Origin of the sequence: Pseudomonas sp. Marseille-Q5115, assembly GCF_916618905.1 — a bacterium.
GTDB classification, from domain to species: domain Bacteria; phylum Pseudomonadota; class Gammaproteobacteria; order Pseudomonadales; family Pseudomonadaceae; genus Aquipseudomonas; species Aquipseudomonas japonica_A.
Window position 1 is genome coordinate 4,509,577 of the sequence record NZ_CAKAKI010000001.1, and the last position, 112,316, is coordinate 4,621,892.

110 protein-coding genes (2 of these 110 only partly in view) are annotated in these 112,316 nt (G+C 60.0%); 66 read left to right on the forward strand and 44 right to left on the reverse strand.

Annotated elements, in window-relative coordinates; genetic code table 11:
• A protein-coding gene (locus LG385_RS20515) for an aminopeptidase (protein ID WP_225775700.1) crosses the window boundary here: on the reverse strand, positions 1 to 1,002 show its 5' portion. 93 nt of this gene lie to the left of the window's left edge; 1,002 of the gene's 1,095 nt are visible here — the first part of the coding sequence; it begins with the start codon at positions 1,000 to 1,002; its stop codon lies beyond the left edge, outside the window.
• Positions 1,003 to 1,075: 73 nt separating this feature from the next.
• On the opposite strand from LG385_RS20515, the gene LG385_RS20520 reads away from it, so the two are divergent.
• Both LG385_RS20520 and LG385_RS20525 read left to right on the forward strand, forming a co-directional pair.
• Positions 1,076 to 1,489: a hypothetical protein gene (locus LG385_RS20520; RefSeq protein ID WP_225775701.1), complete on the forward strand. Its 414-nt coding sequence runs from the start codon at positions 1,076 to 1,078 to the stop codon at positions 1,487 to 1,489.
• Positions 1,490 to 1,536: 47 nt separating this feature from the next.
• Positions 1,537 to 1,950 carry a hypothetical protein gene (locus LG385_RS20525; protein ID WP_225775702.1) on the forward strand — a complete coding sequence of 138 codons (414 nt, stop codon included), beginning with the start codon at positions 1,537 to 1,539 and terminating at the stop codon, positions 1,948 to 1,950.
• A gap of 26 nt (positions 1,951 to 1,976) precedes the next feature.
• Here LG385_RS20525 and LG385_RS20530 read toward each other — a convergent pair whose 3' ends face one another.
• Together LG385_RS20530 and LG385_RS20535 are read right to left on the reverse strand one after the other, a co-directional pair.
• Positions 1,977 to 2,249 (reverse strand): DUF1161 domain-containing protein, encoded by a 273-nt coding sequence (locus tag LG385_RS20530; RefSeq protein ID WP_225775703.1) that lies wholly within the window; start codon positions 2,247 to 2,249, stop codon positions 1,977 to 1,979.
• Positions 2,233 to 2,658, reverse strand: coding sequence for an OsmC family protein (locus LG385_RS20535; RefSeq protein ID WP_181119212.1), 426 nt, complete (start codon positions 2,656 to 2,658; stop codon positions 2,233 to 2,235). Before LG385_RS20535 ends, LG385_RS20530 begins: the two co-directional genes overlap by 17 nt.
• A 148-nt stretch (positions 2,659 to 2,806) precedes the next feature.
• Here LG385_RS20535 and LG385_RS20540 point away from each other — a divergent pair, with 148 nt between their 5' ends.
• Positions 2,807 to 3,808, forward strand: coding sequence for an LLM class flavin-dependent oxidoreductase (locus LG385_RS20540; protein WP_225775704.1), 1,002 nt, complete (start codon positions 2,807 to 2,809; stop codon positions 3,806 to 3,808).
• A 45-nt stretch (positions 3,809 to 3,853) separates the two neighbouring features.
• On the opposite strand, the gene LG385_RS20545 is transcribed toward LG385_RS20540, so the two are convergent.
• Positions 3,854 to 4,075, reverse strand: a complete 222-nt coding sequence (locus tag LG385_RS20545; protein WP_225775705.1) for a DUF1161 domain-containing protein — start codon at positions 4,073 to 4,075, stop codon at positions 3,854 to 3,856.
• An 85-nt stretch (positions 4,076 to 4,160) separates the two neighbouring features.
• Positions 4,161 to 4,376 (reverse strand): dodecin, encoded by a 216-nt coding sequence (locus LG385_RS20550; protein ID WP_181111219.1) that lies wholly within the window; start codon positions 4,374 to 4,376, stop codon positions 4,161 to 4,163.
• A gap of 159 nt (positions 4,377 to 4,535) precedes the next feature.
• On the opposite strand from LG385_RS20550, the gene LG385_RS20555 reads away from it, so the two are divergent.
• On the forward strand, positions 4,536 to 4,862 hold the full coding sequence (locus LG385_RS20555) for a DUF883 family protein (RefSeq protein ID WP_181111218.1): 327 nt from the start codon (positions 4,536 to 4,538) through the stop codon (positions 4,860 to 4,862).
• Here LG385_RS20555 and LG385_RS20560 read toward each other — a convergent pair.
• Positions 4,835 to 5,755, reverse strand: coding sequence for a LysR family transcriptional regulator (locus LG385_RS20560; protein ID WP_225775706.1), 921 nt, complete (start codon positions 5,753 to 5,755; stop codon positions 4,835 to 4,837). The two genes, LG385_RS20555 and LG385_RS20560, sit on opposite strands and share 28 nt — an antisense overlap.
• A gap of 102 nt (positions 5,756 to 5,857) precedes the next feature.
• Here LG385_RS20560 and trpB point away from each other — a divergent pair, with 102 nt between their 5' ends.
• The 3 genes from trpB (at position 5,858) to LG385_RS20575 (ending at position 8,457) form a co-directional block, all read left to right on the forward strand.
• Positions 5,858 to 7,078, forward strand: coding sequence for a tryptophan synthase subunit beta (gene trpB / locus LG385_RS20565; RefSeq protein WP_225775707.1), 1,221 nt, complete (start codon positions 5,858 to 5,860; stop codon positions 7,076 to 7,078).
• Positions 7,075 to 7,890: a tryptophan synthase subunit alpha gene (gene trpA, locus LG385_RS20570; RefSeq protein ID WP_225775708.1), complete on the forward strand. Its 816-nt coding sequence runs from the start codon at positions 7,075 to 7,077 to the stop codon at positions 7,888 to 7,890. The genes trpB and trpA overlap by 4 nt, the downstream gene beginning before the upstream one ends.
• Positions 7,891 to 7,995: 105 nt before the next feature.
• Complete coding sequence (locus LG385_RS20575) at positions 7,996 to 8,457, forward strand: anti-virulence regulator CigR family protein (protein ID WP_225775709.1); 462 nt, start codon at positions 7,996 to 7,998, stop codon at positions 8,455 to 8,457.
• On the opposite strand, the gene LG385_RS20580 is transcribed toward LG385_RS20575, so the two are convergent.
• Together LG385_RS20580 and LG385_RS20585 are read right to left on the reverse strand one after the other, a co-directional pair.
• Complete coding sequence (locus tag LG385_RS20580) at positions 8,438 to 8,938, reverse strand: hypothetical protein (protein ID WP_225775710.1); 501 nt, start codon at positions 8,936 to 8,938, stop codon at positions 8,438 to 8,440. The genes LG385_RS20575 and LG385_RS20580 overlap by 20 nt on opposite strands.
• Positions 8,935 to 9,843, reverse strand: a complete 909-nt coding sequence (locus LG385_RS20585; protein ID WP_225775711.1) for a choline sulfate utilization transcriptional regulator — start codon at positions 9,841 to 9,843, stop codon at positions 8,935 to 8,937. Before LG385_RS20585 ends, LG385_RS20580 begins: the two co-directional genes overlap by 4 nt.
• Positions 9,844 to 9,940: 97 nt before the next feature.
• Between LG385_RS20585 and betC the strand changes: the two genes are divergently transcribed.
• Both betC and choX read left to right on the forward strand, forming a co-directional pair.
• Positions 9,941 to 11,497, forward strand: a complete 1,557-nt coding sequence (gene betC, locus LG385_RS20590; protein ID WP_225775712.1) for a choline-sulfatase — start codon at positions 9,941 to 9,943, stop codon at positions 11,495 to 11,497.
• Positions 11,494 to 12,414 carry a choline ABC transporter substrate-binding protein gene (choX, locus tag LG385_RS20595; RefSeq protein ID WP_225775713.1) on the forward strand — a complete coding sequence of 307 codons (921 nt, stop codon included), beginning with the start codon at positions 11,494 to 11,496 and terminating at the stop codon, positions 12,412 to 12,414. The genes betC and choX overlap by 4 nt, the downstream gene beginning before the upstream one ends.
• A 19-nt stretch (positions 12,415 to 12,433) precedes the next feature.
• Here choX and aroE read toward each other — a convergent pair whose 3' ends face one another.
• Entirely contained in the window at positions 12,434 to 13,249 is an 816-nt protein-coding gene (gene aroE / locus LG385_RS20600; RefSeq protein ID WP_225775714.1) for a shikimate dehydrogenase, read from the reverse strand.
• A gap of 189 nt (positions 13,250 to 13,438) precedes the next feature.
• Positions 13,439 to 14,374 (reverse strand): oxygen-dependent coproporphyrinogen oxidase, encoded by a 936-nt coding sequence (gene hemF, locus LG385_RS20605; protein ID WP_225775715.1) that lies wholly within the window; start codon positions 14,372 to 14,374, stop codon positions 13,439 to 13,441.
• A 154-nt stretch (positions 14,375 to 14,528) separates the two neighbouring features.
• Here hemF and LG385_RS20610 point away from each other — a divergent pair, with 154 nt between their 5' ends.
• A complete protein-coding gene (locus tag LG385_RS20610) occupies positions 14,529 to 15,503 on the forward strand; it encodes an NADPH:quinone reductase (protein WP_225775716.1) in 975 nt (324 codons plus the stop codon).
• Between the two features lie 26 nt (positions 15,504 to 15,529).
• Here the strand turns inward: LG385_RS20610 and LG385_RS20615 are convergent, their stop codons facing one another.
• The 3 genes from LG385_RS20615 to LG385_RS20625 form a co-directional block, all read right to left on the reverse strand.
• Complete coding sequence (locus tag LG385_RS20615; RefSeq protein ID WP_225775717.1) at positions 15,530 to 16,084, reverse strand: L-threonylcarbamoyladenylate synthase; 555 nt, start codon at positions 16,082 to 16,084, stop codon at positions 15,530 to 15,532.
• A 38-nt stretch (positions 16,085 to 16,122) separates the two neighbouring features.
• Positions 16,123 to 17,247 carry a DNA-processing protein DprA gene (gene dprA, locus LG385_RS20620; RefSeq protein ID WP_225775718.1) on the reverse strand — a complete coding sequence of 375 codons (1,125 nt, stop codon included), beginning with the start codon at positions 17,245 to 17,247 and terminating at the stop codon, positions 16,123 to 16,125.
• Between the two features lie 73 nt (positions 17,248 to 17,320).
• Complete coding sequence (locus tag LG385_RS20625) at positions 17,321 to 18,346, reverse strand: LysM peptidoglycan-binding domain-containing protein (protein WP_225775719.1); 1,026 nt, start codon at positions 18,344 to 18,346, stop codon at positions 17,321 to 17,323.
• A 157-nt stretch (positions 18,347 to 18,503) separates the two neighbouring features.
• Here LG385_RS20625 and def point away from each other — a divergent pair, with 157 nt between their 5' ends.
• The 5 genes from def to LG385_RS20650 are packed head-to-tail and all read left to right on the forward strand — an operon-like array spanning position 18,504 to position 23,019.
• Entirely contained in the window at positions 18,504 to 19,010 is a 507-nt protein-coding gene (def, locus tag LG385_RS20630; RefSeq protein ID WP_181111203.1) for a peptide deformylase, read from the forward strand.
• A gap of 59 nt (positions 19,011 to 19,069) precedes the next feature.
• Complete coding sequence (gene fmt, locus LG385_RS20635; protein WP_225775720.1) at positions 19,070 to 20,002, forward strand: methionyl-tRNA formyltransferase; 933 nt, start codon at positions 19,070 to 19,072, stop codon at positions 20,000 to 20,002.
• Positions 19,999 to 21,312, forward strand: a complete 1,314-nt coding sequence (gene rsmB, locus LG385_RS20640; protein WP_225775721.1) for a 16S rRNA (cytosine(967)-C(5))-methyltransferase RsmB — start codon at positions 19,999 to 20,001, stop codon at positions 21,310 to 21,312. The genes fmt and rsmB overlap by 4 nt, the downstream gene beginning before the upstream one ends.
• 11 nt (positions 21,313 to 21,323) lie before the next feature.
• Positions 21,324 to 22,697 (forward strand): Trk system potassium transporter TrkA, encoded by a 1,374-nt coding sequence (gene trkA, locus LG385_RS20645; protein ID WP_181111200.1) that lies wholly within the window; start codon positions 21,324 to 21,326, stop codon positions 22,695 to 22,697.
• 7 nt (positions 22,698 to 22,704) lie between these two features.
• Positions 22,705 to 23,019, forward strand: coding sequence for a hypothetical protein (locus LG385_RS20650; protein ID WP_225775722.1), 315 nt, complete (start codon positions 22,705 to 22,707; stop codon positions 23,017 to 23,019).
• Positions 23,020 to 23,022: 3 nt separating this feature from the next.
• Here the strand turns inward: LG385_RS20650 and LG385_RS20655 are convergent, their stop codons facing one another.
• Together LG385_RS20655 and LG385_RS20660 are read right to left on the reverse strand one after the other, a co-directional pair.
• A complete protein-coding gene (locus tag LG385_RS20655; protein WP_181111198.1) occupies positions 23,023 to 23,910 on the reverse strand; it encodes a lysophospholipid acyltransferase in 888 nt (295 codons plus the stop codon).
• Between the two features lie 31 nt (positions 23,911 to 23,941).
• A complete protein-coding gene (locus LG385_RS20660; RefSeq protein ID WP_225775723.1) occupies positions 23,942 to 24,511 on the reverse strand; it encodes a DNA-3-methyladenine glycosylase I in 570 nt (189 codons plus the stop codon).
• Positions 24,512 to 24,590: 79 nt separating this feature from the next.
• Here LG385_RS20660 and glyQ point away from each other — a divergent pair, with 79 nt between their 5' ends.
• The 4 genes from glyQ to LG385_RS20680 are packed head-to-tail and all read left to right on the forward strand — an operon-like array spanning position 24,591 to position 28,953.
• Positions 24,591 to 25,538, forward strand: a complete 948-nt coding sequence (glyQ, locus tag LG385_RS20665; RefSeq protein WP_181111196.1) for a glycine--tRNA ligase subunit alpha — start codon at positions 24,591 to 24,593, stop codon at positions 25,536 to 25,538.
• The gene (gene glyS / locus LG385_RS20670) at positions 25,535 to 27,589 is read left to right on the forward strand and encodes a glycine--tRNA ligase subunit beta (RefSeq protein ID WP_225775724.1); all 2,055 of its coding nucleotides are present in this window, start codon (positions 25,535 to 25,537) and stop codon (positions 27,587 to 27,589) included. The genes glyQ and glyS overlap by 4 nt, the downstream gene beginning before the upstream one ends.
• 3 nt (positions 27,590 to 27,592) lie before the next feature.
• Positions 27,593 to 28,138 carry a D-glycero-beta-D-manno-heptose 1,7-bisphosphate 7-phosphatase gene (gmhB, locus tag LG385_RS20675; RefSeq protein ID WP_225775725.1) on the forward strand — a complete coding sequence of 182 codons (546 nt, stop codon included), beginning with the start codon at positions 27,593 to 27,595 and terminating at the stop codon, positions 28,136 to 28,138.
• Positions 28,139 to 28,188: 50 nt separating this feature from the next.
• Positions 28,189 to 28,953 carry a lysophospholipid acyltransferase family protein gene (locus LG385_RS20680; RefSeq protein WP_225775726.1) on the forward strand — a complete coding sequence of 255 codons (765 nt, stop codon included), beginning with the start codon at positions 28,189 to 28,191 and terminating at the stop codon, positions 28,951 to 28,953.
• 176 nt (positions 28,954 to 29,129) lie between these two features.
• Here the strand turns inward: LG385_RS20680 and LG385_RS20685 are convergent, their stop codons facing one another.
• Both LG385_RS20685 and LG385_RS20690 read right to left on the reverse strand, forming a co-directional pair.
• Complete coding sequence (locus tag LG385_RS20685; protein ID WP_225775727.1) at positions 29,130 to 30,752, reverse strand: MFS transporter; 1,623 nt, start codon at positions 30,750 to 30,752, stop codon at positions 29,130 to 29,132.
• Between the two features lie 119 nt (positions 30,753 to 30,871).
• The gene (locus LG385_RS20690) at positions 30,872 to 32,533 is read right to left on the reverse strand and encodes a GMC family oxidoreductase (protein ID WP_225775728.1); all 1,662 of its coding nucleotides are present in this window, start codon (positions 32,531 to 32,533) and stop codon (positions 30,872 to 30,874) included.
• Positions 32,534 to 32,678: 145 nt separating this feature from the next.
• Between LG385_RS20690 and LG385_RS20695 the strand changes: the two genes are divergently transcribed.
• From LG385_RS20695 to LG385_RS20705, 3 genes are all read left to right on the forward strand, one after another.
• A complete protein-coding gene (locus LG385_RS20695) occupies positions 32,679 to 33,566 on the forward strand; it encodes a LysR family transcriptional regulator (protein ID WP_225775729.1) in 888 nt (295 codons plus the stop codon).
• A gap of 173 nt (positions 33,567 to 33,739) precedes the next feature.
• A complete protein-coding gene (locus LG385_RS20700; RefSeq protein WP_181111189.1) occupies positions 33,740 to 34,228 on the forward strand; it encodes an Lrp/AsnC family transcriptional regulator in 489 nt (162 codons plus the stop codon).
• A gap of 97 nt (positions 34,229 to 34,325) precedes the next feature.
• On the forward strand, positions 34,326 to 35,420 hold the full coding sequence (locus tag LG385_RS20705; protein WP_225775730.1) for a hypothetical protein: 1,095 nt from the start codon (positions 34,326 to 34,328) through the stop codon (positions 35,418 to 35,420).
• 62 nt (positions 35,421 to 35,482) lie between these two features.
• Here LG385_RS20705 and gyrB read toward each other — a convergent pair whose 3' ends face one another.
• Genes gyrB through dnaA form a run of 4 tightly spaced genes read right to left on the reverse strand, consistent with a single transcriptional unit; the run spans position 35,483 to position 41,650 of the window.
• Positions 35,483 to 37,903, reverse strand: a complete 2,421-nt coding sequence (gene gyrB, locus LG385_RS20710) for a DNA topoisomerase (ATP-hydrolyzing) subunit B (protein ID WP_225775731.1) — start codon at positions 37,901 to 37,903, stop codon at positions 35,483 to 35,485.
• A gap of 3 nt (positions 37,904 to 37,906) precedes the next feature.
• Positions 37,907 to 39,010, reverse strand: coding sequence for a DNA replication/repair protein RecF (gene recF, locus LG385_RS20715; RefSeq protein ID WP_225775732.1), 1,104 nt, complete (start codon positions 39,008 to 39,010; stop codon positions 37,907 to 37,909).
• Positions 39,011 to 39,020: 10 nt separating this feature from the next.
• Entirely contained in the window at positions 39,021 to 40,124 is a 1,104-nt protein-coding gene (dnaN, locus tag LG385_RS20720; protein ID WP_225775733.1) for a DNA polymerase III subunit beta, read from the reverse strand.
• Positions 40,125 to 40,165: 41 nt separating this feature from the next.
• The gene (dnaA, locus tag LG385_RS20725; RefSeq protein WP_225775734.1) at positions 40,166 to 41,650 is read right to left on the reverse strand and encodes a chromosomal replication initiator protein DnaA; all 1,485 of its coding nucleotides are present in this window, start codon (positions 41,648 to 41,650) and stop codon (positions 40,166 to 40,168) included.
• Between the two features lie 557 nt (positions 41,651 to 42,207).
• On the opposite strand from dnaA, the gene rpmH reads away from it, so the two are divergent.
• The 21 genes from rpmH (at position 42,208) to glmS (ending at position 62,198) form a co-directional block, all read left to right on the forward strand.
• On the forward strand, positions 42,208 to 42,342 hold the full coding sequence (gene rpmH, locus LG385_RS20730; RefSeq protein ID WP_002551315.1) for a 50S ribosomal protein L34: 135 nt from the start codon (positions 42,208 to 42,210) through the stop codon (positions 42,340 to 42,342).
• Between the two features lie 17 nt (positions 42,343 to 42,359).
• Positions 42,360 to 42,755, forward strand: coding sequence for a ribonuclease P protein component (rnpA, locus tag LG385_RS20735; RefSeq protein ID WP_181111183.1), 396 nt, complete (start codon positions 42,360 to 42,362; stop codon positions 42,753 to 42,755).
• Complete coding sequence (yidD, locus tag LG385_RS20740) at positions 42,748 to 42,993, forward strand: membrane protein insertion efficiency factor YidD (RefSeq protein WP_181111182.1); 246 nt, start codon at positions 42,748 to 42,750, stop codon at positions 42,991 to 42,993. The genes rnpA and yidD overlap by 8 nt, the downstream gene beginning before the upstream one ends.
• Before the next feature lie 2 nt (positions 42,994 to 42,995).
• On the forward strand, positions 42,996 to 44,675 hold the full coding sequence (gene yidC / locus LG385_RS20745; RefSeq protein ID WP_225775735.1) for a membrane protein insertase YidC: 1,680 nt from the start codon (positions 42,996 to 42,998) through the stop codon (positions 44,673 to 44,675).
• Between the two features lie 64 nt (positions 44,676 to 44,739).
• Positions 44,740 to 46,110: a tRNA uridine-5-carboxymethylaminomethyl(34) synthesis GTPase MnmE gene (gene mnmE / locus LG385_RS20750; protein ID WP_225775736.1), complete on the forward strand. Its 1,371-nt coding sequence runs from the start codon at positions 44,740 to 44,742 to the stop codon at positions 46,108 to 46,110.
• Between the two features lie 441 nt (positions 46,111 to 46,551).
• Positions 46,552 to 48,444 carry a tRNA uridine-5-carboxymethylaminomethyl(34) synthesis enzyme MnmG gene (gene mnmG / locus LG385_RS20755; protein ID WP_225775737.1) on the forward strand — a complete coding sequence of 631 codons (1,893 nt, stop codon included), beginning with the start codon at positions 46,552 to 46,554 and terminating at the stop codon, positions 48,442 to 48,444.
• Positions 48,444 to 49,088 (forward strand): 16S rRNA (guanine(527)-N(7))-methyltransferase RsmG, encoded by a 645-nt coding sequence (gene rsmG, locus LG385_RS20760; RefSeq protein ID WP_413247387.1) that lies wholly within the window; start codon positions 48,444 to 48,446, stop codon positions 49,086 to 49,088. Before mnmG ends, rsmG begins: the two co-directional genes overlap by 1 nt.
• Before the next feature lie 18 nt (positions 49,089 to 49,106).
• Positions 49,107 to 49,898, forward strand: a complete 792-nt coding sequence (locus LG385_RS20765; RefSeq protein ID WP_181111177.1) for a ParA family protein — start codon at positions 49,107 to 49,109, stop codon at positions 49,896 to 49,898.
• A gap of 9 nt (positions 49,899 to 49,907) precedes the next feature.
• Positions 49,908 to 50,780 (forward strand): ParB/RepB/Spo0J family partition protein, encoded by an 873-nt coding sequence (locus tag LG385_RS20770; RefSeq protein WP_181119196.1) that lies wholly within the window; start codon positions 49,908 to 49,910, stop codon positions 50,778 to 50,780.
• A gap of 147 nt (positions 50,781 to 50,927) precedes the next feature.
• Positions 50,928 to 51,335: a F0F1 ATP synthase subunit I gene (locus tag LG385_RS20775; protein WP_181111175.1), complete on the forward strand. Its 408-nt coding sequence runs from the start codon at positions 50,928 to 50,930 to the stop codon at positions 51,333 to 51,335.
• A 16-nt stretch (positions 51,336 to 51,351) separates the two neighbouring features.
• Entirely contained in the window at positions 51,352 to 52,221 is an 870-nt protein-coding gene (gene atpB / locus LG385_RS20780; RefSeq protein WP_181111174.1) for a F0F1 ATP synthase subunit A, read from the forward strand.
• 159 nt (positions 52,222 to 52,380) lie between these two features.
• The gene (atpE, locus tag LG385_RS20785; protein WP_003097235.1) at positions 52,381 to 52,638 is read left to right on the forward strand and encodes a F0F1 ATP synthase subunit C; all 258 of its coding nucleotides are present in this window, start codon (positions 52,381 to 52,383) and stop codon (positions 52,636 to 52,638) included.
• A gap of 54 nt (positions 52,639 to 52,692) precedes the next feature.
• Positions 52,693 to 53,163 carry a F0F1 ATP synthase subunit B gene (locus LG385_RS20790; RefSeq protein WP_181111173.1) on the forward strand — a complete coding sequence of 157 codons (471 nt, stop codon included), beginning with the start codon at positions 52,693 to 52,695 and terminating at the stop codon, positions 53,161 to 53,163.
• 12 nt (positions 53,164 to 53,175) lie between these two features.
• Entirely contained in the window at positions 53,176 to 53,712 is a 537-nt protein-coding gene (locus LG385_RS20795) for a F0F1 ATP synthase subunit delta (RefSeq protein ID WP_181119195.1), read from the forward strand.
• 21 nt (positions 53,713 to 53,733) lie between these two features.
• Entirely contained in the window at positions 53,734 to 55,278 is a 1,545-nt protein-coding gene (atpA, locus tag LG385_RS20800) for a F0F1 ATP synthase subunit alpha (protein WP_225775739.1), read from the forward strand.
• Between the two features lie 48 nt (positions 55,279 to 55,326).
• Positions 55,327 to 56,187, forward strand: coding sequence for a F0F1 ATP synthase subunit gamma (gene atpG / locus LG385_RS20805; RefSeq protein ID WP_181111170.1), 861 nt, complete (start codon positions 55,327 to 55,329; stop codon positions 56,185 to 56,187).
• Positions 56,188 to 56,214: 27 nt separating this feature from the next.
• Positions 56,215 to 57,591: a F0F1 ATP synthase subunit beta gene (gene atpD, locus LG385_RS20810; protein ID WP_181111169.1), complete on the forward strand. Its 1,377-nt coding sequence runs from the start codon at positions 56,215 to 56,217 to the stop codon at positions 57,589 to 57,591.
• 43 nt (positions 57,592 to 57,634) lie between these two features.
• Positions 57,635 to 58,060 (forward strand): F0F1 ATP synthase subunit epsilon, encoded by a 426-nt coding sequence (locus LG385_RS20815; protein ID WP_181111168.1) that lies wholly within the window; start codon positions 57,635 to 57,637, stop codon positions 58,058 to 58,060.
• A gap of 77 nt (positions 58,061 to 58,137) precedes the next feature.
• Positions 58,138 to 59,502, forward strand: a complete 1,365-nt coding sequence (gene glmU, locus LG385_RS20820; RefSeq protein WP_225775740.1) for a bifunctional UDP-N-acetylglucosamine diphosphorylase/glucosamine-1-phosphate N-acetyltransferase GlmU — start codon at positions 58,138 to 58,140, stop codon at positions 59,500 to 59,502.
• 85 nt (positions 59,503 to 59,587) lie between these two features.
• Positions 59,588 to 60,361 (forward strand): DeoR/GlpR family DNA-binding transcription regulator, encoded by a 774-nt coding sequence (locus LG385_RS20825; protein WP_225775741.1) that lies wholly within the window; start codon positions 59,588 to 59,590, stop codon positions 60,359 to 60,361.
• 4 nt (positions 60,362 to 60,365) lie between these two features.
• Positions 60,366 to 62,198: a glutamine--fructose-6-phosphate transaminase (isomerizing) gene (glmS, locus tag LG385_RS20830; RefSeq protein WP_225775742.1), complete on the forward strand. Its 1,833-nt coding sequence runs from the start codon at positions 60,366 to 60,368 to the stop codon at positions 62,196 to 62,198.
• A 50-nt stretch (positions 62,199 to 62,248) separates the two neighbouring features.
• Here glmS and cls read toward each other — a convergent pair whose 3' ends face one another.
• Positions 62,249 to 63,688, reverse strand: a complete 1,440-nt coding sequence (gene cls, locus LG385_RS20835) for a cardiolipin synthase (protein ID WP_225775743.1) — start codon at positions 63,686 to 63,688, stop codon at positions 62,249 to 62,251.
• A gap of 125 nt (positions 63,689 to 63,813) precedes the next feature.
• On the opposite strand from cls, the gene LG385_RS20840 reads away from it, so the two are divergent.
• Positions 63,814 to 64,341, forward strand: coding sequence for a DUF3617 domain-containing protein (locus LG385_RS20840; protein ID WP_225775744.1), 528 nt, complete (start codon positions 63,814 to 63,816; stop codon positions 64,339 to 64,341).
• A gap of 20 nt (positions 64,342 to 64,361) precedes the next feature.
• Here the strand turns inward: LG385_RS20840 and LG385_RS20845 are convergent, their stop codons facing one another.
• On the reverse strand, positions 64,362 to 64,736 hold the full coding sequence (locus tag LG385_RS20845) for an NADH:ubiquinone oxidoreductase (protein WP_225775745.1): 375 nt from the start codon (positions 64,734 to 64,736) through the stop codon (positions 64,362 to 64,364).
• Here LG385_RS20845 and LG385_RS20850 point away from each other — a divergent pair.
• Positions 64,735 to 65,688 (forward strand): CobW family GTP-binding protein, encoded by a 954-nt coding sequence (locus LG385_RS20850; protein ID WP_225775746.1) that lies wholly within the window; start codon positions 64,735 to 64,737, stop codon positions 65,686 to 65,688. The two genes, LG385_RS20845 and LG385_RS20850, sit on opposite strands and share 2 nt — an antisense overlap.
• On the opposite strand, the gene LG385_RS20855 is transcribed toward LG385_RS20850, so the two are convergent.
• The gene (locus LG385_RS20855; RefSeq protein ID WP_181111160.1) at positions 65,647 to 66,036 is read right to left on the reverse strand and encodes a DUF3301 domain-containing protein; all 390 of its coding nucleotides are present in this window, start codon (positions 66,034 to 66,036) and stop codon (positions 65,647 to 65,649) included. The genes LG385_RS20850 and LG385_RS20855 overlap by 42 nt on opposite strands.
• Positions 66,037 to 66,153: 117 nt before the next feature.
• Here LG385_RS20855 and pdxY point away from each other — a divergent pair, with 117 nt between their 5' ends.
• Positions 66,154 to 67,020: a pyridoxal kinase PdxY gene (gene pdxY / locus LG385_RS20860; RefSeq protein WP_225775747.1), complete on the forward strand. Its 867-nt coding sequence runs from the start codon at positions 66,154 to 66,156 to the stop codon at positions 67,018 to 67,020.
• A 3-nt stretch (positions 67,021 to 67,023) separates the two neighbouring features.
• Here the strand turns inward: pdxY and LG385_RS20865 are convergent, their stop codons facing one another.
• Positions 67,024 to 67,509: an acyl-CoA thioesterase gene (locus LG385_RS20865; protein ID WP_181111158.1), complete on the reverse strand. Its 486-nt coding sequence runs from the start codon at positions 67,507 to 67,509 to the stop codon at positions 67,024 to 67,026.
• Between the two features lie 209 nt (positions 67,510 to 67,718).
• Here LG385_RS20865 and LG385_RS20870 point away from each other — a divergent pair, with 209 nt between their 5' ends.
• Positions 67,719 to 69,482, forward strand: a complete 1,764-nt coding sequence (locus tag LG385_RS20870; protein ID WP_225775748.1) for a cation:proton antiporter — start codon at positions 67,719 to 67,721, stop codon at positions 69,480 to 69,482.
• A 24-nt stretch (positions 69,483 to 69,506) separates the two neighbouring features.
• Here the strand turns inward: LG385_RS20870 and LG385_RS20875 are convergent, their stop codons facing one another.
• The 3 genes from LG385_RS20875 to uvrD all read right to left on the reverse strand — a co-directional run bounded on the left by LG385_RS20875 (position 69,507) and on the right by uvrD (position 73,247).
• Positions 69,507 to 69,914: an SMI1/KNR4 family protein gene (locus LG385_RS20875; RefSeq protein WP_181111156.1), complete on the reverse strand. Its 408-nt coding sequence runs from the start codon at positions 69,912 to 69,914 to the stop codon at positions 69,507 to 69,509.
• 120 nt (positions 69,915 to 70,034) lie between these two features.
• Complete coding sequence (locus LG385_RS20880) at positions 70,035 to 70,892, reverse strand: Tim44 domain-containing protein (RefSeq protein ID WP_225775749.1); 858 nt, start codon at positions 70,890 to 70,892, stop codon at positions 70,035 to 70,037.
• Positions 70,893 to 71,060: 168 nt separating this feature from the next.
• Positions 71,061 to 73,247 (reverse strand): DNA helicase II, encoded by a 2,187-nt coding sequence (gene uvrD / locus LG385_RS20885; protein WP_225775750.1) that lies wholly within the window; start codon positions 73,245 to 73,247, stop codon positions 71,061 to 71,063.
• Between the two features lie 185 nt (positions 73,248 to 73,432).
• Here uvrD and LG385_RS20890 point away from each other — a divergent pair, with 185 nt between their 5' ends.
• The 3 genes from LG385_RS20890 to LG385_RS20900 all read left to right on the forward strand — a co-directional run bounded on the left by LG385_RS20890 (position 73,433) and on the right by LG385_RS20900 (position 77,551).
• Entirely contained in the window at positions 73,433 to 76,318 is a 2,886-nt protein-coding gene (locus LG385_RS20890; protein ID WP_225775751.1) for an EAL domain-containing protein, read from the forward strand.
• A gap of 75 nt (positions 76,319 to 76,393) precedes the next feature.
• Positions 76,394 to 77,260, forward strand: a complete 867-nt coding sequence (gene hexR / locus LG385_RS20895) for a transcriptional regulator HexR (RefSeq protein ID WP_181111152.1) — start codon at positions 76,394 to 76,396, stop codon at positions 77,258 to 77,260.
• A 90-nt stretch (positions 77,261 to 77,350) separates the two neighbouring features.
• Positions 77,351 to 77,551: a PA3496 family putative envelope integrity protein gene (locus LG385_RS20900; protein ID WP_181111151.1), complete on the forward strand. Its 201-nt coding sequence runs from the start codon at positions 77,351 to 77,353 to the stop codon at positions 77,549 to 77,551.
• Here LG385_RS20900 and LG385_RS20905 read toward each other — a convergent pair.
• Positions 77,514 to 78,455: a LysR family transcriptional regulator gene (locus LG385_RS20905; RefSeq protein ID WP_318781412.1), complete on the reverse strand. Its 942-nt coding sequence runs from the start codon at positions 78,453 to 78,455 to the stop codon at positions 77,514 to 77,516. The two genes, LG385_RS20900 and LG385_RS20905, sit on opposite strands and share 38 nt — an antisense overlap.
• A gap of 162 nt (positions 78,456 to 78,617) precedes the next feature.
• On the opposite strand from LG385_RS20905, the gene LG385_RS20910 reads away from it, so the two are divergent.
• The gene (locus tag LG385_RS20910) at positions 78,618 to 80,033 is read left to right on the forward strand and encodes an acetyl-CoA carboxylase biotin carboxylase subunit (protein WP_181111290.1); all 1,416 of its coding nucleotides are present in this window, start codon (positions 78,618 to 78,620) and stop codon (positions 80,031 to 80,033) included.
• Positions 80,034 to 80,133: 100 nt separating this feature from the next.
• Positions 80,134 to 81,942: a sodium-extruding oxaloacetate decarboxylase subunit alpha gene (gene oadA / locus LG385_RS20915; protein ID WP_225775752.1), complete on the forward strand. Its 1,809-nt coding sequence runs from the start codon at positions 80,134 to 80,136 to the stop codon at positions 81,940 to 81,942.
• Between the two features lie 61 nt (positions 81,943 to 82,003).
• Here the strand turns inward: oadA and LG385_RS20920 are convergent, their stop codons facing one another.
• Genes LG385_RS20920 through LG385_RS20930 form a run of 3 tightly spaced genes read right to left on the reverse strand, consistent with a single transcriptional unit; the run spans position 82,004 to position 83,783 of the window.
• The gene (locus tag LG385_RS20920) at positions 82,004 to 82,675 is read right to left on the reverse strand and encodes a GNAT family N-acetyltransferase (RefSeq protein WP_181111148.1); all 672 of its coding nucleotides are present in this window, start codon (positions 82,673 to 82,675) and stop codon (positions 82,004 to 82,006) included.
• A gap of 8 nt (positions 82,676 to 82,683) precedes the next feature.
• Positions 82,684 to 83,130: a GNAT family N-acetyltransferase gene (locus LG385_RS20925; RefSeq protein WP_225775753.1), complete on the reverse strand. Its 447-nt coding sequence runs from the start codon at positions 83,128 to 83,130 to the stop codon at positions 82,684 to 82,686.
• Complete coding sequence (locus LG385_RS20930; protein ID WP_225775754.1) at positions 83,127 to 83,783, reverse strand: FMN-binding negative transcriptional regulator; 657 nt, start codon at positions 83,781 to 83,783, stop codon at positions 83,127 to 83,129. The genes LG385_RS20925 and LG385_RS20930 overlap by 4 nt, the downstream gene beginning before the upstream one ends.
• Before the next feature lie 93 nt (positions 83,784 to 83,876).
• Here LG385_RS20930 and LG385_RS20935 point away from each other — a divergent pair, with 93 nt between their 5' ends.
• Entirely contained in the window at positions 83,877 to 85,418 is a 1,542-nt protein-coding gene (locus tag LG385_RS20935; protein WP_225775755.1) for a PLP-dependent aminotransferase family protein, read from the forward strand.
• A gap of 39 nt (positions 85,419 to 85,457) precedes the next feature.
• Here LG385_RS20935 and LG385_RS20940 read toward each other — a convergent pair whose 3' ends face one another.
• The 6 genes from LG385_RS20940 to LG385_RS20965 form a co-directional block, all read right to left on the reverse strand.
• Complete coding sequence (locus LG385_RS20940) at positions 85,458 to 86,558, reverse strand: polyamine ABC transporter substrate-binding protein (RefSeq protein ID WP_225775756.1); 1,101 nt, start codon at positions 86,556 to 86,558, stop codon at positions 85,458 to 85,460.
• Positions 86,558 to 87,601 carry a histone deacetylase family protein gene (locus tag LG385_RS20945; protein WP_225775757.1) on the reverse strand — a complete coding sequence of 348 codons (1,044 nt, stop codon included), beginning with the start codon at positions 87,599 to 87,601 and terminating at the stop codon, positions 86,558 to 86,560. The genes LG385_RS20940 and LG385_RS20945 overlap by 1 nt, the downstream gene beginning before the upstream one ends.
• A gap of 145 nt (positions 87,602 to 87,746) precedes the next feature.
• The gene (locus LG385_RS20950; RefSeq protein ID WP_225775758.1) at positions 87,747 to 88,739 is read right to left on the reverse strand and encodes an AraC family transcriptional regulator; all 993 of its coding nucleotides are present in this window, start codon (positions 88,737 to 88,739) and stop codon (positions 87,747 to 87,749) included.
• Positions 88,740 to 88,800: 61 nt separating this feature from the next.
• Positions 88,801 to 89,808, reverse strand: a complete 1,008-nt coding sequence (locus LG385_RS20955; protein ID WP_225775759.1) for an asparaginase — start codon at positions 89,806 to 89,808, stop codon at positions 88,801 to 88,803.
• Positions 89,809 to 89,811: 3 nt separating this feature from the next.
• Complete coding sequence (locus tag LG385_RS20960; protein WP_181111140.1) at positions 89,812 to 91,227, reverse strand: alanine/glycine:cation symporter family protein; 1,416 nt, start codon at positions 91,225 to 91,227, stop codon at positions 89,812 to 89,814.
• 229 nt (positions 91,228 to 91,456) lie between these two features.
• On the reverse strand, positions 91,457 to 92,881 hold the full coding sequence (locus LG385_RS20965) for an aspartate ammonia-lyase (RefSeq protein WP_225775760.1): 1,425 nt from the start codon (positions 92,879 to 92,881) through the stop codon (positions 91,457 to 91,459).
• A 176-nt stretch (positions 92,882 to 93,057) separates the two neighbouring features.
• On the opposite strand from LG385_RS20965, the gene LG385_RS20970 reads away from it, so the two are divergent.
• Positions 93,058 to 93,963, forward strand: coding sequence for a LysR substrate-binding domain-containing protein (locus LG385_RS20970; RefSeq protein ID WP_181111138.1), 906 nt, complete (start codon positions 93,058 to 93,060; stop codon positions 93,961 to 93,963).
• A gap of 3 nt (positions 93,964 to 93,966) precedes the next feature.
• Here LG385_RS20970 and LG385_RS20975 read toward each other — a convergent pair whose 3' ends face one another.
• Positions 93,967 to 94,623, reverse strand: coding sequence for a hypothetical protein (locus LG385_RS20975; protein WP_225775761.1), 657 nt, complete (start codon positions 94,621 to 94,623; stop codon positions 93,967 to 93,969).
• A 306-nt stretch (positions 94,624 to 94,929) separates the two neighbouring features.
• On the opposite strand from LG385_RS20975, the gene purE reads away from it, so the two are divergent.
• The 4 genes from purE to LG385_RS20995 all read left to right on the forward strand — a co-directional run bounded on the left by purE (position 94,930) and on the right by LG385_RS20995 (position 97,474).
• A complete protein-coding gene (purE, locus tag LG385_RS20980) occupies positions 94,930 to 95,421 on the forward strand; it encodes a 5-(carboxyamino)imidazole ribonucleotide mutase (RefSeq protein ID WP_181111136.1) in 492 nt (163 codons plus the stop codon).
• Between the two features lie 2 nt (positions 95,422 to 95,423).
• Complete coding sequence (locus tag LG385_RS20985; RefSeq protein ID WP_225775762.1) at positions 95,424 to 96,506, forward strand: 5-(carboxyamino)imidazole ribonucleotide synthase; 1,083 nt, start codon at positions 95,424 to 95,426, stop codon at positions 96,504 to 96,506.
• Between the two features lie 135 nt (positions 96,507 to 96,641).
• Entirely contained in the window at positions 96,642 to 96,887 is a 246-nt protein-coding gene (locus tag LG385_RS20990) for a GlsB/YeaQ/YmgE family stress response membrane protein (RefSeq protein ID WP_181111134.1), read from the forward strand.
• 53 nt (positions 96,888 to 96,940) lie between these two features.
• Positions 96,941 to 97,474, forward strand: coding sequence for a DUF3299 domain-containing protein (locus LG385_RS20995; protein WP_225775763.1), 534 nt, complete (start codon positions 96,941 to 96,943; stop codon positions 97,472 to 97,474).
• 36 nt (positions 97,475 to 97,510) lie between these two features.
• On the opposite strand, the gene LG385_RS21000 is transcribed toward LG385_RS20995, so the two are convergent.
• Together LG385_RS21000 and LG385_RS21005 are read right to left on the reverse strand one after the other, a co-directional pair.
• A complete protein-coding gene (locus LG385_RS21000; protein WP_225775764.1) occupies positions 97,511 to 98,410 on the reverse strand; it encodes a D-hexose-6-phosphate mutarotase in 900 nt (299 codons plus the stop codon).
• Positions 98,411 to 98,465: 55 nt separating this feature from the next.
• Complete coding sequence (locus LG385_RS21005; protein ID WP_008366910.1) at positions 98,466 to 98,867, reverse strand: acyl-CoA thioesterase; 402 nt, start codon at positions 98,865 to 98,867, stop codon at positions 98,466 to 98,468.
• A 208-nt stretch (positions 98,868 to 99,075) separates the two neighbouring features.
• Here LG385_RS21005 and LG385_RS21010 point away from each other — a divergent pair, with 208 nt between their 5' ends.
• From LG385_RS21010 to LG385_RS21045, 8 genes are all read left to right on the forward strand, one after another.
• Positions 99,076 to 100,365 carry an MFS transporter gene (locus LG385_RS21010; protein WP_225775765.1) on the forward strand — a complete coding sequence of 430 codons (1,290 nt, stop codon included), beginning with the start codon at positions 99,076 to 99,078 and terminating at the stop codon, positions 100,363 to 100,365.
• 123 nt (positions 100,366 to 100,488) lie between these two features.
• Positions 100,489 to 101,490, forward strand: coding sequence for a phosphate ABC transporter substrate-binding protein PstS family protein (locus tag LG385_RS21015; protein ID WP_225775766.1), 1,002 nt, complete (start codon positions 100,489 to 100,491; stop codon positions 101,488 to 101,490).
• A 114-nt stretch (positions 101,491 to 101,604) separates the two neighbouring features.
• The gene (locus tag LG385_RS21020) at positions 101,605 to 103,875 is read left to right on the forward strand and encodes an ABC transporter permease subunit (RefSeq protein ID WP_225775767.1); all 2,271 of its coding nucleotides are present in this window, start codon (positions 101,605 to 101,607) and stop codon (positions 103,873 to 103,875) included.
• A complete protein-coding gene (pstA, locus tag LG385_RS21025) occupies positions 103,872 to 105,560 on the forward strand; it encodes a phosphate ABC transporter permease PstA (RefSeq protein ID WP_225775768.1) in 1,689 nt (562 codons plus the stop codon). Before LG385_RS21020 ends, pstA begins: the two co-directional genes overlap by 4 nt.
• Before the next feature lie 52 nt (positions 105,561 to 105,612).
• Positions 105,613 to 106,446, forward strand: a complete 834-nt coding sequence (gene pstB / locus LG385_RS21030; RefSeq protein ID WP_225775769.1) for a phosphate ABC transporter ATP-binding protein PstB — start codon at positions 105,613 to 105,615, stop codon at positions 106,444 to 106,446.
• A gap of 67 nt (positions 106,447 to 106,513) precedes the next feature.
• Positions 106,514 to 107,272: a phosphate signaling complex protein PhoU gene (gene phoU, locus LG385_RS21035; protein WP_181111127.1), complete on the forward strand. Its 759-nt coding sequence runs from the start codon at positions 106,514 to 106,516 to the stop codon at positions 107,270 to 107,272.
• A gap of 153 nt (positions 107,273 to 107,425) precedes the next feature.
• Complete coding sequence (locus tag LG385_RS21040; protein WP_225775770.1) at positions 107,426 to 108,337, forward strand: response regulator; 912 nt, start codon at positions 107,426 to 107,428, stop codon at positions 108,335 to 108,337.
• A 3-nt stretch (positions 108,338 to 108,340) separates the two neighbouring features.
• Positions 108,341 to 109,246, forward strand: coding sequence for a peptidoglycan DD-metalloendopeptidase family protein (locus LG385_RS21045; protein WP_225775771.1), 906 nt, complete (start codon positions 108,341 to 108,343; stop codon positions 109,244 to 109,246).
• Here the strand turns inward: LG385_RS21045 and LG385_RS21050 are convergent.
• From LG385_RS21050 to phoB, 3 genes are all read right to left on the reverse strand, one after another.
• The gene (locus LG385_RS21050) at positions 109,243 to 110,583 is read right to left on the reverse strand and encodes a hemolysin family protein (RefSeq protein WP_225775772.1); all 1,341 of its coding nucleotides are present in this window, start codon (positions 110,581 to 110,583) and stop codon (positions 109,243 to 109,245) included. The genes LG385_RS21045 and LG385_RS21050 overlap by 4 nt on opposite strands.
• Before the next feature lie 122 nt (positions 110,584 to 110,705).
• On the reverse strand, positions 110,706 to 112,031 hold the full coding sequence (phoR, locus tag LG385_RS21055) for a phosphate regulon sensor histidine kinase PhoR (protein ID WP_225775773.1): 1,326 nt from the start codon (positions 112,029 to 112,031) through the stop codon (positions 110,706 to 110,708).
• A gap of 32 nt (positions 112,032 to 112,063) precedes the next feature.
• Positions 112,064 to 112,316, reverse strand: partial view of a phosphate regulon transcriptional regulator PhoB gene (gene phoB / locus LG385_RS21060; protein ID WP_181111122.1) — the end only. The gene runs 437 nt beyond the window's last position; the window shows 253 of its 690 coding nt (coding positions 438–690); its start codon lies off the right edge, out of view — the gene reads right to left on this strand; it ends in the stop codon at positions 112,064 to 112,066.

Sequence of the window (112,316 nt, forward strand, 5' to 3'; positions counted from 1 at the left end):
CGGCCACTGCGCTCCGCTTTGCCGGTAGAGCGTGGCAAATGCCGGCACCCACTGGTCGTAAAGCCCGAAGGGCAGCAGTTTGGCATTGTTGATGGGGGCGTCCACCCAGGCGTCATAGGCGCCTTTGCCACCCCATTCGGTATCCCGCAGGCGGCGGTAGGCCTGCCTGAAGTTCTCTATTTCAGCTTTCTTGCCCGCACGCATGGCCTCTGCCGGTAGCGGCTGCGCGTACAGTGCCCCAAGCCGGCCGCGCAGGCCGAGCACCATTTGCACGAAAGCGTCCCTGCGCACGTTCTGGCTGCCCTCCTGTGGTGGCAACCCCCGGGCCGCTCGCCACTGCCGTGTGCCTTCCTGCTCCACGAATGTTGCGAAGGATTCGTTGAACGGCGTGTCGTCGGGGACATACACCTGCTGGTGCGCTAACTCATGGAAGATCAGCGTGGCCAGGCGCTCGTCGCCCCAATTCATCATGGAGCTGACGATAGGGTCATCGAACCATCCCAACGTGGAATACGCTTCCACTCCACCCATATACACATCGAATCCCTGTTGGCGCAGCAAGGCTGCCGCACCGCGGGCGCGGCCTTGCTCGTAGTACCCGCGGTAGGCAACGCAACCGGCAATGGGGAAACAATACTCAACGGGGTTCAGGGAAAATTCCTGGGTCGCGAACACGTTCCACACCACGAACGGGCGATGGATGTCTGCATAAAGCCGATAGCTTAGGTTATCGGGCAAGCTCAACTGCTGGCTTGCGAACGCTCGCGCCTTCTCGGCTTCCGCCAGGCGGGCTCGCAAAGCAGGGTCACGACCGGAATCCTCGATCACCCGGGCCACTGGCTCCCGGGCGCGCAACAGGCTCAGCTGCCCTCGCGCCAACTGCTGGTAGTAGTCCAATGTGCTGCAACCGCTCAGCAGGAAAAAACCCAGCGCGGGAACCAAACCTTTGAAAAAGCGGTCGAGTGAGCCGTGGCGTGAACGCCCCACAATAAATCCGAACATGCGTCAGGTCGCCTTGAAGGGGCCCTCTCGGGGCCTAATTTCAGCGCCCTATCATGCCTGCCTGGAGCCTCCAATGCGTGAAATCTTCCTGCTTGCCGCTGCCCTTACCCTTACCGGCTGCATGGGGCTGCCCAAGCCCGACCCGAACCAGGCCTGGGTCGATTTGCAGGTACCCGAAGACAATGCCCTGCATGCTCAAGAGGTGGACGCGCAGGCACTGGATGACAACCGTTACTTCGAGGTCGAGCCTGGCAGCCATGAGCTGACCGTGCGCTACCAGTTCACCGTCGCACCCAACAATATCGGGCCGCAAGCGGCGCCGCTATCCCGCGACTGCCAGCTGAATATCAAATACAACAATTTCAACGCCGGCGAGCGTTACCAACTGGAAGCAGGCAGCCTGGGCTTTACCCCGTGGGCCAAGCTCTATGACCAGCAGCGCCGCCTGGTAGGCCGCGCACAACCCGCCGGTTGTCAGCGGGCGTGACAGCTTTCCATCGGGTATGCTGAAAGCGCTTCCCTGGGAACACGCCTATGCACCGTTATGCCTTGTTACTCCTCGGTATGCCCCTGACGGCATGCACAACCTCGCCAGTACCGGCGCATGACCCGCACCAGGCCTGGGTCGAGATGTTCACCCGCACCGGGAAGATGGTAATGGCCGAACGGCTGGATAATCAGCGGCTGGAAGACGGGCGCTATTTTCAGTTTGCGCCTGGCGGCCACGAGCTGCAGGTGCGCTTCGACTACGAAGTCACCACGGGCGGCCTTCCATTGATGCAGCCGTCGGAACGTATCTGCTACATCAGCCTGCGCTATGACGGCTTCCAGGCCGGCCAGCGGTATCGCTTCGAAGCCCGCAACCTGGGGCTGCAAACCTTCGGCTTCCTCTACGATGCGCAGGGCACAAAACTGGCGACCGAGCGCCAGGTGAACTGCCTGTTCTAGGCTAAAGGCCCCTCGGGGCCTGAGCCTCAGGTGTCGTTCTTCTGATAAATAATGCGCTGGGTGCCATTGGCACAGCTGCCAACGACCATGGCGGGATCTTTCACCTCGGCCACGGGCACCACTTCGAGGGTATAAGCCACCACGCCCTGGGCCTGAATCTTCGCTTCGATCTCTGCTTTGAGCTCGGCGCAATCCCGGGGCGCCGCAGTGGCCGGCAGGGCGAAGGCCAGGGCGACTGCCCCAACCAACGAGGCGCCGGCTACAGCGCGTGGCAAGGCGTGCTTAAACCAGCGACGCATCAAGGGTGATCTCGGCGCCTGCAAGCACCTTGGATACGGGGCAACCGGCCTTGGCCTTGCCTGCCAGCTCCTGGAACTGCTCTTCGCTGGCACCTGGAATGGAAGCCTTCAGGATCAGGTGAACCTTGGTGATTGCAAAGCCGTCTGGCTGTTTGTCGAGCGTCACCTGCGCCGTGGTATCGATGCGATCAGCAGTGAGCCCGGCCTCGCCAAGGATCATCGACAGCGCCATCGAGAAGCAACCGGCATGGGCCGCGCCAATCAGCTCTTCCGGGTTGGTGCCCGGGCCGTTCTCGAAACGGGCCTTGAAGCCGTACGGGGCGCTTTTGAGCACGCCGGTTTCGGTGGAAATCTCGCCCTGGCCGTCCTTCAAGCTGCCTTTCCACACTGCGGATGCTGTTTTGATCATTGCTGTTTCCTCGTTGTTGGAACCGTCTGGTTTGAGAGAGCGGAGCGCCAATGCAAGTTCAGCACAGATTTGCGAAAGCGGGTCAAAGCGTTCAATGTGTTCACCAGACAAGAAAAAGGCGCGGGGGTGTCTCTTTTTTGGAGTGCTTATGAAATCACTGACTGACATCAAATACTCGGCACTGGACCTGGTGCCCGTGCGCAAGGAAACCGGCCCTTCCCAGGCGCTGCGCAACTCGCTGGACCTGGCTCAGCATCTGGAGCGCTTTGGCTACAACCGATTCTGGGTCGCCGAGCACCACAACATGGATGGCATTGCCAGCTCGGCAACCGCCGTGCTGCTGGGCTACATCGCAGGAGGTACGTCCTCCATTCGAGTAGGCTCTGGCGGCGTGATGCTGCCTAACCATGCGCCGCTGGTGATCGCCGAGCAATTCGGCACACTCGAGAGCCTGTACCCGGGCCGTATCGACCTGGGGCTGGGCCGCGCGCCCGGCTCGGATCAAATGACCGCACGCGCCTTGCGCCGCGAACGCAGCGGCAGCGCGGACGATTTTCCTCAGGACGTCGAAGAGCTGCTTCAGTACCTTGGCCCACGCACACCAGGCCAGCGCGTGGTTGCGGTGCCCGGCACCGGTACCCAAGTGCCTGTATGGCTATTGGGTTCCAGCCTGTTCAGTGCTCAACTGGCGGGTATGCTCGGGCTGCCTTACGCATTCGCCTCGCATTTCGCCCCTCGGTTGATGCACGAAGCCATCCGTATCTACCGGGACCACTTCACGCCTTCCCAGTACCTGGACAAGCCCTACGTAATGCTGGGTATCCCACTGGTGGCGGCCGACAGTGATGAACACGCCGATTACCTGGCTACCTCGGTGTACCAGCGCATTCTCAACCTGATTCGTGGCGAAACCTTGATGCTTCAGCCCCCGGTCGAGACCATGCAAGGGCTTTGGCTACCCCATGAAAAAGATGCGGTGGGAAGCTTCCTCGGCATGGCCATGATCGGCAGCCCATTGAAGATCCGCGCGAAGCTGGAGGTGCTGCTTGAGCAGACACAGGCCGACGAATTGATCTTTACCTCTGACCTGTATGAACACGCAGATCGGATACGCTCGTACGAGCTGCTCGGCCAGCTGATGCGGGGGTAACCTCGAACCACCGTGCCCATGACCGGGCACGGTGGCGCGCCGGTATCAGCGCTTGTAGACGATTTCCTTGGTGCCGCCTTCGCAGGTGCCTACCACCTTGCCGTCCGCCGCGCTGCCCTTGTCCACGATGTCGAGCGAATATCCGGAGGCACCCTTGGCCTGGATCTTTGCGTCGATCTCGCTTTTAAGTTCATCGCATGGCTTGCCCGCCGCCAGTGCGCTACCTGCCAGGCCGAACAGTACAGTTGCCAACAAGACTTTTTTCATCGTTCACGGTCCTTGAGTCGATTTGAACAAAGTCGGCGGAGCTGCCAGCAGCCCCCTCCTTTCGGCGGAGTACCCCCGAAGCCGATCAGCTATTGTTAATCCTGAAACCAACTTTCAGGGTGACCTGAAAGTGCTTCACTTGCCCATCTTCAATATGACCACGTGTTTCGGTCACCTCGAACCACTCCAGGTTCTGAATGGTTTTCGCCGCCTCGGCGATGGCATTCTTGATGGCATCGTCGATGCTGGTGGTGGACGACCCTACGAGGTCGATCTTTTTATAGGTGTGATGATCACTCATATGCGCAGCTCCTCGGTCAGTAGGACCGCCATCGGCAACTGGCCGGTGGCGCCGTTTACATCTGTGCCTCGAGGAGCGGCAAAAGTTCACGAGTGCCGCACTTTTACGGAGCGGCGCAGTCGGACTCTTACACCGCAACTACCACAGCAGGAGTGAACCATGGCCAATAATTCGCTGCGCAAGGCATCGCTGCAAAGCATGGAAGCAGAAATCGAAAGCCTGCTTCGTTCGCTGGAAGGCCTCAAGGGCGACGCGTCCGAAGAGTCCCGTAAAACGCTCAAAGCCCTGCGGGCAAACGCCGAGACAGCACTGAAGCATTCCCGTAGCCTGCTGGCAGACGTGTATGAAGACGTGAAGGTCAGAACCCGTGAAACCAGCCTGGCCACCAAGGAATACGCCCAGGAGCATCCACTGACCACCGCAGGGATCGCCATTGGCGCTGTTGGCCTGATCGCCGCTTACCTGCTCTGCAAGCGCTCCCACTGATCGACCTGACGGGCCAGCTCGAGCCGTAACCAGCCCGCAAGGCGTTCGGCACGACGGCCCGCCCGCCGTTGGGGCACCCACAAAGCAAGGCATGCCGGCGTTTGCGTGAACCCCCAAGGCGCAACCAGGCGCCCGGCCTGCAGGTCATCTGCAACCAGTGCCTGCGGTGCGATGGCCACGCCAAGGCCGGCAACCGCTGCTTCGAGCAGGTAATAGAGGTGCTCGAAGCTCTGGCTGAACGCAAGCTTCGATGGCTCTACCCCTTGTGATGATGCCCAGTTCGGCCACGCCTGGGGCCGCGAGACCGTCTGCAGCAACCCCTCACTCAATACAGCCCGTGGCGGTGCGCCGATCAGGCCGCTGAATCCGGCATAGTGAGGGCTGACCACTGGGCCAATACGCTCGTCGATGAGTTCATGTACGTCCACATCAGCAGGCCACGGTGGCTCGGCATACACCAGCAGGGCATCGATACCCGGGCTTTTGGGGTCCAGGTCGCCTTCTCCCGCAGACAAATGCAAACGCAGGTCTGGCAGCTCGGCATTTAAACGCCCCAGCCTGGGGATAAACCATCGGGCCAACAAACTACCCGAGCAGCCGAGCACAAAAGGCGCGTTCGCATCAGCAACTGCCAACTCCGCGCACACCTCACGCAGCCGGTCGAATGCCTGGCTACTGGCTTCACGCAGCCGCAGCCCCGCCTCGGTGAGTTTCAAGCCACGCCCATCCTTTGCGAACAGCGCAATCCCAAGCTCGGCTTCCAATGCCTTTAGCTGTCGGCTGATCGCCCCATGGGTCACGTTCAGCTGGCGCGCCGCCTGGCTCACGCTACCGAGGCGGGCAGTCGCTTCAAAGGCCCTGAGCGCATTGAGCGATGGGAGGTCACGGCTCATGATCTGTGAGGTTTCCTAACAGGTTGTTGCGATCTTATCGGTTTTCCAATGGGCGTGTCGCGGCTAGAGTAAAGGCATCTGTCATCTGCCCTGGAATTCGCCATGACTGCTCAAACCTTGCGCAACGGCCCGGACGCCAACGGCCTGTTCGGCGCCTTCGGCGGCCGTTACGTCGCTGAAACCCTGATGCCTCTGGTACTGGACCTGGCTCGCGAATACGAAGCCGCCAAGCAGGATCCGGCGTTTCTTGAACAGCTGGCGTATTTCCAGCGCGACTATATCGGCCGACCGAACCCGCTGTACTTCGCCGAGCGGCTCACCGAGTACTGTGGCGGCGCGAAGATCTACTTCAAGCGTGAAGAGCTCAACCACACCGGCGCCCATAAGGTGAACAACTGCATTGGCCAGGTACTGCTGGCCAAGCGCATGGGCAAAAAACGCCTGATTGCTGAAACCGGCGCTGGCATGCACGGCGTGGCCACTGCCACCGTCGCTGCCCGCTTCGGCTTGCCGTGCGTCATCTACATGGGCGCAACCGACATCGAGCGCCAGCAGGCCAACGTGTTCCGCATGCGCTTGCTGGGGGCTGAAATCGTACCCGTCACCGCAGGCACGGGCACCTTGAAAGACGCCATGAACGAGGCGCTGCGCGACTGGGTGACCAATGTGGAAGACACCTTCTACCTGATCGGTACCGTGGCCGGCCCGCACCCATACCCCGCCATGGTTCGGGATTTCCAGTCGATCATCGGCAAGGAAACCCGTGAGCAGCTGCAGGAAAAAGAAGGTCGCCTGCCTGATAGCCTGGTGGCCTGTGTGGGTGGCGGCTCCAATGCAATGGGCCTGTTCCATCCGTTCCTGGACGATACCAGCGTGCAAATCATTGGCGTGGAAGCTGGCGGCCATGGCGTGAACACCGACAAGCACGCTGCCAGCCTCAACGGCGGGGTGCCGGGTGTGCTGCATGGTAACCGTACCTACCTGCTGCAGGACGGCGACGGCCAGATTACCGACGCCCATTCCATTTCCGCTGGCCTGGACTACCCCGGTATCGGGCCGGAACACGCCTGGTTGCATGAAATCAAGCGCGTGGAATACGTAAGCATCACCGATGATGAAGCTCTGGCGGCGTTCCACATCACGTGCCGCACCGAAGGCATCATCCCCGCCCTGGAAACGGCCCACGCCCTGGCCGAGGCGATCCGCCGCGCGCCTACCTTGCCCAAGGACCATTTGATGGTCGTGTGCCTTTCGGGCCGTGGCGACAAAGATATGCAAACCGTGATGAACCACATGGCTGCCCAGCAGGAGAACCAGGCATGAGCCGTCTCGAAAAACGTTTCGCCGACCTCAAAGCCGAAGGGCGCGCCGCGCTGGTCACCTTCGTGACAGCAGGCGACCCTGGCTTCGAGGCTTCGCTGGAAATCCTCAAGGGCCTGCCGGCTGCGGGCGCCGACGTGATCGAGCTGGGCATGCCCTTCACCGATCCCATGGCCGATGGCGTCGCCATCCAGCTGGCCACGCTGCGCGCACTAGACGCCGGACAAACCCTGGCCAAAACCCTGGACATGGTGCAAGCCTTCCGCGAAACCGACACCACTACCCCGTTGGTGCTCATGGGTTACTACAACCCAATCCACCGCTTTGGCGTGGAAGCATTCGTGACGCAAGCCCGTGAAGTGGGCGTGGATGGCTTGATCATCGTGGACCTGCCGCCCGAGCACGACGCCGAACTGGCTACGCCAGCCCAGGCGGCGGGCATCGACTTCATTCGCCTCACCACCCCCACCACCGATGACAGCCGCTTGCCTCGTGTGCTGGAGCGCAGCTCAGGCTTCGTGTACTACGTGTCAGTCGCTGGCGTGACCGGTGCTGGCTCGGCTACCACCGAACACGTGACCGCTGCCATTGCGCGCCTTCGTCGGCATACCACGTTGCCGATCAGCGTCGGCTTCGGCATCCGCACGCCTGAGCAGGCGGCGGCGATCGCCCGGCTGGCAGACGGCGTAGTAGTGGGCTCGGCGTTGGTGGACAAGATCGCCAAGGCGAGCGGCCCGACGCAGGCGGTGAATGATGTATTGGGCCTGTGCAGCGAGCTAGCCGAAGGCGTCCGTGGGGCGCGTAAACCGGCCTAAGGTAAAGTTCCTGATACAGAGGAATTGCCGTTGGTTTTCAGAGACTAACGGGCATGACCAGAGGGAGCGATGTTCGCTCCCTTGCTGTATCTGTAGAGGAATGCCATGAACACGTCCCGCTCACTCATTGCCGTTGCCCTGGGCACCTTGATCACCTTGGGTATGCCACTTGCGCAAGCCGCCCCTGGCCCGGACAACCAGCAGCAAGGTGGCCCGCAACAGCATAAGCAGGGCAACGGGCATGGCGAAGCACAGGGCCACAGCCAGAATGGCCAGCGCGGCAACCAGGGCCACGGCGCGCGCCCACCCCAGGATTTCAGCCCGGTGCGTGACACCATCCGCGAGCACCGTACCGATTTTGGTCGGGGCACGCCGCTGCCGCCCGGTATTCAAGTTGCCAAGGGTCACTCTCTGCCCAAGGGCTATGGCCACCGCTTGGACCGCAACGCGCTATCCCGCCTGCCGCACTATGACGGTTACGAATGGCGCCGCCTGGGCACCGACGTTGTGCTGATAGCCGTGGGTACCGGCATCGTTTACGAAATTCTCAACGGCGTGCTTGAGTAATCGCTATCGGCCGCTTCAGCCCCGGTTGCCAAAGGCCAGGGAAACGCGGGGGCACCAGGCCCATGGCAATCGCGAAGGTGCTGAATACTGAATTGCTATTGCACGTGCTACCCCACAGGCGTACCCCGCCGCGCGGGTAGTCAATGTCTTGAGCATTGATGGCATCCAGGCAACGCAGTGCAGCCTGCCAGCGTCCGGCGACATCAGCCTCGTCACCCAGGTACACGTGTTGAAACGGCTGGTTAGGGCGGCACAGTGTCAGGCCGTCGGCTGCAGTGAAGTGCCAACCCTTCAGCGCATGCCAGCGGGCATACCCGATAGGCACGGGGCGGCCATTGCGGCGATCGGTGGCCAACCCGTGCAACTCACCCAGCCACTCGCCGCTTGGCCCACGCAATACCCAGAAATTATGGCTGCACCAGCGGGCCAGCCTGAAGGCCCGCGCTTCCAATGCAAGCAGGCCGCCGGAACCTGCGCTCATGGCGCCTGCTCCGCCATCAGCCAGTCAACGAAGCGGTCGATCATTCGACCGCGCCGCTTTCTTGAAGGAAGCACAAGGTGGTAGCCCAGGTTGGAACGTACACTTGCGCTGACTGGCCGACACAGCAGTTGCTGTTCAAGCATGCCATCCACCAAGTGCCGCCAGCCGATGGCAACACCCTGCCCACCGATGGCGGCTTGAATCAACAATGTGTAGTTGTCGAACCGCAGTTGGCCAGGCGCAGGCGCCGTGGCAATGCCCAGTTTTTGAAACACGCCGGCCCAATCAAACCAACGATTACCCTGGCCACTGCGCAAGTGAAGCAGCGGGAAGCCACACAGCGCCTGGGGCGGCAGCGGCAGGTCCTGCCCCTTGAGCAAGGCCAGGCTGCACACCGGAAACACCTCTTCATCGAACAGCCAACAGCTCTCGGTGTGCCCAGGGAAGCGGCCATCGCCGAAAACGATCGCAATGTCGGTGTCTGTGCGCAAAACACCGTGGGTGCGATCGCCCGTCACGATGCTCACATCAACCTGAGGATGGCTTTGATGAAACCGGTGCAGGCGAGGCATCAGCCAATAGGCAGCGAAAGCAAAGTCGGTAGCCACTTGCAGCACCTCGTGCTGGCCATCGTTCGAGGCCTCAAGCAACCCCTCTTCCAAGGTGCGCAGCCCCTCGCCAACCTGCAGGAATAACCGCTCACCTGCTTCGGTAAGGGCGATGCCGCGGTATACCCGGTCGAACAGGCGCGCCTTGAGTTGCCCTTCAAGGCGCTTGATCTGCTGGCTTACCGCAGGCTGCGAGGTGCCCAGTTCAACGGCGGCTGCCGTGAAGCTTGAATAGCGCGCCGCCGCCTCGAACGTACGCAAGGTATCCAGCGACAACTCTCCCAGTTGCTCAAACATAAGCTGCACTTATCCTAGACATTAGCCGAAGCGGGATTTACGCGCGCTGCCACGGCGCCCCATGCTGACTGGAAGTACTTTGGCATAAGGTCTGTCTATGGAACGCGTAGGTTCGGGGAAGCGCAAGAATATTCTGTTCATCATGGCCGACCAGATGGCCGCCCCATTACTGCCATTTTATGGAGCCTCGCCGATCAAGATGCCCAACCTCTCCCGGCTGGCAGAGGGCGGGGTGGTTTTCGATTCCGCCTATTGCAACAGCCCGCTATGCGCCCCCTCGCGCTTCACCCTGGTCAGCGGCCAGCTTCCCAGCCGCATTGGTGCCTATGACAATGCGGCGGATTTCCCTGCGGATGTCCCGACCTATGCCCATTACCTGCGTCGGCTGGGCTATCACACCGCGCTGTCCGGAAAGATGCACTTCTGCGGCCCGGATCAGCTGCACGGCTACGAAGAGCGTCTGACCAGCGACATCTACCCGGCAGACTACGGCTGGGCAGTGAACTGGGACGAACCGGACGTGCGCCCCAGCTGGTACCACAACATGTCTTCGGTGCTACAGGCCGGCCCTTGTGTGCGCACCAATCAGCTCGACTTCGACGATGAGGTGGTATTCAGGGCCCGCCAATACCTTTATGACCATGTGCGCAAGGGCGACGGCAAGCCGTTCTGCCTCACGGTATCCATGACACACCCCCATGACCCCTACACGATCCCGAAAGCCTGGTGGGACCGCTACAGCGACAGCGACATTCCGCTGCCTGGGAACGTGCTGCCACAAGAGGCCCTCGATCCCCACTCGCAACGGCTATTGAAGGTCTACGACCTGTGGGACAAACCATTGCCCGAGCATAAGGTACGTGACGCCCGCCGGGCCTACTTCGGCGCCTGCAGTTACATCGATGATCAGGTGGGTACTTTGCTGGCGGTGCTGGAAAGCACCGGCTTGATCGAAGACACCGTGATCGTATTCAGTGGCGATCACGGCGACATGCTCGGAGAGCGGGGCCTTTGGTACAAGATGCACTGGTTCGAGATGGCCGCCCGCGTGCCATTGCTGGTGTGGGCCCCCGGGGCGTTCGAGCCTTCTCGAGTATCCGCCAGCGTATCCACAGCCGATTTGCTGCCCACGCTGGTAGAACTGGCCGGTGGCCAAACCGTACCTGATCTACCCTTGGATGGCCGCTCGCTGATGCCTCACCTGCAAGGTCTGGCCGGGCACGATGAGGTCTTCGGCGAGTACATGGCCGAGGGCACCGTGAGCCCGTTGATGATGATCCGCCGCGGTGCCTACAAATTCATTTACAGTGAAACCGACCCATGCCTGCTATACGACCTGAGCAATGACCCGGCCGAACGGGAGAACCTTGCCGATTCGGCAGACCATGCCCAGCTTTTCAGCGCTTTCGTTGAGGAGGCACAGGCTAAATGGGATATGCCACAGATTCACCGCCAAGTGCTGGCCAGCCAACGGCGCCGCCGCCTGGTTGGCCAGGCACTGGCAATGGGCACGCTGAAGAGCTGGGACCACCAGCCGCTGGTGGACGCCAGTCAGCAGTACATGCGCAACCACATCGACCTGGACGATCTGGAGCGCAAGGCGCGTTTTCCGCAACCCTGCCAATTAAACGAGAACGAAGGGGGAAGACCATGAAGACCTTATCCACAGTGCTTTTGCTCGCCAGCCTTGGCGTGGCGACATCGGCCGCTCAGGCGGCGGACAGCTGCAGCCCGGTCCGGATGGCCGACCCCGGGTGGAGCGATATCGGTGCCACCAATGCTATGGCCGGTATCGTGCTTGAGGGCATGGGCTACAAGACCAAGGTGGACGCGCTCGCGGTGCCTATTGCCTATGGTGGCCTGCGCGACGGGCAGATAGACGTCTTCCTGGGTAACTGGATGCCGGCACAGCAAGGCTTTTATGACCAGTTCGTGGCTTCCGGCAAAGTCACCCAGCTTGCCGAAAACCTCAAAGGCACGGAATTCACGCTGGCGGTACCTGATTACGTGTACGCCGCGGGGGTACATGATTTCAAAGACCTGAGCAAATTCGCCGACAAGTTCGACAAAAAGATCTACGGCATCGGCTCCGGCGCGCCGGCTAACCAATCCATTGCCGAGATGATCAAAAAGAACGACTTCGACCTGGGGCAATGGAAGCTTGTGGAGTCGAGCGAACAGGCCATGCTTTCGGAGGTAGAACGCGCGGTGAAGCGTGAGCGTTTCGTGACGTTCCTGGGCTGGACCCCCCACCCCATGAACGTGAAACTGAAGATGCACTACCTCACCGGTGGCGAAGCGTATTTCGGCAAGACCGGTAGCGTGTACACCTTGACCCGCAACGGTTACGCCGACGCCTGCCCGGAGGTAGCCAAGCTGTTCAGCCAGATGAAGTTCACCCAGGACATGGAGAACGCAATCATGGCCGACGTGGTGGACAAGAAGGTCAGCAACGCAGAGGCCGCAAAAACCTGGCTCAAGGCGCACCCCGAAGTACTGCAGGGGTGGCTGACCGGCCTCAAGACCATGGACGGCAAGGAGGCCTTGCCCGCCGTGGCCGCGAAGCTGTAAAGGCAGCTATCGCCAGGGCTCAAATGCCCTGGCGCAGCTCAGCGAGTACCGGCGCGGTGGCCACTTCCACACCACGCCAGTACCGGAAGGCGACCGCCGCTTGTTCCACCAGCATTCCCAGCCCGTCCAGCGCTTTCGCGGCGCCCAGCTCCAGCGCCCACGCGCTGAAAGCTGTGGCAGTGCTGCCATACATCATGTCGTAGCACACCGTATGCCCCGGTTTGATCACGCCAACGGGCAATGGCGGCACTTCTCCCGCCAGGCTGGCCGCTGTGGCATTGATAATGACGTCCACCGGCCCGTCGACTGCCTCGAACGCCGCAGCACAAATCGGCCCTAGCGCACCAAACAGCTCGGCGAGGCCTTCGGCTTTGTCGAGGGTACGGTTGGCAATCACCAAAGAGGCGGGGCGCTGCTCCAGAAGGGGCTCGATCACGCCCCGGGCCGCACCGCCCGCGCCCAGCAGCAGGATGCGCGCACCCTCCAGGGTTACCCCGCAGTTATGAACCAGGTCGCGTACCAAGCCTTCGCCGTCGGTGTTGTCCCCACGCAGGCTGCCGTCTTCAAGGCGGCTGATCATATTCACGGCGCCCGCTCGCTCCGCGCGTGGGGTGAGCACGTCACACAACCGCCAGGCCTCTTCCTTGAACGGTACCGTCACATTGCCGCCGCGGCCGCTTTCAAAAAAACCCCTGGCGGTGGCACTGAAGCCATCCAGCGGTGCGAGCAGAGTGGTGTACTCCAACAACTGCCCGGTTTGCTCGGCGAAACGGCGATGAATGTAGGGCGACTTGCTGTGTGCTATCGGGTTGCCGAATACAACGTAACGGTCCATGCCTCAGCTCTCGGTAGAGCAAAATTATCCCATTGAATCTCTGGGTAAGTTCTGCGGTGATTTATGGCCTGTTCGGTGCTTTACAGTTCCCCTGTGGGAAGCGGCGGGGCCGGCCTTCCGGCGAAGCTCGCGAACAGTTCTGATCATTTTTTTCGCGAGCTTCGCCCGCTCCCACAAGGCATAACACTCCTAGGGTTCCAGGCCTACGGCAGGGGCCAGGCCCAGCCAGTCGCGGTCTTGCAGGAAGTAGTCGGTCAGCCTGGCTTCTTCGCTGCCAGGTTCTGGTTTCCAGTCATAACCCCACCGTACCGTAGGGGGCAAGGACATGAGGATGGATTCTGTGCGCCCGCCGGACTGCAAGCCGAACAGTGTGCCTCGGTCATACACCAGGTTGAACTCTACGTAGCGGCCCCGGCGGAATTCCTGGAAGGCTTTCTGCTGCTCGGTCCACGGGGTTTCGCGGCGCCGCTGAACGATCGGTAGCCAGGCCTGGATGTAGGCATCACCGATGGCTCGCATGAAGGCGAAGCTGGTGTCGAAGTCCCAGCTGTTCAGGTCATCGAAGAACAAGCCGCCAATACCCCGGGGTTCATTGCGGTGCTTGAGGTGGAAGTAGCGATCACACCAGGCCTTGTAGCGCAGGTACACATCGTCACCAAAGGGCGCGCAGGCGCGCTCCGCGATCTGGTGCCAATGAACGCAGTCCTCTTCGTAGCCGTAGTAGGGCGTGAGGTCGAAGCCCCCACCGAACCACCACACCGGTTCCTCGCCTTCTTTTTCGGCAATAAAGAAGCGCACGTTGGCATGCGACGTGGGCACATGGGGGTTGTGAGGGTGCATCACGAGCGATACGCCCAGTGCCTCGAACGAGCGCCCTGCCAGCTCGGGCCGGTGCGCGCTGGCCGATGGCGGCAGGCCCGTGCCGTGAACGTGAGAGAAGTTCACGCCGCCTTTCTCGATGACCGTGCCGTTGTCCATGACCCGGGTGCGGCCCCCGCCACCCGCCGGCCGCGTCCAGGCATCCTCGATAAAGCGCGCGCCGCCGTCTTCATCTTCCAACGCCTTGCAGATGCGGTCCTGCAGCTCGAGCAGATAGGCCTTCACGGCCTCGGTGCGAGTGTTCATCGGTTACCTCTTGCACGCCTACGCCAACGGCCGTGGGACACGGCCAATGAAATCGGCGCGTAGCATACCATCCGTACTCGCCCTGGCAGTTGACGCCGGTCTATGGAAAGGCGTCCGATAGGCGCTTCGTTCGAGAAAACAGAGGAAGCAACCGATGGCAAGGCGTATTCAGTTTTCCAGCAATGGCGGCCCCGAGGTACTTGAGCTCGTCGATTTCCAGCCGACCGAGCCCGGCCCGCTGGATGTTCGCGTGCGCAACCATGCCATTGGCCTCAACTACATCGACACCTACTACCGCAGCGGGCTGTACCCGGCGCCAGCGTTTCCGTCCGGGCTGGGTACCGAAGCGGCGGGCGTGGTCGAAGCCGTGGGCACTCAGGTTACCGCCCTGCAGGTGGGCGATCGTGTCGCCTACGCTGGCGGGCCCCTTGGTGCTTACAGCGAGGTCCATGTACTTCCCGCCGCCAGCGTGGTCAAGCTGCCAGAGTCGATCAGTTTCGAGCAGGCCGCCGCCGTGATGCTCAAGGGCCTGACGGTTCAATACCTGTTGCGCCAGACCTACAGGCTGCAAAGTGGCGAAACCATCCTCTTCCACGCTGCGGCTGGTGGGGTTGGGCTACTGGCCTGTCAATGGGCGTCGGCCCTGGGTGCCAAGGTAATCGGCACCGTGAGTTCCGCGGAAAAAGCCGAGAAAGCCAAGGCGGCCGGCGCTTGGGAAGTCATCGACTACAGCCATGAAGACGTGGCCAAACGGGTGCTCGAACTCACCGATGGTAAAAAATGCCCGGTGGTGTATGACGGGGTAGGGAAGGATACCTGGGAGGTGTCTCTGGATTGCGTGGCGCCGAGGGGCTTGCTGGTAAGCTTTGGCAATGCTTCCGGCGCGGTGAGCGGGGTTAATCTGGGCGTATTGGCCGGCAAAGGCTCGCTGTACGTAACCCGCCCTACGTTAGGCACCTATGCCGTACCGGGCGCATTGCAGGGCATGGCGGATGAACTGTTCGAAATGATTGCCAGCGGCAAACTTAACGTCGACATCAACCAGCGCTATGCATTGGCAGACGCCGCCAAGGCGCACACTGAGCTCTCCGGTCGCAAGACCACAGGCTCGAGTGTGTTGCTGCCTTGAGCCAATGAAACGCTGCGGCCCTGGGCTCAGGGCCGCACCACCTCACCGCTGCGCAGGTCACGGATCACGCTTGGGCTTTTACGCCCGCCCAAGGCACCGCCCAGGACCATGTCCACCTGGCCTCGGAAGTATTGCTCCACGCGCAGCCGGCTGCGTGCGGGCGGGCGGCCTTGGGGGTTGGCGGAGGTTGAAACCAACGGCCCGACGAGCGCGCACAGTTCGCGCACCAGCGGATGATCGCTCACCCGTACCGCTACGCTGTCGTGTTGGCCGGTAATCCACGTCGGCAGCAGGTCCCGATGGGGCACCAGCCAGGTATTGGGGCCAGGCCAGGTACTGGACATCTTGTCCAGCCAGTCCTGGGGATAATCCTCGAAAAGGAAATCGAACTGCCGGATGTTGTCGGCGATGAGTATCACGCCTTTCTCAACGGAGCGCCCCTTGATCGCGAGCAAGCGATACACGGCATCTTCGTCCCATGGATCGCACCCCAACCCCCATACGGCCTCGGTTGGGTAGGCAATCACCGCACCGGCACGGATTTCCCGCGCGGCCTGTTGCACACGCCAACTGCTTTCCATTGTCGCTTTCCTCCCAAGCTGAATGTTGCGCAGTGTAACTAGCCGGGCCGGCCAAACCAACGTCCCGCTTCACACGCCGCCCGCCCCGCCAGCTCGTGCTCGGTCAGCGCGGCCAGTACCTTCGGCAAAGGCCAGCCCAGGCCCTGGGCCAGTTGCTCGGCGGTTTGCGGGGCAGCCAGCAACCGGCGGACCAAAGGGTCACCGGGCACTTCAGCCAGCGCTTCGACAGGCGCCTGGCCGCTCGCGACAGGCAGCTGCGCTTGCCATCCGCGAAGCCCCTCAAGAATATGCTGCACCGACTCAACCAGCTGCGCGCCGTCTCGTATCAACTGGTGGCAGCCTTTCATGCCCGGGTGATGGATTGAACCTGGAATGGCAAACACTTCCCGGCCTTGCTCAGCGGCCAGGCGCGCGGTGATCAGCGAGCCGCTGGCAATGTTTGCTTCCACTACCAGCACCCCCAGCGACAGCCCACTGATGATGCGGTTGCGTTGCGGGAAGGTTTCGCGCGTGGGCGCCATTTCGAGAGGAAACTCTGAAACCAGCGCACCATCGTTCTCAAGCATCGCGTCGGCAAGCCGGCGATGGCGCTGTGGATAAAGTTGCTCGAGGCCGCTTCCCAGCACTGCGACCGTGGCGCCTCCAGCCTCCAGTGCCGCGCGATGGGCTGCGCCGTCTATACCCATGGCCAGCCCGGACGTCACCACAAACCCCGCGCTGGCCAGGCAACGCGAGAAAGCCTTCGCGGTATCCAGCCCTGGTGCAGAAGCGCGTCGGCTTCCGACGATCGCCAATTGAGGCCGCTCCAGCAGCGCGGGCTTTCCCGCAACGAAAAGCAGCGGCGGCGGATTGGAAATTTCATTCAGCAGGGCAGGGTAGTCAGGGCTATCAAAGGCCAGCAAATGATGTGCGGGGCCGTCCAGCCAGCGCAGCGCCGCAGTGGCGGCGTCCCGCACGATAGCGTCGTGACGAGCGTTCGCTGCGACCTGCGACAACCCCAGCGCGCGCCATGCCGCGGCGGGCGCGCTAAGCGCGGCATGGGCAGAGCCAAACGCGGTGATTAACTTTCGAAAATGAATTGGCCCTGTTTCCGGCAAGCGGTGCAAGCGCAGGCGCGCCTCTAGCTCTGCCGACGGCGGCAGGTGGGGGGTGAAAAGTGGCATACGATCGTCCTTGATCCTGGCCTCCACAGCCTGTGCTCATGCTGTGGATAACTATGTTTATAACTTTTATGGCCTACGGGTTACGAACCTTGTCCTGTACCGCCAGTGAGCGGCTGGCGGTAAGCACCAGACCATAGCTCAATTTCTGATAGGTGCGGAACACCATCACTAACCCGGCGCGCTCGTCCGGGACTTTTACCTGCTCACCGCTGATACGGTCACGCACGGTTTCACCGGTCTTGTAGATCGCCAGTACGTTCCCTTCTTCCAGGCCGTCCCGCTGCCCCTTGTCCAGCGTTACCACATCGTATTTGCCAATCTGGGTAACGCCTCGCGGCACATCAATGATCCGGCCTTCGATCGCGGTTGCAGGTGGGCTAGGGAAAAAGGTGGAATTCACCGCATGCTCTTCGCTGGTGAACAGCCGGTCCCCCAGTCGCACCTCCGCGGTGGAGCGCTGCAGGTTCAAAGTAGCGATATCGCCTTCGGTGGCCACCACTTCCCCGCCGCCAATATTGTCCGCGTTGATACCCAGCACTTCCTGAGTATCAGGGTCGGTGTACACCTTGCCCTGGCGGAAAATGCCATACACGGTATGGGCGGGGTCGAACTGCCCACGGGCGTAGATACGGTCACCCATGCCGCTGAGCACGCGCTCCTGATTGCCGGCGACAATGTAAGGCGCTGTGTCGAACACCGAGGCGTCGTCGACGATCCGGTTGCTGATCAGGAACGCATTGATCGCACCCAGCGGAATACTCGGCACCGCCTCGGCAACGGGCGTGGCGCGTACATGAGGTGACAGTTTTATTGTTCCGCGAGATAGCCCTCGCTCGAGGAATAACTGCGGCTGGCCATTGACCATGTCAAGCACCAGCGAATCTCCCGGGTAGATAAGGTCCGGGTTGGCGATTTGCGGGTTGGCGTGCCAGATGTGCGGCCACTGCCAGGGCTGGTTGAGAAACTTGCCGGCGATGTCCCATAAGGTATCGCCCTGCACCACGGTATAACGCTGCGGATGGCCCTCGCGCAGCAGCTCCTCACCATGGGCCAGGCTTGCGCCGGCGAGCAGCAGCAGGGCGAGTAATGATTTCCTCATGCCGTGAATCCCTTTATCATGTACGCATTCGTCAAACCCGGCCGCCGGTTCCGGCTGATCGCCTTGCCCTCGGCGGGCTTTCCATGAGCAGCAGCTGCTCAACAAGCGCTCGGCGCCATTCCCACTGACTTTACCTTACAGTGCAGCACTAAAGCATATGGCTATTTTAAACATCCTCGAATTTCCGGACCCGCGCCTGCGCACCATCGCCAAGCCGGTCACGGTTGTGGACGACGAGCTGCGCACGCTGATCGACGACATGTTTGAAACCATGTACGAGGCCCCCGGCATCGGCCTGGCTGCCACTCAGGTGAACGTGCACAAGCGCGTGGTGGTGATGGACCTCAGCGAAGACCGCAGCGAGCCCCGGGTTTTCATCAACCCCGAGTTCGAATCGCTCACCGACGAAATGGACCAGTACCAGGAAGGTTGCCTGTCCGTTCCCGGCTTCTACGAGAACGTCGATCGCCCGCAGAAGGTCAAGGTCAAGGCGCTCGATCGGGACGGCAAGCCTTACGAACTCATTGCCGAGGGCTTGCTGGCCGTTTGCATTCAGCACGAATGCGATCACCTGAACGGCAAGCTGTTCGTTGATTACCTGTCCACGCTCAAGCGGGACCGGATCAAGAAAAAGCTCGAGAAACAGCACCGCCAGCAGGCGTGATTACCCCCTCCGCCCAAGGGCTTGCTTCGGCAAGCCCTTTTCATTTCAGCGAGAAGCTCATGCGCCTAGTTTTTGCCGGTACCCCAGACTTCGCGGCCGAACACCTGCAAGCCCTGCTTGGCGGTGCTCACCAGGTGGTGGCCGTCTATACCCAGCCGGATCGCCCCGCCGGGCGAGGCCAGAAACTGATGCCCAGCCCAGTCAAGCAACTGGCCCAAGCCCACGGCATACCGGTTTACCAACCTCAGACCCTTCGTAATCCGGATGCTCAGGCAGAGCTTGCCGCACTGGCCCCGGACCTGATGGTGGTAGTGGCCTACGGGCTTATCCTGCCCCAGGCCGTGCTGGATATTCCGCGCCTGGGCTGCATCAACAGCCATGCCTCACTGTTGCCTCGCTGGCGCGGCGCCGCCCCGATCCAGCGGGCCATCGAAGCCGGTGACAGCGTTAGCGGCGTGACCGTAATGCGCATGGAGGCAGGCTTGGACACGGGGCCGATGCTGTTGAAAGTGACCACGCCCATCAGCGCCGAGGACACTGGCGGCAGCCTGCACGACCGCCTGGCCCAATTGGGGCCGGTCGCTGTACTCGAAGCCATTGAAGGGCTGGCGGCTGGAACCCTGGAAGGCGAGGTACAAAACGATGCCGACGCTACCTATGCGCATAAGCTTAACAAGGACGAGGCCCGCATCGACTGGACCCGCCCGGCAATTCACCTGGAGCGCCAGATACGCGCATTCAACCCGTGGCCGATCTCTCACAGCCTGCTCAACGGCGAGGCGCTCAAGGTGTTGAGCGCTCGCACCGCAGCAGGCGCAGGCACACCGGGGGAGATCATCGCTGCCGACAAGGGCGGCCTCACCGTGGCCTGTGGCGAGGGCGCGCTGTCCCTTTCCCGTCTGCAACTCCCTGGCGGCAAACCATTGGCCTTCAGTGACCTCTACAATAGCCGGCAAGCGCTCTTCAGCACCGGCACGGTACTGGGCCAATGAGCCCGCGGCTGGCGGCAGCCCGAGCCCTGGCGGCAGTGCTCAGCGGCAAGGCCTCGCTCAACAGCGCACTGCCCGCGCAATTGGAGCGGGTGGATGGGCGCGACCGAGGCCTGGTTCAGGAGCTGGCATTCGGCACCGCTCGCTGGGAACCTCGCCTGGCCTTGCTGGCGGAACAACTGCTGCAAAAGCCATTCAAGGCCGCCGATGCAGACGTATACGCCTTGTTGCTGCTGGGCCTTTACCAACTGTTTTACACGCGTGTGCCTGCTCATGCGGCCATCGCGGAAACGGTAGGCTGTGCCGACAAGCTGAAGAAAACCTGGGCCAAAGGCTTGCTCAATGCCGTGCTGCGGCGCGCACAGCGCGAAGGCGAAGCTGTGCTTGCGAGCCTGGAGCGAGACCCGGTGGTGCGTACCGCCCACCCTCGCTGGCTGCAGAAAGCCTTTAAGGCTGCCTGGCCCGAGCAGTGGGAAAGCCTGTGCGCCGCGAATAATGAACATCCACCGCTGACGCTGCGGGTAAATCGTCGCCTGCAAACCCGGGACGGCTATCTTGCGCAACTGGGCCAGGCTGGGATCGAAGCCACGGCGTGCCGCTTCAGCCCAGATGGCATCACGCTTGCTGCCGCTACCGATGTCACTGGCCTCCCGGGCTTTGCCCAGGGCTGGGTAAGCGTGCAAGACGAAGCCGCGCAACTGGCCGCTGGTTTGCTGGAACTCAAGCCTGGCCAGCGGGTACTGGATGCCTGCTGTGCACCGGGTGGTAAAACCTGCCACGTACTGGAAAGCATGCCCAACCTTGGCTACGTGCTGGGGATCGACCTGGAAGCGAAGCGTTTGACGCGGGTGGAGGAGAACCTGGCGCGTCTGGGCCTTGCAGCGGATCTGCGCGCCGCCGATGGCCGCGACCTCGCCGCGTGGTGGGACGGCAAGCCTTTCCAGCGGATCCTGCTGGACGCGCCCTGTTCGGCCACCGGCGTCATCCGCCGCCACCCTGACATCAAGCTTACTCGCCACGCAGACGATATTCCCGCGCTGGCAAGGCTTCAAGGTGAGTTACTGGATGCCATGTGGGGCACCCTGGAAGTCGGCGGCATCCTGCTGTACGCCACCTGCTCGGTACTGCCGATGGAAAACAGCGACACCATTGCCGCCTTCCTGGAACGCACCCCCGGCGCCCGCGAGCTGAGCCTGGACACCGAAGCCGGTATTGCCCAGCCGCACGGTCGCCAGCTGTTCCCACAAAACGGCGGGCACGACGGGTTTTATTACGCCAAACTCATGAAGATCGCCGCCTCTGGCGGCCGCTGAGCGAGCTGATCGTGAAAATCATCATTCTAGGTGCCGGCCAGGTCGGCGGCACCCTTGCCGAGCACCTGGCCGGCGAAGCCAACGACATCACCATCGTCGACACTGACGGCGAACGCCTGCGCAGCCTGGGCGACCGGCTGGACATTCGTACGGTGCAGGGCAAAGCGTCGTTTCCAACCGTGTTGCGGCAGGCCGGTGCCGACGATGCCGACATGCTCGTGGCGGTCACCAACAGCGACGAAACCAACATGGTCGCGTGCCAGGTGGCCTATACGCTGTTCCATACCCCGCGGCGCATTGCGCGGGTTCGCGAGGCGGCGTATCTCACCCGCGCCGACCTGTTCGCCAACGAGGCCATCCCAGTGGATGTGCTGATCAGCCCGGAACAGGTGGTTACTCATTACATCAAGCGGCTGATCGAACATCCCGGCGCGCTTCAGGTCATCGACTTTGCCGGGGGCAAGGCGCAGCTGGTTGCGGTACGCGCCTATTACGGTGGCCCACTGGTGGGCCAGCAGTTGCGGCAGATCCGCCACCACATGCCGAATGTGGAAACGCGTGTGGCGGCGATCTTCCGCCGCGACCGGCCGATCCTGCCACGCGGCGACACGGTGATAGAAGCCGACGACGAAGTCTTCTTCATCGCCGCCAAGGCTGATATCCGCGCCGTGATGGGCGAGCTGCGCCGGCTGGATGAAAACAACAAGCGAGTGGTGATTGCCGGGGGCGGGCATATTGGCGAGCGGCTCGCGGAAGCCATCGAAAGCCGGTACCAGGTGAAAATCATCGAGATGAGCCCGGCCCGCTGCCGTTACCTGTCCGAAAGCCTCAATAGCACCGTGGTGTTACAGGGCAGCGCCTCGGACCGGGACCTGATGGTCGAAGAAAATATCGCCGACGCGGACATCTTCGTAGCGCTGACCAACGATGACGAAGCCAACATCATGTCGTCGCTGCTGGCCAAGCGGCTGGGCGCGCGCAAGGTAATGACACTGATCAACAACGCGGCCTACGTTGACCTGGTTCAAGGCGGTGAAATCGATATAGCCATCAACCCGCAGCTGGCAACCATTGGCAGCTTGCTCACGCATGTGCGTCGCGGCGACATCGTCAGCGTGCACTCTTTGCGCCGTGGCGCTGCCGAAGCCATCGAAGCCATCGCTCACGGCGACGCGCGTTCGAGCAAGGTAGTGGGCCGCGCGCTGGAAACGATCCCCATGCCCCCGGGTACCTCCATCGGTGCGATCATCCGGGACCAGGAGGTGATCATTGCCCGTGCCGACACCGTGATCGAAACCGGGGACCACGTGATCCTGTTCGTTGTGGATAAAAAATATATTCGCGATGTGGAAAAGCTCTTCCACGTTGGGCTGAGTTTCTTCTGAAGGTGAAGTGATGATCGAATCCCTGGAAAAAATGCTCGCCAAGGGTGTGGATAACTCACTTCTGCGGTTTGGGCTCGGAAAGGGCTACCTCGATGCAGCTGACGCTCCTCGGGCAGCCGAGCACCTGCGCCGCTGCGTGGAACAGGACGCGGGCTACTCGGCCGCCTGGAAGTTACTCGGCAAGGCGCTGCAACAGCAGGACGACCTGCCGGCGGCGCGCGCCGCCTGGGAGCAGGGGATCGCGGCGGCGCAGGCCAAGGGCGACAAGCAGGCGGAGAAAGAGATGAGCGTGTTTATCCGCAAGCTTGAGCGCAACGCCTGAGGCTCAGTACCAACGGGCCTCACCCGGCGGGCGCTTCTTGAAGCGCTTCATGCTCCACATGTACTGGTCCGGGTACGCCCTTACATACGCTTCCACTACCTGGCTCATGGCTGCGGCGGAGGTTTCCACGTCGGTGCTGTACATGGCCTCCGGCGCTGCCTTGAGCATCACCTTGAAGCCTGAGCCATCCGCCAGGCGCACGGCGTGAAGGAACACCCCGACCGCTTTGCCACCCGCCAGCATATTGGGCACGAACTTGCTGGTGAGCGCTTGCGTACCCAGGAAGGGCACGAATACCCCGGCGGACTCGGCCGGCTCCGGGTCTGCCGGTATACCCACCTGGCCACCCTTGCGCACTTCCTTGATCACGCTGAGGATGCCTTCCTTGGTAGAAGCCGCCACGCGATTGCCCAACTGCACCCGCTGTTTGCGCAGCAGTTCATCCACAGCCTTGAGCTTGGGTGGGCGATAGAAAATGATCGGTTTGCACTGGCTGCAATAGAAGTGGTTGAGCACTTCCCAGTTACCCAGGTGGCTGGTGATGCCAACAACCCCTTTGCCGCTGGCGAGCGCCGCCTCGAGTACTTCCAGGCCTTCAACTTCACGAATCAACGCGAGCGAACGTTCGGCTGGCCAGATCCAGGCACAAGCACTTTCGGTGAACGAACGGCCGATACCTTTGAGGCTTGCCCCGGTCAGTTGCTCGCGTTCGGCTGGCGACAGTTCGGGGAAACACTTGGCAAGGTTGATCCGCACCACATCCCGGGAACGGTTGGGCAGCTTCCACATCAGCCAGCCGATGGCGGCGCCTACCTTCTGCACGCCGCCCCACGGCAATGAAGCAAAGGCTTTGAGCACGCCCACCATCAAGGCGCCCTTGAAGTTTTCCACAGTTCAATCCCCTGATAACAAGCCGGCCATTCTACCCCAGCATGGGCGGCGCTTCGCATAATGCCGGGTAGCGATCGCAATCGGTGGTGTGGTCCATGACCATCCCCGATGCCTGCATGAAGGCATAGCAAATGGTCGGGCCCACAAAGCTGAACCCAGCCTTCTTCAGGGCCTTGCTCATCGCCTGGGCTTCGGGTGTCTGGGTGGGGATTTCACTGCGGTCGGCAAAATGGTTGATCTTCGGTTGGCCGCCCACGAAGGACCACAAGAAGCCCACCGGATCTTCTAGCCGCAGCCAGGCCTGGGCGTTTTGCCGGGCGGCATTGAGCTTCATTCGGTTGCGGATGATGCCCGCGTCCTGCATGCGAATCTCGATCTCGGCATCGGTCATGCGTGCAAGGCGCTGGGGATCGAAGGCAAAAAGCACCTCGCGATAACGCTGGCGCTTCTTGAGGATAGTGATCCAGGACAACCCCGCCTGGAACCCTTCAAGCACCAGCAACTCGAACAGGCGCTGCGGATCACGTAGCGCAAGGCCCCATTCATGGTCGTGGTACTGCTCGTAAAGCGGGTCGGTGGTACACCAAAAGCAGCGTGGCATAAAGCTCCGGGCTAGTGGGGCAGACGATTCGGGGTATACTCCCGCTCTTTAATTCGCAGCCCAAGATACAGGTGAATTTGTGAACCAGCCTACGCCAGCCGTGCGTACCTTCCAAGACTTGATTCTGGCCTTGCAACAGTACTGGGCAGAGCAAGGTTGCGTGGTGCTTCAGCCTTACGATATGGAAGTAGGCGCGGGCACCTTCCACACCGCCACCTTCCTTCGCGCCGTAGGCCCGGAGAACTGGAACGCAGCCTACGTGCAACCCAGCCGTCGTCCGGGCGATGGCCGCTACGGCGAGAACCCCAACCGCCTTCAGCACTACTACCAGTTCCAGGTGGTACTTAAGCCGAACCCGGAAAACTTCCAGGAGCTGTACCTCGGCTCGCTGCGTCATATCGGGCTGGACCCGACCGTGCACGACGTTCGCTTCGTCGAAGACAACTGGGAATCGCCCACGCTCGGCGCATGGGGCCTGGGCTGGGAAGTGTGGCTCAACGGCATGGAAGTGACGCAGTTCACGTACTTCCAGCAGGTAGGCGGTATCGAGTGCTACCCGGTCACCGGCGAGATCACCTACGGCCTCGAACGCCTGGCCATGTACCTGCAGGGCGTGGACTCGGTCTACGACCTGGTGTGGACCGACGGCCCGTTCGGCAAGGTCACCTATGGAGACGTGTTCCACCAGAACGAAGTGGAGCAGTCGACCTACAACTTCGAGCACGCCAACGTCGAGAAGCTGTTCGAATTGTTCGATTTCTATGAAAGCGAAGCCAACCGCCTGATCGAACTGCAACTGCCGCTGCCGACCTACGAAATGGTGCTCAAGGCGTCGCATACTTTCAACCTGCTGGATGCTCGCCGGGCGATTTCCGTTACCGAGCGCCAGCGTTACATCTTGCGGGTGCGCGCACTGGCCCGTGCCGTGGCCCAAAGTTATCTGCACGCCCGGGCACGCCTGGGCTTCCCGATGGCAAACCCCGAATTGCGAGATGAAGTGTTGGCTAAGCTGGAGGCTGCACAATGAGTGCGCAAGATTTTCTGGTTGAACTTGGCACCGAAGAATTGCCACCCAAAGCGCTCGCTACCTTGGGCGAAGCCTTCCTTGCCGGTATTCAGAAGGGCCTTCTGGCCGCAGGGCTGAACTACACCGCCAGCCGTTACTATGCCGCGCCTCGTCGCCTGGCAGTGCTGGTCACCGGGCTGGACACGCAACAGGCAGACCGCAGCGTCAATCTGGACGGCCCGCCACGCCAGGCAGCGTTCGACGCGGACGGCAACCCCACCCAGGCCGCTCTCGGCTTCGCCCGCAAGTGCGGCGTGGACATCAGCGAAATCGACCAGAGCGGCCCAAAGCTGCGGTACAGCCAGACGATCACCGGCAAGCCGACGATCAGTCTGCTGCCTACCATCGTCGAGGATTCGCTCAACGACCTGCCGATTCCCAAGCGCATGCGCTGGGGCGTGCGCAAGGATGAATTCGTGCGCCCAACGCAGTGGCTGGTGATGCTGCTGGGCGACCAGGTGGTGGATTGCACATTGCTCGCACAACGTGCCGGGCGAACGTCCCGCGGCCACCGCTTCCATCATCCGGACAGCGTGTTGATCGGCTCGCCGGCCAGCTACGCCGATGACCTGCGCAAAGCCTATGTTCTGGCAGACCTGGCCGAGCGCCGCGAGATTATCCGCAAGCGTGTAGACGAACTTGCCGTGCAGCAGGAAGGCACGGCAATCATGCCGCCTGCGCTGCTCGATGAGGTTGCCTCGCTGGTGGAATGGCCGGTGCCGCTGGTGTGCTCTTTCGAGGAGCGCTTCCTGCAAGTGCCGCAGGAAGCACTGATTACCACCATGCAGGACAACCAGAAGTACTTCTGTCTGCTGGACGCCGAAGGCAAGTTGTTGCCCCGTTTCATCACTGTGGCGAACATCGAAAGCCGTGACCCCACGCAGATCGTCCAGGGCAACGAAAAGGTCGTGCGCCCGCGCCTGACCGACGCTGAGTTCTTCTTCAATCAGGACAAGAAACAGCCACTGGAAAGCTTCAATGCCCGCCTGCAGAACGTGGTGTTCCAGGCGCAGCTCGGCAGTGTCTATGACAAGGCCGTCCGCGTGTCCAAACTGGCCGCATTCATCGCGCCACGCATTGGTGGGGATGCCCAGCGCGCCGCGCGTGCCGGCCTGCTGAGCAAATGCGACCTGGCGACCGAAATGGTTGGCGAGTTCCCCGAGATGCAGGGCATCGCGGGCTACTACTACGCGCTCAACGACGGCGAGCCGCAGGATGTAGCGCAGGCACTGAACGAACAGTACATGCCCCGTGGCGCCGGCGCCGAATTGCCGCAGTCACTGACTGGCGCGGCCGTGGCAATCGCCGACAAGCTTGATACCCTCACCGGTATCTTCGGCATCGGCATGTTGCCCACCGGTAGCAAGGACCCCTACGCCTTGCGCCGTGCGGCACTGGGCGTGTTGCGCATTCTGATCGACAAGCAGTTGGATCTCGACCTGGCCGAAGCGGTGAATTTCGCCGTGGCCCTGTACGGTGCGAAGGTGGACACCACCGCCCTGGCCGAACAGGTGCTGGAGTTTGTCTTCGACCGCCTGCGTGCACGTTACGAAGATGAAGGCGTGGACGTTGCCAGTTATCTGGCCGTGCGTGCCCTCAAGCCGGGCTCGGCGCTGGACTTCGATCAGCGCGTGCAGGCCGTGCAAGCGTTCCGCCGCTTGCCGGAAGCCGAAGCGCTGGCCGCGGTAAACAAGCGGGTATCGAACCTGCTGGGCAAGGCAGAGGGCGCCGTAGCGGCCACTGTGGAGCCCAAGTACTTCGATAACGCTCACGAGTTTTCCCTGTATTCGGCGATCCAACAGGCCGACCACGCGGTTCAACCGATGGCCCAGGCACGTCAGTACAACGAAGCGCTTACCCGTCTTGCCGCCCTGCGCGAGCCTGTGGATGCGTTCTTCGAGGCGGTGATGGTCAATGCCGAGGACCCGAGCGTTCGCGCCAACCGTTACGCCCTGCTGGCCAGGCTGCGCGGTTTGTTCCTGGGCGTGGCCGACATCTCCGTGCTGGGCTGAGCCGTGAAGCTGCTTATTCTCGACCGGGATGGGGTCATCAACCATGACTCCGACGCGTACATCAAATCCGTGGAGGAATGGGTCCCCATCCCTGGCTCGATCGAGGCAATTGCCGAGCTGAGCCAGGCTGGATGGACGGTAGCGGTCGCGACCAATCAGTCGGGGATCGCCAGAGGCTATTATTCGCTGGCAACCCTGGACGCCATGCATGCGCGGCTGCGCGAGCTGGTGGGCGAAAAAGGCGGCGAAGTGGGGGTGATTCTGTACTGCCCCCATGGCCCGGATGATGGGTGTGAATGTCGCAAACCACTACCGGGCATGCTGCTAGCCATAGCGGAGCATTACGGCACAGGCCTTGCTGATGTGTGGTTTGTAGGCGATAGCCGCAGCGATCTGGCCGCGGCCGTTGCAGCGGGCGCACGCCCAGTGCTGGTGAAAACCGGCAAGGGGCAAGGCACTGCCAAGGGGGTACTGCCTGAAGGCACCCTGCAATTCGATGACCTGGCCGCCGTGGCCGAGGCACTTATCAACCCGGGCATTGCCCCCTGAAACAGGCGCCGGCCACTTCACGCGGGGCCGGCCCGTACGGTAACAACGCCATGTCCGCATTGCAGGCCATCAGAATCACCCTCTTCTACGTTTTGCTGGCCCTCAGTGCATTGATCTGGTGCACGATCGGCTTTTTTGTCTGCCCGTTTCTTAAATTCCCGGCGCGCTACCGGTTTATCAACGTCTACTGGTGCCGCTTTGCGCTGCTGCTTACACGGGTGTTTTTGAACATTCGGGTACGCATCACTGGCGCGGAAAACGTGCCGGCTACCCCTTGCGTGATCTTGTCGAACCATCAAAGCACTTGGGAAACCTTTTTTCTCTCTGCCTATTTCCAGCCGTTGAGCCAAGTGCTCAAAAAGGAACTGCTATACGTACCTTTCTTCGGTTGGGCAATGGCGATGCTTCGGCCTATCGCAATCAATCGGGATAACCCCAAGGAAGCGTTGCGGCAGGTCGCAACCAAGGGCGATGTACTGCTCAAGGACAAGGTCTGGGTATTGATCTTTCCCGAGGGCACCCGCGTGCCTTACGGCACCATGGGCAAGTTCACCCGCAGCGGCGCTGCCTTGGCGGTGAATGCCGCGCTGCCGGTGTTGCCGATCGCTCACAATGCTGGCAAGTATTGGCCCAAGGATGGCTGGGCCAAGCGCTCCGGGGTGATCGACGTGATGATCGGCGCCCCCATGTACGCTGAAGGCAGCGGGCCGCGCGCGACCGCCGAGCTCAACGACAGGGCCGCCGCCTGGATTGCCAATGCTCAACGTGAGATGGGTTCTATCGTGACAACAGTGGATACCGGCAACCCGGTCTGATTGTGGATAACTTGTGAGCAGTTTTTCTTTCCGTTTCCTGGAAACGGCTTTAACTCGCTGAAATACAAAGGTTTATCCCAACCTGAAAATCCACTCAAAAACGTGCATAAGTTTTTTCGCCGCCAACGAAAGTGCCCGCCAAGCCGGGCGGGCACAGTTGCCGGGGCTGGATGTATTCAGGCGTTATCCAGATCCACGTGTCGCGTTTCCCTCAGGCTGATCAAGCCAACTACCAGGCTCACCGCCGTGACGGTAATCGGGTACCACAGCCCGTAGTAGATATCCCCCGTATACACCACCAAGGCGAACGAGACGGTAGGCAGGAAGCCGCCGAACCAGCCGTTACCGATGTGATAAGGCAGTGACATCGAGGTATACCGGATGCGCGTTGGAAAGAGTTCCACCATCACCGCGGCCAACGGGCCATAGGTCATGGTCGCGATCAGAATCAGCGCTACGATAATGCCCACCACCATGGGCTGATTGACCTGGGCTGGCTCCGCTTTGGCCGGGTAGCCGGCTCCTGTGATAGCGCCGCGCAAGGCCGCTTCGTCATAGCCCTCGATACGGGTTTGCCCTACGGTAACGACAACCGCGCTGCCGGCGACCGCCGCTTGAGAGGTGTAAGGTACGCCCGCTTTTACCAACAGGGTTTTGACCTTGTCACAGGGGCTGTCGAAACGGGCCTTTCCTACCGGGTCGAACTGGAATGTGCAGGTTTCGGGGTCCGCCATTACCACGATGGGCGCCTGCCGGCTTGCCTGGTCGATTTGTGGGTTAGCGTAATGGCTCAGCGCTTTGAACAGCGGGAAATACAACACCGTCGCCAGTAGCAGGCCCAGCATGAGGATCGGCTTGCGGCCCACGCGATCAGAGAGCCATCCGAAGAATACAAAGAAGGGTGCGCCAATGATCACGCTGATGATCATCAGGTTGGTGGCCTGCGCAGGGTCGAGTTTCAGCATCTGGGTGAGAAAGAACATGACGTAGAACTGCGCCGTGTAGAACGTCACGGCCTGCCCGGCATTGATGCTGAACAGTGCAGTCAGCACGATCTTGAGGTTGGCCCACGAGCCGAAGGATTCGCGGATAGGCGCCTTGCTCACCTTGCCTTCGGCCTTCATTTTGGTAAAGGCCGGCGACTCATGCAGGCTCAAGCGAATCCATGTGGAAATGCCCAACAGCACGATGGAAAGCAGGAACGGAAGCCGCCAGCCCCAGACTTCGAACTCATCCCCACTCAGGTATCGGCATGCGGCAACCACAACCAGTGACAGCAGGAGCCCAAGGGTGGCGGTCGATTGAATCCAACCGGTATGGTGGCCGCGCTTGTTTGCCGGAGCATGCTCAGCCACATAAGTGGCTGCGCCGCCATATTCGCCTCCCAGTGCCAGGCCTTGGAGCATGCGCAGTACGATGAGGATTACCGGCGCCGCCAGGCCAATGCTCGCATAGGTGGGTAACAAGCCTACTGCAAAGGTAGATATCCCCATCAGCACAATGGTGACAAGAAACGTGTACTTACGGCCAATCATGTCTCCAAGCCGCCCGAACACCAGCGCGCCAAAGGGCCTGACCAGGAATCCGGCGGCAAACGCCATCAGCGCGAAGATGAACGCGGTCGTGTCGTTCACGCCAGCGAAAAATTGCTTGCTGATGACCGCCGCCAGGGCGCCATAAAGAAAGAAGTCATACCATTCAAACACCGTACCCAGCGACGACGCGAAAATGATCTTCCGCTCTTCCCTGGCTGCGTTGGGCACCACCTGTGCGGCCTGTGGCTGCGTATAGTCGGTCATTGGTCCTGTCCTCGGCCCAAAGGGCACAGTGATTTTTCTTGTTGTTCCACTGTCTGCCCGGCTGACTGCGCCGGTGCGCTTACTGCTTCGTTGCTTTGATAGTCAGGTCACAGTGCGGGTCAGAGTGCCGCCACAGGGGCCCGTTCAACACGAGCCGGCACGGTTACCTCTTCAGCCGCGGCGCTGCGTAACAATAGCTCTGCTGCTTTCTCGGCGATCATTAACGTAGGGGAGCAGGTATTTCCGGAAACAATCAGCGGCATGATCGAAGCATCGGCAATGCGAAGCCCTGGAACACCCCTGACCCGAAGTTCTGGGTCCACTACCGCTTCGGCGTCCACCCCCATGCGGCAGGTGCCAACCGGGTGGAATATAGTCGTTCCAACAGTACCCGCCGCTGTTTCGAGTTCTTCCTGCGACTGGAAGGATGCACCCGGGAGGTACTCGACAGGTTTGAAGGGTGCGAGCGCGGCGCCTTCAACGATAGTACGGGTTACCCGAATGGCATCGGCCGCAACGCGCAGGTCATCCGGATGGCTCAGGTACCGAGGGTCTATCAAAGGCGCGTCGCCTGGGTTACGGGAAGTGATTTCCACCCGACCGCGACTCTTGGGGCGCAAGTTACACACAGAGGCCGTGAAGGCTGCGAAGCGGTGCAAGGGCTCGCCGAACCGGTCCAGGGACAAAGGCTGTACATGGTACTGAAGGTTGGCGCTGGGCTGGCTGGGATCGGAGCGAACGAAGGCGCCCAACTGGCTCGGTGCCATGGCCAATGGGCCGCTGCGGTCATAGAGGTAGCGCAGCCCCATGCCGCATTTTCCCCACAGGCTATTGGCAACCTGATTAAGCGTACGTACGTTCTCGACCTGATAAATCAACCGCAGTTGCAGGTGGTCCTGCAGGTTCGTGCCGACCCCAGGCGCTTCCACGCGCACGGGAATATCGAGTTTTTCGAGTAGGGGGCGAGGGCCGATACCGGAGCGCTGCAGGATAGTGGGGGATCCGATGGCGCCCGCACTGAGGATCACCTCCCGCTTGGCCGCGAACGAACGCCTGCTGCCGAGCCAGTCAGCTTCGACACCGCTGGCCCGGTCGCCGTCAAACAGCAGCTTATCCACTGCAACCTCGGTCAGTACTTTAAGGTTTGTCCGCTTGAGTACCGGACGCAGAAACGCCTTGGAAGAATTCCATCGCACGCCAGCGCGCTGGTTCACGTGGAAATATCCACAACCTTCGTTATCCCCACGATTGAAGTCATCCACAGGACCGATGCCCGCCTGCCCGGCTGCTTCGCGGAACGCATCCAGGATCGGCCAGCGGTAACGCTGGGCCTCGACTCGCCATTCGCCGGTTTCTCCATGCCAGTCATTCCCGCCTGCGGCATGAAGCTCGGTCTTACGAAAGAGGGGCAGCACATCGTTCCAGCTCCAGCCCGCGTTCCCCAACGCCGCCCAGCCATCATAATCTCGCGCCTGGCCACGCATGTAGATCATGCCGTTGATGGAGGAACAGCCTCCCAGAACCTTGCCCCGGGGATAATTCAGTGAACGCCCGTGCAGGCCATTTTGGGGTTGCGTTTTAAAGCACCAGTCGGTGCGCGGGTTGCCGATGCAGAACAGATAGCCAACCGGGATATGTATCCAGGCATAGTTATCTTCACCTCCAGCTTCGAGCAGAAGCACCCGGTGATCGGGGTTGGCGGAGAGCCGGTTAGCCAGCAGGCAACCGGCCGGGCCGGCGCCAACGATGATGTAATCGTATGTATCCTCGGCATTGGACATGCGCTACGCCTCGTATTTTTATTGTTCTTTACCTCATGGTATTGATTAAACACGGTTTGAAAACGATAGTTTTTACCCAATGCCTGTGCGTTTTTGCACAGCATGAACAGCCTCCTGATTTACAACGATAATTATTGGAGTGGCAATGTTCGACTGGGACGACGTCCGTTTTTTTCTCGAGCTCCATCGTAGCGGGCGCCTGCTTGCCGCCGCCAAACGGCTCAACACCACCCATAGCACGGTTGCCCGCCATATCGAGCGCATCGAGCGCACACTGGGCACTGCGTTGTTCGTGCAACAAGCCCAAGGCTACGAACTTACGCCCGCAGGTAATGCCCTGCTGCGGCATGCCGAGGTCATGGAAAATTCTGCGCTGATGGCGCAGGAAGAAATTACCCAGTCAATCATGCCGCTAGGCAAGATTCGCCTGGGTACAGCAGAAGGCATAGGCGTGTGCTTTATCACCCCTCGCATGCCGCAACTCTTCGAACGGTACCCTGGGCTGCAGGTCGAGCTGGTCGCGGTGCCGCGCTTCGTCAATATCCTCAACCGAGAGGCAGAAATCAGCATTCACCTAGAGCGCCCCGAGGCGGACATGCTGATTACGCGCAAGCTCAGCGATTACCGCCTGGGCCTCTATGCCAGCCCTGAATACCTGGCGGCAGCGCCACCCTTGGAGCACCGTGACCAATTGAGCCAACACCAATGGATCGGCTACGTGGACGATTTGCTGTTCAGCCAGCAGTTGTTGCTACTGAACGCCTTCTGTCGGTCGCCCAATGTGGTTTTCCGCAGCACAAGCGTGCTGGCCCAGCAACTGGCTGCCCATGCCGGGCTTGGCATTGCGGTACTCCCGCAATATATGGCAGCACACGACAGCCGATTGTGCCGGGTGCTGCCTACCGAGAGCATTCAGAGAACCTACTGGATAAGTACCCGCAAAGAGCTACATAAGTCGGTAAGGCTACGAGTGGTGTGGGACTTTCTCATGGAGCTTTGCAACCGGGAAGCTTCCATACTCTTGGCAAGCTAGCCCGTTCTGTACGGGTGTACCAAGGCTCTATCTTTTGATCCCAAAAAACCTAACGCGGACTATGTACACCGTGGTACGTACCACATTCCAAAACCTATAAGAAACAGTAGCTGTGGCTAATGGCTTATTGCCATAAATCAGTCATGGACGTATTTGGCATTGAAGGAAAACCCATGCGTAAGCTGGATAGAACTGATATCTCCATCCTTAACGCGCTGCAGGACAACGCGCGTATCACGAACGCAGAGCTTGCTCGTACGGTAAACCTCTCATCCACGCCATGCTTCAACCGGGTGAAAGCAATGGAGGAGCTGGGGTTGATCAAGCAACAGGTGACGCTTCTCGCCCCTGAGATGCTTGGCCTGCACGTCAATGTCTTTATTCACGTGAGCCTTGAGAAACAGGTGGATGGGGCACTGGCGCGTTTTGAAGAGGCTATTTCTCAGCGCCCCGAGGTGATGGAGTGCTACCTCATGAGCGGCGACGCAGATTACTTGATCCGTGTCCTGGTTCCGGACATACACGCACTGGAGCGTTTCATCATCAATCACCTCACTCGATTTCCCGGCGTCGCCAATATCCGCTCAAGCTTTGCACTCAAGCAGGTTCGCTATAAAACGGCGCTACCGTTGCCACCAAATGGATTGATGATCGGAGAATAGCCCAGCGATCCCGGCGGCAGGGAATATGTTCCTGCTCCGCCAACCGGTACGGAAAAGGTAGGTTGCTCCCTCGTTGGTAAACGCAAGGGAGTGCACCATGTCGGACTGGAACAATCGATTTACACATCTGATACGCCAAAGCCGCCCTAACCTGTGGGGTAACTGGGCGTTGGCTCCGACTATCCAACCAGGGGCAGTCGGTTTCGTAGATACGTCCACCGGGGCCTTCAAGCTGGTAGAGGAAACCGTTCCTTCTCTCGCGGTGAAGGAGAAGCTCGTTTCTTCCAGTTGGAAGCTCAGCAGTGAAGGCGTAAGTCGGCAGCAGGCGGACGTTAAGGGTGAAGCCTCTGTGATCGATCCTCACTCGGGGCTGAGCCTCAAGCCGGAGGTTGAATTCGTGTGGCGCTTTCAAAATAAAGATTCGATAGCCTCCGAATTTGCGATCGCCAAAGAGGTAGCAGTTACTGACCTGGGAATTCTGAACGACCAATACACCTGGCTATTGGCCGCAGCGGAAAAAGTAGGGTTCGCCCAGAATGGCAAGATCGCTCAAGGCTTCGGTGTTATCACCGAGGTCGTGTACGCGAAAAGCGGACTCAACATCGGTGCGAACGATAAAGACGCTTCCTATACCTTGGGTGGGACCGTCAAAGGCCTGCATGCCCTGCTGGGAGAGAAAGGCCCTGGTGGCTCCGTGCGCGCCAGCTATAGCTACAGCCGGGAAACTCACTCCCTGGACAAGCACGTGTGGCCTGCAACGGAAGGGGAGGTGGCTAGCGAGCTGATCCCGGTAGCCTTCGCGTTTTCTTCCTTCGAAGGCCGTACCGTGCTGCCGGCGTGGCGGGGGAGAGTCAATGGGTTGTCGCTTTTCCTGGATAGCAAGGCCAGTAAAGGAACGACGTACATTACCAAGGCCAAGCTCAGCTACAGCGTAAATGGCAAGCGTGTAAATGAGCCGGTGACGACCATCTCCGGCGGGCTGTCCGGCAGCTTTGCCAACATCCCTGTGAACGCGCAGGAGCTGGAGATAGAGCTGGTGTTCAAGGGCGTGTTCAAGGATGTCCGGCAAACCCTTTCCTGGGCAGTTCCGGTAGCGCAATGGCCGGCGGGGGTAATGCATATTGACCTGACCGGAACGTGGCCCGGGCAGCCGAAGGCGACAATCCGGGAGGACTTGAACACCGGTATTTGATCAGATAACGCATAAAAAAACCCCAGCGTAAGCTGGGGTTTCTATTGCGACCTAACGAGGGATCAGAAGTCCAGGTTGGACACCGCTAGCGCATTGCTCTCGATGAAATCGCGGCGAGGCTCAACAGCATCGCCCATCAAGGTATTGAAGATCTGGTCCGCACCAATGGCGTCTTCGATGGTGACCTTCAACATACGACGCACCGTTGGGTCCATCGTAGTTTCCCAGAGCTGATCCGGGTTCATCTCACCAAGCCCTTTATAGCGCTGAATACTGAAACGTTTGGCCGTCTCGGTCATCAACCAGTCCAAGGCTTCCTTGAACTCGCTCACGGGCTTTTTACGCTCACCCCGCTGAACGTACGCACCCTCGTCGAGCAAGCTGTTCAGCTGAGCCCCCAGGGCCGTTACGGTGCGGTAATCATTGCTACCGAAGAAGTCCCGGTTGAAGGTCACATAGCTTGCCAAGCCATGGGACAGCACTTCCACCTCGGGTAGCCACAGGTTGCGCTCACGATCTTCGCGCAAGGTCGCCTTGTAGGTGAGCCCGGACTTCTCCGAACGCTTCAGGCGATTCGCGAAATGCCCCAGCCATTCTTGCATCGCTGCATGATTACCCAGCTGCTCAAGCGATACCGGCTGCAGGTAAACAAAATGCTCGGTGATTTCCTGAGGGTACAAACGAGACAGCCGCTTAAGGGTTTTCATGACCATGCGGTAGTCGTTCACCAGGCGCTCCAGGGCTTCGCCCTTGATACCTGGCGCGTCTTCGCCCAAGTGCAGGCTGGCGTCTTCAAGGGCGGTTTGAGTGAGGTATTCCTCCATCGCCTCGTCGTCCTTGATGTACTGTTCCTGCTTGCCTCTTTTCACCTTATAAAGCGGTGGCTGGGCAATGTACACATAGCCTCGTTCGATCAGCTCCGGCAGCTGACGGAAGAAGAAGGTCAGCAGCAGGGTTCGAATGTGCGAGCCATCCACATCAGCGTCGGTCATGATGATGATGTTGTGGTAACGCAATTTCTCGATGTTGTATTCGTCACGACCAATGCCACAGCCGAGCGCGGTGATCAGCGTGCCCACTTCCTGCGACGCGATCATCTTGTCGAAACGTGCCTTCTCAACGTTGAGGATTTTGCCCTTCAGCGGAAGGATGGCCTGGGTACGACGATTGCGGCCTTGTTTGGCGGACCCACCTGCAGAGTCTCCCTCCACCAGGTACAGCTCGGAAAGGGCAGGGTCCTTTTCCTGACAATCCGCCAGCTTGCCGGGTAAGCCTGCAATATCCAGGGCGCCCTTGCGGCGGGTCATCTCACGCGCCTTGCGGGCTGCTTCCCGTGCACGAGCAGCATCGATCATCTTGCCGACCACTGCCTTCGCTTCGTTCGGGTTCTCCAACAGGAAATCGGAGAAATATTTACCCATTTCCTGCTCGACAGCGGTTTTTACTTCGGACGAAACCAGCTTGTCCTTGGTCTGCGAGCTGAACTTGGGATCTGGCACTTTCACTGAGATGATCGCCGTGAGCCCTTCACGGGCATCGTCACCCGTGGTCGCCACCTTGTGCTTCTTCGACAAGCCTTCCTGCTCAATATAGGTATTGAGGTTCCGGGTGAGGGCCGAGCGGAAGCCCACCAGGTGGGTGCCGCCATCGCGCTGTGGAATGTTGTTGGTGAAGCAGAGGAGGTTCTCATTGAAGCCATCGTTCCACTGCAAGGCGATTTCCACGCCCACGCCGTCTTCGCGCTGCACGGTAAAGTGGAAAACCTGCTGGTTCACTGTGGTCTTGTTGGTGTTCAGGTATTCAACGAATGCGCGCAGGCCGCCTTCATATTTGAAGAACTCTTCTTTGCCGCTGCGCTCGTCCTTCAGGAAGATCCCGACGCCCGAGTTGAGGAACGACAGCTCACGGATTCGCTTCGCAAGGATATCCCAGCTGAAATGGATGTTCTTGAAGGTCTCAGCTGACGGTTTGAAATGGATTTCTGTACCCGTGGTTTCGCTGTCTCCTACTACCTTCATTGGCTCCTGCGGTACGCCATGAACGTAGTGTTGCTCCCAGATCTTGCCACTGCGGCGAACGGTCAGGAGCAGCGATTCAGACAAGGCGTTCACAACCGACACGCCTACACCGTGGAGGCCCCCGGATACCTTGTAGGAGTTGTCGTCGAATTTACCGCCGGCGTGCAGGACGGTCATGATGACTTCCGCCGCTGACACGCCTTCTTCTTTATGCACGTCCACAGGAATGCCGCGGCCGTTGTCGCGAACGGAGATGGACTCGTCCGGGTGGATGGTTACGGTAATGTCATCACAGTGGCCGGCCAGCGCTTCGTCAATCGAGTTGTCCAGCACCTCGAACACCATGTGGTGCAGGCCGCTTCCATCGTCTGTGTCGCCGATGTACATACCGGGGCGCTTGCGAACCGCATCCAGGCCTTTCAGTACCTTGATGCTTGAGGAGTCATATGTCTGGTTGTCGCTCATGCTTCACTCCTGATGTTTCGAGGTCTGAGTGATGTGGCCATGTTCCACGTGGAACAACGATACCTCCGTATCTTCATGCCAATCATTACTCAGGAATTCATGGTTAACGCAGGTGATGAACACCTGACATTTCAATTCTTCAAGCAGCCGGCACAGAGCCCTGCGGTGCTGCTCGTCAAGTTCAGAGGGCAGGTCGTCTACCAGATAAACACACTGGCTTCTACGGACTTGGCTTAACAGGTGGCCTTGAGCGATACGTAGGGCGCAGACCACTAGTTTCTGTTGGCCTCGGGAGAGAGTTTCTGCAGCGTTATGGCTACCTTGGCGGAGCCGTAAATCAGCGCGCTGTGGCCCCGAATGCGTATGGCCCAGTTGCCGGTCACGTAACAACGAACCGGCCAGCACTTCGCTCAATTCACGGTCCTTGTCCCAGCCGCGGAAATAGCTCAGGGACAGACCTGGTAAATCAACCAGCTCACCGAGGATCTGATCAAATACAGGCTTGAGCTGCTGGATATACGATTGTCTGAATTCATCAATCTGCGCGCTGGCCGACAGTAGTTCCCGGTCCCAAGCAGCCTGCGAAACGGCGTCTATTGTACCATGCCGCAGCCATGAGTTCCGTTGCTTCAGAGCCTTCTGCAGCCGCTGCCAAACGGGGAGAAATCGAGGTTCCACGTGGAACACTCCCCAGTCCAGGAACTGCCGCCTGACCTTGGGAGCGCCCTCCAGAAGCCTGAAGCTGTCGGGGTTGATCAACTGCAGAGGAAGCACTTCGGCCAACTGCGCAGCGCTCCGGGCATTTTCGCCGTCGATACGGATCACGAAGTCGCCATCCCGCTGGCGAGACACGCCTAGGTTGCATACGCGGTCATTCTCAACCAAGACCTGGCCGAACACGGTGCAGGCGGGTTGCTCGTATTGAATGACCGGCTGGAGGCGAGTGCTGCGGAAGGAGCGCGCCAAGGCAAGAAGATGGATAGCTTCAAGAACGCTGGTTTTACCGCTGCCATTGTCGCCGTGGAGAATGTTTATCCGAGGGGAGGGCAGCAATGTCACTGGGTGCAGGTTACGCACCGCAGTGACGGAAACACGGGAAAGAGACATTGATAGGCGATCAAAGCCGCATCGGCATCACGACGTAGGATGAATCGTCATTATCGGCTTCCTGAAGCAATGCGCTGCTATTGGAATCGGATAGCACCAAGCGTACCTGCTCCGTTGTCATTACCCCAAGCACGTCCAGCAGGTAACTAACGTTGAAGCCGATCTCCAGGCTACCCCCGCTATAGTCGACGCTGATTTCTTCCTCAGCCTCTTCCTGTTCGGGATTGTTTGCCTGGATCTTCAACTGACCAGTACCGAGCTGCAAACGGATGCCGCGGTATTTTTCGTTCGAAAGAATGGCTGTACGGCTGAATGCTTCTTTCAAAGCCTGCCTGTCTCCGAGCACAACCTTATCGCCGCCTTTTGGCAGAACACGCTCGTAATCGGGGAACTTGCCATCAACCAATTTGGAGGTGAAGGTGAACTCACCCGTAGTAGCACGAATGTGATGCATGCCCAGTACGATGCTGACGGTACCATCTGGATCGGTCAGTAGGCGGGCGAGTTCAAGAATGCCCTTGCGAGGCACGATAACCTGATGCTTGTCGGCCTGACCGAGGTCGGCCGTCATTGAGCACATGGCCAGCCGGTGACCATCCGTGGCGACCGCGCGAATCAGCCCGGTCGAAACTTCCAACAACATCCCGTTCAGGTAATAGCGTACGTCCTGTTGAGCCATGGCAAACCCGGTGCGCTCGATCAAGCGGCGCAGCTTGCCCTGGGCAAGGGTGCAGGTGAGGGAACCGTGACCCTCTTCGGCCGTAGGGAAGTCGCTGGCGGGCAACGTGGATAAAGTGAAGCGGCTGCGGCCGGCCTTTACCAGAAGCTTCTGCTCATCCAGACGCACGTCGATCTGCGCATCGGCGGGAAGGCTTTTGCATATATCCATCAGCTTGCGGGCAGGCACCGTGATTTCGCCTGGTTCCGCGGGCTCTTCCAGCTGCACGCGGCCTACGAGCTCAACTTCCAGATCGGTACCGGTAAGGGAAAGCTGCTGCCCCTGGACCACCAGCAACACGTTGGAAAGCACGGGAAGCGTCTGGCGGCGTTCTACCACCCCGGCAACCAGTTGCAGAGGCTTGAGGAGCGCCTCTCGTTGAATGGAAAAATGCATGGCGTCAGTTCCTGGCCTTTTTCGTGGCAGCTACGTAAGCGTCAAGTGGTAAGCGTACGGAGCAGGTTCTTGTAATCCTCGCGAATATCCGCGTCAGATTCTTTCAATTCGTTGATCTTTCTGCAGGCATGCAAGACCGTCGTATGATCGCGCCCACCGAATACATCACCGATCTCAGGCAAGCTGTGATTGGTCAGTTCCTTGGATAGAGCCATCGCGACCTGGCGGGGCCTTGCGACGGATCGCGAGCGACGCTTGGAAAGGAGATCGGAGATCTTGATCTTGTAGTACTCGGCTACTGTGCGCTGAATGTTATCCACACTGACCAATTTGTCCTGCAGTGCAAGAAGGTCCTTCAAGGACTCGCGGATCAACTCGATCGTGATGTCGCGCCCCATGAAATGCGCATGGGCAATCACCCGCTTAAGGGCACCTTCGAGTTCGCGCACATTGGAGCGGATTCGTTGAGCGATGAAGAATGCGGCGTCGTGGGGCAATTCCACCTTCGCCTGATCAGCTTTCTTCATGAGAATCGCAACCCTTGTCTCGAGCTCCGGAGGTTCGACGGCAACCGTCAGCCCCCAGCCAAAGCGCGATTTCAAGCGCTCCTCGAGGCCCTCGATTTCCTTTGGGTAACGATCGCTGGTAAGGATGACCTGCTGGCCACCCTCGAGCAAGGCATTGAAGGTATGGAAGAACTCTTCCTGGGACCGTTCCTTGCGTGCAAAAAATTGAATGTCATCGATCAGCAGCGCGTCCACCGACCGATAAAAGCGCTTGAACTCATTGATAGCGTTCAGCTGCAAGGCCTTGACCATGTCAGCGACGAATCGCTCCGAATGCAGGTACACCACCTTGGCATTTGGATTTTTCTTGAGCAAATGGTTACCCACAGCATGCATGAGGTGGGTTTTACCCAGGCCAACCCCACCATAAAGGAACAGTGGGTTGTACCCATGCTTGGGATTATCCGCAACCTGCCATGCCGCTGCTCGAGCCAACTGGTTCGACTTGCCTTCCACGAAATTTTCGAAGGTAAAAGTGCGGTTGAGGTAACTGGTGTGTTTGAGCGCGCCTTCAACCTGGACACTGCGCGTTTCGCTTCGCGCAGTGCTCGGGGCGGTCATTGGATCGAAGCTGTCCCGCGATGGCTCCGAGTCGACGCCCTTCGGCGCAGCCGGTATTGGCGCCGGGGCCGCGGGTTGAACAGAAGCTGGCGCAGGCGCAGGCATGGAGGCAGCTGGCATGGGCGCATTGGCAGCAGTGCGCGGAGCAGAACTGCGACGGCTACCGATCAGCAGCGAAAGGGCAGGCACAGAACCCTCGCCGCGTTCAGCCATCAACTCGAGCAAGCGACCCAGGTATTTCTCATTGACCCAATCCAGGACGAAGCGGTTAGGCGCATAGATGCGCAACTCGTCACCTTCAGCTTCCGCCTGGAGCGGACGTATCCAGGTATTGAACAGTTGAGCAGGCAGTTCCTCGCGGAGCAATTCCACGCACTGCTGCCAGATTTCCACTGACACAGGAATCCCCAGAGATAGATAAGCCCGAAGGGCAAAAAAGCGTCGGCCATTGTACCTAGCGCCGAGTTAGTTATCCACACCTGCCGCTCAGCGGAGGACATCAAGCTCGATAGGGTGGAAAAGCGTGCAAAAAAAGATCCGCGAGAGCCCTGTGGAAAACGTAGTCTGAGCCCAGTGGGTTAGTGGGGTCCAAACCCTGTTGATAACCTGGCTGTGGATATCTAGCAATTCTGTGCACAGGTTTTATCCACAGACTGAACAGGATGCGCGCTGCTTGTGGACAACCTTTGACGGCCTCGGAGAGCCCTAATCTATTGGGTGAAATAAGGTTATCCACAAGGAACGGCTTCCTCAAGCTTTATAAGCTCTACAGAAAAGCTTTTTATACGTCCTTCTTTTTATTTCTGTTTCCTGCTTCGTTCTGACGCAAGCGACCCTGTAACCATATGTAAGGAAAAGCTGGTCGGAAATTGACCTATGCCCGTGCTTTCAATAGAATCGCCGGTCTCTTGAAAACCGGGCCATTGGGGCCCAGCCGACCAACCAGGTAACTGTCCATGAAACGTACTTTCCAACCCAGCACCATCAAGCGCGCTCGCACCCACGGTTTCCGTGCTCGCATGGCCACCAAGAACGGCCGCGCCGTCCTGTCGCGTCGTCGCGCCAAGGGCCGTAAGCGTCTGGCTGTCTGATTTGCCGGCACAGGTAGGTGAGTCAGGACTTCAGCCGGAGCAAGCGACTGCTTGTTCCGAAGCAATTCAAGGCAGTCTTTGACTCCCCGACCGGCAAGGTCCCGGGGAAGCATCTCCTGATCCTTGCCAAGGATAACCAGCTCGATCATCCACGCCTCGGGCTGGTGATCGGCAAGAAAAGCGTCAAGCTGTCAGTGCAGCGCAACCGTATCAAACGTGTGATTCGTGACTCGTTCCGCCATCACCAGGAATCACTGGCTGGCTGGGATATCGTCATCGTGGCCCGAAAGGGGCTCGGCGACCTCGAGAACACCGAGCTGCATTTGCATTTCGCCAAGCTTTGGAAGCGTCTGGCCCGATCTCGGCCGGCTGCTCACACCGAACCCAAGGAACAGCACAGCCAAGATGCGTAAACTGGTCCTGCTACCGATCCAGTTTTACCGCTATGCCATTAGTCCCCTGATGGCCAGTCATTGCCGTTTCTATCCCAGTTGCTCCTGTTATGCCCATGAAGCCATCAGCCAGTACGGCGTATGGCGTGGGAGCTGGCTGACCATACGCCGGCTGGGGCGCTGCCATCCCTGGAATGCTGGCGGTTTCGATCCCGTCCCGTCCGTGTCCACCCTTCGTAATAATTCGAAAGCCGAGTAATCATGGATATAAAACGTACGATCCTGATGGGCGCCCTGGCAGTCGTGGCCTACGTTCTGGTCCTGAAGTGGAATCAGGACTACGGCCAGGCTGCCCTGCCGACCCAGAGCGCAGCGACCCAGGCCGCGATCCCTTCGGATTTACCGCAAGCACCTGGCGCCAACGCAACGACGTCCGATGTGCCGGACACCAATGCACCGGCAGTAGCCGCAGCAACGGCTCCAGCAGCATCCAGCCAGGAGCTGATCCGGGTGCGCACTGATGTGCTCGACCTTGCCATCGATCCGAAGGGCGGGGATATCGTGCAACTCACACTGCCCCAGTATCCGCGGCGGCAGGATCATCCGGAAATTCCTTTCCAGCTGTTCGACAATGGCAGTGAGCGCGTGTATCTGGCCCAAAGCGGCCTGACCGGAGCCAATGGCCCGGACGTTCAGGCCTCTGGCCGTCCGCTCTACACCAGCTCGAGTGCCAGTTATCAACTGGCCGAAGGGCAGGACCAGTTGGTTGTGGACCTTTCGTTCAGCCAGAACAACATCAACTACATCAAACGCTTCAGCCTGAAGCGAGGCGAGTATGACCTCACGGTCAGCTACCTGATCGACAACCAGAGCACTCAGGCCTGGGTGGGCAACCTGTTTGCCCAGCTCAAGCGCGATGCGAGCTCCGATCCCTCTTCGAGCACCGCCACTGGGACCGCCACCTACCTGGGCGCGGCCCTGTGGACAACCTCAGAGCCCTACAAGAAAGTCCCCATGAAGGACATCGACAAGGGCCAGTTCAAGGAAACGGTCCAAGGCGGCTGGGTAGCCTGGTTGCAACACTACTTTGTCACCGCATGGGTACCTGCCAGCGGCGACAGCAACAACGTGATGACCCGCAAGGACAGCCAGGGTAACTACATCGTTGGCTTTACTGGCCCGACCATGACCGTCGCGCCCGGCGCCAAGGTCGAAACGACCGCCACGTTGTACGCCGGCCCGAAAGTCCAGAACAAGCTGAAGGAGTTGTCCCCAGGCCTGGAACTGACCGTCGACTACGGCTTCCTTTGGTTCATCGCGCAGCCTATCTTCTGGTTGCTCAAGCATATCCACAGCTTGCTGAACAACTGGGGCTGGTCGATCATCTGCCTGACCGTACTGATCAAGCTGCTGTTCTTCCCGCTGTCAGCGGCCAGCTACAAGTCCATGGCCCGCATGCGAGCGGTGGCCCCACGTCTGGCGGCGCTCAAAGAGCAATTTGGCGACGATCGCCAGAAGATGTCCCAGGCGATGATGGAGCTGTACAAGAAGGAGAAGATCAACCCGCTCGGTGGCTGCTTGCCGATCGTGGTGCAGATGCCTGTATTCCTGGCGCTGTACTGGGTACTGCTTGAAAGCGTGGAAATGCGTCAGGCGCCGTGGATGTTCTGGATAACCGACCTGTCCATCAAGGATCCGTTCTTCATCCTGCCTATCATCATGGGCGCCACCATGTTCATTCAGCAACGGCTGAACCCGGCGCCACCGGATCCGATGCAGGCCAAGGTCATGAAGCTGATGCCGATTGTCTTCACCTTCTTCTTCCTGTGGTTCCCGGCGGGGCTTGTGCTGTACTGGATCACCAACAACACGTTGTCGATCCTGCAGCAGTGGTTCATCACCCGCAGCATTGAGCGAGCAAACGCCAACGCTTCGGCTTAAGCCGCTACACTCGTTCGCAAACGCCCCTTGATAGGGGCGTTTTGCATTTTCCGGTGGATAACTCATGAACCTTTCTAAAGACACCATCGCAGCCATTGCCACTGCACAAGGGCGTGGAGGCGTAGGCATCGTCCGTGTGTCCGGAGCCGACGCAAAGCGGATCGCCGACGAGATCCTGCGCCGGCCGCTTGTTCCTCGCTACGCGCATCATGGTGCCTTCCATGGTGAGCAGGGCGAGGTGGTGGATGAAGGCCTGGCGATCCTGTTCCAAGGACCGAACTCCTTCACAGGAGAAGATGTACTTGAACTGCATGGCCACGGTGGGCCTGTTGTGCTCGACATGCTGCTGCGGCGCTGCACCAGCCTGGGCTGTCGATTGGCCCGCCCTGGTGAGTTCAGTGAGCGGGCATTTCTGAACGACAAGCTGGATCTGGCACAGGCGGAGGCTATCGCCGACCTGATCGAAGCCAGTTCCGAGCAGGCCGCACGCAACGCCGTGCGCTCGTTGCAGGGTGCGTTCTCTCAACGGGTAGAGGCGCTCACCGAAGCTCTGATCCAGCTGCGGATCTATGTGGAAGCGGCGATAGACTTTCCCGAGGAAGAAATTGACTTCCTGGCAGACGGGCTCGTTTTGGCCAAACTGGAAGCGGTTCGCGGTGCTCTTGCCACGGTGCTTGCAGAAGCCAGTCAGGGCGCACTGGTGCGCGATGGCATGACCTTGGTCATTGCAGGGCGCCCCAACGCTGGCAAGTCAAGCCTGTTGAATCTTCTGGCGGGGCGCGAGGCTGCAATCGTTACAGATATCGCGGGCACCACGCGGGACATTCTCAAGGAACATATTCACATCGACGGCATGCCGCTGCACGTCATCGATACGGCAGGGCTGAGAAACACGGGCGACCTGGTAGAGAAGATAGGAGTTGAGCGGGCGCTGAAGGCCATTCAGGACGCCGATCGCATTCTCTTGGTGGTGGATGCCAGTAGCGACTCGGAGGCAGACCCCCACGCGCTCTGGCCTGAGTTTCTGGACACGGCGCCATCACTCGAACGTGTCACCCTCGTACGTAACAAGGCAGACCTCACGGGTGAACAGCCTGGGCTACGTACGGCTGCTGATGGCCAGGCCACATTAACCTTGAGCGCATTGGATACCGGCGCAGGCCTGGGATTGCTTCGCGACCACCTGAAGGCAGTGATGGGTTACGAGCAAACCGCCGAAGGTAGTTTCAGCGCCCGCCGCAGGCACCTGGAAGCGCTCCGTCAGGCGCAACAGTACCTAGATCACGGCCGTAACCAGCTGGTTCATGCCGCAGCCGGCGAGCTGCTGGCGGAAGATTTACGGCTGGCGCAGCAGTGCCTGGGCGAAATCACGGGGGCATTTACTTCAGATGACCTGCTTGGACGGATTTTCACAAGTTTCTGTATCGGAAAATAACCCTCGTTTTTTTCAAGCCGGCCTTTGGGTCGGCTTTTTTTTGCCCACAATCTGCTGATAAGCCCTGTGGAAAACCCTACGTGAGGACTCTTCATAACCCATGGCGAAAACCGTGCACAAAAACCCGTTGTGGGTAAGTATGCTTTTATGCACAGCTTATCTTGGCTTATCACAACCCCCCAAGGGTACCTATCGACAGTTTTCCACACGGCTGTAAACTCCGTGTGCCAAGGCCTTCGGATGGTTATCCACAGAAGAGGGCCTTACTAAGAATAAACATAAAAACAAAGCTTTTATAAATCTCTCTTCTTTTATGTTTTTGTTAACAACCATTCATCCTTGGCTGGCTATTTTTTGCACAGACGGTTTCATTCAGCCGCGCAAATTCCCTATACTGCGCAGCTATCCCAATTACCCATATGAACAGGCACGAGGTGCGTGGTGGATTTCCCTTCCCGTTTTGAAGTGATCGTCATCGGCGGAGGCCATGCCGGTACCGAGGCTGCGCTCGCTTCCGCGCGAATGGGCGCTCGCACACTATTGCTTACTCACAACGTCGAAACCTTGGGCCAGATGAGCTGCAACCCCGCCATCGGCGGTATTGGCAAGAGCCATCTGGTAAAGGAAATAGACGCGCTAGGCGGGGCCATGGCATTGGCTACCGACAAAGGCGGTATTCAGTTCCGTGTCTTGAACAATCGCAAAGGGCCTGCCGTTCGCGCTACGCGCGCTCAAGCTGATCGCGTTCTGTACAAGGCAGCTGTGCGGGATATCCTGGAAAACCAGCCGAACCTGTGGATATTTCAGCAGGCGTGTGATGACCTGATTGTCGAGAGCGACGAGGTACGGGGTGTTGTCACGCAGATGGGCCTGCGTTTTCTGGCCGATGCGGTAGTATTGACTGCCGGGACCTTCCTGGGTGGCCTTATCCACATCGGGCTTGATAACTACTCAGGTGGCCGTGCTGGCGATCCACCTTCGATTGCCTTGGCCAAGCGCCTTCGCGAGCTGCCTCTGCGTGTAGGTCGGTTGAAAACCGGCACCCCGCCTCGTATCGATGGGAAGTCTGTGGACTTTTCCGTGATGACCGAGCAGCCAGGCGATACGCCGATCCCCGTCATGTCATTCATGGGCAATGCCGACATGCATCCGCGGCAAGTGAGCTGCTGGATCACCCATACGAATGCCAGAACCCATGAAATCATCGCGGCAAACCTTGATCGTTCGCCAATGTATTCGGGCGTGATCGAGGGCGTGGGCCCACGGTACTGCCCGTCTATCGAAGACAAGATCCACAGGTTCGCGGACAAGGACAGTCACCAGGTATTCATTGAGCCCGAGGGCCTGACCACCCACGAGCTGTACCCGAACGGGATCTCCACTTCCCTGCCATTCGATGTACAACTGCAGATTGTCCGGTCCATTCGCGGGATGGAAAACGCCCACATCATGCGTCCTGGTTACGCGATCGAATACGACTACTTTGATCCCCGGGACTTGAAATACAGCCTCGAAACCAAGGCCATTGGTGGGCTGTTCTTCGCTGGCCAGATCAACGGAACCACCGGTTACGAAGAGGCAGGTGCTCAAGGATTGTTGGCAGGAACGAACGCTGCGCTGCGAGCGAAGGGGGAAGAAGCATGGTGCCCGCGCCGCGATGAAGCGTACATCGGTGTATTGGTGGACGATCTGATTACCCTGGGAACCCAGGAACCGTATCGGATGTTTACGTCCCGCGCGGAATACCGGTTGGTCCTTCGCGAAGACAATGCAGACCTTCGTTTGACAGAAACAGGCCGCCGCCTGGGGCTGGTCGACGATGCGCGTTGGGCAGCGTTCTGTACTAAGCGAGAGGCAATCGAGCGCGAAGAGCAGCGCCTGAAAAGTACCTGGGTGCGCCCGTCTACCCCCATCGGCGACGCTTTGGCCCAACGCTACGGAACCCCACTGGCGCACGAATACAATCTCTTGAACCTGCTGAGCCGACCGGAAATCGACTACGCCGGCCTCACTGCGCTTACCGGAGCCACCGAAATTGATCCACAGGTGGCCGAACAGGTAGAGATCAAGGTCAAATACGCCGGATATATCGATCGTCAGCAGGAAGAAATCGAGAAGCTCAGGGCCAGCGAAAATGTCCGCCTACCTGTGGATATCGACTATCCGGGCATTTCTGGCCTGTCGAAGGAAATCCAGTCGAAGCTGACCCAGGCACGCCCGGAGACGCTTGGCCAGGCCTCGCGTATTCCTGGAGTGACGCCGGCGGCTATCTCGTTGTTGATGATTCACCTGAAAAAACGCGGTGCTGTTCGGCAAGTGGAGCAAAGTGCTTGATCGATTCGATTACTCCTCAGCAGCGTAGCGAGTTGTCCACAGGTGCTCGGGCCTTGGGCGTGGCTCTGACGTTGGAGCAAGAAGACCAGCTGCTTGCCTACCTGGCGCTGTTGATCAAATGGAACAAGGCGTACAACCTGACGGCGGTGCGTGATCCGGACGAAATGGTTTCCCGCCACCTGCTGGACAGTTTGAGCATTGCTTCGTACATCGGCACGGGCTCGCGCTGGCTGGACGTAGGCAGCGGAGGTGGCATGCCAGGAATTCCGCTGGCCATCCTGTACCCGGACAAATACGTGACCACGCTGGACAGCAATGGCAAGAAAACCCGCTTCCAGACCCAGGTGAAGCTGGAACTGAAACTGACCAACCTTGAAGTCATCCACAGCCGCGTGGAGGGTCATAAACCTGAGGCTCCCTACGACGGGATTGTTTCAAGGGCATTTAGCAGCCTCGAGGATTTTGCTACCTGGACCCGTCACCTTGGGGATAACTCAAGCCGCTGGTTGGCCATGAAAGGTCAGCATCCCGCGGACGAACTGGTAGCATTGCCTGCTGACTTTGAAATTGATAGCGCGCATGCTTTGGCCGTGCCAGGTTGCCAGGGCCAAAGGCATCTACTGATATTGCGCCGCAAGGCATGACGGGGAACACGAGCGACAATGGCTAAGGTATTCGCGATCGCGAACCAGAAAGGCGGGGTCGGTAAAACCACGACCTGCATCAACCTCGCGGCCTCACTGGTCGCTACCAAGCGGCGGGTGCTGTTGATCGACCTCGACCCGCAAGGTAATGCCACGATGGGCAGCGGTGTGGATAAGCATGCACTCGAGCGTTCGGTCTATGATCTGTTGATCGGAGAATGCGATCTCAGCGAAGCCATGCATTTCTCTGAACACGGCGGTTATCAACTACTGCCAGCCAATAGAGACCTTACCGCCGCTGAAGTCGTGCTGCTCGAAATGCAGATGAAAGAAAGCCGCCTGCGAAACGCGCTGGCGCCGATCCGTGAAAACTACGATTTCATTCTGATCGACTGCCCGCCCTCGCTATCGATGCTTACCTTGAACGCACTGGTAGCGGCAGATGGAGTAGTTATCCCCATGCAGTGCGAATATTTCGCGCTTGAGGGGCTCAGCGACCTTGTGGATAACATCAAGCGTATCGGCGCCGCTATCAACCCTGAGCTCAAGATCGAAGGCTTGCTGCGCACCATGTACGATCCGCGTTTGAGTCTGATCAACGATGTTTCTGCCCAGCTGAAAGCGCATTTCGGCGAGCAGCTTTACGATACGGTCATCCCACGCAATATCCGCCTCGCTGAAGCACCGAGCTTCGGCATGCCGGCGCTCGCTTATGACAAACAGTCGCGAGGCGCTCTGGCCTATCTCGAACTGGCCAATGAATTGGTTCGCCGTCAACGCCGCAAGGCTCGTACCGCTGCGGCGGTTTAAGGAAATCCAATGGCTGTGAAGAAACGGGGGCTGGGCCGCGGGCTCGACGCGCTGCTCAGCGGCCCCTCGGCCTCGGTGCTTGAAGCCCAGGCGGTTCGGCTGGACGAAAAGGAACTGCAATACCTTCCGCTTGATGTCATCCAACGCGGGAAATACCAGCCACGCCGTGACATGGACCCCCAGGCCCTTGAGGAACTGGCTCAGTCCATTCGTGCCCAGGGCGTCATGCAACCGATCGTAGTACGCCCCATTGGCGGCGGTCGCTATGAAATCATTGCGGGTGAGCGGCGTTGGCGCGCCAGCCAGCAGGCCGGGCAAGAGCGGATCCCGGCGATGGTACGTGAGGTGCCCGACGAAACGGCCATCGCCATGGCCCTGATCGAGAACATCCAGCGCGAGGACCTCAACCCGTTGGAGGAGGCCATCGCGTTACAGCGTTTGCAGCAGGAATTCCAGCTAACCCAACAGCAGGTTGCCGAAGCGGTAGGCAAATCTCGGGCTACGGTGACCAACCTTCTGCGCTTGATTACTTTGCCTGAGGGCATCAAGACGATGCTGGCTCACGGCGACCTCGAGATGGGTCACGCCAGGGCATTGCTAGGGCTGCCGGACGAGCGCCAGCTTGATGGGGCGCGACATGTTGTCGCACGCGGCCTTACCGTGCGCCAAACCGAGGCACTGGTACGCCAGTGGCTCAACACCACAGAGCAGCCTGAAAAAGAGCAGCGCATCGATCCGGATATCGCTCGGCTGGAACAACGCCTCGCAGAGCGGCTGGGGTCTGCGGTGCAGATTCGACACGGAGACAAGGGCAAAGGCCAGTTAGTGATCCGGTATAACTCGCTGGACGAACTCCAGGGAGTGCTTGCTCACATTCGCTGAAACAATAGGTTTCAAGCGACCAGTCGGAAAAGCCAAGCCGGTAGTTGAACAGGGGCTGAACCGCCCCTATACTCTGCGCGCATTTTGTCGGCACATTCTATGCCAAGTCGTGGTTTTACGGCGGGCCGACCTCCAGGAGTCAGAACGATGGAAACCCGCACGCCAAACCGCTTGCCCTTCCATCGATGGGCTGTATTTCCCGTCCTGCTGGCTCAATTGGTGACATTGCTACTGGCCGCTTTGGTGTTATGGCAGTGGCATGGAGTGGTTAGCGGTTACTCGGGCTTGTGTGGGGGCCTGATCGCTTGGCTACCCAACGTTTATTTCGCGTTCAAGGCGTTTCGCTTCAGCGGCGCCCGAGCAGCACAGGCTATCGTTCGGTCGTTCTACGCCGGCGAAGCAGGAAAACTGATTTTAACGGCAGTGCTGTTTGCGCTGGCGTTCGTAGGGGTAAAGCCGCTGGCGCCGTTGGCGTTGTTCGGCGTGTTCCTGTTGATCCAAGGGGTCAACTGGTTCGCACCCTTGCTCATGAGAACAAGATTTTCGAGACCTTAGGGCGTTTGAGGCAACCATGGCAGCAGAAACCGCTTCGGGCTATATACAGCACCACCTTCAAAACCTCACCTTCGGCCAGCTTGCCGACGGTAGCTGGGGCTTCGCCCATAGCGCCGCCGAGGCCAAGGCCATGGGCTTCTGGGCATTCCATGTCGACACACTCGGCTGGTCCGTTGCCCTGGGCCTGATCTTCGTTCTCCTGTTCCGCCTAGCGGCGCGCAAGGCAACGTCCGGTCAGCCAAGCGGCCTGCAGAACTTCGTGGAAGTTCTGGTCGAATTCGTCGACGGTAGCGTGAAGGACAGCTTCCATGGTCGCAGCCCGGTGATCGCACCGCTGGCTCTGACCATCTTCGCCTGGGTCTTCCTGATGAATGCCATCGACCTCATTCCGGTCGACTGGATTCCGCAGATCGCCGCCAAGCTGTCGGGTGATCACGAGATTGCCTTCCGCGCGGTATCGACTACCGACCCGAATGCGACCCTGGGCATGGCCCTGTCGGTGTTTGCCCTGATCATTTTCTACAGCATCAAGGTCAAGGGGCTCGGCGGTTTCATTGGTGAACTTACCCTGCACCCGTTCAGCAGCAAGAACACCGCAGTGCAGATCCTGCTGATTCCGGTCAACTTCCTGCTCGAATTCGTAACCCTGATCGCCAAGCCTATTTCGCTGGCGCTCCGGTTGTTCGGCAACATGTATGCCGGCGAGCTGGTGTTCATCCTCATCGCGGTGATGTTCGGTAGCGGCCTGCTCTGGCTCAGTGGCCTGGGCGTGGTGCTGCAATGGGCGTGGGCAGTGTTCCACATCCTGATCATTACCCTGCAAGCGTTCATCTTCATGATGCTGACCATCGTCTACCTGTCGATGGCGCACGAAGATAACCATTAAGGCTCGTCTGGCGCGTCTTATGTCCTTCCCGAGGCTCACCCCTCAGGAAGGAGAGCCGCAACCCGGCGCCTGCGTCGAGACGGCTCTGTGAATACTTTGCTTTACCGCTTTAAACCTAAGAAAACCTAACCAATACGACGTAAAAAGTCGGGAGGAAAGATGGAAACTGTAGTTGGTCTGACCGCTATCGCTGTTGCTCTGCTGATCGGCCTGGGCGCACTGGGTACCGCTATCGGCTTCGGCCTGCTGGGCGGCAAGTTCCTGGAAGGCGCTGCTCGCCAACCGGAAATGGTACCTATGCTGCAAGTTAAAATGTTCATCGTCGCCGGCCTGCTCGACGCCGTGACCATGATCGGTGTTGGTATCGCCCTGTTCTTCACCTTCGCGAATCCCTTCGTTGGTCAGATCGCCGGCTGATCACTCGATTTCGAGTGATTGGTGTGATGTACAACGAACGAGCGAGGTGTTGGCGTGAACATTAATGCAACCCTGATAGGCCAGTCCGTTGCGTTCTTCATTTTCGTGTGGTTCTGCATGAAGTGCGTATGGCCTCCGGTCATCGCGGCTCTGCAGGAACGCCAGAAGAAGATCGCTGATGGTCTGGACGCTGCCAGCCGTGCTGCTCGCGACCTGGAATTGGCCCAAGATAAAGCGGGTCAACAACTGCGCGAAGCCAAGGCACAAGCTGCCGAGATCATCGAGCAGGCCAAGAAGCGTGGCACTCAGATCGTCGACGAAGCCCGTGAACAGGCTCGCGTCGAGGCAGAGCGTGTGAAAGCACAGGCTGTGGCAGAGATCGAGCAGGAACTGAACAGCGCCAAGGATGCCTTGCGTGCCCAAGTGGGCCTGCTGGCTGTCACTGGTGCAGAGAAAATCCTGGGATCGTCTATCGATCAAAACGCGCACGCGGAGCTGGTCAACAAACTGGCCGCTGAAATTTAAGCGAGGGCGATCATGGCAGAACTGACCACGTTGGCCCGACCTTACGCCAAGGCGGCCTTCGAGCATGCCCAGGCCCACCAGCAACTGGCCAATTGGTCAGCCATGCTCGGCCTGGCTGCAGCGGTGTCGGAAGACGGCACCATGCGGCAATTGCTCAAGGCCCCGCGACTGACGAGCGCAGAAAAGGCCGCAGCCTTTATTCAGGTATGCGGTGAGAAGTTTGATGCACAGGCACGTAATTTCATCCACGTTGCCGCGGAAAATGACCGTCTTCTCCTTCTACCGGAGATCTCGGCGCTGTTCGACCTGTACAAGGCCGAACAGGAAAAATCCGTGGATGTGGACGTCACCAGTGCCTTCGCATTGAACCAAGAACAGCAAGACAAACTCGCCAAGGTTCTCAGTGCACGGCTCGGCCGGGAAGTGCGACTGCACGCTGCGGAGGATGCCAGCCTTATTGGTGGTGTCGTCATCCGCGCCGGTGACCTGGTAATCGATGGCTCGGTGCGCGGGAAAATCGCGCAGCTTGCCGAAGCACTGAAATCTTGAGTTTGAAGGGGCAGCAGAGCAATGCAGCAACTCAATCCTTCCGAAATTAGCGAAATCATCAAGGGGCGCATCGACCAGCTCGATGTCACCTCTCAGGCCCGCAACGAAGGTACCGTAGTCAGCGTGTCTGACGGTATCGTGCGGATCCACGGTCTGACCGACGTCATGTACGGCGAAATGATCGAGTTCCCGGACGGCGTCTTTGGTATGGCGCTCAACCTGGAACAGGACTCGGTAGGTGCCGTGGTCCTGGGTGCCTACACCACTCTGGCCGAAGGCATGAGTGCCAAGTGCACCGGCCGTATCCTGGAAGTGCCGGTCGGCAAGGCCCTGCTGGGTCGCGTTGTCGATGCTCTGGGTAATCCGGTTGACGGCAAGGGCCCACTGGGCCACACCGAAACCGACGCGGTTGAAAAAGTTGCGCCGGGCGTTATCTGGCGTAAGTCCGTGGATCAGCCTCTGCAGACCGGCTACAAGGCCGTCGATGCAATGATCCCGGTAGGCCGTGGCCAGCGCGAGCTGATCATCGGTGACCGTCAGATCGGCAAGACCGCACTGGCCATCGACGCCATCATCAACCAGAAGAACAGTGGTGTCTTCTGTGTATATGTGGCTATTGGTCAGAAGCAGTCCACCATCGCCAACATCGTGCGCAAGCTCGAAGAGCATGGCGCGCTGGCGAACACCATCATCGTTGCTGCTTCGGCTTCCGAATCGGCCGCGCTGCAGTACCTGGCACCCTACTCGGGCTGCACCATGGGCGAATTCTTCCGCGACCGCGGCGAAGATGCCCTGATCGTTTACGATGACCTGTCCAAGCAGGCCGTGGCTTACCGCCAGATCTCCCTGTTGCTGCGCCGTCCGCCAGGCCGTGAAGCCTACCCGGGTGACGTGTTCTATCTCCACTCCCGCCTGCTGGAGCGCGCATCCCGCGTATCCGAGGAATATGTAGAGAAGTTCACCAATGGCGCCGTGACCGGTAAAACCGGCTCGCTGACTGCTCTGCCGCTGATCGAAACCCAGGCTGGCGACGTTTCGGCGTTCGTTCCAACCAACGTGATCTCGATCACCGACGGCCAGATCTTCCTCGAGTCCGGCATGTTCAACTCGGGCATCCGCCCGGCGGTCAACGCCGGTGTGTCGGTATCCCGTGTGGGTGGTGCCGCTCAGACCAAGATCATCAAGAAGCTGTCCGGTGGTATCCGTACCGCGCTGGCCCAGTACCGTGAACTGGCTGCGTTCGCGCAGTTCGCTTCCGACCTGGACGAAGCGACCCGCAAGCAGCTGGAGCATGGTCAGCGCGTTACCGAGCTGATGAAGCAGAAGCAGTACGCGCCAATGTCCATCGCCGAGATGTCGCTGTCGCTGTATGCCGCCGAGCGTGGTTTCCTGACCGACGTGGAAATCTCCAAGATCGGCAGCTTCGAGCAGGCGCTCATTGCTTACTTCCACCGCGATCACGTCGAGCTGTTGGCCAAGATCAACGTGAAGGGCGACTTCAACGACGAGATCGACGCCGGTATCAAGGCGGGTATCGAGAAGTTCAAGGCCACCCAGACCTGGTAAGCCGCAGCGGGGGCTTCGGCCCCCGCTTGCTAACCTGATAGGTGAAACATGGCAGGCGCAAAAGAGATTCGCGGCAAGATTGCGAGCATCAAAAGCACGCAAAAAATTACCAGCGCCATGGAAAAGGTGGCGGTCAGCAAAATGCGCAAGGCACAACTGCGCATGGCTGCTAGCCGTCCCTATGCGGACCACATCCGCCAGGTAATTGGACATCTGGCCAACGCCAACCCCGAATACCGTCACCCGTTCATGGTCGAGCGCGCTGTAAAGCGTGTCGGCTACGTTGTGGTGAGCAGTGATCGCGGCCTGTGCGGTGGCCTGAATACCAACCTGTTCAAGGCCCTGGTCAAGGACATGGCTGCCAATCGCGACAAGGGCGTGGAAATCGACCTGTGCGTGGTGGGCAGCAAAGGCGCTTCGTTCTTCCGCAGCTTTGGCGGTAACGTTGTCGCTGCAATCAGCCACCTGGGCGAAGAGCCGTCGATCAATGATCTGATCGGTAGCGTCAAGGTGATGCTGGACGCCTACCTCGAAGGCCGTATCGACCGCCTGTGCGTAGCGTCCAACAAGTTCGTCAACACCATGGTGCAGAAGCCTGTGGTAGAGCAGTTGGTACCGTTGGTTGCAACCCCGGATCAAGCGCTCAAGCATCACTGGGATTACCTGTACGAACCCGACGCCAAAGAGCTGCTCGACGGCCTGATGGTGCGTTACGTGGAGTCGCAGGTCTACCAGGCAGTGGTGGAGAACAACGCTTCTGAGCAAGCGGCGCGGATGATCGCCATGAAGAATGCCACTGATAACGCCGGTGATCTGATCAGCGAATTGCAGCTGGTCTACAACAAGGCGCGTCAGGCTGCGATCACCCAAGAGATCTCGGAAATCGTCGGCGGCGCTGCCGCGGTTTAACGGTTCAAATATTCAGAGGATCCAGCTATGAGTAGCGGACGTATCGTTCAAATCATCGGCGCCGTGATCGACGTGGAATTCCCACGCGACAGCGTACCGAGCATCTACAACGCGCTGAAGGTACAAGGCGCGGAAACCACCCTGGAAGTTCAGCAGCAGCTGGGCGACGGCGTGGTACGCACCATTGCGATGGGTTCCACCGAGGGCCTCAAGCGTGGCCTCGACGTGGTCGACACCAACGCTGCCATCGCGGTGCCGGTTGGCAAGGCTACCCTGGGCCGTATCATGGACGTGCTCGGTAACCCGATCGACGAAGCCGGCCCTATCGGTGAAGAAGAGCGCTGGACCATCCACCGCTCGGCTCCATCGTTCGCCGACCAGGCGGGCGGTAACGAGCTGCTGGAAACCGGCATCAAGGTTATCGACCTGGTTTGCCCGTTCGCCAAAGGCGGCAAGGTTGGCCTGTTCGGCGGCGCCGGCGTGGGCAAGACCGTCAACATGATGGAATTGATCCGTAACATCGCCATCGAGCACAGCGGTTACTCCGTGTTCGCTGGTGTGGGCGAGCGTACCCGTGAAGGGAACGACTTCTACCACGAGATGAAGGACTCCAACGTTCTGGACAAGGTAGCCCTTGTCTACGGTCAGATGAACGAGCCACCAGGAAACCGCCTGCGCGTAGCGCTGACCGGCCTGACCATGGCTGAGAAATTCCGTGACGAAGGTAACGACGTTCTGCTGTTCGTCGACAACATCTATCGTTACACCCTGGCCGGTACCGAAGTATCCGCACTGCTGGGCCGTATGCCTTCCGCAGTAGGTTACCAGCCTACCCTGGCAGAAGAGATGGGCGTGCTTCAGGAGCGCATCACTTCCACCAAGAATGGCTCGATCACTTCGATCCAGGCTGTTTACGTTCCTGCGGACGACCTGACCGACCCGTCGCCAGCCACCACCTTCGCTCACCTCGACGCGACCGTGGTACTGTCCCGTGACATCGCCTCGTTGGGTATCTACCCGGCAGTCGACCCACTGGATTCGACCTCTCGCCAGCTCGACCCGCTGGTGATCGGCCAGGAGCACTACGACACTGCTCGCGGCGTCCAGTACGTGCTGCAGCGTTACAAGGAACTGAAGGACATCATCGCCATCCTCGGTATGGACGAGCTGTCGGAAAGCGACAAGCAACTGGTTTCCCGTGCACGGAAAATCCAGCGCTTCCTGTCCCAGCCGTTCTTCGTTGCCGAAGTCTTCACCGGTGCCTCGGGTAAATACGTTTCCCTGAAAGACACCATCGCAGGCTTCAAAGGCATCCTCAACGGTGACTACGACCACTTGCCAGAACAGGCGTTCTACATGGTCGGCGGCATCGAAGAAGCGATTGAGAAGGCCAAGAAACTGTAATCCCGGCGCCCGGCAACGGGCGCTTTCAGGTTGAGGCAAGTAGATGGCTATGACTGTCCATTGCGATATCGTCAGCGCGGAAGGGGAGATCTTCTCCGGCCTCGTAGAGATGGTGATCGCGCACGGTAACCTGGGTGATCTTGGTATCGCTCCAGGCCATGCGCCGTTGCTTACGGACCTGAAACCGGGTCCGATCCGCTTGATCAAGCAAGGTGGCGAAGCCGAGGTGTTCTACATCTCCGGTGGTTTCCTTGAAGTGCAGCCGAACGTGGTAAAGGTCTTGGCCGATACCGTACAGCGCGCCGCCGATCTTGATGAAGCCTCTGCTCAGGACGCCGTAAAGGCTGCCGAGAAGGCCCTGCACGAGAAAGGTTCCGATTTCGACTACAGCGCGGCAGCCGCCCGCTTGGCCGAAGCGGCTGCTCAGCTTCGTACCGTGCAGCAGATCCGCAAGAAGTACGGTGGATAACTCCGCCACGCTTTATGTGTGATTGAGTAAAAGGGTAGCCTCGGCTACCCTTTTTCTTTTTTATCCCCAGGCCCTCCATGTCTCTCGATATCGTTATCCTCGCTGCCGGTCAAGGCACCCGTATGCGCTCGGCTTTACCCAAGGTGCTACATCCGGTTGCTGGCCGCTCGATGCTCGGGCATGTTATCCACAGTGCCAGGCAACTCGCCCCCGTGGGTATCCATGTTGTGATCGGCCATGGCGCAGAGCAGGTGCGAGAAGCCTTCCGGGATGAAGATATTCGGTTTGTGGTTCAGGCTGAACAACTGGGCACAGGACACGCAGTTGCCCAAGCCCAGAATGGTTTGGCCTCGGCCACAACGCTTGTGTTGTACGGTGACGTTCCCCTCATCCGCGCAGAGACGCTCCGGGCTCTGCTTGAGAAGGCGAGCGAAAACCAGCTGGCGCTGCTTACGGTCGAGTTGCCAGACCCTACTGGTTACGGCCGCATCATCCGCGATGGCCAAGGGAAGGTAACGGCAATCGTGGAACATAAAGACGCCAACGAGGCGCAGCGGGCGGTCCGCGAAGGCAACACGGGCATTCTGGCGCTCCCGACCGCGCAATTGGCAGGGTGGATGGCGCGCTTATCGAACAACAATGTTCAAGGCGAATACTATCTCACCGATGTGATTGCCATGGCGGTGGCGGATGGCCTGGAGATAGTTACCCACAGCGCTTCACAAGCGATGGAAGTGCAGGGCGCCAATGACCGCCGCCAGCTGGCACAGCTGGAACGTTTCTATCAGCTGCGCGAAGCCGAACGGTTGATGGCTGAAGGCGTAACCCTGCGTGATCCAGCTCGCCTTGATATACGCGGCGATGTGATCGCGGGGCGAGATGTCATCCTCGACATCAACGTGGTGCTCGAAGGTAGGGTAGTGATCGAGGACAACGTGCAGATAGGCGCCAATGTGGTCATTCGGGATTCGGTGATCAAGCGCGGGGCGATCATTAAACCCTTTACTCATATCGAAGGGGCGGTAGTAGGCGAGGGTGCGGACGCTGGCCCGTTCGCTCGATTGCGTCCTGGTACTGTGCTGGACGAAAAAGCGCATGTGGGTAACTTCGTGGAACTCAAAAACGCTCACATGGGCCCGGGCGCCAAGGCTGGCCATCTTAGCTACCTGGGAGACGCCAGCATCGGTGCCCGGGCGAATATTGGTGCTGGCACCATTACCTGCAACTACGACGGAGCCAATAAATTCCGAACGGTGTTGGGTGAGGATGTATTTATCGGCTCCAACAATGCCCTGGTTGCGCCCGTTAGTGTGGGGAACGGCGCCACTACCGCCGCTGGCTCGACTATCACCGCTGACGTGCCTGAGAGCCAGCTTGGCGTAGCGCGAGCACGCCAAAGGAACATAGAAGGGTGGAAGCGCCCGGAAAAGAAAAAACCGTAACGGCCACCTCCGGTTGGGGTTGACACTACGCGGGGCAAGCGATTGAATGCGCGCAGTAACTTTCGGAACGAAAGAAATCGCAACCATGACGAAACGCAACACTCCCCAACGGCGCCATGCCATCCTCGCCCTGCTCACTGCGCAGGGCGAAGTGACCGTAGAAGCGCTGGCGCGGCATTTCCAGACATCCGAGGTCACGGTTCGCAAAGATCTCACGGCACTGGAAGCCAGCGGCCTGTTACTGCGTCGTTATGGTGGTGCTGTACCCGTGCCTCAGGAAATGATCGCTGAAGCCACCCAAAAAGTTTCGGTTCATAAGCTAGCGATCGCCAAAGCTGCCGTATCCCTCATCAAAGAGCATGCACGCATCATCATCGACAGTGGCAGCACCACCGCCGCGATGATTCCTCAGTTGGGGAAGCAGCCGGGCCTGGTAGTGATGACCAACTCGCTCCATGTAGCGACTGCTATTCGCGAGCTCGAACCTGAACCGGTCCTGCTCATGACAGGTGGCACCTGGGACCCGCACTCCGAATCCTTTCAAGGCCTGGTCGCCGAGCAGGTGCTGCGTTCCTACGACTTCGACCAATTGTTCATTGGTGCAGACGGCCTGGACCTTGAACGGGGCACTACAACCTTCAACGAGCTGCTCGGCTTGAGCAGGGTAATGGCTGAGGCCGCGCGCGAAGTAATCGTTATGGCCGAAGCCGACAAGGTCGGCCGGCGTATACCAAATCTGGAGCTGCCCTGGAGCAGCATCCACACCCTTATCACCGATGATCGTCTTTCCGAGCAGGCTCGTCAGTCGATCCAGGCCCGCGGCGTGAAGCTGATCTGCGCGGCCCCTAGCCAGGAGTAAATGTATGTGCGGAATCGTTGGCGCCATTGCCGAACGTAACATTGCGGCCATCTTGCTCGAAGGCCTCAAGCGCCTTGAGTACCGCGGCTACGACAGTGCCGGCGTAGCGCTGGTTACCACGGCCGGTACGCTTGAGCGTCGCCGCCGCACGGGCAAGGTAAGCGAGCTGGAAGCTTCGTTGCAGGAACAGCCACTCGTGGGCCGTTTGGGTATCGCACACACCCGCTGGGCGACTCACGGCGCGCCTAACGAACGCAATGCCCACCCTCATTTCTCCAATGGGGTGGCGGTTGTGCACAACGGCATCATCGAGAACCACGAATCGCTTCGCGCCCTGCTGACCGGTCAGGGTTATGTATTCGAGTCGGAGACCGACACCGAAGTCATTGCTCATCTCCTCCATCGTGAACTTCAAAGCGCCGGCAGCCTGATCGAAGCCCTACGGGTAACCGTTGGCCAGCTACACGGGGCCTACGGCCTGGCAGCGGTCAGCCTTGCAGAGCCCGACCGCTTGGTTGCAGCACGCAGTGGCAGCCCACTGGTGATCGGATTAGGCCTTGGAGAAAACTTCCTGGCGTCGGACCAGTTAGCGCTACGCCAGGTGACGGACCGGTTCATGTACCTGGAGGAGGGCGATATCGCCGAGATCCGCCAGGATAGCCTGCGCGTGTGGACCCGGGACGGTCAGCCGGTCACTCGCGAAGTGGTTCAATACCACGAGGGCGCGGAGGCGGCAGACAAAGGCGAATACCGCCATTTCATGCTCAAGGAAATCCACGAGCAGCCGAAGGTTGTTCAACGCACGCTGGAAAGCCGGCTGGGTGAAAACCAGGTACTGGTAGAAGCGTTCGGGCCTAGCGCACATGCGCTGTTCAAAGAGGTACGCAACGTTCAGATCGTTGCGTGCGGCACCAGCTATCACGCAGGTATGGTTGCGCGGTATTGGCTTGAAGGGCTGGCCGGTATCCCGTGCCAGGTCGAAGTCGCCAGCGAGTTCCGCTACCGCAAGGTGGTCGTTCCCAAGGATACCCTGTTCGTCACCATCTCCCAGTCGGGCGAAACCGCTGACACCCTGGCAGCGTTGCGTTATGCCAAGGCGCTGGGATTTGTGGGCAGCCTCGCAATCTGCAACGTCGGTATCAGCTCTTTGGTACGAGAGTCTGACCTTACCCTGCTCACGCAGGCAGGGCCAGAGATCGGCGTCGCGTCCACCAAGGCATTCACCACCCAGCTGGTGGGGTTGATGCTGCTCACGCTGGCACTCGGGCAGGTGCAGGGTACGCTTGAGTCAGGGCTTGAAGCGCAGTTGGTAGAGGAGCTGCGCCGCTTGCCGGTACGGTTGGGCGAAGCCCTGGCCATGGATGCCACGGTCGAGAAGGTCGCGGAACTGTTTGCCGAAAAACACCATACCTTGTTCCTGGGGCGTGGGGCTCAGTTCCCGGTCGCGATGGAAGGCGCGCTCAAGCTCAAGGAGATCTCCTACATCCACGCCGAGGCTTATCCGGCAGGCGAGCTTAAACATGGGCCGTTGGCTTTGGTCGATGCCGACATGCCAGTAGTGACCGTTGCGCCGAACAACGAGCTGTTAGAAAAGCTGAAATCCAACCTGCAAGAGGTGCGGGCGCGGGGCGGAGAGTTGGTCGTATTCGCTGATACCGATGCCCAGCTAAGCAATGGCCCGGGTACCACGGTAGTGTCGATGCCTCACATCATCGACGCGCTGGCGCCTATCCTCTATACCGTGCCGCTGCAGCTACTGTCCTATTACGTTGCCGTGCTCAAGGGCACGGATGTGGACCAGCCGCGTAACCTGGCGAAGTCGGTGACGGTGGAGTAAGCCTGGGGGGGGAGGGCGGTGGCCCCCAACCGTCCCCCTCCCTCTACACATCAAAGCACGGGCGAAATCAACCGCGCCACGCGCATGCCCAGCTTGAGCAGCCGATGGGTATTCTTGCTGTCCGCCACGGTCATCTCTACAGCCTCCGAAAAATCCTGCTCCAGCATCGCGGCCACTTCAGCGGTAAACCCCGTATCGACCGTGAGCAACATCACCTCGAAATTGAGCCTGAACGAGCGGTTGTCTAGGTTAGCGCTGCCTATGGCGCTGATATCGTCATCTATGAGCACAACCTTCTGATGAAGGAAGCCTGGCTGGTACCGGAAGATTCGCACGCCAGCCCGTACCGCCTCGCTCGCATAGAGGCTTGAAGCGGCGTACACGATCCGATGGTCCGGGCGGGACGGCATAAGTATGCGTACGTCTACGTTCTTCATCACCGCCAGGCGCAACGCGGCAAAGACGGCTTCGTCGGGAATGAAGTAGGGGGTAGTAATCCACAGGCGTCGTTTTGCGCTATTGATTGCCTCGATAAAGAACAGTGCGCAGGTCTCCTGCGGGTCGGCCGGCCCCGAGGGAAGTACCTGGCATAGCGCACCTTCCTCCGGATAAGCGTCCGGCAGCAGTAATGGGGGCAGTTCCCGCGCCGCCCAGAACCAGTCCTCCGCGAAGCTTTCCTGCAAGCAGGCCACGGCCGGGCCTGTGACCCAAACGTGAGTATCTCGCCAAGGGCTAAGAGGAGGGCGATCGCCCAAGTATTCGTCCCCTACGTTGTGCCCGCCAAGGAAACCTATCTTGCCGTCCACCACCACTATCTTCCGATGGTTACGGAAGTTGACCTGGAACCGGTTAAGGCCCGCTCTGCCTGCAGCGAAGGCATGTACTTGCACACCCGCACGGCGAAGCGTGTCTACATAATGCCTGGGCAGTGCATGGCTACCGATGCGGTCGAACAGCAAATGCACCGCTACGCCTTGCCCGGCTTTTTCGAGCAAGGCGGCTTGCAAACGGCGGCCGATCAGGTCGTCATGAATGATGAAAAACTGGATGAGTATTACCTGCTGCCCTTCCCGGATCGCTTCAAAGATGCGTTGGAAAGTTGCCTCGCCATTCACCAGCAACCCCACGGCGTTATTGGCCAGGCAGGGCATGCGGCCAAGCCTGGGCATTGCCCTCAACTCGGCATACGCTTGCGACTCTTTTGCCGCCATGGCTTCTTCAACCCAGGGGCGCCAGTTCAAATGGGCGATTGCATCCTGCATCTCGCGGTTGGCTTGCCGCCTTGCAGCGATGTATTCGTCGAAGGTACTGCGCCCGAAGACGAGGTAAGGGAGCAAGGTAAAGTAGGGTATGAAGAACAACGACATTGCCCAGGCGATGGCGCCCTGCGCGGTTCGCACCGTAAGCAAGGCGTGCACTGCCGCAATGGCACCGAGGCTGTGAATGATTGCCAGCAGAATTCCGAAAAAGGCGGCGCTGTGAGTGTCCATGCAGTGCGTAGGCGTCCTGGCATCAATGTGTTTATGACCCTGCCCACAGCGGAATGTGCAGCTCATTCACCTGCAACGTATGCTGGGGGTTGTCGTCCAACGTGAGCACAATCGAGGAGTGAGCTATGAAGGTCGTTGGAGTGGTTGCATTGGTATGCGCGCTGAGCGCCGCAACGGTCGCTCAGGCGCAAATGCTACAGCCCGGGTTATGGGAATTGACTACCAGTAACATGGAGGTCGAGGGGCAGCCGATGCCTGATATGCAGGTGATGCTGGGCCAATTGCGTATGTTGCCTCCGGAACAACGAGCAATGATGGAACAGATGTTGGCCAAGCAAGGCATCACAGTTGCCGGTAATGGCATTCGCTCGTGCCTCACACCTAAGCAGGTGAAGGCCAACGACATACCGCTACAGGACCCACAATCTGGTTGTACGCAGCGGATTACAGAGCGCAAGGGCAACGTATGGAAGTTTTCGTTCAGCTGCCCCAAAGCTCAAGGGGCAGGGCAGGCAACGTTTCTTAGCGACCGCGAGTTCACTACACAAGTGGCAGGTACTTTTAACGCCAATGGCACAGCGCAAAAAGGCAGTATGCAAACCCGTGCCCAGTGGCTCGGTGCGAACTGCGGCAATGTGAAGCCGCGCCAGTAGTTCCACGTGGAACATTCAATTCAGGGAAGCGTCCATTCGCCCTGGCTGCGGGTTTCGCAGAACGGTTTCAAGAATCTCGCGTCGCTGGCTACGCCGTAGTAGTGGATGTCCTGGCGATAGGGCATCCCATCAACGTGAGCGTTGCTACAAATGCCAAACGCGCCGGAAGGGCATTGATCCACATAGGTGACGTCTACCTTTTGTCCTTTCAGCTCCGGTTGGCAGAAGCCGGATTTAAAAAGGCTTTCCGGGATATTCCGGTTCTGCTGGCAGACTTTTACATCCACATGCTCGCCTTGAGTGTGCACGACACAGGCCTGGGCCTGAGCTTGCGGCGCATGGCAGAACAAGAGGAAGATGACAGCAAGCCCCGAAGGTCTGCGTAAATCCAGCATGCTTGAAAATATCCTTACCTATGTACTAGCTGGCCCATTGGGCGCAGGCAAAACTAGCGTAGCCCGGCACTGGCTAAGCCAGCGACCGGATGGCGAGCGTTGGGCTGTACTGATCAACGAGTTCGGGCAGGTTGGGTTGGATGCCGCGCTGCTGGGCCCTGCAACCGATGGTATCTCAATCACCGAAGTGGCAGGGGGCTGCGTGTGCTGCGTCAACGGCGCCCCGTTCACCGTAGCGCTCGGGCGGCTGCTTCGCTTGGCGCAACCACATCGGTTGCTGATCGAGTTATCAGGGCTCAGCCACCCGCTGCCGTTGCTTCGGCAGTTGAAAGCGGAGCCATGGGATAAGGTATTGGCGCTGGAGCCGCCCATCGTGGTTGTTGATGGGCTGGCGGTCTCCCAGGGGGCGCCACTGCCAGATGCGGTGAAGGCCGCTCTGAAGCATCCCTGCACGCTACTGATCAACAAGGCGGATCTGGTGGCTATCGAGCGCCGGCTGGAGGTTGAAGCTATGCTGGGCCAGCGCGGCGTGTGGGTCACTCATGGCCACGTGGCACTGAATGAGCTGTCTGGCGCTCGAATGTATAACCCAACCCCCAGCCCAGTCCCCAGCTTCACTGTTGTAACTGCTCAATCGGCCAGCGATTGGAGTATCGGCTGGCAGCTGGCTGCGGATCGGGTACTGGACTTGCAGCGTATCGAGCACATGCTGGAACAATGGCCATGGAAGCGCGCCAAGATGATTATCCATAGCCCGGAAGGCTGGGTATCTGCCAACTTGCTTCCCGACCAGGCAATTGAATGGCGAGCTACAGAATGGCGAAAAGATAGCCGACTCGAGCTTATATTTGACGAACCGCAGCCCTCAGCGGGGCTTGAAGAGGCTTGGGCTGCCTGCCAGCTGCCCCCATCAGGGCCTGGTGCGCTTGTGGGTCTGACGCCACTCGCTTAGCTCGATGATTTCTGCGGTAGGTTGCTTTTTGATCTCGAAGGGGTAGGGCGCCAATTCAATTTGGGCGGTATGCGCGCCAAATTGAGTGATGGTGCCCGGATGACGTTGTTCGCCTGTCACGGTGAACTCGAAGCCGTACACCCTGGCGAAACGCTTACGCCCTTTGGCATCGCGCACAAAGCTGAAACGCTTGAATGCCACGTTTTCGTCCAGCAGCTCCAGGTCCAGAGCCTTGCAGTGGCTGCGTACCTTCGCCAGGGCTTTTTCCCTTAGCCCATGGCTATGCCAGAACCAGGCCCCAATACACGCCATAACCAGCAGCACGGCAAGATTTTCAAGGGTCAACATCGACAAGAGCTCCATCTGGACTTGCTCAGCTTAACTGCCTGCCCGGTCTGTCGTACAGCGCGCTTTTCACGCAATATTAGACACCCGAAAACTGCCTTTGATGCGCTGGAATTTCCAATGAAACGCACCCCTCATCTGCTCGCGATCCAATCCCATGTGGTATTTGGCCATGCGGGTAACAGCGCTGCGGTATTTGCGATGCAGCGGATCGGCGTAAATGTGTGGCCGTTGAACACCGTACAATTTTCCAACCATACCCAGTATGGCCAATGGGCGGGAGAAGTGCTTCCCGCGCAGCAAATTCCGGAGCTGGTGCGGGGTATTTCCGCCATTGGCGAGCTTGGTAATTGCGATGCTGTCCTCAGCGGATATCTGGGCAGCCCGCAGCAAGGCCAAGCCATTCTGGAAGCGGTGGCAGCAGTAAAAGCCGCTAACCCGCGAGCCATCTACCTGTGTGATCCGGTCATGGGGCATGCTGAAAAGGGCTGCGTGGTAGCGCCCGAAGTCACTGACTTTCTGCTATCCCAGGCACTTCCTCGAGCGGATGTGCTGTGCCCCAATCAGCTGGAGCTCAATACCTTCACCGGCCGCACTGCGGATACCCTGGACGAGTGTGTAGCGATGGCGCGCGCGTTGCTCGATCGCGGCCCAGCTATGGTCATGGTCAAGCACCTCTCGTACCAGAACAAAAAGCCGGAGGACTTCGAGATGTTGCTGGTAACACCAGTAGACACCTGGCATCTGCGTCGGCCACTGCTGGCGTTTCCTCGCCAGCCAGTAGGCGTGGGGGACCTGACCTCTGGGCTGTTCCTCTCTCGGCTATTGCTGGGGGATGAGCCTGTAGCGGCCTTCGAATTTACCGCGGCGGCGGTACATGAGGTGATGTTGGAAACGCAAGCGTGCGCCAGCTACGAGCTTCAACTGGTGCGAGCGCAGGACCGGATCGCTCATCCCCGTGTACGGTTCGAAGCGACCCGGCTTTGAAGGTCAGTTGCCGTCGGCTTTGAGCTCTTGATAGCGCTGTTCCAATTCCTGCCGGATCTGACGACGCTGCTGGCCCTGCGCAAAGCGACGCTTTTCCTCACTGGTTTGAGGTGAGCGCGGCGGCACCGGAACAGCACGTCGGTTCTCGTCCATTGCAACCATGGTGAAGAAGCAGCTGTTGGTGTGGCGCACGCTGCGCTGCTGGATATTCTCGGTCACTACCTTGATGCCCACTTCCATCGACGTATTGCCGGTGTAGTTGACGGACGCCAGGAAGGTTACAAGTTCCCCCACATGGATAGGCTCTCGGAATATCACTTGGTCGACGGAAAGCGTCACCACGTAACGCCCTGCATACCGACTGGCGCAGGCATAGGCGACTTCATCGAGGTATTTAAGCAAGGTGCCACCGTGGACGTTCCCGGAGAAATTCGCCATGTCCGGGGTCATCAGTACGGTCATCGTCAGCTCGGCGTTTCCAGGTTCCATAAGGCGCTCACGGTCAAAGGTCAGGGGGCGGGGCGGCTTCACATACCGCTCAAGCTATAGGGTGCAGACGCAGCGGCGCGGGGACTCGTCACCCAATTGATAACGCCGTTGTGCAATATCAAAGTCTGTTTCCGCATATTGCCAATGGACGGAATACATTCCAATGAATGTTAGGGTTGTTATTCCCCTGACGTTCGGAGTGTACCGAAGTGCATGCTATCGCCTTCATTCAGGACCTGGCCGTGATCATGCTAATAGCGGGCATCGTGACGGTAATCTTTCATCGGCTCAAACAGCCAGTGGTGCTGGGCTATATCGCCGCCGGCTTCATCATCGGGCCGCATACGCCTCCGTTCGGCTTCATACATGACGAGGAAACCATCAAGACCCTTGCAGAGCTCGGTGTGGTGTTCCTTATGTTTTGTCTGGGGCTGGAATTCAGCCTGCGCAAGTTGTTCAAGGTAGGCGCTACCGCTTTTGTCGCCGCCCTGTTGGAAATCACCTTGATGATCTGGGTGGGTTACGAGATCGGCAACGCGTTTGGATGGGGCAGCATGGATGCGCTGTTCCTGGGCGCGATATTGGCCATCTCGTCCACAACCATCATCGTCAAAGCGCTGAACGACCTGAACATGAAGCACCATCGCTTCGCCCAGCTCATCTTCGGTGTGCTTATCGTAGAGGACATCCTTGGCATCGGTATCATCGCCCTGTTATCCGGCATCGCGGTGAGCGGCTCGGTGAGTTCCGGGGAAGTACTCGCAACCGTCGGCAAACTTGGGCTGTTCATGATCGTGGCGCTGGTGGTGGGCATTTTGCTGGTGCCGCGTTTGCTGGCCTATGTTGCCGAAGCCAAAAGCGATGAGATGCTTCTGGTGGTGGTGTTGGGCCTATGCTTCGGTTTCTGCCTTCTGGTGGTGAAACTGGGCTACAGCATGGTCCTGGGCGCGTTCCTGATAGGCGCGATCATGGCAGAGTCGACACATCACCGTAAGATCGAACGGCTGGTAGAGCCCTTGCGGGACATGTTCAGCGCTATCTTCTTTGTGGCCATCGGGTTGATGATCGAACCGCGTGTACTGGTAGAGTATGCCGTGCCGATCGCCGTCATAACCGCAGCGGTAGTGATCGGCAAGGTCGTCTCCTGCAGCCTGGGTGCGTTCCTGGCGGGCAACGATGGGCGCACGTCACTGCGAGTAGGCATGGGCCTTTCGCAGATCGGAGAGTTCTCCTTCATCATCGCCGCGCTGGGCATGACGCTGGAAGTGACCAGCGATTTCCTTTATCCCGTCGCTGTTGCCGTATCGGCTATTACCACCTTGCTCACGCCCTATCTGATCCGAGCGGCGGACCCTTTCGCGTTGATGCTTGGGCGGTGGATTCCCTCGCCGTTGGCCCGGGTGTTCAGTACCTATGGCGAGTGGCTGCGCAACATCCGGCTGCAGGGCGAAACCGCGGCCTTCGCAGCCATCGTACGGCGCATCCTTATGCACACCTTTGTAAACCTGGCGCTGGTTATTGCAATCTTCTTCACCTGTGCTCACTTCGCGCCCCAGGTCGGCCAGTGGCTCTCATCATGGATTACAGGCGAAGAAGGCCAGAAAGGTGTGCTGTGTGCGCTGGCGCTGCTGCTGTCCATGCCTTTCTTGATCGCGGCCTACCGCAAGCTAGGCGCACTGTCTTTGCTGTTGGCTCAGGCAGGGGTGAAGCCGCAATTTGCGGGCAGGCATACCGATACGCTGCGCCAGGTGATGGCGCAGGTTATTCCTGTGATATTTCTGGGGGTGATTCTCTTCCTGCTGGCAGCGCTATCGGCGAGCATTCTGCCAACGCGCGAGATGCTGGTACTTGTGGCGGTAGTGGTTGTGATATTCGCCGCACTGTTCTGGCGGTGGCTGATCCGCATCCACGCCCGTATGCAAGCGGCATTGGTAGAGACGCTAGAGACGCCTAGCGCCCCGTCAGACCACTAACCGAAGCGCAGGGGCGCGACTGACTCAGCTTTCCAGCCAGACGTCCCTTGCCCAGTGCCACACGGACTCCCAGCTCTCTTCGGTGACCAGTTCTTCTTCGCCACTCCACAGCACTACGGTTCCGTCTTCTTCTACGCAATAGTAGTCGTCGCCATCCTGGCAGATAGGAATCAGCTCTCGTGGAACACCAAGGTCCCAAGCGGTAGCGGCAACTTCCGGCAGGTACGTATGTGACTGCGGATCCGTCACGGTGACGGGTTCGAGGCTGCCGTAAACCACGTCGCTGACGTGAAGCAGGAACTCCTTGAACACGAACGGGATATTGATGAAGAGCTGCTCTTCAATCTCGACCAGGAGATCTTCGTCGGGTAGCTCCAATGGAACCGGAACCGGTTCATTGGCTTCCCGAAGCTGTTCGATGACTTCTTCCACAGTGACTGACCTATGCCTTGAAACGATGGGCGGGTTTGTCCTGAGGATTCTAATCCATACCCCAAAAAGCAAAACCCCGGATATGGAAATCCGGGGTTTTGTGTGCCGAGCGGTGCGATATCAGCTGTTCTGGCGGATACCAGCAATAAGCCAAGGCTGGTTTTCGCCTTGCTGGCGTTCCATGTTCCAGCTCTCGCTGAACGCTTCACCCTTGTCGAAGCGAGAGTCCTTCGATACGCCCGTGAAGGTCAGGGTTGCAATCGTACGGTCTGCACGGTCATCCACACCGTCCAGTTGCACCGAGAGGTCATCGATATACGTGGACTGGTAGCCCTCGCCCAGCGAAGCACGCTCCTGACGAAGGAACTGCAGCATTTGAGGGGTCACGTATTCCGAGATCTTGTCCATCTCGTTGGCGTCCCAGTGTTGCTGCAGCGACAGGAAGTGTTCCCGTGCCGCGCCCACGAAGCTTTGCTCGTTGAACCACGCCGGTGCCTGAATCACAGGCCGTGCTGACGCACCGGCACTGGCGCCGAAGGGCGAGCCAGGCTGAGCCATCGGTTGAGCTTCACGCTGATAGGCCGGATGGCCAGCCATTGCCATCTGCGGTTGCTGCTGCTTGCGGCGACGCGAGGCAATGAAGCGGAAGATCACGAACGCCACCAGTGCGAGGAGGAGGAAGTCCAGGAACTGGAACCCTTCGAACCCGTCACCCATGAACATCGAGGCCAGCAAACCGCCGGCGGCGATACCGGCCAACGGGCCGAGCCAGCGCGAAGCGCCGCTAGGCGCACCAGGTGCCCGCCCGGGTTGTGCCGGGGTGGTAGCCGATGGCTGGGACGGCGCGGCCTGGCGTGTTTGATGGCTAGGCGCGGCGCCAAAAGACTTGCCGCCACCGAAACGTTTGGCGGCGTTGGCGTCCAGGCTCAGCGTGAGGCTGAGGCAAAGCGCCATGGCGATGCTGAGAAATCGTTGCATGAAGGCATTCCCATCTTTAATGGATATAGCGCGAGCCATGTTGCACGGCAGGAGGGGGTATAGCCAGCGAGAGATTGTTTCCGGCTTTTACGGAAGTTTCCTACAGGCTTGGTCCCTCTATGTAGGAGAGAGGCCAAGCTGCGGGAAGTTTCCTTCCCGCGCACAGGATTATTCCAGCGGTACCAGTTTGGCGTAGCCCAGCATCAGCCACTTGCTGCCTTCGGCGAAGTTCACCTGAACCCGAGCCTGAGCGCCCGCACCCTCGAAATTGAGAATCACGCCTTCGCCGAACACCGCGTGCTGGACCCGCTGGCCCAGGTTGAACACGGTATCGGGGATACCAGCCTGGCCGAAGATACTGCCGATATTGGGCTTGGCCGCACCGCCGAAAGGGCGGCTTACGCTGTTGGACAGGCGCACTTCCTTCAGCAGGTTCGCCGGGATTTCCCGCACGAAGCGCGACACCTTGTTGTAGGTTTCGCTGCCATACAGCCGGCGAGTTTCGGCGTAGGTCATCACCAGCTGCTGCATGGCGCGGGTGATACCCACGTAGGCCAGGCGCCGCTCCTCTTCAAGGCGGCCAGGTTCTTCCAGGCTCATCTTGTGGGGGAACAGACCTTCCTCCATGCCCACGAGGAACACGAATGGGAATTCCAGGCCTTTGGCACTGTGCAGCGTCATCAGCTGGATGCTGTCCTCGTGCTCGTCGGCCTGCGTATCACCGGCTTCGAGCGAGGCGTGCCCCAGGAAGGCCGCCAGCGGGCTAAGGTCTTCCTCGCCCTCGGCGTTTTCAAAGTTGCGGGCAGCGCTTACCAGTTCCTCAAGGTTTTCCACCCGGGCCTGGCCTTTTTCGCCTTTCTCTTCCTGGTGGTAAACAATGAGGCCGGCATGCTCGATAACCGTCTGGGTCATCACGTGCAGCGGCATGGTTTCAGTGCGTGCGGCCAGGTCTTCGATAAGGTCCATGAAGGCCTGCAGCGCATTCGCAGCACGGCCTGTAAGGCCTTTGTTCGCTACCAACTGCCGCATGGCCTCCCACATCGACACTTCGGCCTGGCGGGAATGTTGTCGAATGGCCTCGACGGTTTTCTCGCCTATGCCCCGTGGCGGTACGTTGATCACGCGCTCCAGCGCGGCGTCATTGCCACGGCCATCGAGCAAGCGCAGGTACGCCATGGCGTTCTTGATTTCGGCGCGCTCGAAGAAGCGTTGCCCACCATAGATGCGATAGGGAATGCGCTCCCTCAGCAAGGCCTCTTCAAGCACCCGGGACTGGGCGTTGGAGCGGTAGAGAATGGCAATCTTGCTGCGGGCCAGGCCGGTCTTGAGTGCGCTTTCGATGGTTTCTACAACATAACGGGCTTCGTCATGCTCGTTATAGGCGGCATAGAGGCTTATCGGCTCACCGTCACTGCCGTCCGTCCATAGCTCCTTGCCCAGGCGCCCACTGTTGTTGGCGATCAGTGCGTTGGCTGCGTTCAGGATACCGGCGGTGGAGCGGTAATTCTGCTCCAGGCGGATCAGCTCGGCATCGGGGAAGTCGGTGGTGTACTGACGGATGTTTTCGATGCGCGCACCCCGCCAGCCATAGATGGACTGGTCGTCGTCGCCTACTACCATGAGGCTTTGCCCGCCCTTGGCCAACAGGCGAAGCCAGGCATATTGCACCGCGTTGGTGTCCTGGAATTCATCTACCAACACGTGGCGGAAGCGCCGCTGGTAATGCTCCAGCAGGCTGGCGTTGTCGCGCCACAGGTCCAATGCCCGCAGTAACAGCTCGGAAAAGTCGATAACCCCGGCACGCTCGCAGGCGGCTTCATACGCTTCATAGATGCTGCGCATGGTGGCCAGGAACAGATCACCCTTGGGTTGAATATGCTGCGGCCTCAAGCCTTCGTCTTTCTGGCCATTGATGAACCACTGAGCCTGCCGTGCAGGCCATTTCTGGTCATCCAGCCCCAGCTCGCGAATCACCCGCTTCACCAGGCGCTGCTGATCGTCACCATCCAGGATCTGGAAATTCTGGTTCAGTTTGGCTTCTTGCCAATGGGCGCGCAGCAGCCGGTGGGCCAGCCCGTGGAAAGTGCCTACCCACATGCCGGCCGGGCTTATGCCCATCAGTTGTTCGATGCGGTGACGCATCTCGGCCGCCGCTTTGTTGGTAAACGTCACGGCCAACAGGGAGTGGGGCGAGGCATGCTCCACCTGCATCAGCCAGGCGATGCGGTGCACCAGCACGCGGGTTTTGCCAGAGCCAGCGCCGGCGAGAACCAACTGACGGCCAACAGAGGCGGCGACCGCCTGGCGTTGGGCATCGTTGAGCGAATTGAGCAAAAGAGAGAGGTCGTCATGCATGACGGCATTCTAGGGTGCGCGGACATGGCTGAGCAAACACCGCTTACGACCGGTGGGCCGTCGGCCGGTCAACCGCCAGCAGGGCGAGCCTTCGCCTAGATAGACGGCAATTGGCCATTGGCTGCAATCGGTGAAATCTTGTGTATGCTGCCAGCATCCTTCAGGTCCGAACAAGAACAACGCTTATGGCCCTTGAAAACCGCTCTCCAGGGCGGGCCGTGCCTGCGCGGCAAGTGGCCGAAAACGACTTTTCGGCCAGCCTCACGGTAGAACGCACCCGCTTGCTGTACCAGGGATCACTGGTGCCTACGCTCTTGATGTTACTCACTGGGCTGGTGTGCTCCTGGATCCTCTGGTCGCCCGGTCATCATGTGCTGGTAAGTGCATGGCTCGGCTGGCTGATGACGCTGGTGACCCTGCGAGTAATCCAGGTGGCTGCGTTCGATGCCTCTATGCCCAACCGGCAGGCCGCGCCCATCTGGCGCCGGATGTTCTTGCTTGGGTCTGCGGCCAGTGGCCTGACGCTGGCCGGGCCCGCCATTCTGCTGGCCCCCTTCGACAGCTTCCTGCAACAAGCATGGATCTTCGGCCTGCTCGGTGCCGCGGCGCTGTCGGCAAGCATCGCTTATGCCGTCAGTTTTACGGCCTTTCTCAGCTTCGCCGTGCCATGCCTTGCGCCCCCGGTGATCTGGCTTTTCACGGTGGGCGGCGTACACCAGCGCGGCTGGGCCTGGTTAGGCCTGATGCTGTTGGCCTCGCTTTGCGTAGTCGCCTGGCAGGTGAACCGGCTGATAGAGCGCAGCCTGCTTCGTCGGTTCCAGAACCAGGCGCTGATCGCCAACCTGAGAGATGAACAAGCGGTCATTACTCGGCTTAATCGGGAAATGACCGAAGAAATGGAGCGACGCCGCGTTGCCGAGCAGGAATTGCGTGCGATCCAGGCTCATCTTGAGGAGCATGTGGCCCAGCGAAGCCACCAACTTGACCAGGCAAACCAGGCGTTGAGCAAGAGCCAGGCGCGTTTGGCGCTGGCCCTGGAAGCGAGCGAACTGGGCCTGTGGGACTGGGACTTGCGCACCGATGAGGTGCTGCATACCGAGCTGGAGCGGTTGTTTGGCATTGCGCAGCAGGATGTGCCGATCTTGCTCAAGCATTTGCGCCCGCGATTGCACCCTGACGATGTGCCGGTACTCAAGCGCACCTTGATCGCTCACCTTAAAGGGCGAACGGAGGACTACCGCGTTGAATACCGTATACGTCATAACGACGGCCGTTGGCTTTGGGTAGAAGACCGCGGCCGTGCGGTCGAGCGCACGCCAGGGGGCCGCGTATTGCGCATGCTGGGTACGCGACGGGATATCACCCGGTTGCGTGAACAGGAGGAACAACAGCGCTTGGCGGCGACCGTATTCGAAGCCATGAGCGAGGGGATTGTGGTGCTCGATCCGGAGTTTGTGGTGCTGGCCATCAACCAGGCCTTCACCCGCATAACCGGGTATCACGCTCCGGCTTGCGTCGGTAAGTTGTTGCTGGAGTTGCCCTGCAGCCGGGACCTGCGGCGCCAGTTCCCACAGATTCACCAGGCATTGCTGGAGCGAGGTGGCTGGCAAGGCGAGGTGGTCGAGGCCCGCCAGAACGGCGAGCTGTATCCGCAATGGTTGCAGGTAAGCGCTGTGCTTGATGAGCAAGGTGCCCTCAGCCGTGTGGTTGTGTTCTGCTCCGACCTCACCTCCAGGCGTGCTTCCGAAGAGCGCCTGCATTACCTTTCCTATCACGACGAACTTACTGGCCTGGGCAACCGAGGGCTGTTCCGGCAGCGATTGCACGATGCCTGCCAGCGGCTGAGGCATAACGGCCGCAGCCTGGCGCTGCTGCACATTGACCTGGACCGATTCAAGCTGCTCAACGACAGCTTCGGGCACGACGCGGCCGACCAGGTGCTGCGTCAGATCGCCAAGCGGATCGGCGCTGCGTTACCGGAAGCCGACACCGTGGCAAGGCTGGCAGGGGACGAGTTTGCGGTGTTGTTCGACGCCTACACCAGCTTGTCGAGCCTTATACGCGTCACTACACGTCTGCTGGAAAAGATCCGCGCCCCGGTGCGCCTGGATGGTCACGAACTCACCCTTACGGCCTCTATCGGTATCAGCCTGTTGCCGGATACGGCACGTGAAGGCCCGATCCTGTTGAATCAAGCGGATATGGCCCTGCAGCAGGCGAAGCGCCTGGGCGGGGATCGCTTTCACTTCTTTACCGAGCCGATGCAGGCCGATGCCCATGACCGCTTGCAGTTGGAGCACCAGTTGCGCCGTGCGCTGGCATTGAATCAACTGGAGGTGTTCTACCAGCCCAAGTTGAACCTGAGCACCGAAGCGTTGGGCGGTGTGGAGGCACTGGTACGCTGGCGTCATCCCCAGCGAGGGCTTATAGGCCCAAGCGCGTTCATCGAACTGGCAGAGGAAACTGGCCTGATCACGGCCATAGGCGAGTTTGTGTTACGGACCGCTTGCCGTCAGGCCCGCGAATGGCAGCGTCACGGTCTGGGCGACTTGAGGGTATCGGTGAACCTCTCCGGGCAGCAATTACGCTACGGGAACCTGGTAAGCCTGATCCGCCAGGTGTTGGCTGAAAGCGGGCTGGCGCCTACGCTACTCGAACTCGAACTGACAGAAAGCCAGTGGCTGGACAATGTCAGTGCCATTCATGCCACCTTCGCCCAGCTGAGGCAGCTTGGGGTCAAGCTGGCCATTGATGATTTTGGCACCGGTTATTCCGCCCTTAGTTATCTCAAACGCCTGCCCGTGGACTTTGTGAAGCTTGATCAGGCGTTTGTGCGTGAACTGGAAGATAGCACTGCCGACGCCACCATCACTCAAGCGGTGATCACCATGGCCCATGGGCTTGGCTTGAAGGTGACTGCCGAGGGCGTCGAAACGGCGGGCCAGCTGCGCGTGCTCAAAGGGCAGGGCTGCGATGAAGTGCAAGGCTATCTGATTGGCCGACCGGTACCGGCCGTGGAGTTCCAACAGTGGCTTGCCGTGCGTGGCAACGAGGGCGTTCCCCTTGTTTGACTGGGCCTGCGACCAGCCATGTAGTATAACTACAAAAAACCGTGGCCCAGCCCGACACCAAATGAGTCCTCTCTCTTGAACCTTCTGCAACACATTGCCCAATCCCGCCATCTGCTGCGCAAGTCGGAGCTGAAGGTTGCCGATCACGTGCTTCTCGACCCGGCGGCCGTCATGCATAGCTCCATGGCAGACCTGGCCCACAACGTGGGCATCAGCGAGCCGACCATCGTGCGGTTCTGCCGGGCCATTGGCTGCACAGGGTTCCAGGACCTCAAGCTCAAGCTGGCTCAAAGCCTGGCTGCGGGGGCAAGCTTCGGCCAGTTCGCGATTCACGAAGACGATTCGGTCGCCGATTTCAGCCTGAAGATCTTTGATACCACGCTGCACACCCTGATGGAGGTCCGCGAGCACCTGGACGCCCAGGCTCTGCAGCGAGCGGTAACGGCCATGGCACAGGCGCGGCGGGTCGAGTTTTACGGGTTTGGGGCGTCCGGGGCGGTAGCGGCCGATGCTCAGCACAAGTTCTTCCGCCTCCTGCTTACCGCTGCGGCGTATTCAGACCCGCACATGCAGGCCATGTCGGCGGTGACCTTGCAGCCTGGCGATGTTGCAGTGTGCATTTCCCAGTCGGGCCGGTCCAAAGACCTGCTGATCACCGCCAACCTGGTTCGCGAAACCGGTGCCTCGCTGATTACGCTCTGCCCGAGCCAAACCCCGCTGGCCGAGCTGTCTACGGTCAACCTGGCGATCGATGTGCACGAGGATACCGAGATCTACACTCCGCTCACCTCGCGCATCGCACACCTGGTGGTTATCGATGTATTGGCGATGGGTGTGGCCATGGCCCGTGGCCCAACGCTGGTGAATCACCTCAAGAGTGTGAAGCGCAGCTTGCGCAGCCTTCGCTTGTCGCCCAAGTCGATCAAGCACCCTGACGAATAGTCGCTGTAACCTCGACGTCACTCGCCTGCCGTCAAAACTTAACGCACCACCGCCATGCTGTAGCTCCCTTGAACCGATAGGAGAGGCATCATGGCGCGTTCCTATGAAGGCTCCACCAACAGCAAGACCCGCCGCCAGGAAGAAGACGCACGGCGGATGGCGTTTCGCCGTGCCATTGAAAGCCGCATCGACGAGCGACGTCTACTGGCCGACACCCTCGATTACCCTGAGCTGTACGCTTGGAAAGCCGGCGTCATGGACAATGCACAAAGCGTTCAGCCAAGCTACTGAGCTGCGCGCGCTCCTCTCGGATAAACGCCAGGAATGCCGCAGCCACGGGTGACGGGCGCCTGGCTTTCGCCCGTACCAGGCACCAGCTTCGCCGCAAGGGCAGCTCGGCCACAGCCAATTCTCGTAGCGCCCCACTGCGCAGCTCACCGATCACCGCATGGCGGCTCAACAGCGCTACCCCAAGGCCCGCTACCACGGCTTCTTTCTGGGCTTCGGCCGACCCTACTTCCAGTGTCTGGCCAAAATGCACCCGCTTTTCCTTAAAGAACACCTCGCAAGCCATGCGTGTTCCCGAGCCCGCTTCACGGATGAGCAGCGGCCATGGCTCGAGCGCCTGAAGGCGCAACGTCCTTTCTTGAGCCAGCGGATGGCCGACAGGTGCAACGGCAATGATGTCATTGGTAAGAAACGGCAAAAACTCGAGGTCCATGTCCTGGGGCACCATGGACATGATCAGCAGGTCATCGCGATTGTCGGATAACCGCCGCAACGCCTGCGCCCGGTTGACTACGCTTAGCACAAGGCTCACTTCCGGATGCTTTCGCTTGAAGGCTGCGAACAAGTGCGGAAGGAAATATTTGGCGCTGGATTCTACTGCCAGCTTCAGTTGGCCCTGCAGCGAACCTTGAAGGTCGGAAAGCTGCATGTCGAAGCTTTCCAGCCGGCCGAAGATGTCCCGGCTCGCACCTTGTAGCGCTTCAGCGGCCTCGGTGAGGTAAAGCTTCTTGCCCACGTAATCAAACAAAGGCTGGCCGATCACTTCCTCCAGCTGGCGGATCTGCAGGCTCACTGCTGGCTGAGTGAGCGACATTTCCTCGGCTGCTCGGCTGAAAGACCGAAGGTCACACACTTCATTGAATACCCGAAGCTGGCGCAGGGTGATTCGCATCAGGGATTTACGCACGCATCGCTCCGAAGCCCAGCAAAGCGTCAAATATAAGCTTTACCTGATGGGTGGCCCAACAAACTCTAATTATTATTTATCGTTACTGCCGGTTAGGGTGAAAAGGTGCCTGCTCAAGCCGTGAGGCATTGCGTGCCGCCCATGCTGGACGAGGGAAACAACGTGATAAAAAAGATCCTCATCGCTAACCGAGGCGAGATTGCAGTTCGTATCGTGCGCGCTTGCGCCGAGATGGGCATTCGTTCGGTTGCGATCTACTCCGACGCCGATCGCCATGCGTTGCATGTAAAGCGGGCAGACGAGGCGCACAACATTGGTGCCGAGCCCTTGGCGGGCTATCTCAACCCGCGCAAGCTGGTGAACCTGGCAGTGGAGACGGGTTGTGACGCCTTGCACCCCGGGTATGGTTTCCTGTCCGAAAACGCAGAGCTCGCGGAAATCTGCGCCCAGCGTGGGGTGAAATTCATCGGCCCCTCGGCTGATGTGATCCGTCGCATGGGTGACAAGACCGAAGCCCGCCGCACCATGATTGCCGCCGGGGTGCCGGTTACGCCGGGTACCGAAGGCAACGTGGCGGACATTGCCGAAGCCCTGCGCGAAGGCGACCGGATCGGTTACCCGGTAATGCTCAAGGCAACGTCAGGCGGTGGCGGGCGGGGTATTCGTCGCTGCAACAGCCGTGAGGAGCTCGAGCAGGCGTTCCCGCGGGTGATCTCAGAGGCCACCAAGGCGTTTGGCTCGGCTGAAGTGTTTCTCGAAAAATGCATCGTCAATCCCAAGCACATCGAAGCCCAGGTGCTCGGTGACAGCAGCGGCAACGTGGTGCACCTGTTCGAGCGCGATTGCTCGATACAGCGGCGCAACCAGAAGCTGATCGAAATTGCTCCCAGCCCCCAGCTCACTCCGGAGCAGCGCGCCTACATTGGCGACCTGGCCGTGCGCGCGGCCAAGGCCGTCAATTACGAAAATGCGGGTACCGTGGAGTTTCTGCTCGCCGAGGGCGAGGTGTACTTCATGGAGATGAACACCCGGGTGCAGGTAGAACACACCATTACCGAAGAGATCACCGGGCTGGACATCGTTCGGGAGCAGATTCGCATCGCTTCCGGGCTGCCGTTGTCGGTAAAGCAAGAAGATATCCAGCACCGCGGTTTCGCCTTGCAGTTCCGGATCAACGCCGAAGATCCGAAGAACAACTTCCTGCCGAGCTTCGGCAAGATCACCCGGTATTACGCGCCTGGTGGGCCAGGCGTACGCACCGATACGGCTATTTATACGGGCTACACCATTCCGCCTTTCTACGACTCCATGTGCCTGAAGCTGGTGGTGTGGGCGCTCACTTGGGAAGAAGCCCTGGACCGGGGGCTGCGCGCCCTCGATGACATGCGCGTGCAAGGTGTGAAAACCACGGCGGCGTATTACCAAGAGATTTTGCGTAACGCGGAATTCCGTAGCGGGCAGTTCAATACCAGCTTCGTGGAAAGCCACCCGGAGCTCACGCACTACTCGATCAAGCGTAAACCCGAAGAGTTGGCCCTGGCCATCGCCGCCGCCATCGCCGCCCACGCCGGGCTATGAATCGTAGCGGCAAGCGGCAAGTTTAACGCTACAAGTCAAACCACATCGGCTTTCACTTGCAGCTTACGGCTTGAAGCTTGCGGCACAAGGAGCTTTTGATATGCCCAAGAAGATCTTCGTTACCGACACCGTGCTACGCGATGCTCATCAGTCCCTGCTGGCTACCCGCATGCGTACCGAAGACATGCTGCCGATCTGCGACAAACTCGACAAGGTCGGGTATTGGTCGCTGGAAGTCTGGGGCGGTGCCACCTTCGACGCCTGTGTGCGCTTCCTCAAGGAAGACCCTTGGGAGCGCCTGCGCCAGCTGCGCGCAGCCCTGCCCAACACGCGCCTGCAAATGCTGTTGCGCGGCCAGAACCTGCTGGGCTATCGCCATTACAGCGACGACGTGGTGCAAGCTTTCGTCGCTCGCGCCGCCAGCAATGGTATCGACGTATTCCGTATCTTCGATGCGATGAACGACATTCGAAACCTGCGCGTTGCCATCGAGGCCGTGAAAAGCGCTGGCAAACACGCTCAGGGCACCCTCGCCTACACCACCAGCCCCGTGCATACGGTGCAGGCATTCGTGGAGCAGGCCAAACAGATGGAAGCCATGGGGTGCGACTCCATCGCCATCAAGGACATGGCCGGGCTGCTTACCCCGCACGCCACGGGTGAACTGGTACGGGCATTGAAGGCCGAGCAAAGCCTGCCCGTGTTCATTCATTCCCACGACACCGCCGGGCTGGCGGCGATGTGTCAGCTCAAGGCCGTGGAAAACGGCGCCGACCATATCGACACCGCGATTTCGAGCCTTGCCTGGGGTACCAGCCATCCGGGTACCGAATCCATGGTAGCCGCGCTGAAGGGCACCGAATACGACACCGGCTTGGACCTGGAGCTGCTTCAGGAGATCGGCCTGTATTTCTATGCCGTGCGCAAGAAGTACCACCAGTTCGAAAGCGAATTCACTTCGGTGGATACGCGTGTGCAAGTGAACCAGGTGCCTGGCGGCATGATTTCCAACCTGGCGAACCAGCTCAAGGAGCAGGGCGCACTCAACCGCATGAACGAGGTATTGGCCGAAATCCCGCGGGTTCGCGAAGACCTGGGTTTCCCTCCGTTGGTAACCCCGACCTCACAGATCGTGGGTACCCAGGCGTTCTTCAACGTGCTGGCAGGCGAACGCTACAAAACCATTACCAATGAAGTGAAGCTGTACCTTCAGGGAGGCTATGGCAAGGCGCCGGGAACGGTAAGTGAAACCTTGCGCCGGCAGGCCATCGGCAGCGAAGACGTGATTGATGTCCGCCCCGCTGACTTGCTCAAGCCAGAAATGGACAAGCTGCGCGGTGATATCGGCGAGGTAGCGCAAAGTGAAGAAGACGTGCTCACCTTCGCCATGTTCCCGGACATCGGCCGCAAGTTCCTCGAGGAGCGCAACGCCGGCACTCTCAAACCCGAAGCCCTCCTGCCCGTGCCAGAAGCCGGCGCGGTGGCTTCCGTACAGGGCGAGGGTGTACCGACCGAGTTCGTTATCGATGTGCATGGCGAAACCTACCGCGTAGACATCACCGGTGTAGGCGTGAAGGCTGAAGGCAAGCGTCACTTCTACCTGAGCATTGATGGCATGCCTGAAGAAGTGGTGTTCGAGCCGCTCAACGAGTTCGTCGGTAGCGGCATCGGCAAGCGCAAGCAGGCCAGTGCCCCCGGCGATGTAACCACCACCATGCCCGGAAATATCGTGGAGGTACTGGTCAAGGAAGGCGACCAGGTCAAGGCGGGGCAAGCGGTGATGATCACCGAAGCCATGAAGATGGAAACCGAAATTCAGGCGCCCATCGCCGGCACGGTGAAGACCATTCATGTCGCCAAGGGCGATCGCGTTACCCCTGGCGAAGTATTGATCGAGATCGAAGACTGAATCGAGACGGTTAACCTCTGGGGGCTTCGGCCCCCTTTTTTTGTCAGCCGTCTACCAGGCTTTACCCGCGCAGCGCTTCCAGGGTTTTCACCTGCTTGCCATCCTGGAAATTCTCCGGCGCCAGCCAGGCCCGGAAGGCCTCTTCAGCAGCGGGCCATTGTGAGTCCAGCATGGAGAACCAGGCGGTGTCGCGGTTGTGGTTCTTCACCACCATATGCTGGCGGAATACCCCCTCCGGCGTGAACCCGAAGCGGGCAGCCGCGCGGCGCGACCGTTCGTTGCGGTTGTCGCATTTCCATTCAACCCGACGGTACCCTGCCGCGAATACTTGCCGCGCCAGCAGGTAGATCGCTTCGGTGCCCTTGGGGGTGCGCTGCATAGGAGCGCCGAACGCTACATGGCCGATTTCGATACGGCCATGGGCGGGGACGATGGACATCAGGCTCAATACGCCCTCGGCCTTGCCCGTGTGCTTGTCGACCACACAGAACCCCAGCGGATCGTTGCTGATGGCATAGCCGTCGAGCCAGATGTCGAAGGTTTCTCGGTTATTGAAAGGGCCATACGGGAGGAAGTCCCAGAACAGCGGGTCGGCTTCGGGGCCCTGCAACACTTCCCACAGGTCTTCGCTGTGGCGCGCGGGCACCAACTTTTCGAGGCGGATGTATTCCCCTTCGATGGTTTCAGCGACCGGTGCCTTCACCGGTTTCCAGATCATTGCGGGGGTTACCATGACGGCTCCTAAAGGGGTTTGCGGAATTGGATAAAGCCCGGCCGCTCCGCGATACGTTCGTACAAGGCGATGGCGGTGGCGTTGGTTTCGTGGGTCAGCCAGTGAACCTTGGTACAGCCGGCGCCCCTGGCCTGGGCATAGACGTGCTCGATCAACTGGCGGCCAACTCCAAGGCCGCGTTGGCTCTCGTCGACGATTAGATCCTGCAAGTAGCAAGAGTTCTCGATCGTCCAGCAGGAGCGGTGAAAGATCCAATGCACCATGCCTACCGCCTGCCCATCGCACCAGGCGAGCGCCGCGTTGATGGGTTCATTTGGGTCGAGTATCCGCTGCCAGGTCACTTCAGTGACTGCGTGCGGAATGTCCACACCATAGAAAGCCTGGTAAGCCTTCCACAGCGGTAGCCAGTTGCCTTGATCGTGTGCCTGAACGGAGCGGATTTCAATAGCCTTCATGGGGTATCTCTTGTTGGTTGAACGATAGGGTCCGCGCCCATGGCGCTTGCCAAGGCTCGATCACTTGAGTGCGTACTGGCCGCCAGCGCGTCTCTTACCCCTTGTACGTCGGCTGCGCTTCGGTTCTGGCTGAGCTTTCGCTTGCCCTCGATGTGCTCGATCGCAATGGAAAAGCCGACGATAGCGGTGAGCATTTTCTGGATGTAAGCCGGGGGGGCATCGCTGATCGACCAAGGCTCGGCGCGCTGCGCCTCATGCCGCTGGGTGAGCGCCTCAACCACGGCATGCAACTGTTCGGGGTCATGGAAGATGAATGGCGTGCCGCGTACCTGCACAGAGATGTAATTCCAGGTAGGCACCACGCTGGGGTTATCTGCTTTGCTGGGATAGAACCCCGGGCTTACATAGGCATCTGGGCCGCTGAACACCACGAGCGCAGGCGTACCTTCGGCGAGGTCATGCCATTGCAAGTTGGCTTTGGCCAGGTGCCCATGCAGCGTGGCCTGATCCCCCTCGCGCTTGAGCAACAGCGGCACATGGCTGGCTTGCAGGCCTTCGCTGCCGTGGGTAATCAGCAGCGCCAGGCCGCAGTCACTGATCTGCGCCAGCAAGCGGTCTACGTCTGATTCCCTGAACGCAGTAGGGTTGTACATGGCGGTTTCCTCGGAAGGGACATGCGCTATGCTACGTATCCTATTGGCCCGCTATAAGATCCATTAACTGCAATATTCAAGGGTCCAATCCACGTGAACTCTCCGTTACCCTTCGATCCCTGCGGCCTTGAATTCTCCAAGGGGCAGGGCCTGGTTCGCCAGTTATATGAGCAACTGCGTGAGCGAGTGCTTGATGGACGGTTGAGCGGTGGCGTTCGCTTACCGGCGAGCCGAGACCTCGCAAGGGTATTGGGGCTATCCCGAAACACTGTGATGCGCGCCTATGAACAGCTAACGGTTGAGGGATTTACCGAAGCCCGCGTAGGTGACGGCACGTATGTGACTGTCACCCCAACGGCACAGCAAAACAGTTCGTCGCCAGTGCGTTCATCCACAGAGTTATCAACAGGAAATGCCCCTAGGTTAACCACAGGTTTATCCACAGAAACTACTGTATTTGCATCCAGTTTCGCACCGCTTACAGCGGCATTTTCCTCGGCATTGGCCGATGGCCTGGCAATGCCGAAAAAGGGGCCGCCACGTGCGTTTCAAGTAGGTATTCCTGCATTCGACCTATTTCCTTTCGAGGTTTGGGGCAAGCTTTACAGCGCCTTTTGGCGCAACCCCGACCTCAGTGCCTTCACCTACCAAGATCCCGCAGGGGAAGAGGCGCTGCGCGACCGAGTCGCTGCTTATCTACGCAGTTCCCGCGGCTTGAGTTGTACTGCTGATCAGATAGTAATCACCTGTGGGGCACAGCAAGGGATAAGCCTTTGTGCACAGCTGCTTCTGGAGCCAGGAGATTACGCTGCGGTGGAGAACCCGGGTTACCGGGCAGCAGGCCATGCGCTAGCCAGTGCCGGAGCACACCTCGTAGGTATTGATGTGGACAGTGAGGGTCTGAGTGCACAGGCGCTGAACCAGGCGCCACCTTGCAAAGTGGCTTATGTAACTCCCGCCCACCAGTACCCAACCGGAGTGACCATGAGCCTGCCGCGACGCTTGCAGCTGCTGGAATGGGCCCGGCGAACCGGCGGCTGGATCATTGAAGACGATTATGACGGTGAGTATCGCTACAGCGGTGCACCCTTGGCCCCGTTGGCTGCGCTGGACCCCGACGGCAGGGTCATTTACGTAGGTACATTCGGCAAGGTCGCATTCCCCGCGCTACGGCTGGGGTACCTTGTTCTACCTCCTGGGCTGGCGCTTGCATTCGCCAGGCGTCGCGCCGTGGATATCCGGCATTCCGAAGTGGCCAGCCAGTGGGTAATGACGCAGTTCATCCTCCGGGGGCACTTTCAAAGGCACATCCGCCGGATGCGCAAGGCAGCGCTTGGCCGACGCAATGCGCTATTAAGCGCGTGGCCCCCGTGTATTCCAGGCTGCAGCCCCATGCCGGCAGTCAGCGCGGGGCTGCATGTGAAAGTGGACGTGAGCACGGCTGATCGAGAAGCCGAACTGGTGCAGTTGGCAGCTGATGCGGCTGTGGATATCCAGCCGTTGTCCAGCTACTGGTTGCCCAGCTCCGACACGCCTATGGATAAGCGCGCCGGGCTGGTGCTGGGTTTTGCAGGTATCAATGAACACGCTATCCGCGCAGCGGTGTCCCGGTTGAAAACGGCATGGCGAATATAACCCTGGCTTGCCGCGCTCGGGCGGCAAGCCAGAAAGCGATCAACTGCCCGATTTGATGCGTGTCCAGGAACGCGTACGCAGGCGCTCGCCTTCTCGGTCCATTGGTTTAAGGGTATACAACTTGGCCATCGCCTCCTCGGTCGGGTAGAGATTAGGGTTGGCCCTGATGGCCGGGTCAACCTTGTCGGTGGCGTCCTTGTTGGGGTTCGGATAGCCCACGAAATCGCTGATCGGTGCGATCACTTCAGGGCGCAGCAAGTAGTTGATGAAGGCATGCGCGTCTGTGGGGTTGGCGGCGTCCGCCGGTATTGCCAGCATGTCGAACCAGATAGGGGCACCTTCCTTCGGCAGGCGCATGTCCACTTTTACGCCGTTCTTGGCCTCCTTGGCACGGTTGGCCGCTTGGGAGAAGCTGCCTGAGTAGCCGACGGCGACGCAAATGTCCCCGTTCGCCATATCTGCCATGTACTTGGAAGAGTGGAAATAGGTGATGTAAGGCTTGAGCTTCACCATCAATGCCTCGGCCTTCTTGTAGTCCTCCGCTTTGCTGCTGTTGGGGTCAAGCCCCAGGTGCTGCAATGCCAACGGCATGATCTCGGAAGGGGAATCCAGGAAGGCAACGCCGCAGCCATGCAGCTTTTTGAGGTTGGCTTCGTTGAACACCAGGTCCCAGCTGTCCACTGGCGCGTTGTCACCGAGCGCAGCCTTCACCTTGTCCGGGTTGAAGCCGATCAGGATCGTTCCATACATGTAAGGCACAGCGTATTTATTGCCCGGGTCATTGGCCTCGAGCAACTTCATCAGCTTGGGGTCCAGGTGCTGCCAGTTGCTCAATTTCGAGCGATCCAGCGGTTGGAATACCCCTGCCTGGATCTGCTTGGCCAGGAACACATTGGACGGAACGACCAGGTCGTAGCCGGACTTGCCCGCCAGCAACTTGGCTTCCAGCGCTTCGTTGGTGTCGAAGATGTCGTACACCAGTTTCACGCTGGCGTCTTTCTGGAAGTTGGTCAGCGTTTCGGGGGTGATGTAATCGAACCAGTTGTACACCTTCAATGTACGAGGCTCATCGGCCTGGGCCTGGCTGATCAGCCCAAAGGCGCATAGCGCGGGCAACAGCAGTCGCTTGAATGGGGTCATTATCGAGCTTCCTTGATGGCGCGTTCAAAACCTTCCAGCACGTTCACTGCGTTGATGCCGATTTCCTCGACGGCGTACCCGCCTTCCATCACAAACAGCGTAGGCCTGCCCAGGCGGGCGATGCGCTCGCCCATCAACAGATAGTCAGGGCTATCGAGCTTGAACTGAGAGATCGGGTCTTCCTTGAAGGTATCTACACCGAGTGATACCACCACTACGTCTGCGTCATAGCCATCAATTTCTCCACAGGCTTGATCCAACGCAGCGGCCCAGTCATTCCAACCGCTGCCAGCCGGCAACGGGTAGTTGAAGTTGAGGCCTTCGCCAGCGCCTTCCCCGGTTTCGTCGGCATAACCGAGGAAGAATGGGAATTCTGCGGTCGGATCGCCATGGATCGATGCGAACAGCACATCGCTGCGCTCATAGAAAATGGATTGGGTACCGTTGCCGTGGTGGTAGTCCACATCAAGGATCGCCACACGCGCCCGGCCTTGATCCAGAAACGCCTGTGCAGCAATAGCCGCATTGTTCAGGTAGCAATAGCCGCCCATGAGCTCGGCGGCGGCATGGTGCCCCGGTGGCCGGCACAACGAAAACGCGCTATGGGCGCCTTGTTGGATATCGGCGACGCCACTCAAGGCGACTTGCGCGGCGCTATAGGCGGCTTGCCAGGTACCGGCGGTAATGGGGGCGCCGCCATCGAAACTGTAGTACCCCAGCTCGCCGTGCAGGCTGGTGGGTTTTACCTGCCGCAGGGTGCGCGCCGGCCAGGTATAGGGAAGCAGGTCACCGTCCTGGCCCATTGTGGCCCACCGGTCCCAAGCGCCTTTGAAGAACGCGAGATACGCTTCGCTGTGTACTCGCTGCAACGGTGCCATCCCGAAGTCTTCGGGCGGCAGTACCTCGCCCAACTGCTGATGTTGTACACGGGCCAGCACGTGGTCGGCGCGTGAAGGCATCTCGAAGCAGGGCATCAGCTTTCCGTCGATCAGTTCACACCGACCGTGGTGCAAACGATGATCATCCGAATAGTAAGTACGCATATTGTTGTTCTCCACAGGCTGTTTACCGTGCCCCATTCTTGAGCCGTGCGCAGGGCGGCGGGAACGGCAGGAGTGGCCAAAAGGGGATAAATGTGGCCACAGAGGGTGTCCGTATTTCGCCCCTCCATAGGGCGGCGCGCACCATTCAGGCGCGGAATGCACTTGGAGAAACGCCACTCCAGCGGATGAAGGCGTGGCGAAAGCTCGCGGTTTCGCTGAACCCTAACTGTTCTGCGATCCGGTATACGGGAAGTCGCGCTTCTACCAGCAGATGTTTCGCCTGCTCGAAACGCAGGTCGTCGAGCAGGTCCTGGTAACTGCTGCCTACATCCTGCAAGCGGCGGCGGAGCGTGCGCCCTGAGCACTTCATCTGGCGTGCCAGCCCTTCCAGCCCAGGCGGCGCGTGCAGTTGCCGGGCAAGCGCCTGGCGGATGCGCCCCAGCCAGGCTTGGCGGCCGGTAAATTCTGAATTCTGCCGTCGACAGCGCTCTGCCATGGCACCGTGGGTAACCGCGTCGGCCAAGGGCAAAGGCTTGGCCAGCCATTCACGCTCGAAGGCAAAAGCGTTGTCTGTACACCCGAAGCGTAGCGGGCAATTGAACGCTTGCTGGTAATCATCAGCGTAGTGGGGCAGGGCGTGGCTGAAGCGGGCCTCTTTCAGGGGAAGCGGTTGGCCGAGCACGTCATTGCAGATCACCCGTAGCGAGGCCATGCACAGTTCAGCGTTGAAGATCGCGAGCGCGGGGCGGTCGGTATAGTTCGAGGCGCGCAGCCACACCAGGTCACCGTCTTCCTCCAGGCGTAACTCGAACAGCGTTCCGAGTAACGCGGGGTAGCGCAGCGCAAATGTAAGGGCGTCACCGAAAGTGGCACTTAGTAGCAGGGCGTAACCCAGCATGCCGTAGGATGACACGTGCATCCGGGCTCCCAACTCCAGCCCGATGTTGTCCCGCAGGCCATAGGCGTTGGCGCAGACCTGCATCTCCTGTGCGGTGGTGATGTGCAGGTCGGGCCGTGCCAGGTCGGCTTCTTCGATACCGCTTCCCGAGAGCAGTGCTGGCGTGCCGATGCCCTCGGCGCGGAAGGTATCCAGGATCAGCGATACGGCGTTTAGCGTGGTGAGGTGACTGTGCAGCATGTGGGCGCCTCCAAAGTTGCCGGAGGCGTGCAAGCTTCGCGCCTGCGGGATGAACCCTGCTTCAGCGGCGCAGGCCGGTCAGCTCACCGCAAAGGTCCACTTCCAGCAGGTAGGCCACGTCGTCGGCTTCCAGGCCAATGCCCAGCAGGCCATGTAACTTGCCGAAGGCAGCTTCCCGGGTCATCCCGCCACCGGCGACAACCCCGGCGTTGCGCAATCGGCTTCCGGCTTCATACACATCGAATACCACACCGCCTTGCTGGCATTGAGTGACCGCCACCATCACCACGCCCTGATCCCGAGCCTCGCGTAACGCACTGAGGAAAGCTGCATCATCGCCTGGGCCGGTGCCGCTGCCATAGCATTCCAGCACCAAGCCCTGCACGCCGGTCGCTACCAGCGCGCTTATCCACGCCGGATCGAACCCAGGCACCAGGGGCAAGGCGGCTACGCGAGCCAAAGCCTTGGGCTGTTGATAATGCAGTTGTGCTGGCAACTTACCGGCGACCGCTGCGCTGTGGTCCCGGTGCAACGGCGCGAACGCGTCGCGCCCGCTGCTGCGTACCTTGGCGCACCGCGTCGGGAGCATCGACTGGCCATGGAAGTGCAGCCATACCCCAGGCTCCATGCCTTGGGTCAACAGGCCGAGAGCACCTTCCAGGTTTTCCCAGGCGTCGCTGTGGGCCACGCCAGCAGGCAGCATCGAGCCGGTGAACACCACGGGCGCCGGCAAGCCGATCAGCTGAAAACTCAAGGCCGCTGCGCTGTACGCCAACGTGTCGGTGCCATGCAGCACCAGCACGGCGTCGCAGCCGTCGCTGTCCACGGCTTGGCGAACTGCCTCTCGCAGCTGTTGCCAGTAAGCGGGGGACATATTGGCGCTGTCGATCAGCGGCTGCATTTCCCGGAACGACCAGGCCGCAGTCTGCAGCCCGGACGCGTCCAGCCGAGCCTGCATCCGTGCCTCGAAGCCGCCCGCAGGCGCCAGGCCGCTGGCCGTGGCCTGCATACCGATGGTACCGCCCGTATAGAGCACGCGAATGTGGGAAGCAGGCTGGGCAGGGCTCATGGGTCAGCTCCGGTTGGTCTCGTGTGGTTGGCTGGTCACGGGCCAGGCGCGTGTGTCCAGGTCGAGGTCGGCGTACTGGCGCGCATCGAACACCGGCGTTTTTATACCGGCGGCGCGTTGCGCATCGTAGTCGCGCAGCAAGCGCAGGCCAACCTTGAACAGCAGGAACAAGGCAGTAAGGTTCACCAACGCCAACAGCGTCATGGTGAGGTCGGCAAAGGCGAATACCGTTTCCAGGTTTTCGATTGCGCCCCATACCACCAGAGCGAGCACGATCACGCGGTAAACGAAGATCATCTTCTTGCCGCCGCCCAGGAAGCGCAGGTTGTTCTCACCCAGGTAGTAGTTGTAAAGCATCGACGTGAACACGAACAACGCCAGGGCTACGCTGATGAATACCTTGCCCCAGGGACCTACCACTGCCGCCAGCGAATCCTGGGCCAGCACGATACCGTTGCCGTCGAATGCAGTGCCGTACACCCCGGACAGCAGAATGAGCAAAGCCGTGCAGGTGCAGATCACGAAGGTGTCGAGGAACACGCTGAAGGCCTGCACTACACCCTGCGCAACCGGGTGGCGCACTTCAGCCACGGCAGCCACGTTGGGGGCGCTGCCAAGGCCGGCTTCGTTGGCGAATACACCGCGTTTTACGCCCAGCACGATCGCGCTGCCCACCAGCCCGCCAAACACCTGATCGATACCCAGCGCGCTCTTCACGATGGTCGCGAGCATGAGCGGCACCTGATCGAACTGCAGCACGATCACGTAAACGGTTACGGCAATGTAGGCCAGGGTCTTCACTGGCACCAAGAGGTCCGCGACCTTGGCGATACGCTTGATGCCGCCCACGAATACCAGGCCCATCAGCACGGCCAGTGCCAGCCCGGAGTACTTCACGTCAAAGCCAAAGGCATCGTTGAGTGAGGTGGTGACCGCGTGAGACTGCAAACCATTGAAGGCGAAGCCGAAGGTGAGCAGTAACAGCGCGGCCATGACCATGCCCAGCCAGCGCTTGCCCAGCCCATGCTGGATATAGAAGGACGGGCCGCCGCGGTATTGGCCTTCGTCGTCGCAACGCTTGTACAGCTGGGCGAGGGAGCATTCGAAGAAGCTGCTGGCCATGCCCACCAGCGCCGTTACCCACATCCAGAACACCGCGCCGGGGCCACCCAGCGTAACCGCCACGCCCACGCCAGCGATGTTGCCGGCGCCTACCCGGCCGGCAAGGCTGAGCATCAGCGCCTGGAAAGAGCTGAGTTGGCTGGAGCTGCTGCGCAGGCTGTCAGCGAATACGCTGAACATATGGGGAAAATGGCGCAACTGAACGAAGCGCGAACGTAGTGTGAAGTAGCCGCCCAGCCCGACGATCAGCACGATCAGCACTTTGCCGGACAGGAAGTCATTAAGGACCCCGAGCATATTGTTTCCTCGTGTTGGCAGCCGGGTAGCGAAACGCCACACCGACGAAAAAGGGGCGCACTATACCCGCCAATAGCGTGATCGTCTGCCCAGCCTTGGTGCAAAGCTGACGTTCGGGCATTGAAAACATAGGCAAAAGCCTGAAAAACGGGCAAAAAAAGAGCCCCGTTTCGGGGCTCGCAAAAGGTGAGAGGTGTCTAGTCCCTCAGCCTGGTGATGCGGTGTGTAATCAGGCTTTCAGCGGCACCAGCCGCGGCGCGATCATGTTTTCCGGGCGCAGGATGTCGGCGAGCATGGCGTCGTCGAGCAAGGCTTCCTCGCGAACCAGTTCCAGTACACCGCGGCCGGTTTCCAGCGCAATGCGGGCGATACGCGTGGCGTTTTCATAACCGATGTAAGGGTTGAGTGCCGTTACCAGCCCAATCGAGTGCTCCACTAGTTCACGGCAGCGCTGTTCATTGGCCGTGATGCCCACGACGCAGTGCTCGCGCAGCATGTCCATGGCGCGCTGCAGGGTGCGGATCGAGTCGAAGATCTTGTAGGCGATCAGCGGCTCCATAACGTTGAGCTGCAACTGGCCGCCTTCTGCGGCGATGGTCAGGGCCAGGTCGTTGCCCATGATCTCGAAGGCCACCATGTTCACGGCTTCGGGGATAACCGGGTTGACCTTGCCGGGCATGATGGAGCTGCCGGGCTGACGGGCCGGGAGGTTGATTTCGTTGATGCCGGTGCGTGGGCCGCTGGACAGCAGGCGCAGGTCGTTACAGATCTTCGACAGCTTGACCGCGGTGCGCTTGAGCATGCCCGAGAACAGCACGAACGCGCCCATGTCGGAGGTGGCTTCAATCAGGTCGGCGGCGGGTACCAATGGCTGGCCGCTGATGGTTGCCAGGCGAGCGACCGCGAGGTGCTGATAGCGCGGGTCGGCGTTGATCCCGGTGCCGATGGCGGTACCGCCCAGGTTCACTTCGGTGAGCAGTTCCGGCGCGAGGCTACGTAGGCGTTGCAAGTCTTCGCCCAAGGTGGTGGCGAACGCTTGGAACTCCTGGCCCAGGGTCATGGGCACGGCGTCCTGCAACTGCGTACGGCCCATCTTCAGCACATGAGCGAACTCCGCGCCTTTGGCGGCGAAGGCCTGGATCAGGCTATCGAGGCTGGCAAGCAGGGCGTCGTGGCCCAGCAGCAGGCCCAGGCGGATGGCCGTGGGGTAGGCGTCGTTGGTCGACTGCGCCATGTTCACGTCGTTGTTGGGGTGCAGGTACTGGTATTCACCCTTCTGCTTGCCCATGGCCTCCAGGCCAATGTTGGCGATCACCTCGTTGGCATTCATGTTGGTAGAGGTGCCGGCGCCGCCCTGGATCATGTCCACCACGAACTGGTCGTGGAAATCGCCCCGGATAATCCGCGCACAGGCTTCGCTGATCGCCGCATGCTTGCTGTTGCTGAGGTGGCCAAGTTCACGGTTGGCGTCGGCGGCAGCCTGCTTGACCATTGCCAGCGCAACGACAAGCTTGGGGTAGTGCGACAGCGGCACGCCGGAAAGCCGGAAGTTGTTGACGGCGCGCAGGGTCTGAATGCCGAAATAAGCATCAGCGGGGACTTCGAGGGTGCCGAGGAGGTCTTTTTCGATGCGCGAAGATGCAGCGGAGGACATGATAGCGGTTAGCTCTGAGTGAACCCGGTAAGCACCGGAATGCTGCTAATACTGCGCTTTGAGGCGATAATGCCGCCAATGCTGTTGCGCGCTGCCCCATGCACAAACGGCATAACGATGGGTGTGACGAATGGTCGCTCCCGAGCGTGTCCCCTTGCTGAACGGAAGGCTCTTTGATGAACCTTGAAACCAAATGGCTTGAAGACCTCAGCGCCCTGGCCGCTACCCGTAGCTTTTCACAAGCGGCGGAGCGGCGGTTCGTCACCCAGCCGGCATTCAGCCGACGCATTCGTAGCCTTGAAGCAGCGTTGGGCCTTACCTTGGTTAACCGCGCCAAAACCCCTATCGAGTTGACAGAGGCCGGCCAGCTGTTTCTGGTGACCGCGCGCAATGTGGTTGATCAGGTGGCCGAAGTACTGCGTCACCTTCACCATCTGGAGGGCGGCCCGGGCGAAGTTGTGCAGGTAGCCGCAGCCCACTCGCTCGCGCTGGGCTTCTTTCCAGGCTGGATCGCGCGGCTGCGTAACGAAGGCCTGCCGATGGCTACACGGCTGGTGGCAACCAACGTGGGCGATGCTATCCATGCGCTGCGCGAAGGCGGCTGCGACATCATGCTAGCGTTCTATGACCCTGAAGCGACGTTGCAGATGGACCCGGAGATCTTCCCCTCGCTGCACCTGGGCGCTACGGAAATGCTGCCAGTGTGTTCAGCGGCGGCCGACGGCAGCGCGCTGTACAACCTGGACAGCGGCGCCAGCGTTCCTTTGCTTGCCTATGGGGCTGGCGCTTTCCTCGGGCGGTCAGTGAATGCGTTGCTGCGACAGCGTGGCTTGCGTTACACCACGGTATACGAAACCGCCATGGCGGATAGCCTCAAAGCCATGGCGCTGCAGGGGCTGGGGGTGGCGTGGGTCCCGCGGTTGAGCGTAACTGCAGAGCTCAACCGCGGCGAGTTGGTGGTGTGCGGGGCGCCGCCCTGGCACATTCCACTTGAGATCAGGCTCTATCGTTGCTCACTTGTGCGCAAGGCCAGTGTGCGGTTGCTATGGCGCAAGCTTGAAGCGCCGGGCCAGCGGGGCTAAGCCTCAAGGTGCTTCGGACAGATAGGCATTGATGGCCTCTCGATTACGGTCACTGTAGCGGTAGCAGTTCGAGCGCAGTGCTTGCCTGTACGGGTAGGTATAGGTTTCGCAGAACCATCCGTTGAACAACACTTCGGCGCCTTCGTGGGTGGCCCCGAACATGTGGCCTAGCTCGTGACCGGCGGCAGCGAAGGTTTTCAGTGAGGCCCAACCCGCGCTATTGCGTATCAGGCCCTCGCCGAGTACTTCGCTCTGTTCCGGACCCTGCGCTGGAATGCTTCCTGGAACCAGTAGCAGGGTCTTGTCCAGCCGGTAGTTCCAGTCGCTGTTGTCTTGGCCCCAAACCTGAGCATTATGGTGAAGTAGCAGATCCCAGAGTGGTTTTCGATCCGCCACACGGTAATCCGCGCTCGAAATACCCGCGACGTTTTCGTTGAGGCGCAGCTCGACTTTACGGCCGGAAAACGTTTCCATTTCCTTTACCCATGGCTTGAGGTACCTGGCCTCCAGATCCTCGCGCTGCGAGGCAGGTACATCATCGTGCACAACCACATTCAGACGGATCGGCATAGCTTGGGCAAAAGCGGCGGGGTTATAGAGCGCAAGGCCCGCGAGGGCTCCAAGGGTGCTGGCAGCGTACAGCGTAAATGGTTTTTGCATGGGATCCTTCCTCCGACAAGGGCGTCTATGCCCGGGCCCATCTGACCAAAGTGGGCGAAGGTGGTGGGAGGCTGTAGCAGCGACCATTACGCGGGGAATGTTCTTTCCTCACAGTGCGAAACATGCACCGGGCCGTCGGCACAGGGGCGGTCACAATTGCGCCCTTTCGCCGGCTGTTGAGGTATACTGCGCGGCCTCTGGCCGGTGGGTGATCCGGCTTTCGACCCAAGTCAAGCCACGCCGCTTTGCCGCGTGGCTTGTTGTTTTCTGTCGCGCCACAGGCGCCCGAAATGAAGAGGCTCGACGATGAGTGCACTGGTTGGCGTGATCATGGGCTCGAAGTCCGATTGGTCCACCCTTAGCCACACCGCCGACATGCTGGAAAAGCTCGGTATCCCCTACGAGGTGAAGGTGGTTTCCGCTCACCGCACGCCCGACCTGCTGTTCCAGTACGCGGACGAAGCCGAAGGGCGAGGCCTGGAAGTGATCATCGCCGGTGCTGGCGGTGCTGCTCATCTGCCAGGCATGTGTGCAGCCAAAACCCACCTCCCGGTGCTGGGCGTGCCAGTTCAGTCGTCGATGCTTTCGGGCGTGGATTCACTGCTGTCCATCGTGCAAATGCCCGCTGGCGTTCCAGTGGCAACGTTGGCCATCGGCAAGGCTGGGGCGATCAACGCCGCGTTGCTGGCCGCTAGCATCCTGGGCGGCAAATACCCGCAATTCCATGATGCGCTGGTGCGCTTCCGCACCGAGCAAACCACGACTGTGCTGGACAACCCGGACCCGCGCGAGGCCTGACCATGAAAATCGGTGTTATCGGTGGCGGCCAGCTGGGCCGGATGCTTGCCTTGGCGGGGGCGCCGCTGGGCATGCGCTTCAGCTTTCTCGATCCTGCGCCTGACGCCTGTGCCGCCGAGCTGGGCGAGCATGTGCTTGCCGGGTATTCCAGCGAGCAGCACCTGCGCCAGTTGGCTGAGGCGGTAGATCTGGTCACTTTCGAGTTCGAAAGCGTTCCGGCAGAAACCGTCGATTTTCTTTCGGGCTTCGTTCCGGTGTATCCCAGTGCCCAGGCCCTGCGCATTGCCCGCGACCGCTGGTTCGAAAAAAGCCTGTTCCGGGAGCTGGGTATACCCACGCCTGATTTCGCCGATATTCAATCCCAGGCAGACCTGGACGCGGCAGTCGCCAGCATCGGCCTGCCTGCGGTATTGAAAACCCGCACCCTGGGCTATGACGGCAAGGGCCAGAAGGTGCTGCGCAGCGCCGCGGATGTGGCGGGCACGTTTGCCGAGCTCGGTAGCGTGCCTTGCCTGCTCGAAGGCTTCGTGCCTTTCAGCGGGGAAGTATCGCTGGTAGCGGTGCGCGCCCGTGACGGTGAAACGCGCTTCTACCCTCTGGCCCACAACACCCACGAAGCGGGCATCCTGAAACTGTCGATTGCCAGCAGCAGCCACCCGTTGCAGGCGCTGGCCGAAGACTACGTCGGGCGCGTGCTGGAAAAGCTCGATTACGTGGGGGTGCTTGCCTTCGAGTTTTTCGAAGTGGATGGCGGGCTGAAGGCCAACGAGATTGCGCCTCGGGTGCACAACTCCGGCCATTGGACCATCGAAGGCGCGGAATGCAGCCAGTTCGAGAATCACCTGCGGGCGATTGCCGGCTTGCCATTGGGGTCTACCGCCAAGGTTGGTGAAAGCGCGATGCTCAATTTCATCGGCGAAGTGCCGCCAGTGGAACACGTGATTGCCATCGACGGTTGCCATCTGCATCACTATGGCAAGGCGTTCAAGCCTGGGCGCAAGGTAGGGCACGCGACTGTTCGCTGCGCTGCTGCCGCTGCCCTGGCTCAAGGCATCGCCAACGTGCAGGCCCTTATCGCCGATTGACCGTAGCGGGCACCGTAGCAGGTGCCGTAGCGGGTCCGAAGCGCATACCGAAGCGGAACCTCCGTGGCGCCTCGCCCTCTCATTGCAAGACGCCGGTTGCCACACAGCCGGCCCTGTTACCGAGAGGGATACTTAATGGGCATTATCGGAACCATCGTAATCGGCTTGATCGTTGGCTTGCTGGCGCGCTTTCTGAAACCCGGCAATGACAGCATGGGCTGGATCATGACCATCCTGCTCGGCATTGGCGGTTCGTTGGCTGCCACCTACGGCGGGCAGGCACTGGGCATCTATCAGGCAGGCGAAGGGGCAGGTTTCCTCGGCGCACTGGTTGGCGCGATCATTCTGCTGGTGATCTACGGCATGATCAAAAAGGATTGACCCCTCGGGGACGGGGGCTGAAATTCGCCCCCGTTTCTGGAGACTCATCGTTGATGCGCGTTGTACTGCTTGCCTGCCTGTTGTCGTTTTGCACGCTGGCCTGGGGAGAACCACCGGAAACGGACTGGTTGGCCCTGATGCCGAAGTCCGACCAGAAAGCCCTGGAGGACATGCCGGAAATCGACCATAACACCCCGGAAGCTTCCGGCTCCTTCACCGGCAAAGGTGGGCTGAAGAACCCCAAGGGGCTGCCCGCGGTGATGTATTCCACCAAGACCGTGCCGGCAATGGATGGCAAGACCATTCGAATCGGTGGTTATCCGGTTCCCCTGGAAACCGATGCCAAGGGCCGCAGCACGCTGTTCTTCCTGGTGCCCTACCCGGGTGCGTGTATCCACGTACCGCCGCCACCGCCCAATCAGTTGATCCTGATCCGCTATCCCAAGGGTTTGAAGTTGAGCGACATCTACACCCCATTGTGGGCGATCGGTACGCTCAAGATTGAACAGGTGAGCAACGACCTCGCCGACGCCGCCTACGCAATGGACGCCAGCAAGGTTCGGGTAGTGGAAGACAAGGATCTGTAGATCCGCGCCCCGGAGCCGGGGCGCGGCATTGGAACGTTACAGCGCTTCGCTGGAGATCGTCACTGCCAGGGTATGGGACTCGCCAGGGCCGAGTACCTTGGCATCCGCCATTACGTTGGCTGTTTCGATGCAGAACATGCGCTGCCAGCCGTCATTGGCCATATCCGGAAGGGCGGCGGCACGCTCGATCCAGGGGTTCCAGATCACCGCACTCGCCGAGCCCTGGGTGTCGATCAGGATGCGACGTTTCCATTCACTGTCGGCGATGGTCAACCGCGGCGGTGTTTGAAGGTAGATGCGGTCGGTCTCGCCAGTCACTTCCAGCCGACCGTTCTGGTTACGGCGCGCCCAGTCTTCGAGGGTTTCGATGTATTCCAGCCCCGCAACTTCTTCCACAGCTACCTGGCGCACATCGCTGACGGCGAAGTAGGTGTGCAAGGCCTGGCTCAGGTGCAGAGGTTCTACCCCAAGGTTGAGCGTAGTGAGCGACAGCGTGAGGGTGTCGCCCAGCTCGATTTTCAACTCCAGGCGCGCAGCATGGGGCCAGCCGGGAAGCTGGCCGTCGGCCTCGGGCAGGGTGAACGTCAGGCTCACCTTGTCACCCTCGATGACTGGCTCGGCCAGGCTCCACTTCAGTGTGCGTACAAGGCCGTGCGCCGTGGCGGGGTCGGTAGCCTCGCGCATGCGCTGGATAGGTTCAGGGTTGCGGGCCAGATTGCCGAACCAGGGCCAGCACACCGGCACGCCTGCGCGGATGGCCTTGCCTTGCTTGAAATCGGCGTGGTCATTGAGCCAGATCAGCGGCTGCTCGCCCGTTCGGCCATAACTCAATACCTGCGCGCCTTGCTCGGCCACCAGCAGCTCCGCGTGGGCGGTTTTCACGCGCCAGATATCCAGTTCGCCCTGCTTGAGCTTTTCCAGCGTGGGGGTCGACATATCGCTTCCTCGATACAGTGGGAGTGTGGCGTTGACCGCGCCGCCGGTGGCAAGTTTAACGCCGGGGCGGAACGCTGCGGGTGCGGCCGCTGCCATCGATGGCCACGAACACGAACACCGCCTCGGTTACCTTGCGCCACTCGCTGGACAGCGGGTCGTCGCTCCATACCTCAACCATCATCTGGATCGAGCTACGGCCGATTTCCAGCGTTTGGGTATAGAAGGACAACTGTGCGCCGACGGCTACCGGAACCAGAAAAGCCATGCGGTCGATGGCCACGGTCGCCACACGCCCACCAGCGACCTTGCTGGCCATGGCGGTACCGGCCAGGTCCATCTGGGCCACCAGCCACCCGCCGAATATATCGCCGAAGCCGTTGGTTTCCCGTGGGAGCGCGGTGATCTGCAAGGCGAGGTCGCCTTGCGGAATAGGATCTTCTTGTTCGAGTTCAATCATGCCGGGGGCCTCGGACCCATGACTTCGAAATGATGGCTCATAAAAGGTGACAGCCATTGCGGCCCAGTATATAGAGCCATCTGCTTGTGCATAACCGTTCAAACACAGATATATGTGCTTTATCAAGCAATTTGCTATCTTCCTACACCCGCCGACGCCTGCTCTGGCGGAGCCTGCTGCCGAACGCGATCAATAAGAGAATGCACACATGAGCACCGCGCCATCCAGCGCCGCGCCGTCAACGCGCCCGCTGAACCGTAATGATTACAAGACCTTATCGCTGTCGGCCCTTGGCGGCGCGCTGGAGTTCTACGATTTCGTCATCTTCGTTTTCTTCGCGGCTGTTGTAGGGGAGTTGTTTTTCCCCGCCGACATGCCGGAATGGCTGAAACAGGTGCAGTCCTTCGGGATTTTCGCCGCTGGCTACCTTGCTCGTCCCTTGGGCGGCATCGTGATGGCGCACTTCGGCGACCTGCTGGGGCGCAAGAAGATGTTCACCCTGAGCATCTTCATGATGGCGGTTCCCACCCTGTGCATGGGCTTGCTGCCCACCTACGCCCAGATCGGCATTGCTGCCCCCGTACTGCTGCTGATATTGCGGGTGATCCAGGGCGCGGCCATTGGCGGTGAGGTACCCGGGGCCTGGGTATTCGTGTCCGAGCATGTGCCGGCACGTAACATCGGCTATGCCTGCGGCACCCTTACCTGCGGGCTGACCACGGGTATCCTCTTGGGCTCGCTTGTGGCCACGCTGATCAACAGCTTGTTCGCGCCCGAGGAAGTGGCTGCCTACGCCTGGCGTATTCCATTTATCCTGGGTGGGGTGTTCGGCCTGTTCTCGGTCTACCTTCGCCGCTGGCTGCACGAAACGCCGGTATTCGCCGAGCTGCAGCAGCGCAAGGCGTTGGCGGCCGAGCTCCCCCTGCAGGCGGTGTTGCGTGATCACCGCGGCGCGGTGGTCCTTTCCATGTTGCTGACCTGGATGTTGTCGGCGGCGATCGTGGTGGTAATCCTGATGACCCCCACCTTGCTGCAGAAAATCTACGGCTTCCCGGCCAAGATAGCCTTGCAGGCCAACAGCCTGGCAATCGTGTTCCTGAGCCTGGGATGCATCCTGGCAGGCACGCTGGCCGATCGCTTTGGCGGGGGTAAGGTATTCAGCGTAGGCAGCATTGCGCTGGGCTTAACGTCCTGGACGCTTTATCACAGCCTGCAGGCTCACCCCGATTGGCTGTTCCCGCTCTATGCCGTGACTGGCCTGTGTGTAGGGGTAATCGGCGCCGTGCCTTATGTCATGGTCAAAGCATTCCCGGCCGTGGTGCGCTTTACCGGCCTGTCGTTCTCTTACAACCTGGCCTATGCAATATTTGGCGGGCTCACGCCCTTGGCTGTCTCGATGATGGTCAAATACAACCCTATGGGCGCTTCGTGGTACGTGGCCGGGCTGTGTGTATTGGGCTTTGTGGTAGGGCTTTATCTGCTCGCCCGCCGGCGATGAACCGAGGCCGGCCGCGGGGCAGGGCGGCCGGTCATCAAGCTGTAACAATTGGCAATTACACTCTGCCCTTTGCCTGCAACGGCGGCCTTTGATCGCGTGCGTCCTGCCGCTCGGAGCATCCCTATGATCTTCCCGCGCCTTTCGGTGATGATCTGCCTTCTCGCTGCTCCCTTGGCCGGGGCGGCGGCGCAAGAACCCCCCGCGCCTTTGACCGTGGACGCCGCGCTCCCGGTATACGCCAAGGTTTCGGGCGTATCGGGCAACCTCACCAGCGTAGGCTCTGATACGTTGGCAAACCTCATGGCCCTATGGGCAGAAGCGTTCAGGCGTACGTACCCCAGCGTGAATGTGCAGATTCAGGCGGCGGGTTCTTCGACCGCGCCGCCTGCACTCACCGAAGGTACCGCCAACCTCGGCCCGATGAGCCGCCGGATGAAAGACGTGGAGCTACAGGCCTTCGAGCAGAAATACGGCTACAAGCCAACCGCGGTTGCGGTGGCTATCGACGCGTTGGCCGTGTTCGTGCACAAGGACAACCCGATCAAGGGCCTTACGCTGGCCCAGTTGGACACCATCTTCTCGTCCACTCGCCTATGCGGCGCGCGTGCCGATGCGCGGCGCTGGGGTGATCTCGGCGAAACCGGCATCCTCATGAACCAGCCTCTGCAGCTGTTCGGGCGTAACTCGGTTTCCGGTACGTACGGGTATTTCAAGGAGCGGGCCCTGTGCAAGGGCGATTTCAAACCGGGTGTCAATGAACAGCCGGGGTCGGCATCGGTGGTGCAAGCGATCAGTAGTTCGCTCAACGGCATCGGCTATTCGGGGTTCGGCTATAAAACCGCGAGTGTGCGTACCGTGCCATTGGCCTTGGCAGACGGTGGTCCTTTTGTAGAGGACACTGAAGCCAATGCCATCAACGGAAGCTACCCGCTGGCGCGTTACTTGTACGTGTACGTGAACAAGCCACCCAACCGAGGGTTACCACCGCTGGAAGGGGAGTTCCTGAAGTTGATATTGTCCCAGAGTGGCCAGCAGCTGGTGGCACGGGACGGTTATATCCCCTTGCCTGCGACCGTCGCAGCGCAAGCGTTGGCAAGCGTTGGCTTGGGCGATGGTGCCCACTAACCCACACATTGAGGTAGCGGTGGTCATTATTGCCGTGCAAAGCACGATCAGGCTGTGGCAATGCTGTCACCGTGATGTCACGTTTCTGTCATATATCGCCGCTAGGGTGTGCGGATGAATGATCCGGCTGTAAGCAAGGCAAACCCTGGCACGCCCCCGGCGCGCATCGACTTCAATACGCCAGCCATGCAACGCCATCGTCGGCTGCGTGCGTTCGTCGATCGTTTTACCCGTGGTTACGTCTGGATCGGTGGCCTGGGCGTGCTGGCCGCCATCACCCTGATCTTCTTCTATCTGGCTTATGTCGTTGCGCCCTTGTTCAAAGGCGCCACGCTGACCGTGAAGGATCCGCTGACGCCTGCATGGCTGTCCACCGCCGGGCGGTCCGTTCTGCTGACATTGGAAGAGCAGAACCGCGTGGCAATGCGGCTTTCAGAAGAAGGCGCGGCGGTATTTTTCAGCGCGGTGGATGGCGCCGTGCTTGGAAAGGTGGAGCTGCCCTTGCCGGTGGGTACCCGCATCACCGCAGTCGCCCAGGATCAACCCGGCAAGGGGTTGGTAGCGGTAGGCCTTTCCAACGGTCAGGCGCTCGTGTTCCGGCACCTGTACCAGACAGCTTGGCCCGAGGATCAAAAAACCATTATCCCTGCGGTGGAATACCCCTATGGGCCCGTGCCCATTACATTGGATGGGCACGCATCGCCTGTGCGGCATATCAGCCTGAGCACAAGCGATACTGGCGCGATGCTCGCCGGCACCGATGGCACCACCTTGGCGGTTTTGTCACTGAGCGAGCGGCCAGGCGGCACATCGATACAAACCCGCATCCCATTGCCGCAGCTGACCGAATCGGTTCAAGCGATTTACCTCGACCCCGCTCAGCGTTGGTTGTACGTGATCAACGGTCGCGCCTATGCCGATGTCTTCGATTTGCAAAGCCGCACGCTCAACGGCCGCTACAAGCTTCTGGAAAGTGCCGAAGCCAGGATAACCGCCAGTGCTCAGCTGGTAGGGGGCGTATCGCTGCTTATCGGCAGCTCGGTTGGCGGCCTGGGGCAGTGGTTCATGACCCGGGGCGCGGACGGGGAGGCCCGCCTGAGCCATATTCGCGACTTTCAACTGGGCGACGCCCCGATCAGTCGTATTCGTACCGAGCAGCGGCGCAAGGGTTTCGTAGCGCTCGATGAAAGAGGCCAGCTGGGGGTTTTCCATAGCACAGCACACCGTACGCTCCTTGTGCGCCAGGTGGCGCCTGCCACTGGCGTGCTGGCGCTTTCTCCCCGCGCGAACCGCCTGATGCTCGAAACGAACGGCCAACTCCTCAGGTTCACGCTTGATAATCCGCACCCGGAAGTGTCCTGGAGCGCGCTGTGGGACAAGGTATGGTACGAGCATTACGACAGCCCCGACTATGTATGGCAGTCCACCGCATCGAACTCGGATTTCGAGCCCAAGCTGAGCCTGGCCCCCCTCGCTTTCGGCACCTTCAAGGCTGCGTTCTACGCGATGCTGCTGGCAGCGCCGCTGGCGGTGGCCGCTGCCATTTATACCGCCTACTTCATGGCACCGGCGATGCGCCGCAAGGTCAAGCCAGTGATCGAACTGATGGAGGCCCTGCCCACCGTCATCCTGGGATTTTTCGCCGGCCTGTTCCTGGCACCGTTTTTGGAAAGCCACCTGCCTGGCGTCTTCAGCCTGCTCCTGATTACCCCGCTGGGGATACTCCTGTTCGGGCTGCTATGGAGCCGCCTGCCCGCCGACGTCAGGCTCAAGGTACCCGAAGGATGGGAAAGCGCCTTGCTGATACCGGTGATATTGCTGCTGGGGGGCAGCTCGTTGTACCTCAGCCCCTGGCTTGAGCAGTGCTTGTTCAATGGCGATATGCGGCAATGGCTGAGCCTGGACCTTGGCATCGACTTCGACCAGCGCAATGCCTTGGTGGTGGGTATCGCCATGGGCTTCGCGGTCATCCCCAACATTTATTCCATTGCCGAAGACGCCGTGTTCAGCGTACCGCGCAGCCTCAGTTTCGGCTCGCTGGCACTGGGCGCCACGCCTTGGCAAACCCTGGTGCGGGTGGTGCTGCTGACCGCCAGCCCCGGGATATTTTCCGCGCTGATGATCGGCATGGGGCGCGCGGTAGGTGAAACCATGATCGTGCTCATGGCCACCGGCAACACGCCTATCATGGACATGAACCTGTTCGAAGGCATGCGCACGCTGGCAGCCAACGTAGCGATCGAGATGCCGGAATCCGAAGTAGGCAGCAGCCACTATCGTGTGTTGTTCCTTGCGGCCCTGGTGCTGTTGCTGTTCACCTTCGTCATGAACACGCTGGCGGAGCTGATCCGCCAGCGGTTGCGCAGGCAGTACTCCTCCCTATGAGCGCGAACACGACGGTACACAAGGCTACCTCCCTTGGCTGGCTACGCAGCGGCGCGCCAGGCGTGTGGCTCAGCGCTGGGGCGGTTTCTGTGGCAGTCATCATGACCATCGGCTTGCTGGCCTTGATTGCGGTCCGGGGGCTGGGCCACTTCTGGGCTGCCGATATCGTGCAGGCTACCTACGAAGTACCCGGCCAGCCCCCCGTCAGCGTGATGGGGGAAGTCGTACAAGAGGAACAGGCGCCTCTACCGCGCCTGCGCGAGGCTGGATTGCCTCTGGCCGAGGGTGGTGCAACCCTGATCACCCGCGTGCTGCTCAAGTCGGGCAACCGGGACCTGGGTGCCAGCGATTTCAATTGGGTGGTGGGGCAGTGGCTGACCCAGCGTACCTATCCCGCCGAGGCGGTGGTGCTGGAACGGCGGGAGTGGGGGAATTTCTACGGCCACCTGTTAAACGTGAAGGAAGGCGGCCGTGTGGTGGCCGAGGGGCCAGAGGCGTGGAGCCAACTGCAATCGCGCCTTGCCAGGGCGGCTGCTATAAGCGAGCAGTTGGAACACGTAGAGCAAGGTGACGTTGGCGGGATCAACCATGCGCTGGAGCAGCTACGGCTTCAGGCGCGCAAGCTGGAATTGGACGGGCGCCTGGACGCAGCCAGCCAGGCAGACCTGGCAGCAGAACGCAGTGTGCTGACGGCCCGCTACCATGGCCTGGAAGCGCGCCTTGACGAGCTTCGACGCGCCGCCGCTCGGGACAGCATCACCATGGCCGATGCTCAGGGGCATGAACTCGAGATCAACCTGGGCAATGTGCTCCATGCCTGGCGCCCCAACGCTATGAGCCCCTTGGAAAAAGCCCGGGTGTATGTCGACAAACTGTGGGAATTCCTCAGCACTGGCCCCCGCGAGGCAAATACCGAGGGCGGCGTTTTCCCGGCCATTTTCGGGACGGTGATGATGACCCTGCTGATGGCTGTTGTAGTTACGCCTTTCGGGGTACTTGCCGCGGTTTATTTGCGCGAGTACGCGCGCCAGGGGTGGATGACCCGCTTGATCCGGATTGCTGTGAACAACCTCGCCGGTGTACCGGCAATTGTCTATGGCGTGTTCGGGCTGGGCTTTTTCGTATATGTGCTCGGTGGCTCGCTGGACCAGTTGTTGTTCCGCGAGGCATTGCCGGCGCCCACGCTGGGCACGCCGGGGCTGCTGTGGGCGTCCTTGACGCTGGCGTTGCTGGCGGTGCCGGTAGTGATCGTTGCCACTGAAGAAGGCCTGGCGCGCATACCTCGCTCCCTGCGGGAGGGTTCGCTGGCCCTGGGCGCCACAAAGGCCGAAACCCTCTGGAAAATTGTGCTTCCCATGGCCAGCCCCGCGATCATGACGGGGTTGATACTGGCAATCGCACGGGCCGCAGGGGAGGTGGCGCCGTTGATGCTGGTAGGTGTAGTGAAGCTTGCGCCTGCCTTGCCGGTGGACGGCAACTATCCCTACTTGCACCTGGATCAGAAGATCATGCACCTGGGCTTCCACATCTATGACGTGGGGTTCCAGAGCCCGAACATCGAAGCCGCGCGGCCCCTGGTATACGCCACCGCCTTGTTGCTGGTACTGGTGATTGCATTGCTGAACCTGTCGGCCGTGGCGATCCGCAACCATCTGCGAGAAAAATACCGATCGCTCGACACCTGATTCAAGCGCGGCCAGCCCACTGATGTCCTGTTCACTAGCGTATGGAGCCTGCATGCAGCAACACACACCCGGCCGGGGCCTAGACATGGGCGCCCTGGGCCGCAAGAAGCCGGGCCTCACCGTGGTGCCTGAAGAGGTCGCCATCGACGTCGCCGGGCTCAACTTGTATTACGGGCGTCAGCAGGCCCTGTTCGATGTGGCCTTGAGCATTCCTCAGCGGCGTGTGACCTCCTTCATCGGGCCTTCGGGTTGCGGCAAGTCAACGTTGTTGCGCACGTTCAATCGCATGAACGACTTGGTGGATGATTGCCGGGTGGAAGGCGCGGTCAAGGTGTACGGCGATGATATCTATCGCCGGGGCCTGGATGTCGCCGAGCTTCGTCGGCGGGTGGGGATGGTGTTCCAGAAGCCCAACCCCTTCCCCAAGACCATCTACGAGAACGTGGTGTATGGCCTGCGTATCCAGGGCGTGAAGAAGAAGCGCGTGCTCGACGATGCGGTGGAGTGGGCCCTGCACGGCGCCGCACTGTGGGATGAGGTGAAGGACCGCTTGCATGAGTCGGCGCTGGGCTTGTCGGGTGGCCAACAGCAGCGCCTGGTGATCGCGCGCACCATTGCGGTAGAACCGGCGGTGTTGTTGCTCGACGAACCGTGCTCGGCGCTCGACCCGATTTCCACGCTCAAGGTGGAGGAGCTCATCTACGAACTCAAAACCCGGTTCACCATCGTGATCGTGACCCACAACATGCAACAGGCTGCCCGCGTATCGGATTACACCGCATTCATGCACATGGGCAGGCTGGTCGAGTTCGGCGACACCGATCGCATGTTTACCAACCCCAAGAAGAGGCAGACCGAAGACTACATCACCGGTCGCTATGGCTGATCGAGCCGCCGCACCCGTACGCACCCACGCTGTCGCCAACCACCACCGGTATCCAGGAGCCTGACCCATGATTGATAAAATGAGCCTGAATCATCACATTTCACAACAGTTCAATGCCGAGTTGGAAGAAGTGCGCAGCCACTTGCTGGCCATGGGTGGGCTTGTGGAAAAGCAGGTCAACGATGCCGTAAGCGCGCTCATCGAGGCCGACTCCGGCCTCGCCCAGCAAGTACGTGACCTGGATGATGAAATCAACCAGATGGAGCGCAACATCGACGAGGAATGCCTGCGCATTCTGGCCCGCCGCCAACCTGCAGCCTCGGATCTACGCCTGATCATCAGTATTTCCAAGTCGGTGATCGACCTGGAGCGCATCGGGGACGAGTCCACCAAGATCGCCAGGCGGGCTATTCAGTTATGCGAGGAAGGCGAGTCGCCTCGTGGCTACGTGGAAGTGCGGCACATTGGCGACCAGGTATTGAAAATGGTGCGTGACGCGCTGGATGCGTTCGCCCGCTTCGATGCAGACCTGGCGCTGTCCGTGGCGCAGTACGACAAGACCATCGACCGGGAATACAAAACTGCCCTGCGCGAGCTGGTCACCTACATGATGGAAGACCCGCGCTCCATCTCCCGGGTACTCAATGTGATCTGGGCGTTGCGCTCGCTGGAACGGATTGGTGACCATGCGCGTAATATCGCCGAGCTGGTGATCTACCTGGTTCAGGGCACCGATGTTCGCCACCTTGGGCTCGAACGCATGAAAGAAGAAGTTCGCCGTAACGCCGAACGCGCTAATGTTTCTCCACGGGCTGACGATAAGTAGGTTTGCCCGAGTATCGACGCCCGGCCTCTGCCGGGCGTTTTCGTTCATACTGGCAGCAGATTTTTTGGCGTCCGCCTGGCGGGTGCGAGGTCCGGGTAGGTGTGGCCACGGTGGCGCACGCTATGCTGTCCGGATGAATTTCAGGAGTCCTTAATGGCCAAGGTCAGTGTTCTGGTAGTGGATGACGCGCCTTTCATCCGCGATCTGGTAAAAAAATGTTTGCGCAATGCCTTTCCCGGCATGCAGATCGAGGATGCCGTCAACGGCCGCAAGGCTCAGGCGATGTTGGCCAAGGACCCCTTCGATCTGATCCTTTGCGACTGGGAAATGCCTGAGATGACCGGCCTGGAATTACTGACCTGGTGCCGGGAGCAAGAGAGCACCAAGACAGTTCCTTTCATCATGGTGACCAGCCGGGGTGATAAAGAGAACGTTATCCAGGCGATCCAGGCAGGTGTTTCCGACTATGTCGGCAAGCCGTTCACCAATGAGCAGTTGCTCACCAAGGTAAAGAAAGCCCTCCACCGGGCCGGCAAGCTGGACGCCTTGATGAGCGGGCCTGGGTCGCGCCCGAATGCTTCGGCGTTTGCCAACGATTCGCTGGCGGCGCTTACCAGCAACCGGCCGGAAGGCGCTGCTGCAGCGGCACCGGCCGCCCCTGCAGCTGCCAGGCCAGCGCCCGCGACGGCACCAACCCCGGCGGCACGCCCGGCGGCGGCGTCCGTGGGCGGGCGCGGGCAGGGCCAGCTACGCTTGGCCAATGGCGGGAACATGGCCTGCGTGATCAAAGCCCTCAGCCTCAAGGAGGCCTTGGTGGTGGTCAAGCGTACCGATACGCTGCCCCAGGTGTTGGAGCAAGCGGTGCTCGATCTGGAGCAGGGTGATAACGAAGTGGCCCGGCTCAACGGGTACCTGCACGCCGTTGTCGCCATGGAGCCCAAGCCAGACAGCGAATGGCTGCAGCTTACGTTCCGCTTCGTGGATCAGGATGCGCAAAAACTGGATTACGTCTCGCGGCTGATTGCCCGCGGCACCGTACAGAAGCACTTCGTACCAGGCGCCTGACCCATGCGAAAAGCGGCACTGGGTTGGCTGCTCTGCGTGCCGCTACTGAGTGCTGTCAGCCAGGTTCACGCCTCTGCGATCTACAAGTTCACCGACGCCAATGGCGTGGTCAATTACACTGACCGCGTCACCCCGGGCGCCAAGCGGCTGGTTTTCCAGGACCGCATGGTGGAATCGCTGGCCGCGCAGGTTCGCCTCGATACTCGCCGCGTCGACGGCAAGGTCACCTATGAGGCCCGCAACGATCTGTACGCCCCGGTGCAGGTCGAGCTACGCCTTGGCGCTATTGGCAACGCCGCGGGCACCTTGCCCCGCAGTATTACCCGGACGGTGCCGCCACGGTCCTCGCTGGTTCTCGCAACCGTTTCACCGGCCAAGGTGGGCAAGCCGATCACAGGGCACCCGGCATTCCGTTACGCCTTGGGTGACCCTTCGACCAGCCCCCGGGCGTACCGGTACCCCTTCCCATGGCTGGGTGGTCCCTTCCGGATCAGCCAGGGCGCCAACGGGCGCTTCAGCCACACAGGCCCACGCGGGCGCTACGCTATCGACATTGCCATGCCTGAAGGCACGCCCATCGTGGCGGCGCGCGCAGGTACTGTGATCAAGGTAGAGAACAGCCAAGGGGCGCAAGGCGCCGAGGCATCGGGCAATTTCGTGCGGGTGTTGCACGATGACGGCACCATGAGCGTTTACCTCCACCTGATGCAAGGGTCGGTAGTGGTGCGCGAGGGTGACAAGGTCGCCGTGGGCTCCCCGCTGGCACGCTCTGGAAATACCGGCAACAGCACAGGGCCACACTTGCATTTCGTGGTGCAGCGCAACACCGGCCTAGGGCTGGAGTCCATCCCCTACGAGTTCGACAGGCCACTGCAGAGCCTGCCGAACTTCGCGGTAGGTAACCGTTAAGTCAGCTTCAGCACCTTGGCGAGCACGATCTTGGGGCCCTTCATTTTCTTGATGATGATGCGCAGCCCTTCCACCTCGATCACTTCTTCATCCTCGGGTACCCGCTTCAGGCTGTCATACACCAGCCCTGCGAGGGTTTCCGCCTCGATGTGGTCCAGGTCCACGCCCAGCAGCCGCTCGACCTTGAACAGCGGCGTATCGCCACGCACCAGCAGCTTGCCCGGCTGGTACGCCAGCACACCGCGCTCTGCCTTGCGGTGCTCGTCCTGGATATCGCCTACCAGAACTTCCAGTACGTCCTCCATGGTGAGGTAACCGATCACCTTGCCGTCCGCTTCCTCTACCAACGCAAAATGCGCGGCGCCGGTACGGAACTGCTCCAGCAGCTCGGCCAGGGGCATGTGCCGCGATACACGCTCCAGCGGCCGTGTGAGTTCGGTGAGGTTGAACGAGGCCGGCACGTGGTCCAGCGCCGCCAGTTCCAGCAGCAGGTCCTTGATGTGCAACAGGCCCACGAACTCGCCGCGTTCACTGTCGTACACAGGGTAACGGCTGTATTTGTGCCGCCTGAACGTTGCCAGGATTTCCTTCAGGGGTGCCCCGTGTTCGAGCACGATGAGGTCTTCCCGCGAATTGGCCCAGTCCACTACTTCCAGCTCGCCCATCTCGACGGCGGAGGCAAGAACGCGCATGCCCTGGTCGCTCGGATCCTGGCCACGGCTGGAGTGCAGGATTAGCTTGAGCTCCTCGCGGCTGTAGTGGTGTTCGTGATGGGGACCGGGCTCGCCCTGGCCGGCAATCCTCAGAATGCCGTTGGCGCTGGCGTTCAATAGCCAGATAGCCGGGTACATGGCCCAATAGAACAGATACAGCGGGACGGCCGTCCACAGCGAAAGCAATTCGGGCTTGCGAATGGCCCAGGACTTGGGCGCGAGCTCACCGACCACAATGTGCAGGTACGAGATCACGAAGAACGCGGTAAAGAACGACGCCCCTTTGATAACGTCCGCCGATTGCACGCCGACCGCCGCCAGCAGGGGCTCGAGCAAGTGTGCGAACGCCGGCTCTCCCACCCAGCCGAGGCCAAGCGAGGCGAGGGTGATACCCAACTGACAGGCCGAAAGGTAGGCGTCGAGCTGGCTATGCACCGTGCGCAGGATCTTGCCGCGCCAGCCTTCTTTTTCCGCGATGGATTCGACGCGTGTGGAGCGCAATTTCACCATGGCGAACTCGGCGGCAACGAAGAAACCGTTGAGCAGAACCAGGAATAGCGCGAAGAGGATCATGCCGAAATCGGCAAAGAGGGTAGACAGCGATAACGCAGGGGAAGGGTCCATTGGGAGACGTGTGAAATCCGTGCTGGTTAGGAGATAGCGCCTTCGAGGGCGCGAATGAAGCAATTTAGCGAGTAGAAACACGATTGGCCAGTAGCAAACCGTAGCAGGCTTCTTCCAGCTGGTTATGCAAAGGTGCTGTCGGCCGCCGTGGACGGCACCCGCAGTGCCTGCGGAAAGTGGCACGTGAACGTACTGCCCTTGCCCGGAATGCTTGTGATGTCCAGGCTACCCTTGTGGCGAAGCAGTACATGCTTGACGATAGCCAGGCCCAGGCCAGTGCCACCGGTGCTCGAGCTGCGGCTGGAGTCCACGCGATAGAACCGTTCGGTAAGCCGCGAGATATGCTTGGGCTCGATACCGATACCTGAATCCTGCACGCTCAGGTGCAGTCCGGTTTCGTCCTGCCACCAGCGTACATGCACACGGCCATTATCAGGGGTGTATTTCACGCCATTGAACACAAGGTTCGAGAACGCACTACGCAACTCTGGCTCACTGCCCTTCATCCACAGATCCGAAGGCGCTTCCAATGTCACCTGATGGTGGCGTTCGCCGGAGAGGGCGGTGGCATCGTTGACAATGCTTTGCAGCATGGCGCGCACATCCACCGGGTAGCTATCGGAGGGGTAGTCCGTAGCTTCAAGCTTGGCCAGCAGCAACAGGTCGTTGAGCAGTGTCTGCATGCGACTGCCTTGTTGCTGCATCTGCTGCAACGCCCGTAACCATCTCGGGTTCAGGTGCCCGGCATTGTCCAGCAGGGTTTCGAGGTAGCCGGTGATCACTGTCAGCGGCGTGCGCAGTTCGTGGGAGACATTGGCGATGAAGTCCTTGCGCATCTGCTCCAGCTGATGAATGCGGGTCACGTCGCGCACAACCATCAGATGTTCGTTGTTGCCGTAGCGGGTAACCATGAACTGCAGGCGCAGCCGGTCGTTCAGCGGCGACGGCATCTCCAGCGGTTCGGCGTACTGCTCCGCCTCGAAGTATTCCTTGAACCGTGGATGGCGTACCAGGTTGGTGATTGGCTGGCCGCCGTCCTGTGGGGTTTTGAGGCCCAACAATGTATCGGCCGCCGGGTTCCACCATTCAAGGTTGCCGTCACTGTCCAACATGATAACGGCGTCGCGCAAGGCTGCGGTGGACTCCTGAACGCGGTCTATCACACCCTGAAGCCGTGCCCGCGCGCGGCTATCCTTGCGCTGGAGGTTATAGATATTGTCGAACACATCGCCCCATAACCCGTTGCCTTCGGGGGGAGGTTCATCGGGCTGCTGATGGCGCAACCAGTGCTGAAGACGCAGCAGGTGGCGCAGGGTGTTGGCCAGATAGCCGCCCAGGCCTACGGCCAGGCACAGGCCGTAGTGGCCGGTCAGCAGCCCCAGGATCAGGCAGGCGCCAATCAACAGCAGCAAATGGCGCAGAAGAACGCCGTGCCAGTTTCGGTTCAATTAGCGATCAATCCTTTCGCATGCTGAGCGGCTCAGCCCTTGGTGGAAAACCGATACCCCGTTCCGCGCACGGTCTGCACCAGATTCTCGTAGGCCTCGCCCAAGGCTTTGCGCAGCCGGCGGATATGCACGTCCACCGTACGCTCCTCGACATACACGTTCCCGCCCCACACCTGATCAAGCAGCTGGCCGCGGGTGTAGGCGCGCTCCTGGTGAGTCATGAAGAACTGCAACAGGCGGTATTCGGTCGGCCCCATGTCAGCTGGTTTGCCGTCGATGGTCACT

Excerpts from the sequence above, each read along its gene's own strand:
- LG385_RS20520 (WP_225775701.1), top strand. The coding sequence starts at position 1,076 with ATGCGTGAAATCTTCCTGCTTGCCGCTGCCCTTACCCTTACCGGCTGC.
- LG385_RS20525 (WP_225775702.1), top strand. The coding sequence starts at position 1,537 with ATGCACCGTTATGCCTTGTTACTCCTCGGTATGCCCCTGACGGCATGC.
- LG385_RS20530 (WP_225775703.1), bottom strand. The coding sequence starts at position 2,249 with ATGCGTCGCTGGTTTAAGCACGCCTTGCCACGCGCTGTAGCCGGCGCC.
- LG385_RS20535 (WP_181119212.1), bottom strand. The coding sequence starts at position 2,658 with ATGATCAAAACAGCATCCGCAGTGTGGAAAGGCAGCTTGAAGGACGGC.
- LG385_RS20540 (WP_225775704.1), top strand. The coding sequence starts at position 2,807 with ATGAAATCACTGACTGACATCAAATACTCGGCACTGGACCTGGTGCCC.
- LG385_RS20545 (WP_225775705.1), bottom strand. The coding sequence starts at position 4,075 with ATGAAAAAAGTCTTGTTGGCAACTGTACTGTTCGGCCTGGCAGGTAGC.
- LG385_RS20550 (WP_181111219.1), bottom strand. The coding sequence starts at position 4,376 with ATGAGTGATCATCACACCTATAAAAAGATCGACCTCGTAGGGTCGTCC.
- LG385_RS20555 (WP_181111218.1), top strand. The coding sequence starts at position 4,536 with ATGGCCAATAATTCGCTGCGCAAGGCATCGCTGCAAAGCATGGAAGCA.
- LG385_RS20560 (WP_225775706.1), bottom strand. The coding sequence starts at position 5,755 with ATGAGCCGTGACCTCCCATCGCTCAATGCGCTCAGGGCCTTTGAAGCG.
- trpB (WP_225775707.1), top strand. The coding sequence starts at position 5,858 with ATGACTGCTCAAACCTTGCGCAACGGCCCGGACGCCAACGGCCTGTTC.
- trpA (WP_225775708.1), top strand. The coding sequence starts at position 7,075 with ATGAGCCGTCTCGAAAAACGTTTCGCCGACCTCAAAGCCGAAGGGCGC.
- LG385_RS20575 (WP_225775709.1), top strand. The coding sequence starts at position 7,996 with ATGAACACGTCCCGCTCACTCATTGCCGTTGCCCTGGGCACCTTGATC.
- LG385_RS20580 (WP_225775710.1), bottom strand. The coding sequence starts at position 8,938 with ATGAGCGCAGGTTCCGGCGGCCTGCTTGCATTGGAAGCGCGGGCCTTC.
- LG385_RS20585 (WP_225775711.1), bottom strand. The coding sequence starts at position 9,843 with ATGTTTGAGCAACTGGGAGAGTTGTCGCTGGATACCTTGCGTACGTTC.
- betC (WP_225775712.1), top strand. The coding sequence starts at position 9,941 with ATGGAACGCGTAGGTTCGGGGAAGCGCAAGAATATTCTGTTCATCATG.
- choX (WP_225775713.1), top strand. The coding sequence starts at position 11,494 with ATGAAGACCTTATCCACAGTGCTTTTGCTCGCCAGCCTTGGCGTGGCG.
- aroE (WP_225775714.1), bottom strand. The coding sequence starts at position 13,249 with ATGGACCGTTACGTTGTATTCGGCAACCCGATAGCACACAGCAAGTCG.
- hemF (WP_225775715.1), bottom strand. The coding sequence starts at position 14,374 with ATGAACACTCGCACCGAGGCCGTGAAGGCCTATCTGCTCGAGCTGCAG.
- LG385_RS20610 (WP_225775716.1), top strand. The coding sequence starts at position 14,529 with ATGGCAAGGCGTATTCAGTTTTCCAGCAATGGCGGCCCCGAGGTACTT.
- LG385_RS20615 (WP_225775717.1), bottom strand. The coding sequence starts at position 16,084 with ATGGAAAGCAGTTGGCGTGTGCAACAGGCCGCGCGGGAAATCCGTGCC.
- dprA (WP_225775718.1), bottom strand. The coding sequence starts at position 17,247 with ATGCCACTTTTCACCCCCCACCTGCCGCCGTCGGCAGAGCTAGAGGCG.
- LG385_RS20625 (WP_225775719.1), bottom strand. The coding sequence starts at position 18,346 with ATGAGGAAATCATTACTCGCCCTGCTGCTGCTCGCCGGCGCAAGCCTG.
- def (WP_181111203.1), top strand. The coding sequence starts at position 18,504 with ATGGCTATTTTAAACATCCTCGAATTTCCGGACCCGCGCCTGCGCACC.
- fmt (WP_225775720.1), top strand. The coding sequence starts at position 19,070 with ATGCGCCTAGTTTTTGCCGGTACCCCAGACTTCGCGGCCGAACACCTG.
- rsmB (WP_225775721.1), top strand. The coding sequence starts at position 19,999 with ATGAGCCCGCGGCTGGCGGCAGCCCGAGCCCTGGCGGCAGTGCTCAGC.
- LG385_RS20660 (WP_225775723.1), bottom strand. The coding sequence starts at position 24,511 with ATGCCACGCTGCTTTTGGTGTACCACCGACCCGCTTTACGAGCAGTAC.
- glyS (WP_225775724.1), top strand. The coding sequence starts at position 25,535 with ATGAGTGCGCAAGATTTTCTGGTTGAACTTGGCACCGAAGAATTGCCA.
- LG385_RS20680 (WP_225775726.1), top strand. The coding sequence starts at position 28,189 with ATGTCCGCATTGCAGGCCATCAGAATCACCCTCTTCTACGTTTTGCTG.
- LG385_RS20685 (WP_225775727.1), bottom strand. The coding sequence starts at position 30,752 with ATGACCGACTATACGCAGCCACAGGCCGCACAGGTGGTGCCCAACGCA.
- LG385_RS20690 (WP_225775728.1), bottom strand. The coding sequence starts at position 32,533 with ATGTCCAATGCCGAGGATACATACGATTACATCATCGTTGGCGCCGGC.
- LG385_RS20695 (WP_225775729.1), top strand. The coding sequence starts at position 32,679 with ATGTTCGACTGGGACGACGTCCGTTTTTTTCTCGAGCTCCATCGTAGC.
- LG385_RS20700 (WP_181111189.1), top strand. The coding sequence starts at position 33,740 with ATGCGTAAGCTGGATAGAACTGATATCTCCATCCTTAACGCGCTGCAG.
- LG385_RS20705 (WP_225775730.1), top strand. The coding sequence starts at position 34,326 with ATGTCGGACTGGAACAATCGATTTACACATCTGATACGCCAAAGCCGC.
- gyrB (WP_225775731.1), bottom strand. The coding sequence starts at position 37,903 with ATGAGCGACAACCAGACATATGACTCCTCAAGCATCAAGGTACTGAAA.
- recF (WP_225775732.1), bottom strand. The coding sequence starts at position 39,010 with ATGTCTCTTTCCCGTGTTTCCGTCACTGCGGTGCGTAACCTGCACCCA.
- dnaN (WP_225775733.1), bottom strand. The coding sequence starts at position 40,124 with ATGCATTTTTCCATTCAACGAGAGGCGCTCCTCAAGCCTCTGCAACTG.
- rpmH (WP_002551315.1), top strand. The coding sequence starts at position 42,208 with ATGAAACGTACTTTCCAACCCAGCACCATCAAGCGCGCTCGCACCCAC.
- yidD (WP_181111182.1), top strand. The coding sequence starts at position 42,748 with ATGCGTAAACTGGTCCTGCTACCGATCCAGTTTTACCGCTATGCCATT.
- yidC (WP_225775735.1), top strand. The coding sequence starts at position 42,996 with ATGGATATAAAACGTACGATCCTGATGGGCGCCCTGGCAGTCGTGGCC.
- mnmE (WP_225775736.1), top strand. The coding sequence starts at position 44,740 with ATGAACCTTTCTAAAGACACCATCGCAGCCATTGCCACTGCACAAGGG.
- LG385_RS20765 (WP_181111177.1), top strand. The coding sequence starts at position 49,107 with ATGGCTAAGGTATTCGCGATCGCGAACCAGAAAGGCGGGGTCGGTAAA.
- LG385_RS20770 (WP_181119196.1), top strand. The coding sequence starts at position 49,908 with ATGGCTGTGAAGAAACGGGGGCTGGGCCGCGGGCTCGACGCGCTGCTC.
- LG385_RS20775 (WP_181111175.1), top strand. The coding sequence starts at position 50,928 with ATGGAAACCCGCACGCCAAACCGCTTGCCCTTCCATCGATGGGCTGTA.
- atpB (WP_181111174.1), top strand. The coding sequence starts at position 51,352 with ATGGCAGCAGAAACCGCTTCGGGCTATATACAGCACCACCTTCAAAAC.
- atpE (WP_003097235.1), top strand. The coding sequence starts at position 52,381 with ATGGAAACTGTAGTTGGTCTGACCGCTATCGCTGTTGCTCTGCTGATC.
- LG385_RS20795 (WP_181119195.1), top strand. The coding sequence starts at position 53,176 with ATGGCAGAACTGACCACGTTGGCCCGACCTTACGCCAAGGCGGCCTTC.
- atpA (WP_225775739.1), top strand. The coding sequence starts at position 53,734 with ATGCAGCAACTCAATCCTTCCGAAATTAGCGAAATCATCAAGGGGCGC.
- atpG (WP_181111170.1), top strand. The coding sequence starts at position 55,327 with ATGGCAGGCGCAAAAGAGATTCGCGGCAAGATTGCGAGCATCAAAAGC.
- atpD (WP_181111169.1), top strand. The coding sequence starts at position 56,215 with ATGAGTAGCGGACGTATCGTTCAAATCATCGGCGCCGTGATCGACGTG.
- LG385_RS20815 (WP_181111168.1), top strand. The coding sequence starts at position 57,635 with ATGGCTATGACTGTCCATTGCGATATCGTCAGCGCGGAAGGGGAGATC.
- glmU (WP_225775740.1), top strand. The coding sequence starts at position 58,138 with ATGTCTCTCGATATCGTTATCCTCGCTGCCGGTCAAGGCACCCGTATG.
- LG385_RS20825 (WP_225775741.1), top strand. The coding sequence starts at position 59,588 with ATGACGAAACGCAACACTCCCCAACGGCGCCATGCCATCCTCGCCCTG.
- glmS (WP_225775742.1), top strand. The coding sequence starts at position 60,366 with ATGTGCGGAATCGTTGGCGCCATTGCCGAACGTAACATTGCGGCCATC.
- cls (WP_225775743.1), bottom strand. The coding sequence starts at position 63,688 with ATGGACACTCACAGCGCCGCCTTTTTCGGAATTCTGCTGGCAATCATT.
- LG385_RS20840 (WP_225775744.1), top strand. The coding sequence starts at position 63,814 with ATGAAGGTCGTTGGAGTGGTTGCATTGGTATGCGCGCTGAGCGCCGCA.
- LG385_RS20850 (WP_225775746.1), top strand. The coding sequence starts at position 64,735 with ATGCTTGAAAATATCCTTACCTATGTACTAGCTGGCCCATTGGGCGCA.
- LG385_RS20845 (WP_225775745.1), bottom strand. The coding sequence starts at position 64,736 with ATGCTGGATTTACGCAGACCTTCGGGGCTTGCTGTCATCTTCCTCTTG.
- LG385_RS20855 (WP_181111160.1), bottom strand. The coding sequence starts at position 66,036 with ATGTTGACCCTTGAAAATCTTGCCGTGCTGCTGGTTATGGCGTGTATT.
- pdxY (WP_225775747.1), top strand. The coding sequence starts at position 66,154 with ATGAAACGCACCCCTCATCTGCTCGCGATCCAATCCCATGTGGTATTT.
- LG385_RS20865 (WP_181111158.1), bottom strand. The coding sequence starts at position 67,509 with ATGGAACCTGGAAACGCCGAGCTGACGATGACCGTACTGATGACCCCG.
- LG385_RS20880 (WP_225775749.1), bottom strand. The coding sequence starts at position 70,892 with ATGCAACGATTTCTCAGCATCGCCATGGCGCTTTGCCTCAGCCTCACG.
- uvrD (WP_225775750.1), bottom strand. The coding sequence starts at position 73,247 with ATGCATGACGACCTCTCTCTTTTGCTCAATTCGCTCAACGATGCCCAA.
- LG385_RS20890 (WP_225775751.1), top strand. The coding sequence starts at position 73,433 with ATGGCCCTTGAAAACCGCTCTCCAGGGCGGGCCGTGCCTGCGCGGCAA.
- LG385_RS20900 (WP_181111151.1), top strand. The coding sequence starts at position 77,351 with ATGGCGCGTTCCTATGAAGGCTCCACCAACAGCAAGACCCGCCGCCAG.
- oadA (WP_225775752.1), top strand. The coding sequence starts at position 80,134 with ATGCCCAAGAAGATCTTCGTTACCGACACCGTGCTACGCGATGCTCAT.
- LG385_RS20920 (WP_181111148.1), bottom strand. The coding sequence starts at position 82,675 with ATGGTAACCCCCGCAATGATCTGGAAACCGGTGAAGGCACCGGTCGCT.
- LG385_RS20925 (WP_225775753.1), bottom strand. The coding sequence starts at position 83,130 with ATGAAGGCTATTGAAATCCGCTCCGTTCAGGCACACGATCAAGGCAAC.
- LG385_RS20930 (WP_225775754.1), bottom strand. The coding sequence starts at position 83,783 with ATGTACAACCCTACTGCGTTCAGGGAATCAGACGTAGACCGCTTGCTG.
- LG385_RS20940 (WP_225775756.1), bottom strand. The coding sequence starts at position 86,558 with ATGACCCCATTCAAGCGACTGCTGTTGCCCGCGCTATGCGCCTTTGGG.
- LG385_RS20945 (WP_225775757.1), bottom strand. The coding sequence starts at position 87,601 with ATGCGTACTTACTATTCGGATGATCATCGTTTGCACCACGGTCGGTGT.
- LG385_RS20950 (WP_225775758.1), bottom strand. The coding sequence starts at position 88,739 with ATGCTGCACAGTCACCTCACCACGCTAAACGCCGTATCGCTGATCCTG.
- LG385_RS20955 (WP_225775759.1), bottom strand. The coding sequence starts at position 89,808 with ATGAGCCCTGCCCAGCCTGCTTCCCACATTCGCGTGCTCTATACGGGC.
- LG385_RS20960 (WP_181111140.1), bottom strand. The coding sequence starts at position 91,227 with ATGCTCGGGGTCCTTAATGACTTCCTGTCCGGCAAAGTGCTGATCGTG.
- LG385_RS20965 (WP_225775760.1), bottom strand. The coding sequence starts at position 92,881 with ATGTCCTCCGCTGCATCTTCGCGCATCGAAAAAGACCTCCTCGGCACC.
- LG385_RS20970 (WP_181111138.1), top strand. The coding sequence starts at position 93,058 with ATGAACCTTGAAACCAAATGGCTTGAAGACCTCAGCGCCCTGGCCGCT.
- LG385_RS20975 (WP_225775761.1), bottom strand. The coding sequence starts at position 94,623 with ATGCAAAAACCATTTACGCTGTACGCTGCCAGCACCCTTGGAGCCCTC.
- purE (WP_181111136.1), top strand. The coding sequence starts at position 94,930 with ATGAGTGCACTGGTTGGCGTGATCATGGGCTCGAAGTCCGATTGGTCC.
- LG385_RS20985 (WP_225775762.1), top strand. The coding sequence starts at position 95,424 with ATGAAAATCGGTGTTATCGGTGGCGGCCAGCTGGGCCGGATGCTTGCC.
- LG385_RS20990 (WP_181111134.1), top strand. The coding sequence starts at position 96,642 with ATGGGCATTATCGGAACCATCGTAATCGGCTTGATCGTTGGCTTGCTG.
- LG385_RS20995 (WP_225775763.1), top strand. The coding sequence starts at position 96,941 with ATGCGCGTTGTACTGCTTGCCTGCCTGTTGTCGTTTTGCACGCTGGCC.
- LG385_RS21000 (WP_225775764.1), bottom strand. The coding sequence starts at position 98,410 with ATGTCGACCCCCACGCTGGAAAAGCTCAAGCAGGGCGAACTGGATATC.
- LG385_RS21005 (WP_008366910.1), bottom strand. The coding sequence starts at position 98,867 with ATGATTGAACTCGAACAAGAAGATCCTATTCCGCAAGGCGACCTCGCC.
- LG385_RS21010 (WP_225775765.1), top strand. The coding sequence starts at position 99,076 with ATGAGCACCGCGCCATCCAGCGCCGCGCCGTCAACGCGCCCGCTGAAC.
- LG385_RS21015 (WP_225775766.1), top strand. The coding sequence starts at position 100,489 with ATGATCTTCCCGCGCCTTTCGGTGATGATCTGCCTTCTCGCTGCTCCC.
- LG385_RS21020 (WP_225775767.1), top strand. The coding sequence starts at position 101,605 with ATGAATGATCCGGCTGTAAGCAAGGCAAACCCTGGCACGCCCCCGGCG.
- pstA (WP_225775768.1), top strand. The coding sequence starts at position 103,872 with ATGAGCGCGAACACGACGGTACACAAGGCTACCTCCCTTGGCTGGCTA.
- pstB (WP_225775769.1), top strand. The coding sequence starts at position 105,613 with ATGCAGCAACACACACCCGGCCGGGGCCTAGACATGGGCGCCCTGGGC.
- phoU (WP_181111127.1), top strand. The coding sequence starts at position 106,514 with ATGATTGATAAAATGAGCCTGAATCATCACATTTCACAACAGTTCAAT.
- LG385_RS21040 (WP_225775770.1), top strand. The coding sequence starts at position 107,426 with ATGGCCAAGGTCAGTGTTCTGGTAGTGGATGACGCGCCTTTCATCCGC.
- LG385_RS21045 (WP_225775771.1), top strand. The coding sequence starts at position 108,341 with ATGCGAAAAGCGGCACTGGGTTGGCTGCTCTGCGTGCCGCTACTGAGT.
- LG385_RS21050 (WP_225775772.1), bottom strand. The coding sequence starts at position 110,583 with ATGGACCCTTCCCCTGCGTTATCGCTGTCTACCCTCTTTGCCGATTTC.